Here is a 114138-nt window from a genome sequence, read left to right as displayed (position 1 = left end):
GCTCGGTCGATGCGCGAAGCTCGGCGATCAAGGCGCCCTCGGATCCGGCAGGAACGGCTTTGAACGGCAGTTCAAGCCCGGTCATGCGGTCAGCACCGGGTGTGCCCCAATCGGCCGGGTAATCCACCAGGCGACCACCGGGCAAAGTTTCAGCGGTTGCAAACACTTGCGCGCAGTCCTTCAACGCCTCCCACGCAGGCAGGCCGGGGCACAGATCAGCGACATGTGCAGGATATGCGATGCCTTCCTTGGCATTCAGACCCAGATCGCCGATTTCAACAACGGTGCCTTCTGCAACCTTCTTGGAGTATTCGTCTGACACGTTCGACGACCAGATTTCCAGCGTAGCGTCGATGTCACCATCAGCAAGCGCCTGAAACTGGTTCATCATGCCGGCAGTCACGTATTCCACGTTGTACCCGGCTGCCTTGAGCATCTCGCCCGCGACATGAGTGGTGACGTGCTGCCCGGTCCATTCATTGATCGCCAGTTTGATCGGCTCGTCCACCGCGCCCATATCCGCGGCGTGCGCGCCGGTGGCCACAACAATCGCCATCAGGCTTACACCCAGTTTTTTCATGAGATAGTCTCCCTGTTTTCTGTTCATGTTCCCCGTTCCCGAAATGGCCCGGCCGAGGATTTCTGTTGCACGAAAGATTTCCTTTAACATGCGCCAATTTGGACAGAGATGGAAGAACAAAGCACTGGCCTGACGGCGATGTCAGACCCGCGCAATTCGCCCCTAAAACGGATCCGATCTTGCAAAAACCGTGATCCGTACACCCCTAGACAGAAGACAGGCTGCGGGATTTTGATTGACTAGTCAATTATGAATATCGCGGACTCTGCCAATTGCGCGACTTTGCTAAAGAAATTGGCGCCGAAACCGCCTGGAAACAGCTTCGCGGGCAATCACGCGCCGACCTCGAATCAAACCGCTCGTGAAAACCGCTTGCGCAAGCACCAACGCGCGCTACGGTTGCGTAGTATGACGCGTTTTCTTTTGCTTTCTTTTCTTATGGTGCTGGCAACCTGTGGTCGCCCTCTGACAGAACAGGAACGCGCTTTTGCGAGCAACATTCAAGGTGAAACGCTGAACCTGGATCGCGTCCGTCTGGTAGAAGGAGCGCCTGTGGCTTCGGTCACCTACACGCGCAAAGCCAGACCGCGCTTGGCGTGCCGCGAACGCATCCTGCCTCCGGTCAAGGAAGAAACCGTCACCGGAAAACCTGCTGCCGTGGCCCTGTTCAACCGCGTCTACTTTACCAAAGACTGGTATCTTGACGATTACATGTCGAAATACCCCGAGCGCGTGAACTTGATTGCGGCCATGTTGCTGGCGCACGAATTGACCCATGTCTGGCAATGGCAGAATCGCGCCACCACCGGATATCACCCGTTGCGCGCCGCGGCTGAGCATACGGGACAGGACGATCCCTATCTGTTTGACCTTGATACCTCGCCTGATTTTCTGGCCTATGGGTTCGAACAGCAAGGCGCGATTGTCGAAGAGTATGTTTGTTGCCGCGCGCTGGACCCGGACGCGCCGCGTACCCAGCGGCTCCACGACATGTTAAGCAAACACATGGACGTTTCTACCCTGCCGCAAGGCCGTAGGGAACGCGATGTCGAATTGCCCTGGGCGGGCGCCGCGATCGAAGGCATTTGCCGCTGAACCGGTTAACCGTCCTGGATGGTCATCAAGTATTCCACCAGATCGACAATCGGCTGGCTGGTCAGAATAGGCTGCCCCGCGGGCGTTTTCATCGCAGTATCCTGGCCTTCGAAATAGGGGCCATAGACAGGCATCGGGCTACCGTGGCTGACCAACGGATCCCGCCCGTCGATCCGCGCAACGACACGCGCTGTTGGGAACACGCCATCGTCACCGGCCAGCGTCCGCAGGTTCACTGGCTGAACCACCAGAACCCCGGCCATCGGCCCGTTCCCGGTTGCGTCCAGCCCATGACAGGTCGCGCAATAATGCTGATAAAGCTCTGCGCCAACTTGCGCGTCCTGTGCCAAAGCCTCTGAGCCAGATACCGCACATACACTGGCAAAACAAAGTGTGAGAACCGTGCCTCTCATCGCATCCTCCACTGGTTTCAGTCATTTACAGACTTGTCGGCAAGCGCGCGGGGCGCAATGATCCAGATCAATGGGGCGGAGGAAAGGGCGCGATATGACACAATACGCAGCGATCATGCTTGTCGCGGGATTCGGCATCCCGATACTGGCGGCGCTGAACGCCGCGCTTGGCAGGATGATCGGGTCTCCGAACACGGCCGCTGTCATCCTGTTTGCGATTGCCTTCGCGACCTCGGCTCTGGCTCTTGTCCTGCTGCCCGGCACCTCGGGGTTCGCCAAAGCGGCGCAAGCGCCCAAACACCTGTTTCTGGCTGGTGTGCTGATCGCCTTTTACGTTCTGTCCATCACCCATGTGGCCCCGCATTTCGGTGTCGGCAACGCGGTGTTCTTTGTTCTGCTGGGACAGTTGATCAGCGCAGCTGCCATCGACCATTTCGGCCTTTTTGGCGCACAAGTCTCACCGCTGACATGGATACGGGCGGGCGGTATTGCGGTGATGGCTTTGGGCGTTGCGATTACCCAACTGGCCTAAGCACACCGTTTTCCAGTCGCACCATCCGGTCCATACGCGCTGCAAGGTCAAGATTGTGCGTGGCGATCAGAGCCGACAATCCGGCCTCGCGCACCAGAGACATCAGCGCCTCGAACACCTGATCAGATGTGCCGGGGTCAAGGTTGCCGGTTGGTTCATCCGCCAGCAACACGCGCGGGGCATTGGCCAGGGCACGACAAAACGCAACCCGCTGTTGTTCTCCGCCCGACAAGGCAGCCGGTCGGTGCCCCGCCCGCGCAGCCACGCCGACGCGATCCAGCAACTGCATAGCGCGATCCTTGGCCGCGGCCTCAGACACCCCATTCGCCAGTTGCGGCAGAACGATATTCTCCAACGCGGTGAACTCGGGCAGCAAGTGGTGGAACTGATAGACAAAGCCCACATCCTGACGGCGAATACCCGTGCGTTTTCGATCACTTGTGCCTGACGCCACTTGTCCTGCAACCTCGACCGTTCCCTGATCCGGAGTGTCGAGTAGTCCTGCTATATGCAACAGCGTAGACTTCCCAGCCCCAGAAGGCGCGACAAGCGCCACCGCCTCGCCCGCGCGCAGTTCCAGATCGACGCCGCGCAACACCTGCACTTCGGCCGGTGTACCTTGCAGATAGGTTTTCGTCAGACCGGTCAGCCGCAATGCCACATCACTCATAGCGCAGAGCCTCAACCGGGTTTAGCCGCGCCGCGCGACGGGCCGGAAAATATGTGACAAGGAAGGACAATCCCAGCGACAAGCCGATGGCCTTTAATACGTCAGACAAGTGCAACTCGGCCGGCAGAGCATAGATCCCGCGAATGGCCGGGTCCCACACTCCGCCCCCCATCAGGAAATTCACGAACGAGAATATCGGATCGATATAAAGCGCAAAAAGGCATCCTAGAATGACGCCCATCGTGGTGCCGATGATGCCGGTGAACGCACCGCAAATAAAGAACACGCGCAGGATTGACCCCTCGCTCAGCCCGATGGTGCGCAAGATCCCGATATCCCGACCCTTGTTTTTGACCAGCATGATCAGACCCGACACAATGTTCATCGTGGCGATCAGAACCAGGATCGACAGGATGATGAACATGACATTGTCTTCAACCTCAAGGGCACGCAGGAACCCGCCAGAGGCGTCCTGCCATGTCCATAATTGCGACCGCTCGCCTGCAGCTTCGAGGATCGGGATCAGAACAGGGTTCAGGTTTTCCGGATGTGCCACCATGACTTCGATCTCATCGGCAACACCTTCCCGGTTGAAAAAGCTCTGCGCCTCGGCAAACGGCATGTAGACCCGCGTGCGGTCGATGTCGTAGCGGCCAGCCGAGAACACATAGACCACCTCATATGCGTTGACCCTGGGCGATGTGCCAAAAGCCGTCTTGACCCCGTTGGGGGATGTGACCTTGATCCGGTCACCCACTGTTGCGCCAATTGCGCGGGCCACGCCGGAGCCGATTGCGATACCCTCGGGATATCGGCTCAGATCACCGTAAGCCTGATCACTCTCAGCAATGCCCGGCAGCTGATACAGATCCTCTGGGCGCATGCCAAAGACCTCAACACCGGTGCTGCGGTCTCGGTTGGTGATCAGAACCTGCCCCTTGACCAAGGGCACGGCACGTTCAACCCCGGGCACATCAGCAATGCGTTGTGCCATGCCGTCGAAATCTGTCAGTGTCCGATCAACCCGGCCCTGCGCGTCAAGCTCTCCGGCGGAATACACGCTGACATGCGCGTTGGCCCCCAGGATCGTACCAACAAACTCCGCGCGAAAGCCGGACCGCACTGCCAAGGTCGCGATCAACGCAAAAACTGCCAAGGTGATGCCGATCAGCGAGATCCAGGTCATCACGCTGACACCGCCTTCGGCGCGCCGCGCACGCAGATAGCGCCATGCAATCTTCCACTCAAACGGGGCAAAAGGAGGGGGGGTCGTGGCCATTACTGCTCCGGCATTGCTTTGGCGCAGACCCTTTCGGGATTTCCGCCAAGGGTCAAGCCGTTAGACATCCAGGGCTTGGAGTTAGGCAGAAAGAGCGGATGTTTTGTCCAGAATGGCTTTGGTTATTCCACGGCTGCAAACACCGCGCACCTCAAGCTGTTTGAACACTGTATCGCGCAAATCCGCAGGCAGGTTCGAAATTGCCCGGTTGTGCAAACCAAGGCTCAGCGACGCCTGATCATCGATTCGCGCAACTTGATGCGCCAATTGCTGCGGCGAATAGGTCGGCCAGAGGCCGATATTGTGATCTGTCACCGCTTCATACCACGGGTCCAGCCCACCTTGCGTTTTCAGGCAGTAAGCATTGAGCAACATGAACTCGGACGGACGTCGCCGCGAGCCAAAGAGCGCCTGCACTGATCCATAGCGTTCGTTGATCTCATCCAGCAGCGCAAGGATCAGTGACCGCCGGACCGGATACGGAGTAGCGAAGGTTGTCGTCCTCACCTGATCCATATCGGGATGCGGAACATCCAACGCATCCAGGCTTTGCAGCAGCCAGTTGCGATGGAAATCACTTTCGATCTTGAACATGTTGATCCGCGCGGCACCGCTGTCCGAGAAAAACTCGGACATATCGAACCGGCGCAGTAAAAGGTTCTTGGCATCGAAAAGGACCATGTTTTCAGACTTAGCCACGCGCGCAGATCCAAGTTTGAGCGCTTGTTGCGTGCGGTATCCGTTGTTTCCGCGCCAGCCACCGTTGCGGGCAAAGGGGATGCGATACCGGTTCTCGATCAGAGCGCGATACAGGGTCGGGCGTTTTGCGCAATGCTTTGGCCCCAACAAAACCTCATCGCCCCCGACGACGTGAACTTTGGATCGCAACGGGCCGTAGGAGGGCAAGATCGGATCGATCTTGGTACGCAACCCGGCCTCATCAACATCGTTCATGATGACGTGGATCGAGGCGACCATTTCCGGATCGACAAAACGCGCAAAAGACCTGGCCTGCAGCTCTAGCAGCGGCACATCTTTCGAATACACTATCGTCGCAAAACTTAGCACGCGGCGTCGGCCCCCAATTGCTCTGCCTTCAGTCGAGCATGTACCAGAGTTTCTTCCAGGTCACTACACAAGTCGTCACAAAACGGTAGGTCTTCAAGACCTACACGATGCTGAATGAGTTGGAACAAAACTTAGTAAACTTTTGGTTGAGAAGTTCTTCACAGACACAGCGTTATTGTTTCCGATATGGGTTTAATTCACGGACCCAATGGCAACTGAACTCATTTTGCAACGGTATTTGGCTAATTTGATTTCGCATTTTGCTTATTTTGGGAAATTTCGACACCCTATCGTTGGGGGAACACAAATTCAGAGCGGGGGTCGCTCATGAGTATTGAAGGGGAAAGCAAGGACGCAGGCCGGGAAGAGGCAATATCAGCCTCGCAACAGTTAGACTGTGAGACGGCCATGCTGTTACGGGCGACAATCCGCCCAATCTTCGCAAATGCGGGCAGCTGGACCGCATTGGCCGAGGTTCTGAAGGACAAAGGCTATCGCCTCGCCTTCCGACGTGGTCGGCTGTGCATCACCGAACACGAAACGGGCAAGCGGGTCTGCGGGCTAAAGTTTCTCGGGATCGAATTTCTGGATCTGGTACGCCGAATGGGGCGCCCGATCGTCGTGGCCCGAGGCAAGCACGCAGATGGCGACGTACTGACAGCCCGTCCGCACATCAGCCGCGCCTAGTATTTGCGCCAGACCTGAAGCGAACGGCGCAGGGTTTTGGCCAAGCAATGTCGTGCTGCAATCTTGATCGGCTCGGGCGTGTCCGGCCTGCGCAAAAGCTCAAGCTGCAATCGCGCTGGCATGTGGCCGCGTCTGTAGAACTCGGCAAAGTCCTCAAGCGTCAGGTTTCGGGCTGACTTGAACCCGTCGTAGAACTTTAGCCAGACCCTTGCATAGTCCAGCCCGGTTTCGGCATCATCCTGGGTCACACCTCTGTCCCAGAACAACGAAACCGCATCGTCCATACGCTCCCCCTGATACCCAGACGCGATCAGTCGCAACATCAGGTCGTAATCAGCAGCGATCCGAAAATTGGTGTCATGTCCCCCCAAGGCCAGAAAAACGTCGCGGCGCAGAAAAACCGAGTTATGGCAAAAGGGCATGCGCTGAAGAATGGCTGTGACCGACATCCGTTTTTCTTTGCGCGTCTCGCCGCTTTGGAGCTTTTGCACCGTAGAGCCGTATAGAAAGGCAGGACGTGTTGCTCGTAACCGATCAGCGGCCATGTTCAGCACATCATCCGAGGCAAGCGCGTCGTCCGAGTTCAAGAACAGAACGTATTCTCCGCGCGCGGCTGCAACGCCCTTGTTCATCGCGTCATAAAGCCCGGTATCGGGTTCAGAGATCAGACGCGCATTCGGGGCCTGATCGACCAGTTCCTGAACGAACGCAACGGTACCATCGGTCGAGGCACCGTCTTGAATGATATGCTCGGCCTCGGCGCAGTTTTGGCGCGCCATGCAGGCCATCGCGCGCTCGAACCCCGCCTGCCGCCCTTGCGACAGCAGATCATAGGTCGCCGTGACGACCGAGATCAGCGGGGAGGAGGCTTCAGCCGAGCTGCTCATAAATCTCGGCGATCTTGGTGACCGCAGCCTCGGGGCTCAGCTCTTCGCTTTCGCCTGTGCGGCGGCTGGTCAGTTCGACCACACCGTTTTTCAGGCCACGTGGACCCACAGTGATCCGCCAGGGCAAACCGATCAGATCCATGGTGGCAAACTTGCCCCCTGCCCGTTCGTTACGATCATCATAAAGCGGCTCAAGGCCCAGCGCGGTCAAGGCAGCATAGAGTTTGTCGCAGGCCGCATCAGCCTCTTCTTCACCTTGCTTCAGGTTCACGATGCCGCAATGGAACGGGGTCACGCCTTCGGGCCAAATGATGCCCTTGTCGTCATGGCTCGCCTCAATAATCGCGCCGATCAGACGGCTGACACCGATGCCATGGCTGCCCATATGAACCGGGGTCGGCTTGCCGTCGGGGCCTTGGACAGTCGCGCCCATCGCCTCGGAATATTTGGTGCCGAAATAGAAGATTTGACCGACTTCGATACCACGCGCCACGCGGCGACGCTCCTCAGGGACCTGATGAAACAGCGCCTCATCATGGGTTTCATCGGTGCGCGCGTATTTCGAGGTGAACTCTTCCAGAATGGCCTGGCACTGCGCCCGGTCATCATAGTCAATGTCCCTGTCGCCAAAGGTCAGGTCGGTGACAGCACTGTCATAGAAGACCTCGGATTCACCAGTGTCGGCCAGCACCACGAACTCATGCGTGTCATCCCCACCAATGGGACCGGAATCCGCGCGCATCGGGATGGCTTGCAGGCCCATGCGTTCATAGGTGCGCAGATAGCTGACCAGATGACGGTTATAAGCGTGCAGCGCGTCCTCTTTGGTCAGGTCAAAATTATACCCGTCCTTCATGTAAAACTCGCGCCCACGCATCACGCCAAAGCGCGGGCGGATCTCGTCGCGGAATTTCCACTGGATCTGATAGAGCGTCAGCGGCAGGTCTTTATAGCTGTTGACGTGGCCGCGGAAAATGTCAGTCACCAGTTCCTCAGCCGTTGGCGTGTAAAGCATATCGCGCCCGTGCCGGTCCTGCATCCGCAGCATTTCCTGGCCGTAGTCGTCATAACGCCCGGACTCGCGCCACAGGTCCGCCGACTGCAGGATCGGCATCTGAATGGCGATATGCCCGGCCCGCGCCTGTTCCTCATGCACGATGTTTTCCAGCTTGCGCAGAACCTTGAAGCCCAGTGGCAGCCAGGAATAAATCCCCGCAGCGGCTTGCTTGATCATGCCTGCGCGCAGCATCAGCCGATGGCTGACGATCTGAGCCTCGGAGGGGTTTTCCTTGAGAACGGGCAAAAAGTAACGGCTGAGGCGCATTATTTAACCTTCAAAGGTGAATTGGAACATCAAAAGGTGATTATGCCAAAGCCCCGCCGGGGGCAATCACGCAATGACAAATTTACCACCCTGGGTCGCAACGCAGGGTTTGACGCCGAAACTGCCGGGCAAGGAAAAGCGGGCCGGATGAAGCGCTTGCATCAGCGCCATTGATGCGCCAAGAACAACCTCAAGAGCCGCAACAAGGGGATCGCCATGGCTTTGCCGGTTAAGGATCAGCTTCGCTACTGGGGTGTGGTGGCTGCGGTTTTTGTGTTGATTCTCTGGGCCTTGGGCGACGTTCTTCTGCCGTTCGTGATCGGTGGCGCCATCGCCTATTTCCTGGACCCGGTCGCCGACCGACTTGAGAAACTGGGCCTGTCCCGAATGGCGGCAACTGCCGTGATTACCGTGGTTGGCGTGTTGAGCTTTGTCTTGCTGATCGTGATGGTCGTACCCGCGCTGATCACGCAATTGCTGGATCTGGTTGAACTCCTTCCCAGCCTGTTCAAAGAGCTGCGCGGCTTTATCGAACGTCAGTTCCCGTCCCTGCTGGATCAGGAATCAAGCACGCACCAGATGCTTGTGTCATTCGGTGAGACCCTGAAATCCAAAACCGGTGATGTTCTGCAAACGGTTCTGGCATCACTGGGTTCGGCCATCAATATCGTTGTGCTGATTGTCATCGTCCCGGTTGTCTCGGTCTATCTACTGATGGATTGGGACCGCATGATCGCCCGCATTGGCGAGCTGCTGCCGCGTGACCATGCCCCCACCATCAAGCGTCTCGCAAGCGAGATCGACGCTGTTCTGGCCTCATTTGTGCGCGGTATGGGCACGGTCTGTTTGATCCTAGGTACCTATTATGCCGTCGCTCTGATGCTGGCGGGACTGCAATTTGGTTTGATCGTAGGATTCATCGCCGGAATGGTGACGTTCATCCCCTATCTGGGCGCTCTGATTGGCGGAGCGTTGGCCATCGGCCTGGCCCTGTTTCAATTCTGGGGCGATTGGGCCCATATCGCATTGATTGCAGGCATCTTTGCGGTCGGTCAGGTGACCGAGGGCAATTTCCTGACCCCAAAACTGGTCGGCAGTTCGGTGGGGCTACACCCGGTCTGGTTGCTGCTGGCGCTGTCAGTTTTTGGGGCGCTGTTTGGCTTTGTCGGTATGCTGATCGCGGTTCCTGTGGCCGCAGGCTTGGGCGTGCTGGCGCGTTTCGGGACGTCGCTCTACCTCGACAGTCGCCTCTATACGGGGCTGGAAGGACAAGCGCAGGACGACGCGTGAATGGCCACTCAACTCAGCTTTGACCTGCCCTCAAAAATCGCTTTGGGGCGCGAGGATTTCTTTGTTTCTCCGGCCAATGCCTTGGCGGTTGCCATGATCTCTGCCACCTCTTGGCCCGGGGGCAAACTGGTTCTGACCGGCCCAACCGGATCGGGCAAAACACACCTGACCCATGTTTGGGCCGCCGAGGCCAAGGCCGCCATTATTCAGGCCAGCACCCTGCGCCATGATGACGTGCCGCAATTGGCGCGGGGTCCGGTCGCCGTGGAAGACGTGCCGTTGATTGCAACGGATCCTGAGCAGCAGAAAACCCTGTTCCATCTGCACAATCTGGTTCTGGCCGAAGGCAATTCCCTGCTGTTGACCGGGCGCGCCGCGCCCAGTTTCTGGGGTCTGACCCTGCCCGATCTGCAAAGCCGCATTGAAGGCGCACATCACGTTGCGCTTGAGGCCCCGGATGATGCCTTGCTGGGCGCGGTGCTGGCCAAGCTGTTTACCGACCGGCAACTGAATCCGGCCCCCGACGTAATGGCCTATCTGGTCAAACACATGGATCGCAGCTTTGAATCGGCCGCCCTCGTGGTTGATCGGCTGGACCAGATTGCGCTGGACGAAAAGCGCGAGATCACCCGCGCACTGGCCGTTCGGGTTCTGAACGCCCGCAACGACAAAGACCATGGGGATGATTGACCCAGCCATGACGATTGCGCATCCTGCGACCCAAAAGACCGGGGATATGATGGAACACAGCACCGAGATCGACGCCACGGACTATGGGCCGTTCGGCAAGCCACTGATCGGTGATCCAAGTCTGCGCGCCCTGTCGCGTGTGGGGGTTGTGGATGTCGGATCAAACTCTGTCCGAATGGTGATTTTTGACGGCGCCGCAAGGTCACCGGCTTACTTCTATAATGAAAAGGTCATGTGCGAATTGGGTGCGGGCCTGTCGGAAACCGGGCGCCTGAATCCACGCGGATGCGAGCGGGCGATGGCGGCGCTGCGGCGGTTTCGTCACGTGGCAAATGATCTGGGCGTCCCCAAGCTTCATACCGTGGCTACGGCGGCTGTACGCGAAGCCGAAGACGGCCCCGATTTTTGCGATCTGGTCGAGCGCGAGATTGGCCTGAACATTCAGGTCGTCGATGGCGCGGAAGAGGCGCGGCTTTCGGCGCAAGGCGTCCTGCTGGGCTGGCCCGGAGCCTACGGCTTGATCTGCGACATCGGCGGTTCTTCCGTCGAGCTGGCCGAGATCGGAGACGGGCAAGTGGGCCGACGGATGACCTCCCCCCTTGGGCCGCTGAAGCTGCGCGACATCAAGGGCGGACGCCGAGCACGCAAAGCCCATATCAAGAAGACGATGGAAGAGATGCGCGACCAGATGGGTCTACAACGAGACCGTCTGTTTCTGGTCGGCGGCAGCTGGCGCGCCTTTGCCCGGATCGACATGCTGCGCCGCAGGTATCCTCTGAACGTTCTGCATGAATACCGCATGACCCACCAGCACGTGCGCGAAACCATTAAGCTCATCGAAAAAAGCGACGCGGATGAGCTGCGCAGCCAGGCCGGTGTGTCCGGCTCGCGTATGGCGCTGATGCCCTATGCGATGGACGTGCTGGCCCGGTTGATCCGCACGTTCAAACCCAAGGATATCGCCATATCCAGCTATGGCATTCGCGAAGGGCTGCTGTTCGAACAAATGCCCCAACATCTGCGGGACCGGGATCCGTTGATCGAAGCCAGCCGCTTTGCCGAAGCCAAGGACGCCCGCCTGCCGGGCTTTGGCAAGCATCTGTTCGACTTTGTTATGCCGCTCTTTCGCTCGGCCCCGCCGCAAAAGGTGCGGTTGATCAAGGCCGCTTGCCTGTTGCATGACGTTAGCTGGCGCGCGCATCCCGACTATCGCGCCGAGGTCTGTTTCGAATATGTCACCCGCGCTAACATGAGCGGTTTGAAACATTCCGAACGCGTGTTCATCGGACTCGCGCTGCAGCATCGCTATCGCAACAAACGCGAGGGCAACCGCTTTGCCCCGCTCTATGAGTTGCTGGACGAACGCAGCCAGAAGCAGGCCGAAGTTCTGGGCAAGGCCATGCGGTTTGGTGCGATGCTGTGGATGCCGAACACCGCCGCGATGGGCAAACTGAAATTCTATCCCAAGAAACAAGAGATTGAGCTGATCCTGCCAAAGATCGCACAACCCGTATTCAACGAAGTGGCCGAGGCCCGGTTCAAATCATTGGCAAATGCCCTGAAAGCCGAAGCCCGCGTGATCGTCCGGCGCTAGGAACGCGCGGCGCGTATCAAATATCAGTTATGCCAGTTTCCGGGTCTGGTAGCGGCAAGTCCGGCTCATCCTGCGGTGACTTCTTGCGAATGATGATGTCACCGTTGGGCAGCATCTCTGGCAACTCATAGGCGCTCCAATCTCCAATCTGCGCGGCAAGCTCGGCCAGGGCCGGGCCCATTTCCATCAGAAAAGATTGCATCGCTGGGCCAAACTGATCTGCCAGCCCCAGCAGGTCTTCCAGAGCGGGCTCCATTTCCTGCCGTAGCCCTTCCAGAAAAAGCTCGGCCCCGCGTTCCATCAGCGACGGGCCATCTTGCTCTTGCGCCGCCGCAGGCAGCGCCATGGCAACGCTCAGACAGGAAGAGATCAAAAGTTGTTTCATGGGCTCAATATAGCTCTTGCGCACCATGGGCGAAAGGTCAGAGGTCGATATCCAACGTCACCGGGAAGTGATCCGACGCGGTCAGCAACGCCTCACGCAGTTCTGGGTTCGACCAGCAAACCGCATCCCGGAACGGATGCCAAATGCGCCAGCTTGGGTCGCGCTGCAGCAAGTCGTCGCTGATCATGATGTAATCCAACAGAGCTTCCAGAAACCGTCCTTCATCCGGGCGCGCAAACCGCGCTGTTGACGGCAGCGACCCGGGTCGTGGCCCCAGAGCTTTGGCGGCATGGGGGTCGAACAATCCCGCCTCCAACAGAATTTCAACGGATGATCGGCCAAAAAGATGCTCGAATTCATCCAAACCGGGCCCGTCATTCAGATCGCCGAGCAGAATTGTCGGTGTCCCACTGTCCAGGTGTCCCCGCACCCGACGCGACAGCCAGATCGCTTGCGCCAATTGCTTGCGGCGATTGGCGATCGATATCCGAATCGCCTCGTCGCGCGATCCGGCCCCATGCGGCGCTTTGGACTTCAGATGCGCGCCAATCATCCGAAACGCGTTTCCCGCTTGAGTTTCGACGGCCAACTCCATCGGCGGCTTGGAGAACTGCACCACGTCCTGTGTTTCATCCACATCCAGGTCAATGCGGAACTCCGCATCGAACCGAGGCGCGGTTGGATCGCTGGGTTCCCCGACCGGATCGTGGCGAGGCTTGAGAACGTTCGCGTCGTAGAGCAGCGCCAATTCCTGATGGGTGTCATTTGGGTAACCCATCACCGCATGGGTGGTGCGCAGATCAAACGCTTCCGCAAACCCCTGCAAGGCACGCACGGTGTTCTGAGACTTGCCGGTATTTGGTGCTTCGACGATCAGGACCGCATCGGCGTCCAAGGCCGTCAGAACCTTGGCAATTGCCTCGGCCTGCTGCGCGCGGGTGACGTCATGGCGGCCAGACCATTCATCATCGACCAGCACCCTATCCTTGCGGTCGAAAAGATTGGCGAACCATTCGATATTGTAGGTCGCCAATCGCATCGTTCAGACCCGTGCGCCGTTGATTTCGTCCCAGGCACGGTTGATATCGATCATCTTCTTTTCGGCCAGTCGCACCGCTTCTTCAGGCACCCCCCGTGCCATCATCGCATCTGGATGCGTATCCCGCACGAGCTTGCGCCAGACCTTGCGAATTTCCTCTACGGGCATGTCGCGGGGTACACCCAGAACCGTATAGGGGTCGTGCGGCGCATCCGGTACAAACCGGGCCCGCAGGGCCATGAATTGCGCATCGGTCTGGCCGAAAATACGGCTCACCTGTTCCAGGAATTCATCCTCGTTCGGGTGATAGAACCCATCTGCCAAAGCAATATGGAACAGACCTTCCATCAGGTCACACAGCGTTGTGCTATCATCGGAAAACATGACCGAGATCTTGCGGGCATAGTCCTGATAGCCCGCCACGTCGGTGCGGGCCATGTCGAACACGCGCGCCGCGTTGGCCTCATCCTCGCGCGCGATCTGAAACACATCCCGAAAGGCGGTCACCTCATCGCGCGTGACCTGCCCATCTGCCTTGGCCATCTTCGCGCCCAGCGCGATGACGGCGATGGTAAAGGCCACAGACCGTTCGGGTGGGGTGCGCAGTTTTTCGAAAACGGCCGTCAGGCTTTCACCTTGGGCCAACGCGCTCAGCGCATCGGATATACGAGTCCAGATCGACATAGGCGCACCCTAACGTGGAGTTTCCCCGGTGTCAGGTGCGACAGATGACTGCGGAGCAAGAATTTTTTGCATCAGGATCAGATCCAGCCATTGGCCCCATTTCCAGCCAACCTCTGGCATTCGGCCAACCTGCACAAAGCCAAGCGACGCATGAAAGGCGACGGCGCCCGGATTGGCCGAAGATATCCCCGCCACAAGAACATGAACATCCGCAGCACGCGCCACTTGTTCCAGCGCCACCATCAAGGCGCGCCCTGTTCCCTGCCCGCGTGCATTGGGCGACAATTGGACCGAGTGCTCGCAGCTCCGTGCATAGCCGGGGCCGGACCGAAACGGCCCATATGTGGCAAAGCCCACAACGTCATTGCCCTGCTCAGCCACAAGAAACGCAGACCCCCGCCGTTCGATATCGACGGCAATGCTACTTACATCTCTTTCGTCCGTTGTGAAGGTCACCAACGTGTCGCGGATGATGGGGTTGGTGATGTTCGCTATGGCCGCTGCATCCTCAACACGTGCCTTACGAATATTCATTCCAACACGCGCGGCCCATGCGGTGTCTGAAACTCCGCCCGCAGCGCCGCAGGTCCGGTATCGAAGACCACGAATTGCAGCTCACCCAGCAGTTTTGCCAGCTCGAGCGCGTCAGGGTGAAACACGACCAAACGGGTCAGACGGCAACCGCGATCCTGCAACATCCCCGCCGGGTGCAGATCACCGTGCCACTGAATCAACGCCGGGAACAGGTTGTCAAACGGCAAGCGTCCGCCCGGCGGCACCGCCATCTGCCAGCGCAAGGCCCCGCGCGCCAGATCAATCGGCTCTCCGACGCCATCAGGGAAAATCGACAGCGAAGACGCAATATCCGGCACGCTGCAGATCCAATTGCTCAACCGAGGCTGCCCCGCGAACCGATCCAGATCGAACCATCGTGTACGTTCCAGCTGCGGCGCGTCAGGATCGATCGCAATCGCTTCCAGATAGAGCCCCTCCGCAAGGCCAAGCAGTCGATTATAGGTGCCAAACTTCTCGTGCTTGCCACCCTCTTGCAACGGCACGCCAAGGGCTTGCTCAATATGGGCCGACGCCTCCTCCAACGTCTCTCCCGCCACCGCCAAATGGTCCAGTCTCATTGTCTTTCCTCCACCAGGAGACACGATCTTAGCTACGATCAACCGCCCCACGCCAAAAGATCCGCGTCTTCATCTGGCTAGAAATATCCTCGGCGGCAAGCAAGCACCAGTGCGACCGGTGGCAGACAGCGCCCTCCGAACTATCCGTTTCGCGCTTCGCCGATGAGGCCCAGAATATCCTGCGCCGCCTCGGGTATGTTGGTCCCGGGACCAAAAATAGCCTTCACCCCATGATCATAAAGGAACTGGTAATCCTGCTGGGGGATCACACCACCGCAGATGACGATGATATCCTCAGCCCCGGCCTTCTTCAGCTCTTCCACCAATTGCGGTGCCAGCGTCTTGTGACCAGCGGCCTGAGACGAGATGCCAACCACATGCACATCATTGTCCACCGCATCTTGTGCCGCCTCGGCAGGGGTCTGGAACAAGGGCCCCACATCCACGTCAAAGCCGATATCGGCAAAGGCGGTTGCGATGACCTTGGCACCTCGGTCATGCCCGTCCTGCCCCATCTTGACCACCAATAGACGCGGGCGGCGGCCCTCGGCCTCGGCAAACGCCTCGATGGATTTCTGGATCGCGGCAAAGCCTTCGTCGCCCTCGTAGGCGGCGCCATAGACCCCGGCCAGAGTCTTTACTTCGGCGCGGTGACGACCGAATTCCTTTTCCATTGCCATGCTGATCTCTCCTACGGATGCGCGGGCGCGGGCGGCCTCGACGGCGGCGGCCAGCAGGTTTCCACCGTCACGGGCGGTCTTGCTCAGGGTGTCCAACGCCGCCTGACACGCAGCGTCATCACGCGTGGCGCGGATGCGCTCCAGTCGCGCCACCTGAGCCTCACGCACAGCAACATTGTCGACATCCAAAATGTCGATCGGGTCTTCCTGTTCTTTGCGGTATTTGTTCACGCCGACGATGACCTCTTCGCCCCGGTCGATCATGGCTTGACGGCGCGCGGCGCTTTCCTCGATCCGCAGCTTGGGCATGCCCGAAGCCACCGCCTTGGTCATACCGCCCATCTCTTCGACCTCTCGCATCAGGGCCCAGGCTTTTTCGACCAACTCATTGGTCAGGCTTTCCACGTAATAGGATCCGGCCAACGGATCGACCACATCGGTCACACCCGTCTCTTCCTGCAGCACAAGCTGGGTGTTTCGCGCAATGCGCGCCGAAAAATCAGTCGGCAGGGCAATCGCCTCGTCCAGAGCATTGGTGTGCAGCGACTGTGTACCGCCCAGAACAGCGCTCATCGCCTCATAGGCGGTACGGATCACGTTGTTATAGGGGTCTTGTTCCTGCAACGACACGCCCGAGGTCTGGCAATGGGTGCGCAGCATTTTCGACCGCTCGGACTTTGCACCAAACTCGGTCATCACCCGATGCCATAAGGTCCGCGCCGCACGCAGCTTGGCAATCTCCATGAAAAAATTCATGCCGATGGCAAAAAAGAACGACAAACGGCCTGCAAATTTGTCCACGTCCATCCCGGCTTGGGTTGCTGCACGGACATATTCGCGCCCGTCGGCCAGCGTATAGGCCAGCTCTTGCACCAGGTTCGCGCCTGCCTCTTGCATGTGGTAGCCGGAGATCGAGATAGAGTTGAATTTCGGCATCTCGTTCGACGTGTATTCAATAATGTCCGAGATGATCCGCATCGAAGGTTCCGGCGGATAGATATAGGTGTTGCGCACCATGAACTCTTTCAGAATGTCATTCTGGATGGTGCCGGACAGAACCGATTTGTCATGGCCTTGCTCTTCGCCTGCAACGATGAAACTGGCCAAAATTGGGATCACCGCGCCGTTCATCGTCATCGAGACCGAAACCTGATCCAGCGGAATGCCGTCGAACAGGATTTTCATATCCTCGACCGAGTCGATGGCGACCCCGGCCTTGCCCACGTCGCCCACCACACGTGGGTGATCGCTGTCATAGCCGCGATGGGTGGCCAGATCGAAGGCAACGGAAACCCCCTGCTGCCCCGCTGCCAGATTGCGGCGGTAAAAGGCGTTGGATTCCTCGGCCGTTGAAAACCCCGCATATTGCCGGATCGTCCATGGGCGACCTGCGTACATCGTCGCCTTGACGCCGCGCGTGAACGGGCCAAAGCCAGGCAGCGAACCCATATGTGGCAATTCAGCCGTATCTTCCTGAGTATAGAGCGGTTTGACGTCGATGCCTTCCAGCGTCTTTTTCGTCAGATCCTCCAAGGGACGACCGCGCAGCTCTTTCTCGGCCAGCGCTTTCCAGTCCTTCGTTTCGGTCATGTCGCATTCCTCTCGTCTATTCGGTCATAGGCAGGCGTTGCTGCACCGCGTGCTGTTTCAGACATCAAACACAGTTGGGCCAACCCATCGGCCCCATCGGCCAGCCAGGTTAGATCGTCAGCGAACGTCGCCATAAGTTTCATTTCCTGTGCGCTGTTCAGGCCCTGAGGCCTCGCGTCTTCATCCTTGCTAAGCCACAGATTCGATGACCGCTCGGGGGTGTTTGAACGCAAAAGCTGCGCCAATTGCGCATCCGGATGCCCCGCAAACTCCTCGAAAGGCAGCACATAAAGGGGAATACCGGGGAACACATCGGCAAGGTCAGTGACCACAGCTCGCCAACTGCGGTCATGTTTCGCAATCTTCTGCCAGCGCATATGCGGCCCGAAATGTTTGCCGTTGCGCGCGGCGTAACCCGCAAGAGACGCCCAATAGGTGTTCAAGGCCCGAATATTCAAAGCAATCGCCGTCACGCGCGCGCCAAAAGCGCCAGATACCAATTGCGCACGCAAGCGCGCTTCGGGATAGAGCTCTCCTTTGTGAAAATTCTGCTGCATCATGCCCAGAAAGTTCTCTTCGCTGACCAACAGATGCGTAACGCCCCGTGACTGGCAAAGGTCCAGTTCGTGTTGCAACTCGGCCCGCGATGCGTCCGTCATGGTTTTCAACGCGATCAAATCGGTTTCACGCGTGGTTTCAGGGCCCCAGAAAGCTACACCCTGTTGTTTCAACTCGGCTGCATTGCGCCGGACGTATTCCTGAAAACTGGTGGTCGCGCAGCGATGTGCACCGAAATGCAATGTGATTTCCATCCGCCTAACCCACCAATGCGCACGCGATGTACGACTTTTTGAAGACATCCTGCATTCCAACGGTCGCATTCCCCCAAACACGGGTTATATTCGATGGAACAGGAGGCCTTATGACACGAACGCTTGCCCTTGTTTTCTCGACACTATTCCCGTTGGCCGCGCTGGCCGCCGACGGCTCTGCGCCTGCGGATGACGAATTTGTTCGGCCCACCGGCGACAGTGATCTTAGCGAATTTCTTTGGGTCAAACGCCCTATTGTGGTCTTTGCAGACACCCCGGCCGACCCAAGGTTCCAGCAACAGATCGATATGTTGCTTGAAGGGGAAGACGCGATGCGCGACCGGGACGTCATAGTCCTGACGGATACCGATCCGTCCGCGCGTTCGCCGATCCGGTCACAGCTGCGCCCGCGTGGTTTCCAGATGGTGTTTGTGGACAAGGACGGCGTGGTCAAGCTGCGCAAGCCCTCCCCCTGGAGCGTGCGCGAGATTGGGCGGTCCATTGACAAAACGCCCTTGCGCGAACGTGAAATCCGGGAACGGCGCGAAGGCGGTTGAGCGCGATTGCCACGACCCAAGGTGCCGGCGTCATGCGCTAGCGTCCCTGGATGATATGGCAAAGCGGCGAACAAGGTTATTCAAACTCCATGATCACGTCGTCTACGGCCAGACTGTCGCCTGGGCCTGCGTTGATCTTGGCGACCACACCCTTTTTCTCGGCGCGCAGGATGTTTTCCATCTTCATCGCTTCGACGGTGCACAGCGCCTGCCCCTCCTGCACCTCCTGCCCAACTTCGACATCGACCTTCACGATGAGGCCGGGCATGGGACAAAGCAGCATCTTCGAAGTATCAGGCGGCAGTTTCTCGGGCATCAGCTTGGCCAGCTCGGCCTGACGCGGGCGGCGCACATGCACTTTCAGGTCTGCGCCCCGATTGCGGATGCGGAACCCACCCGAGATCTTGTCGGCTTTCATCACAAGCGGAGAGCCGTCGACATCCAACTCAGCCAGCTGATCCCCAGGCGTCCAGTCCGAGGCAACCCGCAAAGCTTCGCCATCAGCAAATTCAACCGTGGCACCTTGCTTGTCTGCTTCGACCGATGCATCAAACTCCTGGCCTTGCACCGCGACATTCCAGCGTTTGCCCACCTTGCGTTCGTGATTGTCCATCCGGCCAGACACGCGGGTGCGGCGGATTTCGGCAACCCGATGCATGGCTGCACAAGACGCAGCGATGCGGCGGAGGTCGCCTTCGGGCAGGATCACTCCGTCAAACCCGTCTGGGTATTCCTCTGCGATAAACGCGGTGGTCATGTCGCCGCTGACAAATTTCGGGTGGTCCATCACCGCCGACAGAAACGGCAGGTTGTGGCCGATGCCTTCGACCTCAAAACTGTCGAGCGCCACGCGCATCGCCTCAATCGCCTGTTCCCGCGTCGGAGCCCAGGTACAAAGCTTGGCGATCATCGGGTCGTAATACATACTGATCTCACCGCCTTCATAGACGCCAGTGTCATTGCGAACCGCAGCGTCATCCTCGGGCGCGTCGCCATGCCACTTTCCGTTGGCAAGTAGCGGCCCTGCAGCGACCTCCTGCGGTGGGCGATAACGGGTCAGACGCCCGATCGAGGGCAGGAAATTGCGATACGGGTCTTCGGCGTAAAGTCGGTTTTCGATGGCCCAGCCGGTCAGGGTCACGTCATCCTGCGTTATCGAAAGCTTCTCGCCCGCAGCCACCCGGATCATCTGTTCCACCAGATCGACGCCTGTGATCAGCTCGGTCACCGGATGCTCAACCTGTAGGCGAGTGTTCATTTCCAGGAAATAGAAATTCTTGTCCCCATCAACGATGAACTCGACCGTTCCGGCGCTTGCGTAATCCACCGCCTTGGCCAAGGCGACGGCCTGTTCCCCCATCGCGCGGCGTGTTTCGGGATCAAGGAAAGGCGACGGGGCTTCTTCAACCACTTTCTGATTGCGGCGCTGGATCGAGCATTCGCGCTCACCCAGATAAATGCCGTTGCCGTGGCTGTCGCAGAGCACCTGAATTTCGATATGGCGCGGCTGGGTGACGAATTTCTCGATGAAAATCCGGTCATCGCCAAAGGAATTCGCGGCCTCGTTCTTGGAAGACTGAAACCCTTCGCGCGCTTCCTCATCATTCCAGGCGATCCGCATCCCCTTACCGCCGCCACCGGCACTGGCCTTGATCATCACCGGATAGCCGATCTCGTTGGAAATCCTGACGGCCTCATCCGCATCCTCAATTAGTCCCATATAGCCGGGCACAGTGGACACTCCCGCCTCCTGCGCGATCTTTTTGGAGGTGATCTTGTCACCCATGCTTTCGATCGCACCTTTGGGTGGGCCGACAAAGGCGACGCCCTCGGCCTCTAGCGCTTCGGCGAATTTGGCGTTTTCCGACAGAAAGCCATAGCCCGGATGCACCGCCTGCGCGCCGCTTTGGCGGATCGCGTCCATCACCTTGTCGATCACGATATAGGACTGGTTGGCCGGGGGCGGACCGATATGGACGGCTTCATCCGCCATCGACACATGCAACGCATTCCTGTCCGCATCGGAATAGATGGCGACGGTGCCGATACCCATCTTGCGCGCGGTCTTGATGACTCGGCAGGCGATCTCGCCCCGGTTGGCGATCAGGATCTTATTGAACATGGAACGTCCTTTGGCTTGGTGTTCGGGAAACGCAAAAACGCCGCCGTAGGGTATGAACCCCGCGGCGGCGTTGCGCGTGAATAGAATCGAGACGCCGAGCGCCTCGAATAGCTGTGTCAGTTACAGTTGTTTTGTGTTTTGCAGTAAAGCACGTTACCGGCAGCCCCGACGGCCGCGCCGAGAATCGGATCAGCATTGAGGACAGCTGCCCCAACGGCCCCGGCGCCACCGCCCAGCAAGGCCTGTTCGCCGGTCGAGTCGCCGCAGGCCGCAAGGCCCGCGCAGGTTGCTGCCACAAAGAAGAATCGCGAGATACGCATGATGACTGCCCTTCTGGTTGTCTTGTCGATTGGGCCGTCAGATGCACGAAATCCGCGTTGATATTCAATAACACGCGCTCAATTTCCGGCAGATGCGCAAACTTGCGCCGCCGACAAGCAAGCTTGTGCGCAAAGAAAAGCGCGGGCAGGTGAATGTGGGGGACACATGCCTGCCCGCGTAAGGAAGGGGTACGGAATAGTAGGTGCATGTGCGACGCAGGCAAAACAGAGCCGCACGGCACGTGTAGGTTGCATCCGCCCTCCGAGCAAACAAACATCGTTATTTCAGCGCATTGCTTTCCGGCTGAATCCCGCCCATTCCGTTGGGACACGCGCAGATTTGCGCCGAAACGGTCCATGCCTGGCCCATTGATATGTCCCCTGGCAAAGGTCACGCCTGCCCGGCCCGATCAAAAACATCAGGGAAAGATTGCTGCAAAACGACCGGGTCGATCACCAGAAGCGCTTCGTAACTTGTTGGATCAAAAGGCTCCTCTGCCGCTATCACTTCGCGTCCAAAGAGCCAGCTGAGGCGCCCCGCATCCAGGTTTCCGCGTTCGAACGGCTGATCGCCGAAATGTAGCCAAAGCGCCTCGACAAAAGCGGCATCCGCGCGTCGGTCGGCGGGTTTGCGATCCCGAAAACGCTCTCTCCGGGTCAGCGGCGTTGCGCCTTTCGGGTTCGCGCGACGAATGGTGAACTGGAAGTCGGTGCCGGTCAGACGCCCAGGAAAACCACGATGCTTCAGCATGGTGTTTCTCCGATCAACATCTGCGAATTTCGACGCAAGGGTGAAAAGGCTGGGCAAGCCATTGAATTCTCCGAGGAGCTAGGGGTGGAATAGATTGCCTGTGGCACATGAACCGTGGTCATGGTCAGAGCCCTTCCCAGATACACTGGCTGTCATCCAACCGGTAGGCTTCAAAGAACTGAGTGGCCTCGGGCGTCGACGCGCCAAACTCCAGCGCGCGGTCTGCAAATGAAATCACGATACGGGCCGGATCCAAACCATGCTGCGCGACGTAGGGTACGGCCAAAGCCTCGCATAGATGTGCCATGTCTATGGCCGCGATGTCATAGGTGATACGCCCAACTGTCGCGCCGATTTTGGGCGCAACAAACCGGAACCGCACCCAAAGCTCACCGGGGTTGTTGTCCAGCAAAACGTCGTTCAACTCGACCGGCTGGCCCGAGGGGACAGGCAGAAGGTTTTGCGCATAGGCCGGACAACACAACATGATCGCCAAAACACATCCACGACCCCGGAACCGCATAATGCGGCCTCCTCTTTCCGGGGTCGCGCGCGCGCGCCTCAAAGCTTGCGCGGGGATATGTCTTTTGGTGCGGATCATCGGAGGCTAACAGACCTTCTGTGTGCGTTAGAGCGGAATGTTGTCGTGCTTTTTCCACGGATTCGTCAGCTGCTTGTTCCTCAGGCTGGCAAAGGCGCGCGAAACCCGGCGACGTGTTGAATGCGGCATGATCACCTCGTCGATGAACCCGCGTTCAGCGGCAACAAACGGGTTGGCAAAGCGCTCTTCATAGTCTTGCGTGTGCTGCGCAATCTTTTCGCTGTCACCCAGATCGGCGCGGTGAATGATCTCGGTTGCGCCTTTGGCACCCATCACGGCAATTTCAGCGGTGGGCCAGGCATAGTTGAAATCACCTCGCAGGTGTTTGGACGCCATAACGTCATAGGCCCCGCCATAAGCCTTGCGAGTGATGACCGTGACCTTGGGCACCGTCGCTTCACCATAGGCAAACAACAGCTTGGCTCCGTGCTTGATCACGCCGCCATATTCCTGAGATGTCCCCGGCAGGAACCCAGGCACATCCACCAGCGTCAGGATCGGGATTTCGAAACAGTCGCAGAACCGCACAAACCGCGCTGCCTTGCGCGAACTGTCGATATCCAGACAGCCTGCCAGAACCATCGGCTGATTGGCGACTACGCCGACCGTCTGGCCTTCGAGCCGGATAAAACCAGTGATGATGTTCTTGGCATAATCTTCCTGAATCTCATAGAAATCGCCCTCATCCGCCACTTTGGTGATGAGCTCTTTCATGTCATAGGGCGTGTTCGGGTTGTCAGGGATCAATGTGTCCAGCGAAGATTCCACCCGGCCTGGGTCATCAAAGAAAGGCCGTGTGGGTGGCTTTTCACGATTGTTGAGCGGCAGGAAATCGACAAGTCGACGCACTTCGGCCAAGGCTTCGACATCGTTTTCGAACGCGCCATCGGCGACCGAGGATTTTTTGGTATGGGTCGAGGCACCACCTAGTTCCTCGGCGGTGACCACCTCGTTGGTGACTGTTTTCACCACATCTGGCCCGGTGACGAACATGTAGGATGTGTCTTTGACCATGAAGATGAAATCCGTCATCGCCGGGCTATAGACCGCACCCCCGGCGCAAGGGCCCATGATCACGCTGATTTGCGGCACCACGCCCGAGGCCATGATGTTGCGCTGAAACACTTCGGCATAGCCTGCAAGTGACGCCACGCCTTCCTGAATCCGGGCTCCACCCGAGTCGTTGATGCCAATCACAGGCGCGCCGTTCTGCATGGCCATATCCATGATCTTGCAAATCTTCTGCGCATGGGTTTCCGACAGAGACCCACCAAACACGGTAAAATCCTGACTGAACACATAGACCATACGGCCATTGATCGTGCCCCAGCCCGTCACCACCCCGTCGCCAGCGGGCCTTTGTTTTTCCATTCCAAAATCAGTGCAGCGATGGCTGACAAACATGTCGAACTCTTCAAAGCTGCCCTCATCGACCAAAAGCTCGATCCGCTCGCGCGCGGTCAGTTTGCCACGAGCATGCTGAGCCTCAATCCGTTTCTGCCCACCGCCCAGCCGCGCATTGCTGCGGCGGTCTTCGAGTTCGGAAAGGATATCTTTCATGACGGTATTCCCCTATGAAATTTGCCGCGAACATACCGACAGTGTAGCCGGTTCCAAAGCGATATTCGGCTAATTTGCAAATCTTCAGCAATACATCGTCGTGAAATTGCAAATCAGCAAATTTAACAGCAAGCCGAATTCGCCCATGGCAATTCTCAAAACAAGACTCTATGGGTGAACCATGCAGTTCAGAACATCGGCTGTCAGCCGGACGCCCCCAACGATTGCGACGCTGGTCCTGCTCTCTGGCCTCTCGGCTCTGAGCATGAATGTCTATCTGCCCAGCATGCCGAATATGGCGGTCTACTTTGAGACTGATTATCGGGTCATGCAGCTTTCGGTCGCTCTGTACCTTCTGGTCAATGCTGTGCTGCAAGTCCTGATCGGCCCGGTGGCCGACAAGGCCGGAAGGCGCCCTGTCTTGATGTGGGGGCTAAGCCTGTTCCTGCTGGCGACACTGGGCTGCATCTACGCCCCAAATGTCGAGGTTTTTCTGGCCTTCCGCATGTGTCAGGCGATTATCGTCGTAGGCATGGTCCTGAGCCGGGCCGCTGTTCGGGACATGTATGACCAGGACCAGGCGGCCTCGATGATCGGATATGTGACCATGGGCATGGCGGTGGTCCCTATGATCGGCCCGGCTATTGGTGGAGTGCTGGAAGAAACCTTTGGATGGAAGGCCAATTTCTGGATGCCCTTCGCGCTCGGTGCCCTGACGCTGATTCTGACCTACAGGGATTTCGGCGAAACCGCAGCGACCAGTGGCAAAACCTTGCTTCAACAGTTTCGTGAATACCCCGAATTGCTCACCTCACCACGGTTCTGGGGCTATTCCCTGTCGTCGGCGTTTTCCTCTGGGGCTTTCTTTGCCTATCTGGGCGGAGCCCCTTTTGTCGGAACCGAAGTCTTCGGCCTGAGCGCCGCCCAGGTTGGTGTTTATTTCGGTGCTCCTGCCTTGGGGTATTTCTTCGGCAATTTCATCAGCGGCCGATTTTCGGTACGCTTCGGCGTCAACCGGATGGTCCTTTGGGGCTGCTTGCTCAACGCTGTCGGCGTGATCATGTCCGCATCGCTGGTTCTGACAGGGCTTGGAACTGCAATCAGCTTTTTTGGATTGATGACCTTTGTCGGGCTCGGGAATGGCATGTCGATCCCCAACGCCACTTCGGGCGCTCTTTCCGTCCGGCCCCATCTGGCCGCAACCGCATCCGGCCTAAGCGGCGCAATCATGCTGGGTGGAGGCGCTGCGCTCAGCGCTTTGGCCGGTGCGCTGCTAACCGTAGAAACCGGCGCCATGCCGCTGCTCTGGCTGATGCTGATCACAGCCATCCTGGCGATCTGCGCCATCAACGCAGTAATCTGGCGCGAAAAGCAATTGGGTCTGTAGACCGGCTTGCCACACGAGGTTTGCAAAGTTAGTTTTTCAGATCAGAAAAACTGCAAAGGCGATGCATGGCCACCCAAAAACTCTATGCCGGCGCCAAACTGCGCGAAGTGCGCACGCGTCTGACCCTCACACAAAAGGAATTCGCAGCCAAACTCGGCGTCTCCCTGCCCTATCTGAACCAGATGGAGAACAACAACCGTCCAATCTCGACCACGGTTGTTCTGGCATTGGCGCAAGAGTTTGGTATGGACGTGACCGAACTCAGCACCGGCGACAGCGAGCGCCTGGTCTCGGATATGCGCGAGGCTCTGGCTGATCCGGTCTTTGCCGACGCGATACCACCCCTGACCGATTTGCGCCTGACCGCGTCGAACGCCCCAGCCCTCGCCCGCGCCTTTATCGAATTGCACCGCGTTTATCGACAAACCCACGAGCGCCTGGCCTCGCTGGACGAAGCGCTGGGACGCGAAGACGCACGCGTGCAAGCCAGCCCATGGGAAGAGGTGCGGGACTTTTTCCATTATTGTGACAACTATATCGACGCCGTCGACCGCGCCGCCGAGAATTTCGCCAGACAGGCGGATGAAACAGGCGGGATCCGTCAAGCCGCCATCGCCAGCCTGTCACGCCAAGGCATTCAGGTCACGTTCGCAGATACCGAAACCCTCCGCAGCTATGATGCCGCGGGCAAAAGTCTACGGATTTCGTCGCGGGCCGCCTCGTCTACGCAAGCGTTCCAGATTCTACTGCAAGTCGCATTGATCCAACAGGATAAGCTGCTTGAGGCAACACTGGACTTCGCAAAATTCCACAGCGAAGAAGCCCGTGCCATCGCCAAAATCGGCTTGGCAAACTACTTTGCAGGGGCATCACTGATGCCCTACGGCACTTTCCTTGCTGCCGCGCAGGACTGCCGCCATGATCTTGAGATACTCAGCAACCGCTTTGGCGCCTCGATCGAACAGGTCGCCCATCGGCTCTCGACTCTGCAACGGCCCGGTGCAAAAGGCATTCCGTTCTTCTTTGTACGCGTCGATCAGGCGGGGACCATCACCAAGCGCCATTCCGCCACACGGTTGCAATTTGCCCGCTTCGGCGGTGCTTGCCCGCTTTGGAACGTCCACCGCGCCTTCGAGACGCCGGGCCATTTCCTGCAGCAACTCGCAGAAACTCCGGATGGCGTGCGCTATATCTCATTAGCGCGTGATGTATCGAAATCCGGCGGTTCTTTTGGTTCACCCGTTCGCCGCTACGCCATCGCTCTGGGATGTGAGGTGCGCCACGCCGAAGCGCTGGTCTATGCCGACAACCTCGACCTCAATAACGCCAGTTCCTATGAGCCAATCGGCATTTCCTGCCGCATCTGCGAACGGCAAAACTGCCATCAACGCTCGGTCCCGCCACTGGAACGCCGCTTGTCCATCGACACCCATACCCGAAAGACCCTGCCTTACACAGTCACCTGATCTTCTTCTGTTCATAAATACCTCGGGGGAGTCGCGGCCTGCCGCGACGGGGGCAGAGCCCCCACCCCGGTCTCGGACACATAATCAGGCTTGCGACAGGATCGCCCAGATCTCATCCTTCAATACAGCGCGCTTTTTGCGCAGCTCGACCTCGGCCAGCTCTTCCATGGGCTCGACATTGGTTTCAGCCCGGTGAACCGCGCGGTTGATTTCGTGATACTCGTCCGCCAGACGCGCGAAATGTGCATCTGTCTGCTTCAACTGGCTCATCGCTTCGACTTTGTCTGGAAATTCTTCCGCCAGTTCATGCGGTGTATGGGACATTCTGTTCGCTCCTTGATTGCAGTTTCACTGCAGACTAGGCGCGTCTATGCCAACCGGCTTTGACGCGGATCAAACGGATGCGAAACATTGCCCTTTCACGATACCCCTTACCGCAGACACCTACCGTTGCGCCTCTGCCCAATTTGGATGGATCCAGGGGCGATCATTGGCTTTCGGCAAAGCCTCCTTGCCCAAGAGATGATCCGACATCTTCTCACCCACCATGATCGACGGCGCGTTGAGATTGCCATTGGTGATCTGCGGGAAAATCGAGCTGTCTGCCACACGCAACCCGTCCACCCCGATCACGCGCCCTTCGGGATCAACCACAGCTGAAGGGTCTTCAGCCCGCCCCATCTTGCAGGTGCCACAGGGGTGATAAGCGCTTTCGGCATGTTCCGCGATAAACGCATTCAGCTCGTCATCGCTTTGAACAGCTTCACCGGGCTGAATTTCCTTGCCTTTGTAGGGCTTGAACGCATCCTGACCGAATATCTCGCGGGTCAGGCGAATACAGGTGCGGAAATCCTCCCAATCCTTTTCGTGGCTCATATAGTTGAACCGGATCATCGGCGCATCTTCTGGCTTGGCTGAGCGCAAAGTGATTGCCCCGCGTGACGGCGAACGCATGGGCCCGACATGGGCTTGATATCCATGCCCTTCTGCCGCGGCCTGCCCGTCATAGCGCACCGCCATCGGAAGAAAATGATACTGGATATCGGGATATTCGACCCCGGCCGCCGATCGGATGAAGGCCGCGCTTTCAAACTGGTTCGAGGCCCCCAGCCCGGTTTTTGTAAACAACCATTGCGCGCCGATTAACCCTTTGCTGATCAGGTTCCAGTATTTGTAAAGCGTAATTGGCTGCAGGGATGCCTGCTGGATATAAAGCTCAAGATGATCCTGAAGATTTGCCCCCACGCCCGGGCGATCTGCGACCACTTTGATCCCATGTTCGGCCAGATGCGCTGCCGGTCCAATTCCTGACAACATCAGCAGCTTGGGCGAGTTGATCGAGGATGCCGCCAGAATCACTTCGCGCCGCGCGCGGATGACCTCTTTCCGCCCGCCTCGGATCAGTTCGACCCCAACTGCCCGACCATGTTCCATGACGACGCGGGCTGCCAGGCCACGTACGATCTCGCAATTGTCGCGTTTGAGCGCGGGCTTCAGGTAAGCATTTGCCGCCGACCAGCGTCGACCTTTCCAGACCGTCTGCTCCATCGGCCCAAAGCCTTCCTGCTTTTCCCCGTTATAGTCACCTGTGACCTCATACCCGGCTTGTCGCCCGGCATCGACAAAGGCCTGAAACAGAGGGTTTTCCCTTGGGCCGCGCGACACGTGCAGTGGACCATCTGTGCCCCGCCAGGCTGGATCCCCTCCGTGCCCCCCATCATGCCAGGACTCCATGCGTTTGAAATAGGGCAGCACGTCGGCATAGGACCATCCGTCGGCCCCCATCTCGGCCCAGGTGTCAAAGTCACGCGCGTGGCCGCGCACATAGACCATGCCGTTGATCGAAGACGACCCGCCAATGACCTTTCCGCGCGGACAAACCAAACGGCGATTGTTCAGATGAGGCTCGGGTTCGGACAGGTAACCCCAGTCATACCGGCGCATGTTCATCGGGTAGCTCAGCGCCGCAGGCATCTGAATGAACGGGCCTGCGTCAGTCCCACCATGTTCAATCACCAAGACCGAGGCCCCGGCCAGGCTAAGCCGGTAAGCCATCGCACATCCGGCGGACCCGGCTCCAACGATGACAAAATCTGCTTCCATTCTCATAGCTCCTTGCCCGCTGGGACAGCCTTACGCCGCCGGCGGGAGTATTTTCGAAAAAATGAAGAGGTCATTCGCCACGCGGGAAGCGTTGGCTTTCCTCGACGATGTTCAGGTCCATATGGTTCCGCATGTAACGCTCGGATGCTTTTTGCAGCGGCTGGTAGTCCCACGGGTAATAGCCGCCCTGTCGCAGCGCCTCATAGACCACCCAGCGGCGGGCCTGACTGGCGCGTACATCGGCATCGAACTGATCCAGGTCCCAGCGCGCCTCGGACTTGGCCCGCAACGATTGCAGCGTGCCTGCATGTTCGGGGTGCTCGGCCAGGTTGGTTAACTCATGCGGATCACTGTCCAAATCGAACAGTTGGTCGGGATCAAGCGCGCATCGATTGTATTTCCACTTGCCATAGCGCAAGGACACGAGCGGCGCATAGGAGGCTTCGGCTGCGTATTCCATCGCCACGGGCGCCGTACGCTCGGCGCCCTGCGCCAGCGGGACTAGGTCTTCTCCATCTGTCCACGGAGCGATTTCAGCCATGTCGACCCCGGCTAGCGCACCCAGAGTCGGGGTGACGTCAATCGTGGACACCGGCGTGTCGATCCGACCAGGTGGAAGATCCGGCGCCGAGATCATCAGGGGCACGCGGGCCGACCCTTCGTAGAAGTTCATTTTGAACCACAGCCCCTTTTCGCCCAGCATATCGCCGTGATCTGAGACGAAGAGGATGATCGCGTCCTGCCGCGTTGCCTCGAGCACGTCGAGGATCTCACCAATCTTGTCGTCGAGGTAGGAGATATTGGCGAAATAAGCGCGGCGGGATTTGCGGATATCGTCTTCGGTGATGTCAAAACTGCGCCAGTCATTGGCGTCGAAAATACGCTGCGCATGCGGGTCTTGATTGTCATATCCCAGATCCGCCACCTCGGGCAGCAGATGGTCGCAATCCTCATAAAGATCCCAGTATTTGCGGCGCGCCACGTAGGGATCATGCGGATGGGTAAAGCTGACGGTCACGCACCATGGGCGGTCGTCCTTGCCGCGCGCCAGATCATAAAGCTTGGCCTTGGCGTGATAGGCGACCTCGTCATCATATTCCATCTGGTTCGAGATTTCGGCGACACCGGCGCCGGTGACCGATCCCATGTTGTGATACCACCAGTCGATCCGCTCACCTGGTTTTCGATAGTCCGGGGTCCAGCCAAAATCGGCCGGGTAAATATCCGTGGTCAGGCGATCCTCGAACCCGTGCATCTGATCGGGGCCGACGAAATGCATCTTGCCCGACAAGCAGGTGTAATAGCCCGCGCGGCGCAGATGATGCGCATATGTGGGGATATCGCTGCGGAACTCGGCCGCGTTGTCATAAACCCCGGTGCGCGAGGGCAGTTGCCCGGACATGAAGCTGGCCCGTCCCGGCGCGCAGAGCGGTGATGCCGTATAGGCATTGGCAAAACGGGTCGAACGGGCGGCCAGTTTCTTGAGGTTAGGAGCATGCAGCCATTCGGCGGGACCGTCAGGAAAGAGGGTTCCGTTGAGCTGATCCACCATCAGGATCAGAATGTTGGGTTGTGTCATTTTTCCGCCTCGAGCAAGGTGTCGAGAACCCGCATCGCGTGGTTCACCGCCAGTTGCGGTTCTTTTGGTGCAGTCAGAGCCGCGCGGATATAGAGCCCGTCAATCAAGGCGATCATGTTTTCAGCACCCTCGACAGGGTCGCGCAGCTTGGCGCGCAGGGCGTCGATCAGATTTGACCGAATCCTCGCTTGGTAGATCTGCCACAAGCGCAACGCGTCCGGGTTGGTCTGAGCCAGAACATAAAAGGTCATCCAGGCCGTGATCACGTTGGGCGTAAAGCAGGACGGTGCAAAACAGGCCCGGATAATGGCCTGGGCCCGTTCACCCGGAGCTGCTTTCTTCAATTCGGCCCGCGCCTCGGCCCCAAAATCGGACAGGATGCGTCGCATCGCGGCCAGGAATATCTGATCCTTGCCGCCAAAATAGTGATGGGCCAGCGCGCTGGACATGCCTGCGCGTTTAGCGATCTGGCTGACAGTAACATCCAGGGATTTGGCCGCACCCAACTCGGCGATCGTCGCTTTGATGATCGCGTCCCGGCGCAGGGGCTCCATTCCGAGTTTTGGCATTGATACACCTCAGACACAGGCAACGTGTCAAAACGCTACGGCGTTTTTATTGACTCGTCAATCAAGAACCGAGCGTCAGTGGGTGTCGCTAGAATTTGGTTTCGACGTCGGGCGGTGTCACGGCCTTGCGGTTCAGTCTGGCTTCGCGCCACGAGATAAAGCTGACCGCAGCGACGATCACTGTTCCACCCGCCACGACCCAGATGTCAACGCTTTCGTGAAAGACCAACGCGCCCAGCGCCGTAGCCCAAATCAACTGCAGGAAGGTGACCGGTTGGGTTACGGCCACCGGTGCGGCCTGAAGCCCAAGTGTCATGAAATAGTGGCCCGCCGTTGCAAAGCTGGCAACGAGGAACAGCACTGCCAGATCACGCAGGCTGGGCTGGACCCAAACCGCCAGCGCGAAAGGGATGAGCACAATCGTGACCCAGATTGACATATGTGCGACGACGACCGCCGGTTTGACGTCTCGCACCAAGAGCTTGGCCAAAAGATAGGAGGCCCCGAGCATCAAAGCTGTTCCCAACATCGCCAGGTGACCTATCGAAACCTCGCGAAAACCAGGGCGCAGGATGATCAGCACACCGATCAGCGCCACCCCGATCGCAGCGATGCGACGGAAGGCGAGTTTTTCACCCAGAAACAGCGCGGCACCCAGGGTTACATAGATCGGTGTCATATAGTTCATTGCGGTCACTTCAGCCAAAGGGATCTGGGTCATCGCAAAAAACCAAAGCATCACAGCCAAGGCATGCACCACGCCGCGCAGTCCGAAAAGGGTCAGCAATCGGGGTGTAAGCTGCGTTGCTCGAATGGCCTGCAATGCAGGCAAGAGGAAGACCAGACCAAACACGAACCGCAAGAACGCTGCTTGAATCGGGTTCATGGTGGTCCCCAAGGACTTGACCAGCGCAGTCATGACCACAAAGCACAGCCCTGCGGACAGCATCCAGAACATGCCGACCGCGGGTCGGTTTGGAGCGGGTGATACATTCATGCCAGTGCTTGAACACCGAAACCGAGCGGGCAACAACCCTTCACATGGCAACAAGTTTGTAGGCAATCGCCAACATGACAGCCCCGATGATCAAATCGAGGATTTGCCAGGATTTTTCGCGCACAAAGATCGGCGACAAAAGGCGCGCTCCAAAGCCCAGCGAAAAGAAGAAGACAAAGCTTGAAACCATGGCGCCTACGGCAAAGCTGAAACGGTCCTCATATTGGGCCGAGATAGACCCAATCAGAACCACAGTATCCAAATAGACATGCGGATTCAGCCAAGTGAATGCCAGAACGGTCAGCAAGGCGGTATGCAGGCTGATACCCTTGCCCGCGCCCACCTCCATCACCGCGCCGCCGCGCCAGGCCGAAGCAAGACTGCGCAGCCCGTACCAGGTCAGAAACAACGCACCGCCATAACGCATGACGGTCTCAAACCAAGGAACGGCCTGAGCAAGGGTTCCGAACCCGGCGACGCCAGCAGCGATCAAGACGGCATCCGAAACGGCGCATGTCAGGCAAATCGGAAGGACATGCTCACGCCGTAACCCCTGGCGCAAGACAAACGCATTCTGAGCGCCAATGGCCAGGATAAGGCTGAAGCCCAGAACAAAACCTGCGATGAACGGTACAGACATGCCACCCCCTTGATTGCCGTGTTGACTAGAGGGTCGGCGGACTTCTATCAAATTAATGTTTCTTACTCAGGTTAAGTACAACTAATGCAATTCGATCCCAACCACTTGTCTGCCCTGGCGGCGATCCTGCGCCATGGCAGCTTCGATGCTGCTGCCGATGAATTGTCGGTTACGCCCTCCGCGATCTCTCAACGCATCAAAGCGTTAGAAGACAGGCTTGGCGTGACGCTGGTACACCGGGGCACCCCGTGCACCGGTACGCCTGCGGGGTTGAGGATCGCCCAACATGCCAGCAGCATCGACCTGCTTGAGGCGCAGTTGAACCGTGATCTGTCGCTGGACCAGAACCACGGCGCAGCGCGGGTGCGCATAGCTGTTCCTGCTGACGTTCTTGCCACCTGGTTCATGGACGCAATGGCCGCGGTTGACGGGCTGCTGTTTGATCTGGTGATCGATGATCAGGACCATTCCGCTGAATGGCTCAGACGCGGTGAGGTCAGCGCAGCAATCACTGTGGGCGGGCAGACCATAACAGGTTGCGACACATTCTCGCTGGGGCAGATGCGTTACCTGGCGACGGCCAGCCCGAGCTTTGCAGATAAATGGTTTCCAGATGGTGTAACTTCCAAAGCTCTGCAGGTCGCGCCCTGCCTGACATTCAACCGCAAGGACAATCTGCAAAAAAAGTGGGTCACGCAGGTTACAGGTAAACGCTTGTCGCCCCCGACCCATTTTGTGCCGTCCACCCAAGGTTTTGTAGAAGCCGCAACCGCCGGGCTGGGATGGGGTATGAACCCAGAACGCCTTGTGCAAAAGGGGCTGAGCAATGGCACCCTGTGCGAGATCATACCAGAGCGCCCGCTGGATGTTGCCCTGAGCTGGCAGGTTGGCCGCATCCCAGGGCCCGCTTTGAAACCCTTGACCCAAGCCGTGAAAAAGCAGGCAGTGCAGTCGCTTAGACCTCCAGCTTAAACCGTCTTCGAGGCTTTGGGATCCACGATCCAGAAACAGGCAAAAGAGGCCCACAGGCTGACAAGTACGATAAACACGATCGCCAGCGCGACTTCATTCGTATGCGCAACTGCAGCCAAAGCCGCCGAGAGTACCACTCCGACCAGTCGGCATATGCTTTTGACGGCCGCTGCACCTTGGATTCGCTGGTCCTTGGGGGCGACGTCCAAGAAGTACAGTTTTCGTGCGCTGCCGACCCCAGTCACCGCGACCGAGACGACGAATAACGCAACCGCATGCAGATGAACTTGGTGGTCTATGTGCAAGTAGTGAAAAGCCAATAGGACTATTCCCGTGACAGCGACCATGAGTGTCCCTGTCACCATAACCGCCCGGTGCGACTTGAGGTTGATGAACTGCCACAACGGCGCAGATACCAAATAACCTGATGCAGACGATACGATCATGGCTGTCAGACCTTTGGCCGATGTGTGATGCGCTTCGGCGGCGATCAGAGCGAAGAACGGAACCGAAAGCGTGACCGCAACCAGTGGCAGGCGCATGACCATGTAGCGGCGGAACCAAGGGTACTCGAACATCCCCACGATACCTCCAACAACCTGCCGCAGTGTTCGGCGCGATTTTGGGGCCGCGTTTTCTTTATCCTGATCTACAGTCCTTTCCGCCATCGCCAGAATGCAAAGGGCAGACAGCGAAAAGAATGCGATGGATACGGCGATGACCGTCGAATGGCGCGAGAATGGCGGGTTGTCTTTCGTGATTTGATGGACCAACAAAGCGATCCCGATCGCCCCCAACCCGCCAACTCCAAGCTGCAGGTAATTCACGACCATGCGGGCCTTGGAGCTCAGGTGATCGCCCATGACATCCGAAAACATCAGTGCCTGCCCTTCTTCGATCAGCCCAATCAGGAAAAAGGCGGCGACAAAGGCAACAGCCGTTAGCGGAACATGCCCGACGGATGCAATCAGAATGGCCATGAACAAACAGCAGCCGATTGCAATTTCAGTCAGCGCAATACCACGCTTCTTTCGTCTCTGCGCCGCGATGGGCTGCGCAAGAAACACGTCCGAGATCATGCTGCCGACCATGCGCACAGACACAAGCGCGCCTGCCAGGAACATTGGAACTTCAACAGACACGGCAAGAAACGGCAGAACAACCGACGGGCTGCCCAGTGTCCACGCCACCTGAGACAGAATGCTTTGCCCGGCCAGAACCGGCAGGTTGCGTCGCTTGAGATCTTGTTGTTCGTCTGCCATGCACCTGAACTCTAAGCGCGCGGGCGAAAGCGGTGCAAATGAAAAACCCGGCTCAACAGGCCGGGTTTGAACAATAATTCTGTCTGGCGTGGCTCAGAGCTGTGCCATTACTTCGTCGGTGGCCTCGAAGTTCGTGGTTACGCGCTGCACATCGTCATCGTCTTCCAGCGCGTCCACCAGCTTCATCAGCTTTTGCATATCTTCCAGACCCAGCTCGGTCGTGGTCGTAGGCTTCCAAATCAACTTGGTGGACTCAGACTCGCCCAGCGCAGACTCGAGCGCATTCGATACATCATTCAGATCAGTATCCGCGCACCAGATGATATGGCCGTCTTCCGAGCTTTCGACATCTTCGGCACCAGCCTCGATGGCCGCTTCAAAGATGGTATCGGCATCCCCTGCCGTGGCCGGATAGACCACCTCGCCCTTGCGGTCGAACATGAAGCCAACCGAACCGGTTTCACCCAGATTGCCACCATTTTTTGAAAAGGTCGAACGGACGGTCGAGGCGGTGCGGTTGCGGTTGTCGGTCATTGTCTCGACGATGACCGCGACGCCATTGGGGCCGTAGCCCTCATAGCGGATTTCTTCGTAATCATCGCCTTCGCCCGCAACCGACTTCTTGATCGCGCGATCGATCACATCCTTGGGGACCGAGTTTGACTTGGCCTCTTTCACCGCAAGACGCAGGCGCGGGTTCTTGTCGGGATCGGGGTCGCCCATCTTGGCGGCGACGGTGATCTCTTTCGACAGTTTGGAAAACAGCTTGGACCGCGCGGCGTCCTGACGTCCCTTGCGGTGCTGGATATTGGCCCATTTGGAATGGCCTGCCATGGTGCGTCCTCGTCATCGTGATTGCGTATTCGGCGCTCATATAGACGTTTGCGGGGGGCAGGATCAAGAGAGCGGCTTGCGAGACGTCCCCTTGCGGGTATGGTAGCGCCATGACGACAGATCAAATCATTCTTTTCGCCCTTTTCATTACTGTTTTTGGAATGTTGCTTTGGGGTCGCTTCCGGTATGACCTTGTGGCTTTTGCGGCGCTTATGATCGGCGTTGTTCTGGGCGTTGTGCCCGTCGACAACGCCTTTGCCGGATTTGGTCATCCTGCCACAATCATTGTCGCTTTGGTTCTGGTAGTCTCTGCCGGCCTGGTCCGGTCGGGCGCGGTGTTCTTGATCACGCGTAGTCTGGTGGATGCCTCGCGCGGCTTGGGTGCCCATATCGCGCTGATGGGCGGGATCGGTGCGGTGCTGTCGGCCTTCATGAACAACGTGGCTGCGCTGGCGCTGCTGATGCCCGTTGACATTCAGACCGCACGCAAGGCGGGGCGTTCCGTAGGCCTGACGCTGATGCCCCTGAGTTTCGCCACGATTTTGGGTGGTATGGCCACGTTGATCGGAACCCCACCGAACATCATCATCGCCTCGATCCGGCAGGAAACGCTGGGCGAGCCCTTTAAGATGTTCGACTTCGCGCCCGTCGGTGGCTTGGCGGCCATCGCAGGGCTGGCCTTTGTGGCATTGATCGGCTGGCGGTTGATCCCCAACCGAGGGCCGCAAAAAGAAACCTCCGAAGCGTTGGCGGAATATATCGCCGAGCTTACGATACCCGCCGAGTCCGCCCATATCGGCAAGCGCGTCAGCGAGCTTTACGAAGCTGCTGAAAAGTCGGATGTGGCCATTATCGGCCTGATCCGTGATGGCAAGCGGCGATATGGGCGCTCGGCCCATGCGACGTTGAAAGAGGGCGACGCGCTGGTGTTGGAAGCCCGCCCCGAAGCGCTGGATGAGTTCCGCGCAGCCCTGAATCTCGATTTCTCGGACACGCGGCGCCAGGAGGTGCTGACGGCCGAGGGCGACGGGGTTGAAGTAATCGAAGTCGTCGCCACTGAAAACGCCCGCATCACCGGGCGCACTGCGCAGGGGCTGGGGTTGGCCTGGCGGCAAAGCACGGTGTTGATGGGGATATCGCGTCAGGGGCGCCAGATCACCGAACAGGTCCGCAAGACCGAGGTTGAGGCGGGCGATATCCTGCTATTGCTCTGCCCCCGAGATCGCGGCACGGATGTGACCGAATGGCTGGGCTGCCTGCCCTTGGCGACGCGTGGCCTGAACGTGACCGCCAATGACAAAGCAGGACTGGCCATCGGGCTGTTTGCTGCGGCAGTTCTGGCCGCCAGTATCGGGTTGATTTACCTACCCATCGCATTGGGATTGGTGGTCATCGCCTATGTTCTGACCAAGATCATGCCAATCGCCGATATCTACAACCATATCGAATGGCCGGTGGTGGTACTGCTGGGCTCGATGATCCCGCTGGGCAGCGCGCTTGAGACCTCGGGAGGGACCGAGTTGATCGCAAACGCGCTGATCCAGATCACAAACGGCCTGCCCGCCTGGGCCATTCTGACGGTTCTGATGGTGGTGACGATGACGCTTTCGGATGTGTTGAACAACACGGCCACGGCCATCGTCGCGGCCCCGGTCGGTATCCAGATGGCGCAAACGCTGGGTGTCTCGCCCGACCCGTTCCTGATGACCGTCGCAGTCGCGGCCTCAGCCGCGTTTCTTACCCCGATCGGGCATAAGAACAACACCTTGGTTCTGGGGCCCGGCGGGTATCATTTCGGCGACTACTGGCGCATGGGCCTGCCGCTTGAGATCCTGATCATCGCAGTCTCAGTCCCCGCCATCCTTGTGTTTTGGCCGCTGTGATCGCGCTCAGGCATTCAAGAATTCAGCACGCAGACTTTCCAAAATATCGCCCCTTGTTTCGTCATTAAACAGATAGGCGCGCCAACCTGCATCTCTCGCGGCCTCAATGCTGGCCGCATAATCGTCGACAAGCAACATCTGGTCCGGAGAGACGCGCAGGGTTTCGGTGACTTTCGCATAGAATTCAGGTTGCGGCTTTCGCACACCCATCCGACCGGACGAAAACACGCGATCAACCCGCTTCGCGAACCCCATCTCGCGTTCAATAAAAGAGACCCGCCGGGATTCATTATTCGTTGCAATGACCTGTCTGACCCCATTGCGCGATATTGCATCCAGCGTGTCCGTGACGGCGGGGTCCGGCAGCGCATCCTTTCGAAACCAATAGTCCAAAAGGGTATTCGCGCCGGGTGCGAAACCCACCATGGTGGCCCATTCGGCCACACGGTCTCGCAGGTCTTCCTGCCCGGTTATGATACGGTCAAAATCGTTTCGGAATATGTGCTTGGTAAACACGTCCAGAGATTGGCCCAGATCTTCTTCAAATTGTTGCGCCCAAAGGAAAACGCCATCACGGATGTTTTGATTAAGAACGCCGTCGAAATCCCATGCGATCACAGTGTCTGAAGCCACGGGCAGTCCCTTTCCAAAATGCCATTCGCAGATTAACAAAGCATCACTCGGGAACAACCGCCGCAACCAAGATCAGCAAGCACGTCAGAGGCCAAACATGAAAAAATTCCTGATCCTGCAATTGCGCCCGGAAACCGAGGCATCTGATGCCGAATTTGCGTCGATCCTGAACCGCGCGGGTCTGGACGCCAAGCGCGCCCATCGCATTCGGCTGGACCGTGAAGACTTGCCTGCCGGGCTGGACGTGACGGATTATGCCGGTGTGATCGTTGGGGGTGGGCCGGGCTGCGTCAGCGACGACCCGGCCAGTAAATCCGCGCTGGATACCAAGATTGAAAGCGCGATCATGGGGTTGATGCCTCAGATCACGGCGCAGGATCATCCATATATGGGATGTTGTTATGGGCTGGGCATTCTCGCCGCGCATCTGGGTGGTGACGTTAGTAAACGTCAATATGGCGAGCCGGTGGGCCCCTCTGAATGCCGACTGACGGAACACGGGGCCCAAGACCCGCTGACCGCTGGTTTACACTCAAGTTTCGAGGCCTTTGTCGGCCACAAAGAGGCGGTGCAAGCCCTGCCCGATGGCTGCGTGCATCTGGTCGCGTCCGACCCCTGCCCGTTTCAGATGATCCGTTGGGGGCAAAACGTCTATGCCACTCAGTTTCACCCCGAAGCCGATGCTGCCGATTTCGAACACCGCATCAATATCTACAAAAATTACGGCTATTTCCCTCCGGAGGATGCGCAAAAGCTGATCGACCTTTGCCATTCAGCGACCGTCACCCAGCCCGGCGAAATCCTGCGCCGTTTCGTGCAACGCTACGGCTGACCTAACGGCGCTGTTGCCTGAGCCTTCCCCCCTCGCATAGGCTGACCTGACGTGGCTTTGGGAGGAGTGGGACGTGGACTTGTTGATTGGCGTGGGCCTGCCCCTGTCTCTGGCGATCATCATGCTGTCTTTGGGGATCGGGCTTGAGGTCGCCGATTTTCGCCGCGTTCTGCAGCGAGGTCATGCTTTTGCCATTGGCGCGGTGTGTCAGGTTCTGCTGTTGCCGATTGCGGCGTTCATCACTGTCACGCTGTTCGCATTGCCGCCCGAGATCGCGGTGGGCTTTATGATCCTCAGCCTGTGTCCGGGCGGTGTGACAAGCAACATTCTGTCAAAGCTGGCGAAGGCTGATGTGGCGCTGTCCGTTAGCCTGACGGCGGTGATCAGCCTGTTGTCGATCCTGACCGTGCCTATTCTGGCGGCATGGTCAATCAACCATTTCATGGGGTCTGACGCGCCTGAGGTCTCGATCACCGGTTTGGCGGTCACCATGTTCCTGATCACAACGCTGCCCGTCGCCATCGGGGTCAGCCTGCGCCACTTCGCGCGCGGCTTTGCTGACCGGGTTGATGCCCCTTTGTCAAAAGCGGCAACTGTTCTGTTTGTACTGATCGTGATCGCTGCGCTGGCCGGGAACTGGCAGCTTTTCGTTGAAAACCTGGGCATAATGGGCGCAGGGTTAATCACCCTGAACATCGCGCTTTTGCTGATCGGGCTTGGATTGGCACGTGCCGCAAAACTGTCGTGGACCGAGAGTAAAACAATTTCGATCGAAACGGGGATTCAAAACTCGACGCTGGGCATAACACTGGCCGCGCTGATAACTGGCACCGAAAGCGGGTTCAGCCCGCTGGCGCTGCCCTCGGCTGTCTATGGAATAACCATGTATGTGGTCGTGTTGCCTTTCCTTGCCTGGTTCCGCAATCGCTGAAAGGACGCGCGATGACCAATAACTCTGCAGATGCGATTGTCGTTGGTGCTGGACTGGCCGGGCTGGCTGCTGCTGCCGAGCTTGGGGATCGCGGCAAATCGGTGATCATCGTCGATCAGGAGCCGGAACACTTTCTGGGTGGTCAGGCGTTCTGGAGCCTGGGCGGCCTGTTCATGGTGAACACGCCCGAACAACGCCGCATGGGTATTCGCGACAGCCAGGATCTGGCTCTGCGCGACTGGATGGGCAGTGCACAGTTTGATCGCGACGAAGACGCATGGCCACGCAAATGGGCCGAGGCCTATGTCGAGTTTGCGTCGGGCGAAATGCGCCCCTGGCTGCACCAGATGGGCCTGCGCTGGTTCCCGGTTGTGGGTTGGGCTGAACGGGGTGGATCCTATGCCAACGGTCACGGAAACTCGGTGCCCCGGTTTCACATCACATGGGGCACGGGTCCGGGTGTTCTGGAACATTTCATCCGCCGCGTGCGTGAACATGTCAGTGCCGGGCTGATCCAACTGCGGTTTCGTCATCAGGTCAGCCACATCATCATGCAAAACGGTGCGGCCAAAGGCGTCTCGGGCGAGGTTCTGGCGGACGATACCGCCCCGCAGGGTGCCAAGACCAACCGCGATGAGACCGGCGAGTTCGAGGTTTATGCACCATCAGTCATCGTAACCTCTGGCGGTATTGGCGGCAATTTCGAGATGGTGCGCAAGAACTGGCCGCGCGAGCGGCTTGGCGCACCGCCTAAGGATATGGTCGCAGGAGTTCCGTTCCATGTGGATGGTCGGATGATCCCGATCTCTGAAAAGGCGGGTGGGCATGTGATCAATGGCGACCGCATGTGGCATTACACCGAAGGTGTGCGCAATTGGGATCCGATCTGGCCTTCGCATGGCATACGCGTTTTGCCCGGCCCAAGCTCCATGTGGTTCGATGCACGCGGCAACCGGCTGCTACCGCCCTGCCTGCCCGGCTTTGACACGTTGGGAACGTTGCGCGAGATTCTGAAAACAGGCTACGAATACAGCTGGTTCGTTCTGACACAGAAGGTGATCAAGAAGGAATTCGCCTTGTCCGGGTCAGAGCAGAACCCCGACTTCACCTCGGGCAGTTGGAAAGAAGTGATCCGCCAGCGCATCCTGTCCGGTTCCAAAGCAACGGCCCCGGTTGAGGCGTTCAAGGAAAAAGGCGAAGATTTCGTTGTGGCGAATACACTGACCGAGTTGGTCAATGGTATGAACCACCTTGGGGGCGGCCTGATCGATGAAGCCCATCTGCGAGCGCAGATCGAAGCCCGGGATTCTCAGGTCGACAACCCGTTCTCGAAAGATGCGCAGATGATGGCCATTTTGGCTGCGCGAAACTATCGCGGTGACCGGCTGATCCGTACGGCCAAACCCCATAGGTTCCTGGATCCGGCCAACGGCCCCTTGATCGCAGTGAAACTGCATATCCTGACCCGCAAGACCTTGGGCGGTTTGCAAACCAATCTGGACAGTCAGATGATCGGTGCTGATGGGCAGGTTGTTCCCGGCCTGTTTGCGGCGGGTGAGGTCGCAGGCTTTGGCGGCGGCGGATACCATGGGTATAACGCGCTGGAAGGCACGTTTTTGGGCGGTTGTATCTTCTCGGGTCGCAACGCGGGCCGGTCGCGCGCCATTGCGTAAGCGGGCTATGGGATGCGGACGAATTTGAGCACGGGTGCACCGCTGCGGTCCAGCATCACAAGGCTATCCCCGGCTTGCGCGTAGGTCGCGACCTTTTGCAGGGTGACAAAGAACTGCCGTTCGACCTCTTCCAGTTCGGGTGGGCACGCCATCAAAGTGGCGGCAATGTTGTCCGGGAACGTGATGTTTTGCCCGGAAATCTCAGCCTGGCCGGTAAAGCGATTGCAGCCGCCAGTGCCGCCGAATTGTCCATCCGTGCCAAACATAAGTTCGGGGTGCCTGTCAGTTTCAAGCGCAACGCCGTCGATCCCGATCAGTGACCATTTCGTATTGTTGAGCGATGCCACCTCTTGTCCCTGCACTTGCACCAGCATCAGGTCGGCGACGGTTCCATTGTCGTTCGTCAGCACCGGATAGACCGTATCTGTTGTAAACAACAACTGGTCGCCAACAAAGATCGAGCCTCGAACCGCATAGCTGTGGTTTTCTTTGATAAGGGCGTCATCAAAGCTGAGTTCATATTGTGCCGGTACTCCGGTCAGAGCATAACGCTTGGCCGACAGGGTAACTGACGGCGCATCCGCCCGAGAGATGTCCTGCAACTCGACATATAGCGTGGCATCCGGGGGTGTGGCGATGCGTTCACGATAGGATGCCGAACCTTCGATTGTTCCGGCAAAAGCAGAACCCGCCAAAGCCGCAAAAACTACTGCGGTTGTCGCTTGCGCTAGGGGACGTTTCATCCTTGGATCCTTCTGTTGCCGATACATATGGCAAACAGATTGTGATGATATGAAGAACTACAACCCCCGGATGCGAAAATCGGCAATTCCGCGCCGGTTTCAAAGCGGCCAGATCAGCGGGATCAAAAGCGAGGCCAGCAGCCCAACGGTCAGATTCAGCGGTACACCGACCTTGAGAAAGTCGGTGAACCGATACCCGCCGGGGCCATAAACCATCATGTTGGTTTGATACCCAATGGGCGTTGCGAACGAAGCGGACGCAGCCACCATGACTGCGATGACCAGCGGCCTGGGGTCGATTCCAACGGCCTGCGCCAGCCCGATCGCAATGGGTGTGACGACAACGGCCACAGCGTTGTTCGACACAAGCTCGGTCAGGACCGAGGTCAGCAGGTAAACCGCCCAGACGATCAGGAACGGGGGCAGCATACCCAAACCCGGCGCCACTGCCTCGACGATCAACGAGACCGCACCCGAGGCGTCCAGCGCGGCCCCGATGGCCAGCATGGCAAAGATCAGCGCCAACAGCCGCCCTTCGACAAAGGAAAAGGCCTCATCCGCGTCGATGCACCGGGTCAGAAGAACCACTGCGACGGCCAGGATCGAAAGCAACAGGATCGGTGCCACTCCGATAGCCGCCAAAACCACGATCCCGGTCAGGGCAGCGATTGCAATCGGAGCATGGCTGCGCCGGAACGCACGGGCCGATGGTTGCGAGACGTCAACCATATCCATATCCGCTGCCAACCTCTGGATATCAGCAGGCGCACCTTCCAAAAGCAGCGTGTCACCTACCCGAACCACCAGTTCATCCAACTGACGACCGATATTCTGGTTTCTGCGATGCACAGCCAAAGTGTAGACACCGTAGCGACGCCGCAAACGCAGGGCCCCCAAGGTCCGCCCGACCATGCGGCAACCCGGTGTGATCAGAACTTCGACTGTCTTGGTTTCGACCGCCGACACCTGATCGACACGTTTCAGTTCGCGGTTGCTCTGCAGGCTCAGCAACTCGGTCATTGCGGTGCGCAAGACCACGCGGTCGCCAACCTCAAGGGTCACACCCTTGAGATTGCGCCTCAGTGACGCGTCACCCCGGATCACATCGATCAGACGCACGCCGGGACGTTTGAACAACTGCACACCGCTTACTTCGCGGCCAATCAGGTTGCTGTCGGGGGGGATGACGGCTTCGGTAAAGAACTTCATCTTGGAGCGGTCGCTCAGCATCGTCGCCATACTGTCACGATCCGGCAGCAGGCGAGGAGCGACAAAACGCAGATAGAACATGCCATAAATCACCAGCGCGATTCCCAGTGGCGTGACCTCAAAGATCGAAAACGCCGTCAGGCCCTGTGCCCGAGCCACACCGTCGACCAACAGGTTTGTCGACGTTCCGATCAAGGTCAGCGTGCCACCCAGAATGGCCGCATAGCTGAGCGGTATCAAAAGCTTGGACGCAGACACACCAAGAGTCCGTGCGATCTGAACGAACACAGGGATCATCACCACCACCACGGGTGTGTTGGACACCACGGCTGAGGCCAAGACCACAAAGCTCATCAATAGGGCTATGGCCAGTTTCGGGTTCACCTGCGCCTGTTTCTGCGCAACCGAGGTAAACGCGTCCAGCGCACCGGTGCGCACCAAAGCGCCCATGATGATGAACATCGCCCCGATGGTCCAAGGCGCGGGGTTCGACAGCACTTGCAAAGCATCCTGATAGGGCAAAATCCCTGTCACGAGCATCAGCGCGACACCTCCGATGGCGACGACCTCGGTGGGATAGACCTCGCGGAGGAACATGATGAACATGCCCGCGACAACGACCAGCGCCAGAATTGCGCTGCCTGTCTCTGTCAGTTGAAGGAATTGCATTCTTGGTTTTCAGTCCAAACCCGGGCCCACGTGCCTGCCCAATAGTGTCCTGCATTGCAGATGTCAGAGCAAGCCCTGCGTGATCTAATCCGGCCCCGCCTGCTGCAATCTTCCGCCAACGCGTACCATTTGAACAGATTTGGCCTGCCCATTGGTGTCATCGGTTTCCACAAAAACACCGCTGAGTGTCGCTTCGCCATTCGCCGGGGTGAATCGTGCCTTGGGCATTCCCGTGATAAAGCGACGCATCGGTTCCTGCTTGTCCATCCCGATAACCGAGTCGTAGTCCCCACACATGCCTGCATCCGTCAGGTAGGCTGTCCTACCGGGTAAGATCTGAGCATCGGCCGTAGGGACATGGGTATGTGTTCCAACAACGAGGCTCGCGCGCTTGTCGCAGTAATGGCCCATCGCCATCTTCTCGGACGTTGCCTCGCAATGCATATCGACGATGATCGCCTGCGCCTGCCCGCCGCGTGGATGGGATTTCAGGATCGGCTCGATGGCTGAAAACGGGTCATCAAAGGGCCGCTTCATGAAGACCTGCCCCAAGACCTGCACAACCAAAACTTTGCGCCCACCCGGGGCCGTATACAGACGATGCCCCCGGCCCGGTGCGCCTTTTGCAAAGTTGACCGGGCGTACGATACGGGGCTCGCCTTCGATGAATTGCAGCATGTCTTTCTGGTCGAACGCGTGATCGCCCAAAGTCAGACAATCCGCGCCCGCATCCAGCAACAGCTTGGCGTGATCGCCGCTGAGACCCATCCCGTTCGACGCGTTTTCGCCGTTCACAATGACAAAATCCAGCCGCCATTCGTCGCGCAGACGCGGCAAATGTTGCTGCACCGCCGCGCGTCCGGCGCGGCCCATGACATCACCCAGAAACAAAATTCTCATAGAGACTGTCCTAAGTGTGGTCTTGTGCAATCACAAGTCGTTATACTGAAAACCGATACGTATTCAGATTTGTATTTCAGGAGAACCTCGATGCTGCGCAGTGCCCTTCTTACATTGGCCCTTTTGGCCGTGGCCGCTTGTGATCAACCAGCCGCTGATGACAATGCGACGGGTTTGGCGAACCCGGCGGCAACCTACTGCATCGAACAAGGCGGTAAATATGAGATCAAGGACGGCGCAGACGGTCAGACCGGAACTTGCACATTGGCGGATGGGATGCAGCAGGACGCCTGGGACTTTTTCCGCGCCGAAAACATGCAATAGCTCTAGAACGTCAGCACCCGGCTTTCGGTGACCACCATATCCAGGGGCTGATCCGTCGGCTCCAGCGGCAAACCCGCAGCCTCTTGCACATCAAAGGCAAAGCCGATGGCCAGCGTGGCTCGTTTGTTACGCAGTCCTTCAAGCGTGCGGTCGTAAAATCCACCGCCATAGCCCAGGCGACCGCCCCTTGCGTCAAAGGCCACCAGCGGTACGATCAGAATCTCGGGTTCGAAATAATCGTCTTGCGCGGGCACTTTCGCCCCAAACGGCCCGTCTTTCAAAGCCCCCTCTGGCGTCCAACGGGAAAACTTCAACGGTTGCTCTGCCGCTTGAATAACGGGCACGCCAACGGGCCCATAAGCCGAGGCCTCGGCCATGGCGGGCAAGGGATCAATCTCGGTCCGAATGGGCATATACCCCGACAGCGGCACGCCGCGATACCCCGCCAGAACTTCGGACAGGCGCCCTGCTCCTCCGGGCGCGCGCGCATCAAAGGCTGCCTTGCGACGGGCAAACGCCTCTTTCCGGGCAGCGGCTTTGATTTCGATCAGGTCCATCACAGCAGCACCACGCTGGCCAGCCCAAGGAACAGGAAAAAGCCCATGACGTCGGTGGTTGTCGTCACGAAGGTACCCGAGGCCAGTGCTGGATCCGCGCCCCAGCGATCAAGAACAACCGGGACCACTGTCCCAACAAAGCCCGCGATGATCATATTCACCACCAAAGCCGAGCCGATCACCACCCCCAACAAAGGTGAATCGAACCACAACATTCCCACCGTGCCCAGAACAATCGCAAAGCACAGACCGTTCAGCAATCCGACCAGCAGTTCGCGCCGGATCACGCGCATCACGTTTGAGCCGGTCAGGTCGCGTGTCGCCAGCGCGCGCACGGCAACGGTCAGGGATTGTGTGCCCGCATTGCCCCCCATCGAGGCCACGATCGGCATCAGGATGGCCAGCGCCACCAACTGATCAATGGCCGCCTCGAACTGAGAAATCACCAACGACGCACAAATCGCCGTGCACAGGTTGACCGCCAGCCAGGGCAAGCGCCGTCGGCTGGTGGCGGCCACGCTGTCCGAGATTGAGCTTTCATCGCTGACACCAGCCAGCCTGAGGATATCTTCCTCGTGCTCTTCATCCAGCACAGCCATGGCATCATCGATGGTGATCACGCCCACCAACCGCCCATCCGGGTCCACCACAGGGGCCGAGATCAGGTGGTACTGGTTGAAGGCATAGGCCACGTCTTCCTCATCCTGATCGACAGGAATAGTGTGATATTCATCGGCCACGATATCCCGCAAAGAAACCTCGCGACGCGTGGCCATCAGCTTGCCCAGCGCGACCTGCGCCACGGGTTTCAGGCGTGGGTCCACCAGAACCACATGATAGAACTGGTCCGGCAGATCGTCGTTGGCCCGCATGAAATCAATGGCTTGTCCTACGGTCCAATGCTCGGGCGACATCACCACTTCCCGCTGCATCAAGCGACCGGCCGAGTTTTCCGGGTAAGACAAGGCCTGTTCGGCGGCGATCCGTTCGGAATCTTCGAGAGCGCCAAGGATGGCTTCCTGTTGCGGCTCTTCCAGGTCTTCGAGAAGGTCAACGACATCGTCGCTTTCCATCTCACGCACCGCGTCGGCCAGAACGTCGGGGCGCAACACGCTGATGACCTCTTCGCGAACCGATTCGTCCAGTTCCGACAGGATGTCGCCGTCGAACTCCTGATCATAGAGCCGGATCAGACGTGCCCGATCAAACGGGTTGATCTGCTCCAGAAGGTCGGCGATGTCGGCTGGATGCAGCGGCTCCATCAATTCGATCAGCTTGTCGCGATCTTCAACGTCCACAGCATAGAGTATCGCCGCTACGGTCCGACGATCCAGCGCATAGGCGTCGTCCTCTCGGGTCAGGTCGGGTCTGACTTCGTCATTGCCTGTCGTCATACGCTGCCCCTTACGTTGGTGATTGCTGTCTAAATAGAAGAAGCAGCTACGGGAAAACAATGACAATGCTTCGATTTACCCGCAAGTTTCGCACCCTTATGGTAAAGCCCGGTTTAATTTTGTTCGGAGAGCACGGTCCATGGCGCAATCGACGCTGCTGAAGGGGCGAATCCTGAGTTTCGAGGCGTCGCCTTTTGAGGAAGACCCGGATGCAGCAGCGCGGGTTCACGAGGCAGTTCTGATCGAAAACGGACGTATCGCCGCGCTCGGCACAATTGACGCATTGTCAGCCGCGCACCCAACGGCAGATGTCCGTGACTATGGGAACCATCTGATCATGGCCGGCTTTGTTGACCCGCATGTGCACTACCCGCAGACCGCAATCATCGCCAGCTGGGGAAAGCGCCTGATCGACTGGCTGAACAGCTATACCTTTCCAGAAGAGATGAAGTTCGGCGATCCCGACTATGCCGCGATGATCGCCAACCGGTATCTTGACCTGACCACTGCGCATGGCACCACCACCATGTGCAGCTATTGCACCATTCACCCTGAAAGCGTGGATGCGTTCTTTACCGCAGCACAGGCGCGTGGCCAGCGAGTGGTGGCCGGGAAAACCTGCATGGATCGCAACGCACCCGAAGGGCTGCGCGACACGCCGAAAACCGCCTATGACGCATCGCAAGCCCTGATCGAGAAATGGCATGGGGTCGACCGGCTGTCTTATGCCATCACGCCGCGCTTTTCCCCCACATCTACGCCTGAGCAGTTGGAAGCGCTGGGGGCACTTTGGGCCGAGTACCCGCATTGTCTGATGCAAACGCATCTGAGCGAACAGACCGATGAGATCGAATGGGTCCGGTCCCTGTTCCCGGGCGCGCGCGATTATCTGGATACCTATGAGAAATTTGGCCTGCTGGGGCGCGGCGGGCTCTATGGTCATGTGATCCATCTGGAGCCGCGCGAGCGAGACCGGTTGCGCGAGGTTGATGCGGCGCTGATCCACTGCCCGACATCGAATACATTTATTGGTTCGGGCCTTTTCGACATGAACGGGTTGATCGCAGATGGTCATCGGATCGGGTTGGCCACCGATACTGGCGGCGGGTCGAGTTTTTCCATGTTGCGAACCATGGCAGCGGCCTATGAGATCGGGCAGTTGCGGGGGCGTCCGCTGCATCCGGCGCAATTGCTGTGGCTTGGCACTGCCGGGTCGGCACGCAGCCTTCGTATGGAAGATCGTATCGGGAATGTCGCTGTCGGGATGGAAGCGGATCTCGTTGTTCTGGATCTGGCCTCTACGCCGGATATTGCCCAACGCGAGGCCCATGCCAGCGAGTTTTGGGAGGCGGTGTTTCCAACCATCATGATGGGGGATGATCGGGCCATTTCTGATGTCTGGATCGGCGGTGCGTGCGTTGGGGCGTGAAAACGGGCCTGCGGCGGGAGTAGTCTTGGCCAGATGAAGTAGGGATCCCGCTAGTTGGCCAGCGCGCGCGCCATGCGGTTCTGGGTTTCGACCACGCGGGGCAGATCAATTGTGGCTATGGCCCCGTCGCGCACGATCTGTCGACCTTCAACAAACAGGTGTTTGACTTGTGTTGGACCCGCCAAAAGCAGCGCTGCCGGGTCCCAGCTGCCGGCGCTTGCGATACCGCTGACATCCCAGATCGCAATATCGGCGCGCTTGCCTGGCATCAGGCGGCCGCAGTCGGGGCGGTTCAAGACGTCGGCGCCGCCACGGGTGGCGATTTCAAGCGCCTCGCGGGCAGACATGGCATCGGCGCCGTTGACAACCCGTTGCAACAGCAGCGTTTGCCGCGCTTCGGTGATGAGGCTGCCATTGTCATTGCTGGCCGAACCATCCGCCCCCAGCCCCACATTGACACCGCGATCACGCATAGCACGGACCGGAGCGATGCCCGAGCCCAGACGGCAGTTCGAACAGGGGCAATGAGCGACACCGGTACCGGTGCGCGCAAAGAGATCGATCTCGGCCCGGTCCAACTTGACGCAATGTGCGTGCCAGACGTCCGAGCCCGTCCAACCCAGATCTTCGGCATATTGCCCCGGTCGGCAGCCGAATTGCGCCTGAGAATAGGCGATATCCTCGTCATTTTCGGCCAGATGGGTGTGCAGCATGACTCCCTTGTCGCGCGCCAGTAACGCTGTATCGCGCATCAGTTCGCGGCTGACCGAAAATGGCGAGCATGGGGCAAGTCCAACACGGCACATCGATCCTTCTGCTGGATCATGAAACGCATCGACCACACGGATCATGTCGGTCAGGATATCCTGCTCGGCTTCCACCAGGCTGTCGGGCGGCAATCCACCGTTGCTTTCACCGATGCTCATGGCGCCGCGTGTTGGGTGAAAGCGCAGGCCCAGTTCAGCTGCCGCCGCGATCGTGTCGTCCAGCCGCGCGCCGTTGGGGTAGAGATAGAGGTGATCTGAGCTGAGCGTGCATCCCGATAGCGCCAGTTCTGCCAATCCAATCTGCGCCGAGGTAAACATCTGGTCGGGCCCAAATCTGGCCCAAATCGGATAGAGCGTCTTGAGCCACCCAAAAAGCAGCGCATCCTGCCCACCCGGCACCGCTCGTGTCAGGGTTTGATAAAGGTGGTGATGGGTGTTCACGAGACCAGGGGTCACAACGCAACCCGATGCCTCATGGATCTCACCGTTGGTGGTCAAACCATGGCCGATCTGCGCGATCTTACCGTCGCGCAAAAGCAGATCCGCGCCGCTCAGTTCTTCCCGCGCGTCATTCATTGTCAGGATGACATCAGCGTTTCGGATCAGGATTTCGGTCATTTCGCGCGCTCCATGCTGTGCCCGCCTCATAAGATGGAGTGCGTGGCTGGTGGAAAACGGGCGTAAGAACCAGCCTAGGCCAGCGTAGCGCGTGCCGGTTTCGTCGGCAATGGCTTCAGTATTGGCGCAGGATATCCAATGCTTTGGCATGGATCTGAGGGTTCGCCGCGGCCAGTGCGCGCCCTCCGAGATGGGCGGGGTTACCCTGCCAATCTGTCACCACCCCGCCCGCCGCCTCGATCAGCGCGATTGGGGCCTGAATGTCATGCGGGTTCAGTCCCGCCTCGATTACCAGATCCACCTGCCCTGCGGCCAAGAGAGCATAGGCATAGCAATCCATGCCATAGCGGGTCAGTTTGGCCTGCTGCGAAATAGCACGAAACCCATCACGATCTGCGAGTGTTCCGACCTCGGGAAAGGTTGTGAACACAATGGCTTGATCCAGATCCCGCGTCTGACGTGTGGCAAGTCTGCGTTGCCCTGCGGGACCTTCCAAAACGGCCTGCCCTTCAAAACCCGCGAATCTCTCACCAATATAGGGTTGGTCGATCACCCCCAAGCTGGGCCCTGAACCGTCCCCCAAGGCGATCAGAACCCCCCATGTGGGTGTGCCACTGATAAATCCACGCGTTCCGTCGATTGGATCCAGCACCCAGGTCCGCCCACTCGTGCCTTCGCTGGCGCCAAATTCCTCGCCCAGAATGCCGTCATCTGGACGATGCTGTGCCAGTATCGCGCGCATCACCTTTTCAGCCTCGCGATCTGCTGCGGTGACGGGATCGAACCCAGACTCAAGTTTGTTGTCAGCCGCAAGATCTGGCTGACGAAAGAAAGGAAGAATGGCCGCGCGGGCTGCGTCGGCCATTTTATGGGCGATCTCAAGATCGTTTGGATGAGCTATCGTCATGCACAAGCCGTGCGGTGACCGCGCTGCGTTGTCAACCCCGCCAGACGGCGTAGATCAAAAGGATCAGGCGACGTCGCTCAGCACCCGCGCAAGTTCAAACAGACGACGGCGCTGGTTTTCTGGGATCGAATAATAGGACCTCACCAGATCAAGTGCCTCTTTGTCACCCATCAAATCTGCTGGAACAGACTTCTTGGGCGAATCATCTTTGGCGGATTCTTCAAGCCCTTCAAAGAAGAAGCTGACCGGGACATCCAAAGCTTCGGCAATATCCCACAGGCGCGATGCGCTTATCCGGTTGGCCCCGGTTTCATATTTCTGGATCTGCTGAAACTTAATACCAACTTGCTGCGCCAACTGTTGTTGGGTCATGCCAATCAGCCAGCGGCGATGCCGGACGCGTTTGCCCACATGGACATCAACGTGATGGGTCATTGGTATTCTCCTTTGTTACTCAAACAACCGCACGGCAAACACGACAGAGCCCCCTCCCGCAAAACATGCAGGCGACCGCTTAAGAACGTCCTAACCCGGAACGTACCCCCCCGTTCGGCACCACGCCACAATATTGCCGAATTCTGAATATTTTTCAAGAAGGTTGAGTCGCAATCACAGAATAGTTGTTTGCGGTTGTACCTTGCGAAAGCTGCCTCAGATTGCCGCTGGCGCGTCAAGGAAGGACCTGAAGGAATTGACATTTGCGCGCGGTCATCTGCCTATACGCGCAACCGGAGGAGCACGATGCAGGCATATCGGATCAGCGCGCAGGGTGAGACGCCAACTCTAAGCACCCTTGCGACACCCAGCCCGAAACACGGACAGGTGCGGGTTGAGATCAAAGCCTGCGGGCTGAATTTCGCAGATTTGCTGATGCAGAAGGGAACCTACCAGGACACGCCACCTGCACCCTTCACGCTGGGCATGGAGATTTCGGGTGTGGTGGATGAGGTTGGCTTTGGGGTTGAGCATCTCAGCGTTGGTGACCGGGTCGCTGTGTTTTCCGGTCAGGGCGGGCTTGCCGAGTTTGGGGTTTTTGACGTCGACAGGGTCACGCGCATCCCCGATTCGATGAGTTTCGAGGACGCTGCAGCCATCCAGATCGCTTATGGCACCGGTCACATTGCTTTGCATCACCGTGCGCGATTGCAATCGGGTGAGACCTTGTTGGTCACCGGCGCTGCGGGCGGTGTCGGATTGACCGCCGTCGAGATCGGCAAGCTGATGGGGGCCACGGTGATCGCTCAGGCACGCGGGGACGAGAAACTTGCCATCGCCCAACAGGCCGGAGCAGATCACTTGATTGACGCAGATGAGGACTTGCGCGAACGCGTCCTGGCGCTGGGGGGCGCAGATGTGGTCTATGACGCGATCGGTGGCGATGTGTTCAAAGCAGCGTTTCGGGCGACCAACCCAGAAGGTCGCCTTTTGCCGATTGGGTTTGCCGGTGGCGCGGTGCCGCAGATTCCGGCCAATCACTTGCTGGTTAAGAACCTCTCGGTCATCGGGGTCTATTTTGGCGGCTATCTGAAATTCCGCCCGCAGATCATTCAAGACAGCCTGGCCACCCTGTTTCGCTGGCATAGCGAGGGGAAGATCAAACCCCATATCAGCCATGTCCTGCCCCTGTCAGAGGTAGCGCAGGGCCTGCAATTGCTGGCCGAACGCAAATCGACAGGCAAGGTTGTCATCACTCCCTGACCAGCATCACCCAACGACGGCGCGCAACGGAGTCCCTCCCAGCATCCGAAAGTTCTGACGCACCAGAGCGGCCAAAGCATCGACAACCGCGCCACGCTTGTTCTCACCACCATAGAAGTTGATCTTGTGGGCGGGCAGATCGGGCAGGATCCCACGCGAGTCGATCTGCTCCAAATGGGCGGCCTCGGTCCCGTCAAGCATCGCATGGACCGCAAGATCGGCTGCAACGGTCGCTTCAATAGTGCGGTCGTTTTCGGTTTCGACTGACAGTTCCCACGATATGCCTGCCTCATCCAAGGCAGCGATAACCTGTGGCCGGAACAAACAGCGGCGCCCCAGAGCCAGCGGGATCGGGCGCTTGCGCCACGCAGTTCCACCCGGGGCACCAATCCATCGCAACGGCAGTTCGGCAACGGTTTCCGCACCATCTGCTGACGATGGTTCGGTGGTCAGGATCAGATCACATTCACCACGATTGAACATGTCTTTCAGTTGCAATGAGTAAGACGAGACCAGTTGCACACGAACCCGCGGAAAGTCTGCGTTGAAACGTTGAAGCACGCGGGGGATTGCTGGGTAAACAATATCATGCGGCACCCCCAGCACCACCTCACCTTCAAAGGCCTGGTCTGTCAGCTTTGAGATGACCTCATCGTTCAAGGCGACCATACGGCGCGCATAGGCCAGCAGTTGGTCGCCTGATGCGGTCAGAGCAATTGTACGTCCACTGCGGTCCAAAAGCTCAAGCCCCAACAGTTCTTCCAGACGTTTCAACTGCATCGAAACTGCCGATTGTGTGAGGTGCAGAAACCCGGCGGCGCGCGTCACACCGCCATGATCGGCCACGGCAACGAATGAGCGCAAGGTGGTGATATCCAGATTTCTCATTTCACAATCCTTTATGGGTCACATCAAAAACATTCGTTTTCAATATATCACAGATCACCGCATATACATCAATAGGTTTGATTTAAATCGGTGAAAATATCACAAGGACGAAAGGAAGCAGACCATGACACAACTTACGCTTTCAAAAGCCGTTCGCGCGCGCCGTGTATGGACGTTGCGGAGCCTCTGGAGCCTGCTGAGCCTTGCCCGGCAACGACGCGCCCTTACGCATTTGGATGAGCAAGCGCTTGAAGATATTGGCGTGACGCGCGATGAAGCCTGCAAAGAGGCGAAACGTCCCATCTGGGATGTGCCGGATAACTGGCTTAAAGAGCTGTATTAATCAGCGTATCGAAACAGTCTTGTGGCAGCCGGAACGCTGCCACCGGATTTCTCCACCATTTCAGTAAGAATTAAACCTAAAACCCTTGAAACATGTATCCGACTCTCCGATATTTATCGGGAAACCTGGTCGCACAAGCGGGCGGGGCAGGAACAATTGAAGGGAGACCCTTTTATGGCACAATTCGACACGATCCGGACGGCGGCCGGCGCGCGCGCTGCCGAGATTGATGAGGGCCTGCGCGCCCATATGAACAAGGTCTACGGCACGATGTCCGTGGGCATGCTGATCACATTTGCAGCGGCCTGGGCTATTGCCGGATTGTCGACAACGACCGACCCGTCGGCGGCGGCTGCTCAATTGAACGCAAATACCTATCTGACATCGTTTGGATACAGCCTGTTCGCGTCGCCCCTGAAGTGGGTCATCATGTTCGCCCCGCTGCTGTTTGTCTTTGGCTTTAGCGCCAGCATCAACCGCCTGTCGGCTGCCGCCGCACAGCTGGTGTTCTACGTGTTCGCTGCCGTTATGGGTGTGTCGATCAGCTGGATCTTCCTCGTCTTCACAGGTCAGTCGATCATTCAGGTCTTCCTGATCACTTCGATCGCTTTTGCCGGCCTTTCGCTTTACGGCTACACGACCAAGAAAGACCTGTCGGCGATGGGAACTTTCCTGATCATGGGTGTGATCGGCCTGCTTGTCGCCATGGTGGTCAACATCTTCCTGGCGTCGTCGGCTCTCGCCTTCGCAATCTCGGTGATCGGTGTTCTGATCTTTGCGGGCCTCACAGCCTATGACACCCAGAACATCAAGACCACATACCTGCAAATGGCCCATTCGGGCGATCAGGAATGGCTGGGCAAAGCCGCCATCATGGGCGCGCTGAGCTTGTATCTGGACTTCATCAACATGTTTATGTTCCTGCTGCAGCTCTTCGGCAACCGCGAATAACGCGGCTTACTTTTCAAGACAAAGGGCGGGTCCGAATAGACCCGCCCTTTTTTTTGCGAGACGCTATATGCCCGTCCGACAGTTACTCCCCGCCCAAGCCCATCGCTTGCTGCCTTTGTTGCATCAGGTTCATGATCTGCATTTGGCACATCAGCCTGCGCGTTATGCCAAACTGCCCGGTGATCGGCAGATGGCGCCCCACATGCAAACTTGGCCGTCGATGCCTGATGTGTACGCTTTGGGCTATCTGCAAGCTGGTGATCTGTTGGGCTATGTCGTCTACGAGATCGAACACCGCCCTGCGACCCCGTTCCGTACTGCCTAGGCGCGCGCCATGGTGCATCAGATCTGCGTCGATGCCGCGCATCGCAGGAAAGGCATTGGCCTGGCGCTGATGCATGCAACCCGGTCAAGAGCGCGCGCTGCAGGCGTACAGGTTCTTGCCACGACTTTCGCCACCTTCAACACAGCCTCAGCGCAACTCATGTCTCGTACGGGCTTGCAACCGGTTATGCATTTTGCCGAGTGGCGCGCAGACGACTACCTGAAATGACAAAGGCCCGCGATATCGCGCGGGCCTGTGCTTCAAATCTCGGGTGCAGCCTTATCAGCTGCAGTTCAGCGGCACAGCAAAGCCCGAGCTGCGCGACGATGATCCTTTGCGGAACACGTCACCTGCGGGCAGACAACCGGTGAATTGCTCGGTCAAATTGCCAAAGTTCGAACCGACTGTGTTGTCAACTTTGACGCTGTTGTTGCTGGTCCTGACCACACCAAACAGTGTCCCGTTCACACTTACCGTGCTCAGGAAAAGCGGTGTGCTGCTGCCAACCAGCTCGACCGCATCACCCGGGGTACGACCGCCATTGTCGATCGCAACGCCAGCGACCTTGACCATTTCGGTCTGGTCAGAGCTTACCGCGACGGTCGGCAATTCTGCCAATTCGGCGGGAACGTTGGTTGCGGGTGGCACAAAGGCTGCGGCGCCTTCGACATCCGAGATTGTGCGCGGCTCACCATCAATGCCGGTAAAACCAACACCTTCTCGATTAAAGGGGTCTTCGCAGGCTGCAAGGGTCGCAACGGCGAGTACGGGGATCAAGAGTTTTTTCATGACGCTCAACATTTTGGAACGATTGGGCCGACCGTAAAGTCACGATGCGTCAAAAAGCAAGCCACTGCGCAAAAGAATGATTCCACCCCTGATGCGCCACTGCAACGGCCCCAGTTCAGCAAGACCGGTCAAAAGGTCGACCTGATGCAACAAAAAACCCGGCTTTTCAGCCGGGCTTTGTACTTTCGTCCAAGGGGACAGGCAGATTACTTGATCTTGCCTTCCTTGTACTCGACATGTTTCCGAACAACCGGATCGTATTTACGAATGGTCATTTTCTCGGTCATGGTGCGCGCGTTTTTCTTGGTCACGTAGAAGTGGCCCGTGCCCGCGGTCGAGTTCAGACGGATCTTGATGGTCGTCGGCTTCGCCATGATTATCTCCTGCGTCCGAAAAGGCAGGGGCCTTTCGGTTGAATTCCTATGAGCGTGCGCTTTTACGCCCTGCGCCAGCCATGTCAAGGACATTCGCGCCTGTCAGACGTACAATGGCGTGCCAGGCTAATCCTTGAGGTTTGGCACCCCCATATAGGTGTGAATCTGGTCTCGGTCGATCTTGGATAATCCCAACGCGGAGGCAAGCTGCCGCAGATAAGCTGCCTCTTGTGCGTTATCCAGACGAATCGCTGCCAGCGAAGTCGCATAGATCTGGGTCCGCATCGGAGCTGCGGTATCTGCCGCCAGCCCCATCACATCAATCGGGCCGTTCAATTGCTCTTGTACAAAAGCGCGCTCTTCTGCGCTGATGTCATCGCCGAGCTCTCCGAGGATGGTTTCCTTTTCCTGCGCATCCAGCTCGCCGTCTGATTTGGCCGCCTGAATCATCGCCCTGAGCATCAGTTTGGCTTGCTCCTCCATCGCGGCGCCAGCAGGGGTGCCACGCATAACCGTGTCCATCATCTCGGCGCTATGCTGCCCGCCAGTACGCGCTGCACCCTGGATCGCGTTCATCAGACCGCCCAAGCCAGCTGCGCCTGCGGCATTGGTCATGCCCATGTTGCTAAGCATGTCCTGCAGGCCCGAGGCTCCGCCGGGCATGCCAAACTGTTCGGCCATCTTACCGAGTTGTTCGATGCCGAAACCACCACCGGCGCCCTGCATCATGTCCTGCAGACCGGCCATTCCGCCCATTTGCTTGTATTTCTCCAAACCCTTGGCAGCCGCAAATCCGACTGCGACCGAGGCCAGTGCTTTCATAAAGCTCATCGTGTTCCTCCCTCTTTTGTCTGCATCCGCTTGGTCACGACAATCGTGCGTCCCCAGTATGCAGCGAATAAAACGGGTGTCAGCGCCCTGCACCTTGTCTGTGCCAAGATGTATACCAGTTTCCCGCATTTTTCGAACAGTCCACAGAAGGCAGAGCAAGATTCTAGATCTGATCAATCAGCGACCGGGCGTCGCCTGTGTGGAAGCCATCGGGACATGACGCGCGGAGGGCCTGTAAGCCGGATCCTGTTCAGGGGTTGCCCCCTTTGATGACCATTCCTCTAGGCCGCACATCGCTGCGCGGCTCAAGCTGCCAACCCGGTCCCTCTCGGCCAAGGCGTGCCTAGCGGCGGTATCGGCAGGCGCCGACCGGCCCGCGCGGGGACCCTATTCGGCATTGCTCCTGGTGGGGCTTGCCGTGCCACCCCTGTTGCCAGGGGCGCGGTGGGCTCTTACCCCACCGTTTCACCCTTACCCATGGCCAAGGCCAAAGGCGGTTTGATTTCTGTGGCGCTTTCCGTCGGGTTTCCCCGCCCGGGCGTTACCCGGCACCATTGCCTTGTGGAGTCCGGACTTTCCTCTCGGGCGGACGCCCCAGCGGCCATCCGGCCCTCCGCGCAGAGGCGGGGTATGCGCTACGCCCAGCGACGTCAAGAGCGGCTGGGGTGCGAAGGGGCCAGCCCCTTCTTGGCCTGCGGCCAATTCAACCCCAAGGTATTTCTAAACAGAAGAAGAGGGATCAGGCTTAAGATCTCAGTACCGAGAAGTCTTTGGCGCAGAGCGGGCCCTTGGCCCAGGGTCGGTATCGCAGGCGCACGGCGTCGAGCAGAGTCTGGTCGTCTGTGGGTGCGGTAAAACCCGCGGCTTTGGCGCACCGACGAAACTCTTCCTGCGTAAAGGGTTCGAGCGGGGCATTGGTCGCGCGCGGTTCGGCCAGGTGTTGGCGTTCCAGCCGCAGCCAGTCGAATTTTGGGCCCGGGTCGGTCTTGCGACCGGGGGCCATGTCCGAGTGACCTATGACGCCTGAGGATGGGATGGACCAGCGAGTCATGATCTGGCGCAGAAGGTCTTCTAGCTTACTCATCTGGGGCTCAGAAAAGGGCTGCGCGCCGCTATTGTCCAACTCGATCCCGACGGAGCGGGAATTGATGTCGCTTTGACCCTGCCATTCCCCTGCCCCGGCATGCCAGGCGCGGTCCTTTTCTTCGACCATCTGCCACAAAGCACCATCTGCTCCGATCAGATAATGCGCCGAGACTTCGTGCTCTGGGTCGCAAAGCCGATCCAGCGCGGCATTGGCGCTGTCCATCGCGGTATAGTGCAGAACAATCAAAGTGGGCGTCAGCCCATCCCGGCGCGGGCCGAAATTTGGAGACGGGTGCCAGATAGGCGTCAGTGGATCAGTTGTTGACGGCACTGCGGAACGGTGTCGGGTCCCAACCGCAGGCATAGCCGTCACCATCGGGATCAAGCCCCTTGCGGTCTCGCTGTGGGCCTCCGCTGGACAGAAACTCGATCTGCGCCTGATCGGCGGATGGGAAACGCGCGCAGTTTCGTTGGGCCTTGGCCTGCAGGTTAAAGCCCGCGCGACTGTAAAGCTGTGTACCCACCGGGTTCGACGTGCTGAGCGCGTATTGTACGATATTGGGCTGCCCGTCGGATCCGCGCTCTGGCACCGCCGTGGGAGCGACGACCTCGTAGGTTTGGCGGTTCTGTTCGATACGGGCGGCGTCAGTTTCGATGCTGCGGCGGTTGGACACGGCCTCGAAATCCTGCTCGTCCGAAATACCGGGATTGCTTACCGGAGCCGCAGGAACAGGTTGCCCCGAGGTATTGGCCAGGGCCAAAGCCGTCTGGTTGGCAATATCTTCAGCACTTGAGCCACCCTGCAGTGGTGTGACGGTGCCCTGCGCTGAGAGAGGCTGTTGCGAAACCGGCACCGGAGGGTCCAGCGGGTTGCCCGCAAGCCCTTGGCCCGACAGTTGCGCCTCGCGCTGAGCTTGATACTCTGGGGTATTGAACCCGGTGCTGGCCACCGGGGCCACTGTGTTACATGCCGCGACCGCTCCAAAAGCGGGGATCAAGATCCATCTGCGCATATGGCTGCTCCGACTTGTAATAGTTTGCCTGTGTGACAGGCTTACCACCATTTCCCGGGCTTGGCCACAAAACCGGCTGCATCTTCCAGCGCATAAGCGGTGTTGAGCAGATCGCCCTCTTCCCACGGGCGACCGATCAGTTGCAGCCCCAGGGGCAGCCCTTGTCCGTCAAGCCCGGCAGGCACGGATATGCCCGGCAGACCAGCCAGGTTCACTGTGACGGTGAAGACGTCGTTCAAATACATTTGAACGGGGTCGGCATCGGTCATTTCACCCAGACCAAAGGACGCCGAGGGCGTGGCGGGGGTCAGGATTGCATCGACGCCTGCGGCGAAGACATCTTCGAAGTCTTTCTTGATCAGCGTCCGCACCCGACGTGCACGGTTGTAATAGGCGTCGTAGAAGCCCGCCGACAGCACGTAGGTGCCGATCATTACGCGGCGCTGGACTTCGGGGCCAAAGCCTTCGGCACGGGTCTTCTCGTACATCTCGGTGATGCCGTCGCCCTGCGCCAACTGCGCGCGGCGGCCATAGCGGACACCGTCGTAGCGAGCCAGATTCGAAGATGCCTCGGCTGGCGCGATCACATAGTACGCAGGCAACGCGTATTTCGTGTGCGGCAGCGAGATATCGACGATTTCGGCACCAGCAGCTTTCAGCATCTCGGCGCCATCAGCCCAGAGCTTTTCAATCTCGGCGGGCATACCGTCCATGCGGTATTCTTTCGGGATACCGATCTTTTTGCCTTTGACATCGCCAGTCAGCATCGCCTCGAAATCCGGAACAGCGAGTTCGGCACTTGTCGAGTCTTTGGGATCGTGACCGCACATCGTTTCCAGCATGATCGCGGCATCGCGGACGTTTTTGGTCATCGGTCCGGCCTGATCCAGCGAGGACGCAAAGGCCACGATGCCCCAGCGCGAGCAACGGCCATAGGTCGGTTTGATCCCCGTGATGCCTACAAAAGCCGCAGGCTGACGGATCGAGCCCCCGGTGTCTGTACCCGTCGCTGCCAGGCACAAATCGGCGGCCACTGCCGAAGCCGACCCACCCGACGAACCACCCGGTGTAAGCTGAGCATCGTCATTGCCGCGCCGCCAGGGGCTGACCGCGTTGCCGTAAACAGAGGTCTCATTGGACGAGCCCATTGCGAATTCGTCCATGTTCAGTTTGCCCAGCATTACGGCACCGGCATCGGCCAATTGCTGCGAGACTGTGGACTCGTATTCAGGCTTGAATCCGTCCAGAATCTTTGACGCCGCCTGCGAAGGCACGCCTTTGGTGCAGAACAGATCTTTGATGCCGATGGGCAATCCGCACATGGAAGGCGCATCGCCTGTCTTGATGCGATCGTCTGCCACCTTGGCGCGTTCCAGCGCAATCTCAGGGGTTTTGTGGACAAACGCGTTCAGCGCATCCGCGTCATCAATGGCCTTCAGACACGCTTCGGTCAGTTCGACCGAGGTCACATCACCGGCGCGCAATGCGTCACGGGCTTCGGCCAGGCCCAGTTTGTTCAACTCGCTCATGACTTACTCCACCACTTTGGGGACAGCGAAAAACCCTTCGCGGGCATCTGGCGCATTTGACAGGATCTTGTCCTGTTGGTTGCCGTCGGTCACCTCGTCCTGACGACGTTTCAGCCGCATCGGCGTCACCGAAACCATCGGTTCGACGCCGTCGACATCCACCTCATTCAGTTGCTCGATGAATCCAAGGATCGTATTGAATTCTGATGCCAGCGCAGGCAGCGCGTCATCTTCAACCTTGATGCGGGCCAGTTTGGCCACTTTGGCGGCAGTACTTTGGTCAATCGACATCGGTTTCCCTCATAAGCGTTAGGGGGCGTTTACCCGTCTGCCGCAACAGCCGCAAGACTGCTGAGCAACACTCTTGATTTGAGGCACTAGTCAAGGTCTCGGCCCTGCGCAACTTGCTGCTAAATATGAATTTGGAAAATAAACCGATTAGTTCACTTTTGCTCTTGAAAAAGTGAACTGTACTGTTCATTTCATTTTCACAGAGACCCTATCAGTCATGGAGACAAACATGAAACCGCTTGTGATCGCACTTGTCCTGTCCACTGCCGCCTTTTCCTTCCCAGCCGTAGCGCAGAACATTGACGCCTCGAACGTGACCCGCAGCCTGTCCTTCCCCGACCCCGCTCCAAAACCGGAGCCAGAGGACAAATCGCAGATCAAAAAATGAGCGCGTCCGATTGCCGGGCATTCCCCCTCTGCCCGGCAATCGTTTTTCGGGGCTGCACCCGCCGCCACTTGCCGCTAGCATGACAGAGAAGTCCCCCGTGTATCGTTTGCGGGAGCGGCAACGGAGCGAAACATGAGCACACCCAAACAGGCGGTTCTTGACGCCATTGACGCAGCCAACTCTCAAGACCCAAACCAAGAAGACGGCCAACCTGTCGAACTGTTATATGGGCAGCGCATGAGCGCAGAACTGGATCGATTGTTTCCACAAGCCTCTGATGCTTTGCAGATCGCGGCGCGCGGACAACATGTTGAACGCTGGAAACTCAAACGCTCAGAATACCCCGAGGGCCGCGCTGGTTACCTGGCCTGGCGCAAGGCGCAGGGGGTTCATCACGCCGATGTTGTCATGGGGTTCATGTCGCAAGCGGGATTTGACAGCGCTGAGGTTGAAACCGTTGGCAGCATGTTGCGGAAAGAGGGCATCAAGCGAAACGCAGACGTGCAAGCGCTGGAAGATGTGATCTGTTTCGTTTTCCTGAAATGGTATTTCGAACCCTTCGCCGCCAAGCATTCTGACGAGAAAGTTGAAAGCATCGTGGAAAAGACCGCGCGCAAGATGTCCGCCGAAGGGCGCGCGCGGGTCTTGCAAGAGTTCTCGCTACCAGAACCGCTGGCCGCTGCGTTCGACAGCTAGGGTTCTGCGCGCGCAGAACGCCCGCGCAAATACACTTCGATCATCCAGCCCAGCATGATGGCATTCAGAATGTGCCACATGAAATGCGTGCCCAGTGGGAACTGGTTGCAAATGTGCAGATCAAGCGCGCGGAAGGTGATCGAGGCGATCAGGATACAGGCGCCGATGGCCAATCCCTGCGCCAGGCGTGGCATCCGGTGGCGCAGAAGGACGGCATAGATCAAAATCAGCAGCGGCACCGGCGCATAGCCAGCCGAGCTGCCCAGACCCGGAATGAACTGGAACAAAGGGACCGTGGCTGCAGCATAGGGGATGAACAGTGCGGTCAAACCCAAAGCGGGCCAAACCCCCATTCCCCAAATGTCGCGATTGATGGCGTAGATATAGACCAGAATAAACATCAGGATTGGTGTGGTATCCGCAATGGCCGCCCAAACCTGCGCATGGGTGTGGAACAGATAGCTGCCGATCCCAATGGCCGCCAATATCGCAACAAGCCCCATCGCCAGCGGAGCATCCTTGCCGCGCGCACGGCCAAACATGATCAGCGCCGCCACCAGAAACGCAGCATTTGTCACTGCATTCACCGGCTCGGACCAGTAATCGGGAGACAGCCTCTCGCAATACCCGTCGATATGTCGTGCCCATTCCATAGATTTTTACATAGCGGATGCTAGGCTGGGTCCAAGTGATTTGTTGGAGGTGGAACTATGAATATCATTTGGCTGGGACACGGGAGTTTTCGCATTGAAACAGAAGGGCAAATCCTGCTGATCGATCCTTGGTTGACGGGCAATCCTGTTCTACCGGAAACCAGCCATGACGCGGCGGTTGAAGGGGCGACGCATATCCTGCTGACCCATACGCATTTCGACCACGTGGTCGATGTGTTGCCTCTGGCCAAACATCTGAAGATCCCCGTTGTCGGGCAATATGATCTGATGGGCTATTGGGCCGAGGCCGAAGGGATCGAGACCATCGGCTTCAACAAGGGCGGAACGGTCAACCTGAACGGGGTGATGGTCAGCATGGTCCCGGCCTCGCACAGCTCGACATTTTCAACGCCCGACGGGCTGCGCACGGGGGGGACCGAAGTAGGTTTCATGATCCGCGCCGAGGGGCACACAGTCTATGTTTCGGGCGACACTGACATCATGGCGGATATGGACTGGATGGGAGACTATTACAAACCCGATATCGGCATCCTGTCAGCGGGTGGTCACTTTACCATGGACATGAAAGGCGCGGCATATGCGGCCAAGCGGTATTTCAACTTCAAAACGGTGATCCCCTGTCACTACAAAACCTTCCCGATCCTCGAACAATCCGCGCACGAGCTGACAGATGCCTTGCCGGGGGTCGATGTCATTGAACCTGAGGTGATGCAGACGATCACGCTTTGACCGATAGCTTTCAATCAACGGCAGGCCTGCGCGCGGCGAAGAAGTCGCGCAACAGTTCTGCCGCCTCTTCCCCCGCGATCCCGTCATAAATTTCCGGGACATGATGCGCCTGGGGATGAGAAAACACCCGCGCGCCATGGGCCACACCACCGGATTTGGGATCAGACGCCCCGTAGTAAATCCGCCGGATCCGCGCGGCGGCCAGGGCGGCTGCGCACATCGCGCAAGGTTCCAGCGTGACATAGAGGTCGTGATCCACCAAACGCTCGGACCCGGCCGTCGCACAAGCCGCGCGCAGGACCAAAATCTCTGCATGGGCCGTTGGGTCCGACAACTCGCGCGTGCGGTTGCCCGCTGCGGCCACCACCTGCCCGTCCGGTGCGACGATGACCGCGCCCACCGGAACCTCGCCGCGCGCACCAGCGGCGCGGGCCTCGGCCAGGGCCACATGCATATGCGATTTGAAAATCATGCCTTTGACTGCATCAGAAACCTGTCTTTCGCAAGCCGTGCGGATGCGCTATGGCCACGGGATGAGCAATACCCCTCCTCCCGGCGACCGGATCGCCAAAGTGCTGGCGCGCGCCGGTGTCGCCTCGCGTCGCGAAGCTGAACGCATGATCGAAGCTGGTCGTGTGACGGTGAATGGCAAAGCCATCAGCAGCCCCGCGCTTAATGTCACCACCAAAGACAAGATCACCGTTGACGGCAAACCTGTGTCCGAGCCTGAACCCTCGCGGCTGTGGCTCTATCACAAACCCTCGGGTCTTGTGACAACCGCGCGTGATGAAAAAGGGCGCGAGACGATTTTTGACAAGCTGCCCGAGGACATGCCCCGTGTCATGAGCGTTGGGCGGCTGGACCTGAACTCGGAAGGCCTGTTGCTGCTGACCAATGATGGCGGCATCAAACGCAAGCTGGAATTGCCCGCCACAGGCTGGCTGCGCAAATACCGGGTGCGGGTGAACGGACGCCCCAAGGATGAAGATTTCGAACCCCTGCGCAAAGGTCTTGTGATCGAAGGCGAGCGGTTTCAACCCATGACCGTCACGCTGGACCGCCAGCAAGGTGCCAATGCTTGGCTGACCATCGGCCTGCGCGAAGGCAAAAACCGCGAGATCCGGCGCGCGGTTGAAGATATCGGCTTTGTGGTCAACAGGCTGCTGCGTGTGTCCTATGGCCCGTTCCAGCTGGGCAACCTGAAACCTGGTGAAGTTGAAGAAATCCGGCGCAAGGTTTTGCGCGACCAGCTTGGCCTGGATGGCAATACCGATCCCCAAAACAAACCCAAGCGCCCCGCCCGACCGCAACGCAAACGGACGCAAATCGGCAAGAAACCTCGCAGTTGAGGTCAGTTTTCGAACCTTCCCCCTAGCGCCAAGCCTCCGATTCACCTAAATTTTCTGTGAGGCGCACAGCTGGGGGGTGCCATGTCCGGAAGCGGAGTTCAGAAACTGACCTATGTGGTGCTGCTTGCGCTGATGTTCGGTGTATGCACCGGCCTTCTGGGAGGGTTGTGAGCCATGGCCAAGCGCTTTGGCGGTAAATACAGCCCCGACGGTCCGCCCTCATCCGATCCGCAAACTCAACGCGGACAATTCCAGGGCGCCCGCGTCGAACCGGCAGGCGCACGCGCGAACCTGTTGTTTTTGCCCGCAATACCTTTGATTTTTCTGTCGCTGAACGACGGTGCAATTGGCATGACCATCGGGTTGATCGCCGCTGGCGTCCTAACGGCTGCAGCATTTCTGTTGCGCGAGGGCCTGCGCGCCGAAGCCGCGTATAATGCGCGGCGCACGGCCCGCCGACCGTCTTTTCCACGCAAGATTTTCGCCAGTCTTTTGACCGGCCTGGGCATTGCCTTGGCGGCCTACCGCACCGAGTTCCTTGATGGACAAGCGGGTCTTGTAGCTCCGATCCTGTTTGGGATTGCCGCTGGTGTTCTGCATTCCGTCTCGTTCGGTATCGACCCGATGAAAGACAAGGGCATGGAGGGGATCGACACGTTCCAGCAAGACCGGGTGGCTCGCGTCGTGGAAGATGCCGAAGCGCATTTGACGGCAATGACAGATGCCATAAAACGCGCGGGCGATCGGCAGATCGAGTCGCGCCTGGAACGGTTTCAGGAGACCGCCCGCGATCTGTTCCGGACAGTCGAGGAAGACCCCCGCGATTTGGCTGGGGCGCGGAAGTATTTGACGGTTTATCTTCAGGGGGCCCGCGACGCGACCATCAAGTTTTCAGACGTGTACGCTCGCACCCGCGACCCTCAGGCTTTGGCAGATTACGCTGCCCTGTTGGACGACCTGGAACAGAATTTTGCGGCCCGCACGCGTAAGATGCTGCTGGACGACCGCAGCGATATGACAGTTGAAATTGATGTGCTGCGCGAAAGGCTGCAGCGTGAAGGCGTCCGGTTGGACTGACCGGCCATTTTTTGAGCGAGGATCATCCCCATGTCCGATACAGTTAAGAACAAGGCGGTCGAAGCCGAAACACTGGTGCAGGAAGTCACAGCAGTCGCATTGCCTGAACCGAAGACGGACATCGTGCCGCTGGAAGAGGCCGACGAGCCTGTCGGCGCCGAGATCCGCAAGCGCATGGCCGAGATTGATATGGAAAACACCAATTCGATCATCGCCTTTGGCTCGGGCGCGCAAACCGAATTGCAGGAAATCAGCCAGGCGATGTTGGCAGATGTACGCAACAAGGATGTAGGCCCCGCGGGGGACAGCCTGCGCAACATCGTAACCACGATCCGCGGCTTTTCGGTCAGCGAGTTGGATGTACGCCGCGAACGCAGCTGGTGGGAAAAACTGCTGGGCAAGGCCGCGCCCTTTGCCAAGTTCACCGCAAAGTATGAAGAGGTACAAGGCCAGATCGATCGGATCACGGACGATCTTCTGGGCCACGAACATACGCTGCTGAAAGACATCAAGTCCTTGGATCTTCTGTATGAAAAGACGCTGGGTTTCTATGACGAACTGGCGCTCTATATCGCGGCGGGTGAGGAAAAGCTGACCGAGCTGGACAGCCATGACATCCCCGAGAAAGAAGCCCAGGTGCACGCCGCGCCTGAAGATCAGCAAGTGATGAAAGCGCAAGAACTGCGCGATCTGCGTGCCGCCCGCGACGATCTGGAACGTCGGGTTCACGACCTGAAACTGACGCGCCAAGTGACGATGCAATCGCTTCCGTCAATCCGTCTGGTGCAGGAAAACGACAAGTCGCTGGTGACCAAGATCAACTCGACGCTCGTCAACACGGTGCCCTTGTGGGAAACGCAACTGGCGCAGGCCGTCACTATTCAGCGCAGCGCCGAGGCCGCGGCTGCGGTCCGCGATGCCAATGATCTGACCAATGAACTGCTGACCTCGAACGCGGCCAATCTGCGAGACTCCAACAAGATGATCCGCGAGGAAATGGAACGCGGCGTGTTTGACATCGAAGCAGTCAAACAGGCCAATGCCGATCTGATCGGAACAATCAACGAAAGCCTGGCGATCGCAGATGAAGGCAAGGCTAAACGCGCAGCCGCCGAAGAGGATCTGAAAAAGATGGAAGCCGAACTGCGCGACACACTGGCCTCAGCCAAGGCACGCCAGGATGGCACCGGCGACACAGCCGGAACAGCCGTACCAGGCTAACAGGCGGTCGGAACGTGGCGCTGATGAAATACCGAAATTTCGCCTTTGGGCTGGCCGCTTGTCTGGGGCTGGCCAATTGTGATGAGGCTTTGACCACATCCTTTGAACCGGAATCAAAGCCAGTTTCACCTGCGGAAGTGCCCGCAAACGCCTATGTTCCACCCTCTGCCGCCAGCCAGGATCTGGCACGGTTCTATGCACGTGTCGAACGGGATCTGTTAACACGGGGTTTGCTGCGCACCGATGGTGGCGGACCCGACACACCCTATGACGCCAGCGATCTTGAGCGGAATTTCGAAGCCATAGCGTTTTATAGCGAATACCCGGATCATTCGATCTCTATTGGTACAATTCAGACAAATGGGCAGCTTAGCCGCTGGTCTGGGCCTGTGCGACTTCAGACCGAATTTGGTCCCACTGTCTCACCAGAGGTGCGTGATCAGGATCAGGCCCGGGTCGAAGCCTATGCCCAGCGCTTATCCAAACTGACATCCCACCCGATCTCGACCGTCAACCGGCGGGGCAATTTTCTGGTGTTCATTGCCGGCAAGGATGACAGCGCCTATGTGGTCAGTCGGTTGAAAAGCTTGATCCCCGGCATCAGCCAATCAGCGCTGGAACTGATGGCTAACCCAAGACCCAATTTCGATTGTTTTGTCTTCGCCTCTGCGACCAGTCAGAACCCGTTCAACTACGTTCGTGCCGTCACATTGATCCGGGCGGAATTGCCGGATCTGGTGCGGCTCAGCTGTATCCACGAAGAGATCGCGCAAGGACTGGGCTTGTCAAATGACAGCCCCGCCGCAAGACCGTCGATCTTCAATGACGATGATGAGTTTGCGCTTTTGACAAGCCATGATGAGAAATTGCTGACGATGCTTTACGATCCTCGCCTCAAATCTGGTGTTGTCATAGAAGACGCACGCCCCGTGATGCGGATCATTGCACGTGAATTGACAGGGCAATCGCTCTGACCCCAAGGACAGGAGACCCCAGATGGGCATTTTCGATTTTCTGACCGGAGAATTTATTGACGTCATCCATTGGGTTGATGACACCCGAGACACGATGGTCTGGCGGTTCGAGCGCGAGGGCCACGAGATCAAGTACGGGGCGAAGCTGACCGTGCGTGAAGGGCAATCGGCGGTTTTTGTCCATGAAGGACAGTTGGCGGATGTGTTTACGCCCGGGCTTTATATGCTTGAAACCAACAACATGCCGATCCTGACGACGCTGCAACACTGGGATCACGGGTTTCAGTCACCGTTCAAGTCCGAGATTTATTTCGTCAACACCACCCGGTTCAATGATCTGAAATGGGGCACGAAGAACCCGATCATGCTGCGCGACCCCGAATTTGGGCCGACGCGCATCCGGGCCTTTGGCACATATACGGTACGCGTGAAAGACCCGGCCAAGTTTCTGGTCGAGATCGTGGGCACAGATGGCGAGTTCACGATGGATGAGATCAGCTTTCAGATCCGCAACATCATCGTCCAGGAATTCAGCCGCGTGATTGCAGGCTCGGGCATCCCGGTATTGGATATGGCCGCCAATACGGCAGATCTGGGCAAACTGATTGCTGCCGAAGTCTCGCCGGTTCTGGAGGGCTATGGGCTGGAGATGCCCGAGTTTTATATCGAGAATATCTCGTTGCCACCCGCGGTTGAGGCTGCGCTGGACAAGCGCACCTCGATGGGACTTGCCGGAGATTTGGGCAAGTTCACGCAGTATTCTGCCGCTGAAGCGATGACAGCGGCGGCCAATAATCCCGGCCAGGGTGGCGGCATGGGCGCCGGTCTTGGCATGGGTATGGGAATGGCCATGGCCAACCAGATGGCGAACATGGCAGCGGGTCAACCGAGCGGCCCGTGGGGCAGTTCCGCCCCCGTTGCCCCACAGCCCTCAGCGCAGGCGGCGCCGCCGCCCCCACCTCCTGTCGAGCATGTATGGCATATCGCCGTGGACGGTCACACAAGCGGGCCGTTTTCCAAAGCCAAGATGGGGCGCATGGCCGCGGAAGGAGAGCTAACGCGCGACACCCACGTCTGGACCGCTGGCCAGGATGGATGGAAAAAGGCCGGCGACGTGCAGGAGCTTGCGCAATTGTTCACGATCTTGCCGCCTCCACCCCCGGGGGCATAACTGCGTTCGAACGCTCCGGAGACAGACGGTATGGCCAAGGATGAACATCGTTTTCCCTGCGACCAATGTGGCGCGGACTATCGGTTCGATCCCGACAACGGCACACTGACCTGCGATCATTGCGGGCATTCGAAACCTGTGGGTTCTGGCCCCTGGGGAGCGGCCACTCTGCGCGAGTTGAACTTTGATGCAGCGATCGCCGACCGGCTTCCAGACAGTGAGATCGAAGAAACCCGTGTTCTGAGCTGCCCGAACTGCGCGGCTCAGGTAGAGTTCGATCCAAACACGCATGCCGCCGAATGTCCGTTTTGCGCCACGCCGGTGGTTACCGATACCGGCACAAACCGTCATATCAAACCCAAAGGCGTTCTGCCTTTTGCCCTGGACGAACGCGCCGCCCACAAGGCCATGAGCAAATGGCTCGGTCGGCTTTGGTTCGCGCCAAATGGGTTGAAAGACTATGCGCGGAAGAGTCGGAAAATGCAGGGGATTTATGTGCCCTATTGGACCTTCGACGCAGATACCAAGACGCAATATCGGGGCGAACGTGGCGTCGTCTATTATGAAACGCACACTGTCATGCGCGATGGCAAACGGGTTCAGCAACAGGTGGCCAAGGTGCGATGGTCGCCGAAATCGGGCAGGGTTGCGCGGTTTTTCGATGATGTGCTGGTGCTGGCCTCTACCTCGCTGCCAAAGTCCTATACTGATGCGCTGGAACCCTGGGATTTGCCCGCACTCGAGCCTTATCAACCGGAATATCTGGCCGGATTCCGGGCAGAGGCCTACACCGTGCCACTGCGGGACGGCTATCAGCAGGCGCGCGGGTATATGGCACGGGTCATCGAGCGGGACGTGCGGTTTGACATCGGCGGGGATCGTCAGCGCATACATGCCGTCGATACCGAGGTGCGCGACGTGACGTTCAAACACATCCTGCTACCAGTCTGGTTGGCCGCCTACAAGTACCGTGGGCAAACCTATCGTTTTGTCGTGAACGGGCGCACAGGACGCGTTCAGGGCGAGCGCCCATGGTCGGCCCTCAAGATCACAATTGCCGTCGTGCTGGGCTTACTGGTTGCCGCTGGTATCGGCTACATGATGGCCACCGGGCAACAATAGTTGACGCCCGCAAGCTGCGAACTGGGCCTAAGGCACTGATCTCAATAAAAAGGAACACCAGAATGCGCGCGCTGCTTCAACGCATCTCTCACGCGAAGGTTTCAGTTGATAACCGCGTCGTGGGTCAATCAGGCCCCGGGCTATTGATCCTTGTTTGCGCGATGCAAGGGGATGGGACGGATCAGGCACGGCACCTGGCCACCAAAATCTCAAAGCTGCGGATTTTTCAGGATGATGCGGGCAAGATGAACCGGTCGCTGCTGGACACCGGGGGTTCGGCCCTTGTGGTCAGTCAGTTCACCCTGGCTGCCGATACCTCTCGCGGGAACAGGCCGGGATATTCCAACGCAGCGGCCCCAGAGCTGGGCGCGCAGCTTGTCGAAAGTTTTGTGAAAGACCTAACCGCGCTTGGTATTTCTGTTGAAACCGGTGTTTTCGGAGCGGATATGGCAGTCGAACTGGTCAATGACGGGCCGGTCACCATCTGGATGGATACGGACTGAACCTGCGCTTTGGCCCCGTTCAACCTGCCTGCAACAGCTCAACAAATGTCGCGAATCTTGCGCCTTTTGACGCGAATCGCCTTTTCAATCCCCAACCCGCCCCGCAGACTGACTGCATGTCATCCAGCCAGACTTCTCTGCAAGAGATCGAGGATATCCCGGATCTGGGGATCATGATGCCGGATGGGCATCGGCTGTCGGCGCGCGTTTGGCGCCCGGTCGACGCCAGCGACAATCCTGTACCTGCCATTCTGGAATACCTGCCCTATCGCAAACGCGACGGCACCTCGGTGCGGGATGCACTGACCCATCCGTGGTTTGCCAAAAGCGGCTATGCCTGCATCCGCGTCGACATGCGCGGCAATGGCGACAGCGAAGGGCTGATGGAGGACGAGTACACCCAGCAAGAACTGGACGACGCCGTGAGCGTCATCGATTGGCTGGCCGAACAGTCTTGGTGCAATGGCGCTGTTGGGATGATGGGGATCAGTTGGGGGGGCTTCAATGCGTTGCAAGTGGCGGCGATGCAGCCCGAACCCTTGAAAGCGATTATTACCCTATGTTCGACCGCAGATCGCTATGCCGATGACATTCACTTTAAGGGGGGATGCCTGCTGAATGAGAATTTGGGCTGGGGCGCGACCATGTGGTCCTATTCCTCTCGCCCGCCAGATCCTGACCTGCGCGAGACATGGCGGACCTTATGGCTGGACCGGCTGGAGAACCAGCCTTTCCTGCCATCAACCTGGCTGAGACATCAGACACGGGATGAATATTGGCAGCACGGTTCGGTTTGCGAAGATTTCAGCGCTATAAAAGCCGCCACGCTTGCCGTCGGCGGATGGGGCGATGCCTATAAGAACACGGTGCCTTGGCTGGTGGAACAGTTGCATGCCCCGGTCAAAGGCATCGTAGGTCCGTGGGTTCACAAATACCCGCATTTCGCTGTGCCCGAGCCGCGCATCGGGTTTCTTCAGGAAGCGCTGCGCTGGTGGGATCATTGGCTGAAGGGAGAAGACAACCGCGTTGAAGAGGACCCGGATTATCGTGCTTACCTGATGGACGGGGTGCGCCCGGCCCGGTGGTATTCCGAGCGCCCCGGGCGTTGGATCTGCGAAACAGATGGGGCCACCTCACATCTGCCGGTCACCCGGCTTGCATTGACCGACGCGGGCCTGGGGCATGGTGCCGGATTGGATTGCCGGGTGCGCTCACCGCAAACCTGCGGCATCGAGGGTGGCGAATACTGCGCCATCTGGCTGGGCCCCGACATGCCCGGCGACCAACGCGCAGATGATGCCCTGTCTGCGTGTTTCGATAGCCTACCGCTCGCAGATCATATGGATATTGTGGGCGCGCCGAAAATCCGTCTGAGCCTGAGCACCGACAAACCACAAGCGCAGTTGGCTGTCAGGTTGAACCATGTGCACCCTGATGGAGCCTCGACACGGATCACATATGGCGTGCTGAACCTCTGTCATCGCGACAGCCACGCCGAGCCATCGGCACTGACACCTGGCGAAACGTTCGACGTGGAACTGGCCCTTGATCACATCGCCTATCGTGTTCCCAAGGGGCACCGGTTGCGGGTTGCGATTTCGACCACCTATTGGCCTCTCATTTGGCCCGCGCCCGAGGCTGCCACGTTGCATTTGACAGGTGGTGACATCGCCATTCCGACCCGTCCCTCCGGGCAAGATGACGAATGGAGCTTTGAACCACCCGAAACGGAAGACCCTAAGCCACAGACGGTTTTGCGCAAATCGCAGAACAGCCGGCAGGCGGTTACGGACATGAATACGGGTGAGATCCATTTGGTCATAGAAGACGACTTCGGTAATACCCGCGATGACCTGCATGGTCTGATCACTGGCAGCACAGCCTATGAAAAGTGGTCAATCCACCCGGACGATCCGCTTTCGGCGCGCGGCGAATGCCGTTGGACACAAGAGCTTCGGCGCGGCGAAAGCGACCTGCGTACCGAAGCAAGTTGCGCAATGTGGTCGGATGCCACCCATTTCCATCTGACGGCAACGCTCAACGCTTTCGAGAATGCTGAGATGGTCTTTTCAGAGACGATCGAAGACAAAGTTCCGCGCAATCATATGTAGGTGACTGGCCCATGTGTCGAAAGATAATAACTTGCCCACCTATCCGAATTGCGCCTAAGTTGACTCATGCGTCAACAAAAAGCCCGAACACGGGATCACATCCAATCAACTGGGAGATAGATGGATGAACGAACAGCTCAATTACATGACAAGCCAGGTGACGGCAGGCAAACTGACCCGGCGCGAGTTCATGGGAAAAGCCGCCGCCCTTGGTGTCTCGGCTGCCATGGCCAGCACGATGTTCGCAGATGCAGCCCGTGCTGCTGGTCCGAAAAAAGGCGGTGACCTGAAGTTTGGTCTGCAAGGCGGCGAATCCACCAACTCGCTGGACCCGGCGACCTATGCAAGCTCGGTGCCATTCCAGAACGGCAAACAGTGGGGCGATCAGCTTGTCGAGGTTGCACCCGACGGCACCATCGAACCGCGCCTGGCAGAAAGCGTCGAAGGCAGCGCCGATGCAAAGGTCTGGACATTCAAACTGCGTCAGGGCGTGGAATTCCACAACGGCAAAACCATGACCAGCGAAGACGTGCTGAAGACGATGGAGCGCCACTCGAACGAAGATTCCAAGTCAGGTGCGTTGGGCATCATGAAGGGTATCGAGTCGATGAAGGCCGATGGCGACAATTTCCAGGTCACACTGACCGAAGCCAACGCCGACCTGCCCTATCTGATGGCCGACTATCACCTGATCATTCAGCCCGATGGCGGTATGGATAACCCGGGCGCAGGTATCGGCACTGGCCCCTACAAGGTTGAGGTTGATGAACCTGGCGTGCGCCACCTGTTCACCAAAAACGAAAACCACTGGAACAGCGATTTTGGCAACTTCGACAGTGTCGAAGTGATCGTTATCAACGACGCAACAGCGCGAACAGCAGCGCTGCAGTCGGGTCAGGTGCACGCAATCAACCGTGTCGAACCAAAGGTCGCAGACCTGTTGGGCCGCGCACCGAACCTTACCGTTCATTCGACCGCCGGGCGTGGCCACTACGTCTTCATCATGCATGTCGATACCGCGCCGTTTGACAACAACGAGTTGCGCACAGCGCTGAAATACGCCATCAACCGCGAAGAACTGGTTGAAAAAGTTCTGCGTGGCTATGGCTCGATCGGCAACGACATGCCCATCAACGCGGCCTATCCGCTGTTCGATGATACCATTCCGCAGCGCGAGTTCAGCATCGAAAAAGCGGCCGAACACTATAAGAAGTCTGGCCATGACGGCTCGCCGATCATCCTGCGCGTTGCTGATGGTGCCTTCCCGGGCGCCGTGGATGCCGCGGCCCTGTTCCAGCAATCCGCCGCTCAGGCCGGAATTCCGCTGGAAATCAAGCGCGAACCGAATGATGGCTACTGGTCCGAAGTGTGGAACGTCCAGCCGTTCTGCGCCTCTTACTGGGGTGGGCGTCCGGTGCAGGATCAGATGTACGCAACCGCGTATCTGTCCTCTGCCGACTGGAACGATACCCGGTTCAAGGTTCAGGCCTTCGACGATCTGCTCTTTGCCGCACGCGCAGAGCTGGACCCGGCAAAACGCAAGGACATCTACAGCCAAATGGGCCGCATGGTGCGCGACGAAGGTGGCCTGATCTGCCCGATGTTCAACGACTTTGTCGAAGGGATCAGCAACCAGCTGGACGGTTGGGAAACCGACCCGACACAAGAGCTGATGAACGGCAACATGTCTCGCAAGATGTGGTTCGTGTAGTACGGGCCACGGATAATGCATCCCATCATCAAAATGGTGTTCCAGCGCTTGGCGCTGGGACTCCTGCTTCTCTTCGGTGCATCGGCTCTGATTTTCGGCCTCACCGAAGCTCTCCCCGGAGACGCAGCGCAAGCCGTACTGGGCCAATCCGCAACCCCCGAAGCCCTTGCGAACCTGCGTGAGGAAATGGGCCTGAACCGCCCTGCCCTGACCCGCTATTTCGAATGGCTAGGTGGCATCGTACAGGGCGATCTAGGACAATCCCTGACCAACAAGCTGGACATTGCCGAATCCGTCGGCAGCCGTCTCAGCAACACTCTGTTTCTGGCGTTTTGGGCCGCAATCGTGTCGGTTCCTCTGGCCATCTTCCTGGGCCTGCTGGCCGTGCGCTATCGCAACCGCTGGCCCGACAAGCTGATCTCAGCGGTCACGCTTACAACTATTTCGATCCCCGAGTTTCTGATCGGCTATGTTCTGGTCTATTTCGTTGCCGTGAAACTTGGCATGTTCTCACCTCTTGCGATGATCAACGACTCGATGTCACTGGGTCAAAAGCTGAACTCAATCGCGCTGCCGGTTATCGTTCTGACCATGGTGGTTTTGGCCCACATGATGCGCATGACACGGGCCGCGATCCTGAACGTTATGCAATCGGCCTATGTTGAAACAGCCGAGCTGAAAGGTCTGAGCAATTTTCAGGTCATCTACCGCCATGCTTTGCCCAACGCTGTCGCCCCTATCGTCAATGTGGTGATGCTGAACCTGGCCTATCTGGTCGTTGGCGTCGTCGTCGTTGAGGTGGTGTTTGTCTACCCGGGCATGGGGCAATACCTGGTCGATCACGTGACCAAGCGCGATGTTCCGGTTGTGCTGGCCTGCGGCGTCATCTTTGCCGCGATTTATATCGGGCTGAACATGATTGCAGATATCGTTGCCATTCTGGCCAACCCAAGGCTGAGGCATCCGAAATGAAGAATATCCCTATCTCTGCACTGATCGGACTGGGCTTTACAGCCTTGTATTTCTTCATCGCCATCTTCGCTCCGCTATTGGCACCATACGGCATGGCCGAAGTTGTGGGTGACGTGTGGGAGCCGTCGAGTTCGCAATTCTGGCTGGGCACCGACAATATCGGTCGCGACCTTCTCAGCCGCATGATCTATGGCGGGCGCACGACGATCTTTATCGCCACGGCAGCCACGATCCTCAGCTTTGTCACCGGTTCGATCCTTGGGTTTCTGGCCGCTGTGCTGGGGGGATGGGCGGATCAGGTCATGTCCCGAACGGTTGACCTGATCATGTCGATCCCCTCGCTGATCACCGCCCTCGTGGTTCTGGCCATGGTGCCAGTAACCATTCCGGTGCTGATCGTCGTCATGGGCCTGCTGGACGCAACCCGCGTTTACCGCCTGGCCCGCGCCGTCGCGGTGGATATCGCCGTGATGGACTATGTCGAAGCGGCACGTCTGCGCGGTGAAGGCCAGACCTGGGTCATCTTCCGGGAGATCCTGCCCAACGCCTTGTCACCACTGGTGGCCGAACTTGGCCTGCGGTTCATCTTCATGGTCCTGTTTGTCTCGACCCTGTCTTTCCTGGGCCTTGGCGTGCAACCGCCGCTGGCGGACTGGGGCGGCATCGTGAAAGAGAACAAGGACGGCATCGTCTATGGCATCGGGGCCGCGCTTTATCCGGCGGTGGCCATCGCAACCCTCGCCATATCGGTCAACCTTGTGGCTGATTGGGTCCTGAACCGCACCACTTCGCTGAAAGGAGGCCGGGGATGAGTGAACCGCTTCTCAAGGTCCGCGACCTCAAGATCGGCGCGACCGTCTATCCGCCGGGCGAGAAACCTCATGATATCGAGATCGTGCACGGGGTCAGCTTTGACCTGGCGCCCGGCAAGGTGCTGGGTCTGATCGGCGAATCCGGGGCGGGCAAGTCCACCATAGGTTTGGCCTCGATGGCTTATGGCCGAGGTGGCGTGAAGATCACCGGTGGCGAGGTTTGGGTTAACGGGCGTGATATCCTGAAGACCTCTCATAGCGATATCCGCAAACTGCGGGGCGGTGAGGTCACATATGTGTCTCAATCTGCTGCGGCGTCGTTCAACCCAGCCAAAAAGATCATGGATCAGGTGGTCGAGGCCGCCGTTGAACAGAAAAAGTTCAGCCGGAAAGAGGCCGAAGCCCGCGCGCGTGAGCTGTTTGCCAAATTGGGTCTCCCAGACCCGGACAATATCGGCAACCGCTATCCGCACCAGGTGTCGGGCGGCCAGCTGCAACGCTGCATGACCGCGCTTGCCTTGTGTCCCGAGCCTGATCTGGTCGTGTTCGACGAACCCACGACGGCTTTGGATGTGACCACTCAGATTGATGTTCTGATGGCCATCAAAGAGGCCATCGCGGATACCGGCGTTGCCGCGCTCTATATCACCCATGACCTCGCGGTCGTGGCACAGGTGAGCGACGACATCATGGTCCTGCGGATGGGCAATACGGTCGAATACGGCAATACCGATCAGATCATCAACAACCCGCAAGAGGACTATACCCAGGCGCTTGTCTCGGTCCGGTCTATCGAACACGAGGAAAAGCAGCCAACGCCCGAGCCGGTGTTGTCTGTCAAAGGCATTACCGCGCGCTACAAGGGCGTTAATTTCGACGTGCTGCACAACGTCAATGTGGATCTTCATCCGGGGCAAACCCTGGCGGTTGTGGGCGAATCTGGCTCTGGCAAGTCGACACTGGCACGGGTGATCACAGGCCTATTGCCTCCCCGCGATGGTGAAATCACCTTTGCCGGGCGTAAGCTTTCTGCCGAACTCAAAGGGCGCACCCGCGAGGACCTGCGTGAGTTACAGATGATCTACCAGATGGCGGATGTTGCGATGAACCCGCGTCAGACCGTTGGTACTATCATCGGGCGCCCGTTGGAGTTCTACTTCAACATGCGTGGGTCCGAAAAGCGCAAGCGGATCATTGAACTTCTGGATGAGATCGAACTGGGCGAAAAGTTCATCGATCGCTATCCGGCAGAGCTGTCTGGCGGGCAGAAACAAAGGGTCTGTATCGCGCGGTCACTCGCCGCCAAACCCAAGATGATCATCTGCGATGAGGTAACCTCGGCCTTGGATCCACTTGTGGCCGACGGCATCCTGAAACTTCTGCTGGAACTGCAAAAGATCGAGGATGTGGCCTACCTGTTCATCACCCACGATCTGGCGACGGTGCGCGCCATTAGCGACAGCATCGCGGTGATGTATCAAGGCCGCGTTGTCCGCTATGGTCCGAAATCTCAGGTGCTCAGCCCACCCTTCGACGACTATACCGATCTACTCCTCAGCTCGGTCCCAGAAATGCATCTGGGCTGGCTGGAAGAGGTCGTCGCCCACCGCAAAATGGAAAGCGCCGGGAACTGATCACAACAGATGAGGCGGGCTATTGGCCCGCCTTTTTCGTACAACGCTGCGACTGATTGGTTGGACTTTAGACAGTAGCTTTGCGGAACAAATCGGCCAATCAGTCAAATAGTAGCGATAACTGCATACAGCCAAATCTGGTCGTTCACCCGACTTAAGCGTTGCTGCGCCGCGGCCATCCGAACCGGCCGTTAGCTATCGCTACTTAGAACATCTCCAAACTCTCACGCCAGAGTCTCTTCCGCGTATTTTCTGTACACCTGCATCGATCAAGCCATCGAGATTGGCGGTTGGGTTGCTCCGCTTTATTGCACGCACTAGATCGTCGCTGACAACCAGTTGTGTATCCAATTCTCTGGTCAAGTGTTCGATCCTGCTTGCGATGTTCACATTGTCGCCGATCACACTGTATTCAAGGCGCCGCTCATTTCCAATGTCTCCGGCCACCACGATCCCCCAATGCAGCCCGATGCCCACTCGAACCGATTGTTCGCCGGACAGCGCCCGTTCCGCGTTCCAATCATCCAACGCTTCGATCATTTCAAATGCGCATTTCAATGCATTTTCCGAATCTTGCGGGCTGGTCGTAGGCGTTCCAAACGTCGCCATCAGCCCGTCGCCAATATACTTATCCAACGTGCCGGAATTTTTGAACACTGCCTTGCCTAGCCTGTCGTGATAGCCCCGTAGCAGTTCGATCACCTCGTCGGCAGTCGCTTTCTCACAGAGCTTTGTGAACCCCATAATGTCTGCAAAGAGCACCGCAACATTTTGCTGCTGGCCTTTCGCAAGACCGGCATCTGAACTACTCAGTTGATCCACTACATTCGGTGAAAAGTACCTCGACAAGCTGGCTCGCTTTCTTTCGGTTGATAAGAATTTCCGAACGAGCCTCCGGGATCGCGCAACAACTACAGCAAGCCCAGCCGACAATATCAGCACGACCAGCAATTCTATGGCGGCGTACCCAAGAAATAGAAAATTGAGATCACTACCTGCCGCTAACCAAGCTTCGACAGTCTGTTCGGGCAGGTCAAGATTGCTGTAAACATTTGGCTGGCTCAGAAACCACAACCACATGCCTAGCCGAGCGATCAGGATGCTTACACCGCACCAGAGCACCAAAGACGGCCGGAAGCTGAAAGATGCCTGCATCAGGAACATAAAAAAATAGAGAAACCGTGCCGTATCCATCTGGATCGAAGCAGGCCAGTGCGTGTCCGAAAACGGCGTGCCAAGACTGAACATCAAAGCCAGCAACAAACAATCCACCGTTACAAACGCATATTGGACGCCAATTCCGCCACGACGTGAAAATGCCGCGAAAAACTGCAACCCGCCGAGCAAAACAAAAACAAAGATTTCGAGAAGGTTGAAATAGTAGGATGCGCCTGTTTCCGGGCTGTCAATCGCTTGCCAAAACAACACTACTGCAAGAGCCACAGTTCGGACCTGTGCCGCCAGCATCGTGCCTTGACGCTCTTCCTCAGCGAATGCCGCATCGCTGCGTGATTTTATTCGATCTTGAACGGTTTCGGACATACGCTGGCTAGTTTACCCGACCAAAGTCAAATCACTAAAACATTCTCGCCTTTAGGGAATAGGCGTGGGATAACGTCGTCTGCTTTGGGCTCAAAGCGGACTTACGGCGCAGCCGGTGCATCTAGACCCGTTATGTCGCGCATACTGACGAAACCGCCTTTAGCAAGTCGGCAATAGACGGCTGCTTTGCGCCTTTTGCGACAGCAGCAAAAACACCAAAACGGACTGCAACCGAAACTATTGTTTAGGCCTGTTCGATACACCGCAGCTCGAATGGTTCAACTACAGCGCGAAAAGCGCTGCTTCCACATATTTACCGCGTTCTGAGATATTGAATTCAATTCACTGTCGGCATTGCAGACAAAGCTCTTTTCCCTCGTTTTCGGGTGATCCGTATCACTTGACTTGGCCATCATGACCAGAAGAAGCTCTTCGCAATCAATTTGGGATACGCGAAACAATGGCTGGCAACAAATCTGCTTCGACAGATCCACGCGCTGGTGCACAGCTAGCTGATCAAGTTGCGCAAAAACGCCTTGACGCGACCACTGCGATCCTGTCGCTCATCAATGAAAACCCCGAAGACGAACAGCCCGTCTTTGACGCGATCCATGAACATGTTGCCCAACTCTGCGACGCGCCCTTCTCGGGGATTTTCCTCAAAGACGCGACAGGCGATCACCTGACGCTCGTCTCCCACGTTCGGTCCAACCCAGCCTACACCGACGCACCGGGTCATGTCTGGCCTCTTGACGACCCTAGCGGCCACGTACGCGCCTTTGTCAAAAGCGAAGTGGTGCATATCAAAGACCTACGAAAAACCAAAGCGTTCAAATCCGGGCACCCCCAAACCGTGAAAGCGGTCGAGGAAGAAGGCATCAGAGCATTCCTCGGCGTGCCCATGAATGGGCGCGATGGTGCCATAGGGTCCATCGGCGCCTACCGCAAAGATTCCCGCCCCTTCACCGATAGCGAGATCGAACTGGTCAAAACCTTCGCCGCGCAAGCTGTGATCGCGATCCAAAACGTCCGCCAGTTTCGCGAGGTTCAAACGCGGCTCGAACAGGAAAAAGCACTAGGCGAGGTTCTGAATGTCATCAGCCAAAGCCGGGACAATGAACTGCCTGTGTTTGACACGATGCTGGAAAACGCGTGCCGGTTGTGTGGCGCGCAAAGCGCCTGGCTCGTTTTGGTTGATGACACGCGCAGCAGCTTCTCTTTGGTGGCTGCCCGTGGCCGAACACTCCAATCGGTCAAGGTTGGCGACAGCTATTCTCTCAGCAAGCCCTACCAGATTACAAAAACCATACTCGAAGGGATCACGACCGAAATCAGCGATCTGAGGGAGAGCGAAGGGTACAAATCGGGCGAAGAGGTTGCCGTTCAACTCGTCGAAAAAGAAGGGCACCGCGCCCGCCTGAATGTGCCCTTGATGAAAGGGGGGCAAGCTGTCGGCGCATTCATTATCGTCACGACAGAGCCGCGCAAATTCAAACCCGATGAAATTGCCCTGCTGGAAACCTTCGCTGCGCAGGCTGTCATTGCGCTCGACAACACCCGACAGTTCCGTGAAGTGCAGGAACGATTGGACCGCGAGAAGGCGTCAGCAGAAATTCTCGACGTGATCAGCCGGTCGCGTGACGATGAAACACCTGTATTCGAGGCCATCCTCGACAATGCGCAGCGCCTGTGCAACGCGCCCATGTCTGCACTCGTTCTCGCCGAACCCAATGATACGCTTCAAACGCTCGGGGCGCACCGCAATCTGCCCGCAAAAACGGTCGAGTTGTATGAAACCGGGCGGATGCCTTTGGACGGGGACACATCCTACAACGCCCGCTCAATCCTCGAGGGTCGTCTGATCCAGTTCGCGGACATGAAACAAAGCGACCTTTATGCTTCGGGCAGCCCAGTTGTGCGCTCGATGGTCGATGACTCCAACATCCGCAGCGTTTTGTTCGCCCCCATGATCAGCGGTCGCAGGGCGATTGGGACGATCACATTGATCCGCCACGATATCGACCCGTTCAGCGACGCCGAAATCGCTCTGGTCGAAACATTTGCGGCCCAAGCGGTCATTGCCATCGAAAACGTTCGCCAGTTCCGCGAAGTACAAGACCGGCTAGAGCGTGAGGCGGCCTCAACGAGAATCTTGGAGGTGATAAGCAAAAGCCGAGACGATGAACGGCCGGTCTTCGAAGTGATACTAGAGTCTGCGACAAAGCTAATGGGTTCTCCATTTGCAGGCCTGCATATGTTGGACCCGACCGACGACACGGTGCGCTTGGTTTCACAGCTTGGTTTGCGCCCCGACACCCTGAAGGCGCATGACTTTACCTCACCACTGGCAGCACCAGTGATCGTTGCGCGTGCCGTCAAAGAATGCGCCGTCATGCATGTTCATGACTTGGTAGACACACCGCTTTACTCTGAGGGTAACCCGCTGCGTACCGCGATGGTCGACGTCGAAGGCGCGCGGACCGCATTGGTTGTTCCATTGGTCAGTCAAGGAAAAGGCATCGGCTGCTTGTGGATATTCCGCCGCAAAGTCAAAGCCTATTCAGACGATGAAATTGCATTATTGCAAAGTTTCGCGGCCCAAGCTGTCATCGCCATCGAAAACGTTCGCCAGTTCAGCGAGGTGCAGGAACGGCTTGAACGCGAACAGGCCTCCGCAGAAATTCTCGAAGTCATCAGCCAGGCCCGTGAAGACGAAAACCCCGTCTTCAATGCGATCCTCGAAAACGCAAGCCGTCTGTGCAAGGCTCCGTTGGCCTTCCTCACCGTGGCAGATCATGCCCAAGGCATTGCCACCATCCCCGCCAATATTGGCGCACGGTCCGAATTCAGCGTCGCGCTGGGGGAGTTTGCCGAACCGCTCGACCGCACGGACCTTGTCGCCATCAGGCCCATGCATGACGGCGCGGTCATCCGGCAGGATGATATAACAGACGACCCCATGTATTACCGAGACCGTGATCCCAAACGTGTCCTTCTCGCCGACATGGAAGGCGCACGGTCCGTTCTCGCTGTACCTCTTATGAAAGACGGTCAGGGGCTAGGTGTCATCGTCCTCTATCGGCGCGAGGTGTCGCCCTTTACGGACAACGATGTTGACCTGGTCAAAACCTTCGCCGCCCAGGCCGTCATAGCGATGGAAAACTCGCGTCAGTTCCGCGAATTGAACGAAACGCTCAATCAACAGACCGCCACCGCTGACGTGCTCAGGACGATCAGCGAGGATGCGTTTGACCTGCCCACCGTCCTGCAAGCGCTGATCACAACCGCTGCGCAGTTGTGTGACGCGTCGATCTGCATCCTTTTTGACCGACGCGATGACGCGATGCATATGGGCGCGAACTACGGCTGTTCAGAGGATATGGTGGCGTTCCACAAGGCCAACCCTAATCCGATTGATCGTAGCAACGTGGCCGGACGGGCCGTTCTTGACAAGAAAAGCATCCATGTCCCGGACGTCACGCAAGACACCGAATACACGCTCAAGCAATCTTATAAACTCGGCGGTTGGCGCTCGATCATCGCGGTGCCGCTCATCCGCAACGATGAAGTCATCGCCGTCCTCGCTCTCTCTCGCCCCAAGGCCGGGCCGTTTTCCGACCGCCAGATCGAGCTGGTAGAAACCTTCGCCGACCAGGCTGTGATCGCCATCAACAATGCCAATCTCTTTGCCGAAGTACAGGACCGCACCGCAGAGGTTACGCAGGCGCTGGAATACCAAACTGCATCGTCCGAAGTGCTACGTGTGATCTCAGCCTCTCCCAACGAACTGTCCCCGGTTCTTGACGCAATTCTGCAAGAGGCGTCGCGCATCTGCGAATTGCAGGACGCATATGTCGCGATGCTGAACCCGGATGATGGACTGTTTCATGTGCAGTCGACACTCACGAAAGATTCCGATTTCGCGACATATCTGCGCACGCATCCCATGGCTCCGGGCACCGACAGCGTGAGCGGGCGGGCCATCCAGTCAAAAGAGACCCATTACATCGAAGACGTCGATGCTGATGCCCACTACACGTGGCAGGACAATGCCGGTGTTGGGCTCTACAAATCCCTCCTCGGCGTTCCCCTGATCAAGAATGGCACGGTCGTCGGTGTCATCTCACTCGGTGCCCCGGTGGTGTCCGGGTTCTCGACCAAACAAATCCAGCTGCTGGAAACCTTCGCCGATCAGGCTGTGATCGCCATTACGAACGCCAACCTGTTTCAGGAGGTCGAAGAGCGCACCGCCGAAGTCACGCAAGCGCTGGAATACCAGACGGCCACCTCCGAAGTGCTCGAAGTCATCTCGCGCTCACCGAACGAGGTGGACCCGGTCCTCAAAACGATCCTGACGGTCGGCGTGCGCATCTGCCAGTCCGAGGCCTCGTATGTCGCGCTTTTGAACGAAGAAACCGACATATACGACATCGCTGCGACTCATAATTCAAGCGACGCACATTATGACGTCATCCGAAAGCAAGTCTTTTCGCGCGATAAAGGCACTGGTACGGGCCGGGCCGCGCTGACAGGCAGGACGGTCTATATCCCCGATTTTTCAACAGACCCGGATTACGCGTGGAAAAACGAAGCGCTCGCCGCGGGTTTCCGCTCATCCCTGAGCGTGCCCCTGATCAAGGACGGTGTGACTCTTGGCGTGATCTCGTTTGCCCATTCGCAGATAGACGCATTTTCCGAAAAACAGATCGCACTTGTTGAAACCTTTGCGTCCCAAGCCGTCATTGCGTTGAACAACACCCGCCTTTTTGACGAGGTGCAGGCAAGGACGGCAGAAGTTGAAGAAGCTTTGGAATATCAAAAAGCGTCTTCCGAAGTGCTTGAAGTTATCTCGCGCTCGCCAGACGCGTTGGAACCGGTGCTAGAAGCTTTGCTGGCCGTTTCATCGCGCATCTGTCGGCTGCAAGACGCATTTGTCGCGCTCAAAAGCCCCGATGATGGCAAGTACCACTATTTTACCGGACACAATGTATCGGAAGAGTTTGCCGATTTCATCAGAGCCAATCCATTTGAACCGGGTGAGGGATCGACAACGTCGCGTTGTTTAAAGAGTGGGCGCGCCGAATACGTTGAAGATGTGAACCTGGACCCGAATTACGCCCCCGCGTTCCGCCCGAATATCAGCGGCTATAGGTCGGTCTTGGGTGTTCCTCTGATTGCGGATGGCGAAACCATCGGCGTGATCAGCATGGGCAGCCGCGATGTCGCAGCATTCGACAGAAAGCAAATTAGGTTGATGGAAACCTTCGCCGCGCAAGCTGTGATCGCGATCCAAAACGCGCGGCTCTTTGATGAGGTTCAGGCGCGAACAGCCGAGGTTGAAGAGTCGCTTGTGCGCGAGCAAGCGAATGCCGAGATTTTGCAGGTGATCAATGAATCCTCGGCCGATCTGCAACCCGTCTTTGACCTCATGGTGAAACGCGCGGCCGAACTTTGCAACGCGCGTTTCTGCGTCCTCGATCAGTACGACGGGAAATCCTATACCTACCAGGCTCAATACGGGTTCACACGAGATATGATCGACGAGCTCGACGCTGGTTATGAGCGCAACGCGCCTCAGGGTCATGTCGGGTACGAGGTCATCACGCGCGGTGAGATCTATGCTGTAGCGGATGCGCAGACCCAGGGCGATTACCTCTCAAACGACTTTGCGCAACGGCTGGGGTTCCGCCATGTCCTCGGCGTGCCAGTTCGGGTGAACGGCGCGGTGGAATTCGCCATCGTACTCGGCTGGCCGAGCGCCGAACCGCCCGCAACCGCGCATGTGGACCTTGTCCAGAACTTCGCCAACCAGGCCAGCATCGCGATCCAGAACGCACGTCTGTTCAACGAAACGCAGTCCGCTCTGGCACGGCAAACCGCAAGCGCGGACGTTCTGAGGGTTATCAGCCAGTCACCAACCGACACGACTCCTGTTTTCGAAGCCATAGCGCGCGCGGGCACGCATTTGCTCGCCTGTGATCGTGTGACCGTCATCTTGCGACATGCAACAAATGAGACGTTTGTGCCGATCGCGGGTTCGAACAAGGATAGTCCATTGGCAAATCTGTCTTCATCCGAAGTAAAGATTGATCCGACTTTGAACTACCCGTCCCGCGTTCTGACCGATGGGAAAATGATCCACATCCCGGATACGAGCGTGATTGATCCGTTGCCCTATGAGGTGGACACCTTCGCAAAGTTCAACATCAAATCGGTTTTGTTTTTGCCGCTCATGCGGGATGGCAAACCAATTGGGGTTTTGATCTTCGCACAGAACAAAACACCCCGCGCTTTCACCGAAGATGAGATCAAGCTCGCCAATTCATTTTGCGACCAAGCTGTCATTGCCATCGAAAACGCGCGCCTGTTCAAAGAGGCTGAGGATGCCCGCAAGGCGGCCGAAGAAGCAAACGAAGCCAAAAGCGCCTTTCTCGCCACCATGTCCCACGAAATCCGCACGCCGATGAATGCTGTGATCGGGATGAGCGGCCTTTTGATGGATACCGACCTGGACGCTGAACAGGCGGATTATGTCGGGACAATCCGGGATAGTGGCGACGCGCTTTTGGGCATCATCAATGAAATCCTCGACTTCTCCAAGATAGAAGCGGGGCAGATGGATATTGAGGAACACCCGTTCGACCTGCGCGACTGTATCGAAAGCGCGTTGGATCTGATTAGCGGGAAGGCCGCGGAAAAAGGCCTTGAGATCGCCTACCTCATGGAGGACTCGGTTCCCCCCGGCATCAGCGCAGACCTGACGCGGCTGCGGCAAATCCTGCTGAACATGCTGTCGAATGCGGTGAAGTTTACAGAAACGGGCGAAGTGGTTGTCAATGTCGCCGCTAAACCCGCAGACAATGGTCATGTGGACGTGACCATAACTGTGCGCGATACCGGAATCGGTCTGACCAAAGCCGGGATGAAAAGACTGTTCCAGTCCTTTAGCCAGGCCGACAGCTCAACCACCCGTAAATATGGTGGAACTGGCCTGGGTCTTGCTATTTCCAAACGTCTGTCCGAACTCATGGGTGGCACCATGTGGGCCAGCAGCGATGGTGCTGGCAAAGGGTCAACCTTCCACGTAACCATCCGCGCCAAACCGGCCGACCTGCCCGATACCAAAGCGCGCAGCCTGATTGGCAAGCAATCCGAACTGATCGGCAAGCGCATTATGGTGGTCGATGACAACGCCACCAACCTCAAGGTGCTGTCGCTGCAAACCCAGAAATGGGGCACCAAGACGCAAGCCTTTGACAACCCCGAGGACGCAATCCTCGCCATCGACAAAGGTGCGCAATTCGACCTTGTCATTCTGGATATGAACATGCCGCAAATGGACGGGCTCGCTCTGGCCCGCGCGCTGGAAAAACGCGTACCCGACCTGCCCCGCGTTCTGTTCAGTTCGCTGGGTCTGCGCGACATCGAAGCACAGGACAACCTGTTTCAGGCGTACCTGTCCAAACCACTGCGCCAATCGCATCTGTTTGACACTATGGTCACGCTTTTTGCGCCCAAGGACGCGCCGAAATCGGACAAGAAACGCCCAGCCAAACCAAAAACCGATCCGGACATGGCCAAAAACCACCCGCTCCGCATTCTTTTGGCCGAAGACAACCTCGTAAACCAGAAACTCGCTATGCGGCTTCTCGAACAGATGGGCTATCGCGCCGACCTTGCCAGCAACGGGGCCGAAGCTGTCGAAAGCGTTGCGCGTCAGACATATGACGTGGTGCTGATGGACGTACAGATGCCTGAAATGGACGGGCTTGAAGCGTCGCGCAAACTCAACGCGACATACGCCAAAGACCGACCCAAGATCATCGCCATGACAGCGAATGCCATGCAGGGCGACCGCGAAATGTGCCTTGAGGCCGGCATGGACGACTACATTCCCAAACCCATACGCGTGGATCGTTTGATCCAGGCGCTTCTCGATACGCCCGCCCGCGATTAGGAAAATTTTTATGACCCAGGATTTGATAGACCCCACTATTTTTGAAGAATTGCAAGAAGCTATGGGCCCAGAGTTCGCAACCGAGCTCCTGGACACATTCCTCAACGATGCGGCCAACATGTTTGCCAGTCTGGAACAGGCCGCCTTGGCTCAGGATGCCGACGGCTACCGTCGCGCAGCGCATTCGATCAAATCCAATGCACAAACTTTTGGGGCCACCGCGCTCGCCGATCAGGCCCGGACCATTGAATTGGCTGGAACCATCAACACCGCGGCCATTGAACCGCTTCGCGCCATGTTCGAGGAAACCGCCACCGCATTGAAAGGCCTGATAGATGAGTGACATCCAAGGCAACCTTCTGATTGCGGATGACAACAAGGTGAACCGCCTGCTGATGTCGCGCAGCGTCGAACTTCTCGGTCATAAGGCCTCCGTTGCAGAGAACGGGAAAATTGCCTTGGAGATGCTCGCCAAAGAACCCTTTGATGTACTACTTCTCGACATTGAAATGCCAGAAATGGACGGGTTTCAAGTACTTGAAGCAATCAAGACCGATCCCGCCCTGCGCGATCTGCCGGTAATCGTCACCTCATCTGTCGAAGGCTTGGACAACATCGTGCGCTGTATTGAACTTGGAGCCGAAGACTACATTCCAAAGCCAGTCAACAAGGTCCTGCTCAAGGCGCGGCTCAACTCCAGCCTGGAAAAGAAACGGCTGCACGATGAACAAAAACGTTTGCTGAACCGCTTTGCCACCGAAGAGGTCGCAGACGATCTACAAAAATCCGGCTTCGCAATTGGTGGGCGGCGCGTTCATGCGACGATACTCTTTTGTGACATTCGGGACTTCACGGCACTGTCGGAAAACATGGCTCCGGAAGCGATTATTGAGCTGCTTAACACCTTCTATACGCTCATGTTCGAAGCTGTTTCCAGTTACGGAGGCATCGTCAGTCTCATGGTAGGCGACGGTCTGATGGCGATCTTTGGCGCACCTCAGCCGATCAAAAGCCCCGAACAGAGTGCTGTTGAAGCGGCCAAAGAGATGTTGGACATGGTTGCGGTGCTCAATGAAGAACGTGCTGCGGAGGGTGAACCCAAACTTCGACTTGGATTTGGAATTGCGACGGGAGAAGTTGTTGCTGGTTATGCCGGTACTGACGCTCGCGCGACGTATACCTGCATCGGCAAAACGGTAAACCGAGCGGCGCGGCTCGAAGCCCACACCAAAACCTCAGACTGCCGTATCCTTTTTGACACAGAAACCCATGACGAATTGATCGAACGCGACGGAGTCCACCGCATCGCCGATGCGCAATTCAAAGGCTTCTCCAACAGTATCAGCGTCTTCGCAATAAAATAGAGTTGTTTTAGATCCGCAATTCGCAATCAGACCAGCTTTGCAATCGCCAGCCTGCCAACCTCTTGTATACCGCGACCTTTGGGCGGGGGTGCACTTGACTCACCGTGCCCGCGCCGCGTTCCCACCGCAGGACGTCCTGATCTCAACAATGTCTTCAGGTGCCAATTCCAGACTGCTCACAAAGAGTAATCCTCGACCGTTTGCCGCGCGCGGTGAACTTTCAGGCTGTTGGTATGGCCATGTTGCACCTAAAGACTACGTCCTATGGCGGTAATTCCTCGACTAAGGGTTCGTAGATATCCGCCTGGTAAAGCTTACGTTTCTGATTGAGGCGCTCATTGTCCGAGGCTATCGGTTTCGAAGCGCCTAAGAGGTAATAAATCACGGATTGCGTAGAAAAAAGAACAGGCGCACAAGCCCGGAATCCGAACCAAGCCAATCAGCGCGAGCCCCTGTTTATCTTGCGCGGACTTACGCTCCGCTTGCATCACGAATAACGAGATTATCCAGCTGACCACGAAAAGCTTGGTTCTGACGGTACCACGTCCCAAGTTTGATTATGTCTATGCCATCGCTGATGACCACGGGCACAAAGTCGACCTTTCCAATGGACACGTTGTCCAGCAGGACATCAGTTTGGTTCGCAGTCTGATCAGCTATGATGCGGACCTGGCGCCACTGTTCCAGCACACGATCAAGGTTGGCGACGACGCGGGCCTTTTCACCCTCCGCGCCCTCAAAGCTCACTCTGAATTCCGGCTGAGCGTGCACCGCTACATCGGCTGTCAGGTGCCGAAGCTTACCGTTACTCCGTCCGGAAACGACAACCATTGTCTGCACAGGTGCGCTTGTTTCGTTTGGATTGGTCCAATCTTCGAGACGGAAATCGAACGCGATCTCAATAATGTCGCCCAGATTGCCCAGCTCTGCGGTTTCGATGACCAACGCGCCACCGTCACCTTGGGCATAAAAAGATCGCCCCGTTGGACCAGGCCCGAAGGCCGAAGTTCCGTCTTGCATCGAGACATCAACCGACACCGGTGCGAGGTTCTGTAGATCTCCTTCAAAGGCAAATTGAACAAATGCGCGCGGGTCAACGGTGGGTTGGTAAGTGGGTTGAGTTCCCCTCAAAAACCAGAGCGCCGTAGCGGCCACCAGTATAATCGCGAACCCAATCCCGGCGCGGGTCATGATCAATCTCCGTGAATGTCCAAATACAGCCTAAACTGTCATCGCGCAGAAGAACCTCAAATAGCTTTGTTTTTGAGGCGAGACATTGGTGACTCCAAGGCAATCTTGGGTCGGGGGAAAGGTCTGAAACCTCATCTCAAAGCTTCTGATCTCGGGTATCTACAACAGATCCCTGTATTGTTTTCCAAGATCTGTCTGGTGTGGGAAATCCCCTTTTGCCAGGTACTCGAGTTCAGCTTCGGTTGATTGGCGACCCAGAACCTCGTTCCGGTGTGGATGACGACCAAAAGCTGCCACGACCGCGCGGTGTAGTTTCGGTTGTTGCGGCGCCCTTTCATACAGTTCTTTCAAGTGCGCAGGAGCTTCGTCTGCAAGGGCCTCTGCAATCGCCACCGCACGATCCAAATTGGCAAGATGATCAGGACATTCGCAATGCTCGAGCGGGATTTTATACGCGGTTTTGTACCACACATTTTCGAGCGCATCGAAATGTCCGTTTTCGAATCCTTCAAGGCAGAGTTTCAAGGCTTTCGGGTCCTGAGAGAATGCCTTGGCGGCACCAGCCCAAACGGTTCGCGGAAACTGGTCCAAGATGATAATCAACGCAAATCGGCCTTCCGGAGTCTCAGCCCAAAAATCAAGTTCTCCGTCCGCAGCCAACTGCGTAATTTCCGAGTATTTCTCCAAAACCTCAGCATTGGCGCCACCGCGCATCCGCCACACCCAAAAATCCAAATGCTCCTTCGGATCGGGCGCGGAGCCTTCGGGAAACCAGAACTTAATGATCTCCTCAGGCGTGATTGCTGAACTGTTCATAAGACTGGCCTTTTGAATCGGCTGCAGGGCGACGTGCCAAACGGATAAATTGTTCGGCGCTGTAGTGCGCTTATCATATTTGGACGGCGAGCTGGAGGTCTTTTTCGAACGCTCGACCTCTCTCATCCTGACTGCATTGGATGCTTTGAGAGAATTCAGCATCTTAGGTTGAACTTAGAACTCGACCCTCCGCAATAGCCCATTCCTGCCATTCACCAACCGCTCAGAATGCTGCGGTCGCATCCCAAATAGCTGTCATTCGCTGCAAGCGCTCGATCGTTGAGGAGACCACGACTGAGTCGCGGAAAGTGCTACCGTACCAAGAACACTACCTCAATGCTTGCGCGAGTTCGCATGCCCGTGTTCTTTCCGCCGCAAATTCGCTGTTGGCAGAAACTGAAGCGTCAAGAATCAAATCGCTAAAACTTCCCATGCCACCGAACAACTCTTCGAAGAGTTGAACACAGTAGCCATCTGAATTTTCGGCGACTTGTCGCACGCGTGACAACTTCGCCGCCCAAAGATCTTCATCGTGTTTCAAAAGGGTGACCTCTAGCTTATGCAGGCTGGAGACAAATTCGAATACGTTAGGATGAAGCGTTTTTGGATCCATGTCCTTCATTGTTCCATTAGAATTTTTTAGCGTGCGACGATGCGAGCGACATGTAACTACGGGCTCAAAGCAGACAACACCATTCTAACTGGTAATTCACCCAATCCTTCTACCCAAACTGCTGAAAGTGACGCTCCAAGATGGGTTCCAGTTCCTCTTGATCTCGCATGCCGTGTAGGGTTTCGCGCAATGTGCCCTCACCGTCAAACAACAGCAACGTGACATGCGGGACGCCGTAGCGGTTGGCAAATCCTGCACCGTCTTGCTGGCTGATATCGGCAACCAGATAGAGCATTTCATCCTCGGCGAACTGCTTCATTGCTTTGCGCGCTTCGCGTTGCAACGCATTGCAAGTCGGGCATTGCGGGTCATGAACCTGCACGACCACCGGCGTACCCTGCCCGACACGCGACAGGTCTTGTTCAGCCTGCATGGCGCGAACCGAGCGCATCATGAAAAAGCTGCCAACGCCCACGACGGCAGCTGCAATTGCGCCGTTGCGCGCCAGCCTTAGAACGTCGCGACGCGATGCGCCTTGCGCTTTCTCTTCTTTTGCTTTTTGCAATTGCGCCTTTTTGCGTTTCGAAACCTTAGCCATCGTCCGACCTGTTCATTTTCCTAGGGCAGAATTGTATTCGCTTACGCTGTTGGGCGCATTCACAATCGCGGCATGTGGCGGACGCGATCTGGTTGCAAAAGATGTCGCTTTTTGCGTTGCCGATGACCGCGAGGCGCGTCAAACAGACGTCACCAGCATTGAACAAGGACGCCGGATATGGACCGCAAACTGCTGCTGATCATCCTTGACGGAGTGCCTTACCGCAACTTCCGCCGTTTGTTTGGCAATCTTGAGGGCTGGGTCGACAGCGGCGCGGCCCGCAGTTGGAAACTGCGCTCGGTTCTGCCTTCAACTTCGGCCAGTTGCTATGCCTCGATCCATACGGGTGTGACACCGCAGGAGCATGGCTGTACCGGGAACGGAAATGTCTTTCGGTTGGGTCACAAAGATATCTTCAGCCAGGTGCGCGCGGCAGGTGGCATTACAGGTGCCGTGACCCACAGCTTCTGGTCCGAGTTTTTCAATCGCCACCCGTTCGACTATGTGCGCGACGTGGAATATGACGAGCCCGAAAGCTCGACCATCAACCATGGACGGTTCCACTCGATGACCGGTTATGGCAAGGCCAATCAGATGACACCGTCAGATGTCGATCTTTTTGGCACGCTCACCAATCTGTGCCTGCGCTTTGGCCTTAACTACGGCATCCTGCACAGCTGCACTCTGGACAGTATGGGCCACCGGTTCTTCCATGATTGCGCTGAAATGGATCACGCCTGTTTCGTCATGGACGAGATGCTGGCCCCTTTCATCCCGCGCTGGCGGCAACTGGGGTACGAGGTGATCGTGACAGCCGACCACGGGCAAGACGCGCGCGGGCATCATGGCGGGCGCGACCCGCTGCAACAGGAGACGGCGCTTTACTACTTTGGTGACGCGGACGGGCCAGAGGCCGATACGGTGATCGACCAGCTGCAATTGGCGCCCACGATCCTGAACCGCCTTGGCGCACCGGTTGCAGATACGATGAAAGCTGAACCGTTTCTCATCGAGGCCCACTAGTCATATGGCCAGATTCCCTGCCCCAAAGCCTCAATAGCGACCGAGATCCGCTCGAAACTGTCCGCCGCCCTTTTCACAGTCATACGCGCCCGTAGGTATCCGTGGACAAGACCGGGTTCGTTGATCCAATGGGCATGACCAGCTGCTGCCGTGATCCGATCACAGTATTCGGGACCATCATCGCGGATCGGGTCGCAATCAGCAGTGACAACCACGGTTGGTGGCAGGTGCGAAAAATCAGTGTCATGCAGGGGCGCGTATGTTGGATCACCGTCCGGGGTGCCGTCTGCATAGCGGACAGTTTCGTAGAATTTTATGTCATCCAGCGTCAAAAGCGGTGCATGGGCGTGTTCGACATACGACCCCTTGGTTCGATCTCCGCCCAAACCCGGATAGATCAGCACTTGCCCCAGTATCTCAAGGCCCTGCCCGCGCGCGTGATGCGCTGTCGCCGCAGCCAGGTTGCCACCCGCGCTATCACCGGCCAGGACCAACGGATCACCAAATTCAGCAGCAGCCCAGCGTGTCGCAGCCCATGCGTCCTGAAACTGCGCCGGGTGGACATGTTCCGGGCATAACCGATAGTCGACCGACACGACGCGATACCCCGTTTGCGCACAAATCTCGGCGCAAACATCATCGTGGCTGTCCAACCCGCCCACGACAAAACCACCACCGTGAAAATAGACAACGGTGCGTGTGGGGTGGCCTGCGGTATAGACACGTACGGAAACACCGTCTGCCGAAAGGTCTTGTGTCGCAACCCCAGCGGGACGCGGTTGTCTAAAGTCAGCGCACATTGCGTCATAGACGCGCCGCTGATCGGCAACAGTCATATCGACCGCATCGTCGGGATAGCTTTCAGCCGTGCGGCGAATGAACGCCCAGGTCTCTTCGTCGATCAGGCGTTCATAGTCCATTGTCCCTCCGGGTTTAGCTTGACCACTCCCACGGCCGGGTAAAGGCGCCCAGCACTTTGGCAACATCGTCTTCCGAAGTTCCGTTCGCGTCAAGCTGCGCGACAAGTCCGCGCTTTTTGTCGTCGATGACCGAGACCACCCGTGCGGCGGCGCCCGCCTCATCGAGCGCTGCGTTATAGACGCGTGTGATCGCCTGCTTGCGCAGGTCAGGCTTGAACACCTTTCCAACGGCGGTTTTCGGCAGCTCGTCCAAAATGGTCATATGCTTGGGCTGTGCGGCCCGTTCGTGAACATGCACCTTACAGTATTCCATCAATTCCTGTTCGGTCGCCGAGGCCCCATCGACCAATTCGACAAAGGCGCAAGGCACCTCGCCAGCATGGGCATCCGGCTGACCAATGGCTCCGGCAAAGGCGACGGCCTCGTGCCCCAGCAATGCCTCTTCGATCTCTGCCGGGTCGATATTGTGCCCACCCCGGATGATCAGATCCTTGGCGCGGCCCGTGATCCAAAGATAGCCATCCTCGTCAAACCGCCCCAGATCACCAGTGCGCAGATATTTATCGAAGTGATACAGCCCCACGTTCTTATCGGCTTCGGTATAGGTATTGCCTGGATAGACGCCAGGGTTCGAGATGCAGATCTCACCGATCTGATCGGTGCCGCATTCTGTCGGACCATCGGGCCCATCCTGCAGGATTTTGACGTCTGTATATGGGAACGGGATACCGATCGAGCCGATTTTCTTTTCACCATCAACCGGGTTGCACGACACCAGACATGTCGCTTCGGTCAGGCCATAGCCTTCGACAATGGTGACACCCGTCGCCTCTTCGAAACGCCGAAACAACTCGACCGGCAGCGGGGCAGAGCCCGAGAAGGCCGTTTTCACACTCGAGATATCTGCATCGACCGGGCGCTGCATCTTGGCCGATATAGCCGTTGGCACCGTAATAATGAACGAGACTTTCCAGCGTTCGATCAGTTTCCAGAAGTTGTCGAAAACCCCGTCCCCGCGATAGCCTGCAGGCGTGGGAAAGATGACATGCGCACCCGAAGACACGGCCGCCATCACGATCACATGGACGGCGAAGACGTGGAACATCGGCAATGGGCACATGATGACGTCATTTTCGTCGAAAAGCAGCGTATTGCCCAACCAGCCGTTGTAGATGAGGCCGGAATACTTGTGCTGTGCAACCTTTGGCATGCCTGTTGTTCCACCCGTATGGAAGTAACAGGCAACGCGGTCCTCGGAACCGTCGGCGAATGTCAGCGTTGTCGGCTGTTTGTTCAGTTCCGCGTTGAAATTCTTGTAATCCGCATGAGCCAGGTTTTCTTTGTCGCCCATCTTGGGGCGCAGGAAAGGGACAAGCCAAGACTTTGGCGGCGTGAGATAACGGTTCAGGTCAATTTCCAGAATGGTATTCACAGCGGGCGCATGACGCACGGCCTCCGCGACCTTTTGGGCCACGTCTGTCTTGGGGAAAGACTTCAACGTCACCACAACCTTGGCCCCAGTTTCACGCAGGATGGCAGCGATCTGTTCGGGCTCGAGAAGTGGGTTGATCGGGTTCACGATCCCCGCAACGGCACCCCCCATCATGGTCACCAACGTCTCGTTGCAGTTGGGCAGCACATAGGCCACCACATCCTTTTCCCCTACACCCAATGACCGGAACAGGTTGGCTGCCTGATTGACCTTGCCCAGCAATTGCGACCAGGTCAGGGTCTCGGCCTTGTCGGTCGGGCCGGACAAAAGCTGAAAGCTGATGGCATTGTGGTCGGGGAACTTTTGCGCCGTGCGTGACAAAAGCTGATGGAATGTGACCGGCAGGTCCCTATCTTCCCACGGCATTTCCTGTTCAATGCGCGCTTTGTCTTCCTTACCTACAAAGGCCATGTGTTTCCTCCCATTCTCTCCCGCTGTGCGCAGGGGATCATTGCCCTATCAAAGATGGGAGCAAATCAAACCGCGCGCAAGCAACGGCTTAGCCCTGAAGCGCAAGAAAGAGTAGAATAACGCTACGGCCAACCGCAAATGCCCGTGCGTCAACTTAGGCGGCGACGACACCATCCGTGAATTGCAGGCGCGCCAGACGGGCATACAGACCATCCTGAGCAACCAGATCATCATGGGTACCCTGAGCCACGATCCGGCCGTCTTCCAGCACCACGATCCGGTCGGCCTTTTTCACCGTTGCCAACCGGTGCGCAACGATCAGTGTTGTTCGCCCGGCGCGCATTTGGTCGAAGGCGCCCTGCACGGCGCGTTCGCTTTCGGCATCCAGCGCCGAGGTCGCCTCATCCAGAAGCAAAACCGGGGCGTCCCGCAATATGGCGCGCGCAATGGCGATGCGTTGCTTTTGTCCGCCTGACAGCATCACGCCGCGTTCACCGACAAAACTGTCATAGCCTTCTGGCAGCGCCGCAATGAAATCATGCGCGGCGGCGGCGCGGGCAGCGGCCTCTACCTCGGCATCTGAGGCATGCAGCCGGCCAAACCGTATATTATCGCGCGCCGATGCGGCGAAGATCACCGGATCTTGTGGCACCAGTGCGATGTGTTGGCGGAAATCCGAGCGGCGCAGCTCCCGTAGATCGACCCCGTCCAAGGTGACCTGCCCCTGCTCGGGATCGTAAAAGCGTTGAATAAGCTGAATGACAGTGGTTTTCCCCGCGCCCGAAGGGCCCACAAACGCAACCGTCTCACCCGGCTGAACTGTCAGTGTCAGATCATTCAGCGCAGCGGTTTCGGGGCGCGAAGGGTAATGGAAGGTCACATCATGAAACCCGATTTCACCACGCACCGGCGTCGGCAACATTTGCGCCGTTGCAACATCGGTTACCGTGTCACTGGCATTCAGCAATTCGACCAGCCGTTCAGTCGCGCCTGCAGCGCGCTGCAATTCGCTCCAGATTTCCGACAGCGCGGCGACCGATCCCGCCATGATGATCGAGTAGATCACGAACTGGATCAGAACGCCTTCGGTCATCACCCCGTTGCGCACATCATTGGCCCCCATCCACAACACGCCGACGACACCGGAAAACACCAAAAAGATCACGATGACCGTCAGCACCGCGCGCGCCTGAATACGCCGTAGCGAGACGCGGTATGAGGTTTCCGTCATCTCGGAAAACTGGCTGCGGCTTTCTTGTTCGTGGGTAAAGGCCTGCACGGTCTGAACCGCGCCCAACGCCTCGCCAGCATTGCCGGACGAGGCAGCAATCCAGTCCTGGTTTTCGCGGCTGATCGCACGCAAAAGGCGACCCAGCACCAGGATCGGGACAATGACAATGGGGATCAGCAGCAAAACCAGCAAAGTCAGTTTGGCCGAGGTCAGCAACATCAGCACAAGCCCGCCAAAGAACATCAACATATTGCGCAAAGCAATGGACACAGAGGATCCCAGAACCGATTGGATCAGCGTGGTGTCCGTGGTGATACGGCTCAGGACCTCTCCAGTCATGATACGTTCGTAGAATTCGGGGCTCATACCGATCACACGGTCAAAGACCGCTTTGCGAATATCGGCCACAACCCGTTCGCCCAGACGCGTCACCAGCGCATAGCGAATGCCGGTACCAACCGCGAGAACGGCAGCGATACCCAGCGCGGCCAGAAAATACCAATCCAGCAGCTCGCCATCTTCGATACGGAAATGATCGACCACACGTCGCACCGCCACTGGCAGTGTCAGCGTCATCCCCGCCGTCACGATTAAGGCCAGCGTCGCCCCGATCATCAACACCTTGTAAGGACGCATGAAAGGCCATAACGAGGCCAATACACCGAACTTCCTGGAACCTTCACGCTCTTGGTCTGCACCCGGAGCGGGCATGTTGGCTCGATTTGCGGAAGGTGGTCTTGCCATGTTTGGCCCTTGTTCGATTATCTGTCACACGGGTTCACACGTGTTGATCAGCTTCTTGGCTGCGCCGACGCGCAGCGTCAAGCTTATGGTGGAAATTCGGTGTTGGGCTAAGGCCATTTGACGCAACGCGTCGCCCGCGCTCGATCCAAATACTCACCGAAAGGTCGAAACCGCAAAAGCGCGGAACGTGTTTGTCAAACAATGGATCGAGCTGAGTGTTTTGGAGCGGGCGGCGGGAATCGAACCCGCTTCATCAGCTTGGAAGGCTGAGGTAATAGCCAGTATACGACGCCCGCTCAGCCTGCGCGGGTTTATGTCATACCCAAGACGAGGTCAAGTGGATCCTCGTCGGAGTTACGCGCAATTTCAGCCAGACCTGTTGCATTGGGATGCTCCCGAAAATCAGCGTCGATCCGACGTCAGATTTCAAACTAAAAAAGCCGCGCTAATGGGTTTCCCGCAATACAATCTCGGGCATGACAGTCACGGTTTTGGCAGGCCTTTCCGGCGCGGTAATACGCCTTTGGATCAGATCCAGGATCGTTTCGACCATCAAATCAATCGTATTTTGGACCGTCGTCAACGCGAACATGGGCCACCGCGCCATCTCGGCGTCATCGAATCCGATCACAGACATCTGGCTTGGGACATCTATGTTGCAAGACCGAAGCGCCCCCAACGCGCCGATGGCCGACGCATCATTGGCACAAATCAGCGCGTCGATGGCCTCACCTGCAGCGATCATTGCCTGCGCCGCGGCAAATCCCCCGTCGACCGTAAAATCGCCGGGATGCTCAAAGCTCAGGCTCAGTCCAGCCTGATCCAATGTCTCGATCAGACCCCGCCGCCGCTGATCGGACGAGAAAAAGCCTTGGGGCCCGCTTATGAACCCAAACTTTTTTCGACCTTTGGTCAAAAGCAGTTCGGTGGCTTTGCGCGTTCCAGCTGCGTTTTCGCAACAGACAGCGTCAGCTTTTGCGTTCTCGAGGCTGCGGCCATAACAGATCATCGGAATGTTCAGTTTGCCGCAGCGATCGACCAACGCCTCGGTCATGCTGCCGCCGCGTACGACAATCGCATCCAAGGGAAACCGCAGCGCGTCTTCAACGGTGATTCCCGAAGCGGACTGCGATCCGGTGATGACCAAGGGCCAAAATCCCTGCCGGTTCAGACCTTCACACAGTCTGAGGACAAAGTTGCTGTCATGCACATTTCGAATATCTCCCGCAACAATCGCAACCAAGCGCGATGCACCGCCTTGCAAAGTGGCTGCAAGCGCGTTGGGCTGATACCCAAGCTCGGCTGCGGCTTTGACGATTTGCTCTCGTTTTTGAGCGTCGACATAGCCGCCGCCGTTCAGCGCACGCGAGACCGCTGATCGCGACACTCCGGCCAGATCCGCTACCATCTGCGCTGTGACACGCTTTGGCCGCACTGGGCTGTCAGAGTTTCCCGCCATGTTCAATCTGCTCCTTCGGGCGACGCAAATGTAACAAACTCGAATCCAAAACGTCGCAGTTCCGTTACAAAACGAGTCTATGTGAACACGTGTGCACATTCGTGCATTCGGGGGCAAGTTCTTTTCCCTTTCCACAATTCAATCGGACGCCGGACGCTTGGAAAAAACCAAGGTTCGCGTCCGATATCGCCCCGTTTTGCGGGCAAACTACATGGAGTAGCTAAATGAAACTTCTCAAACTCGGCGCTGCAAGCCTCGCCCTGTCATTTGCAGGCCAGGCAGCTTTCGCGGAAACGGAAATCACCTTCTGGCACGCGATGGGCGGCCAATTGGGTGAAACGGTGAATCAGCTGGCCGAAGATTTCAACGCCAGCCAGGACGACTATAAGATCACCCCGGTCTTCAAAGGCTCGTACGAAGAGACGCTGACCGCTGGTATCGCTGCTTTCCGTGCCGGTGAACAACCCAACATCATGCAGGTGTTTGATGCAGGTGCTGCCACCGTGATCGGCGCAAAGGGCGCGACAATCCCGGTTCAGGATCTGCTGGCCGACAATGGTGTTGATTTCGACATCAACGACTATATCGCCGGTGTCCGTTATTTCTATGCCGACAGCGACGGCAAAATGATCGGGATGCCATTCAATTCGTCAACTCCGATCCTCTATTACAATGTTGACGCGCTGGAAAAGGCCGGCGTCACCCCGCCCAAGACCTGGGAAGAGTTCCAAGAGGTCACCGCGCCAGCCCTCAAGGATGCCGGTTACATCGCACTGAGCCAGTCGCACCTGCCCTGGATCTTCACCGAGAACTTCTTCTCGCGCCACAACCTGCAGTTTGCGTCAAACAACAACGGCTATGATGGCACCGACACCGAGATCATGATTGATCATCCGGCGATCAAAGCTCATTTCACCGCCCTGACCGATTGGCAGGACAAAGAGTTCTTTGAATGGTATGGCACCGGCTGGGGCGACAACGCCAAGCCGTTTGAAGATGGTGAAGTTGCCATGTGGTTGGGCTCGTCAGGTTCCTTTGGCGGTCTGGTTGCCAAAGATCTGGGCTTTGAGTTCTCGGCCACGATGCTGCCTTACTGGGAAGCCGTAGCCGCCGAGCCCACCCAAACCTTTATCGGTGGCGCTGCTTTGTTCGCGATGGCGGGCAAGTCTGACGAAGAAAACAAGGCCACTGCGGAATTCTTCCGCTTCCTGACCGCAGCCGACACCCAGTATTTCTGGCATGAGGCAACCGGTTATGTGCCGATCACGAATGCGGCCTATGCGCTGGCCAAAGAAGACGGCCACTACGAAAAGTTCCCGGCCGCCGAGGTTGGCATCGAACAGCTCAGCCTGCCTGCCGGTGAGTTTACCCGCGGCTATCGCATGGGCTTTTACGTCCAGATCCGTGACGTGATGAACCGCGAATACGGCCGCATCCTGACGGGTGAGACCACCGTGGACGAAGCGTTCGCGACCATCCAGGAAGAAGCCAACCAGCTGCTCGAGCGCTTTGCGCGTACGCAAGGCTAATCGCCTTCTCCAAAACCTTGTCAATGGCCGCACCTGTGTCGGCCATTGACCTTTGACTGCAAGGGGCTCGACGTGAAACGCGCCGGATTTACAAATGTTTGGCTACCGGTGGCACTGTTGCTGCCTCAGCTGACGATCATCGCGATCTTTTTCTATTGGCCTGCGGGCTGGGCGATCCAGTCGTCCTTTTACCTGCAAGACCCGTTCGGCTTCGGCGCGACCTTTGTGGGTGCCGAGAACTATACCGATCTTGTCAAAAGCTCCGAATATCTGCGCACCACTTGGTTCACGCTGATCTTTACGGCTTTGGTTACCTTCTTCTCGCTTGCCATCGCTTTGCTTTTGGCGGTGAAGGCAGACAAAGTCATACGCGGGGCCCGAACCTATCGCACCTTGCTGATGTGGGTCTATGCCATCGCACCACCTGTGGCGGGTTTCATGGGCATCTTGCTGTTTCACCAACACAATGGGCCGCTGACGGATTTCTTCCAGGCCCTGGGCTGGGATTTCCGCATTCTGGTCGACAATACCTCGACCGCGACGGCCTATGTGATCATCGCCGTCTGGAAGCAGGTGCCGGTCAATTTCATCTTTTTCCTGTCGGGGCTACAATCCATTCCCCGCTCGGTCCGCGAAGCGGCCATGATCGACAACCGATCAGGTACGCGGCGTTTTTGGGATATCACCTTCCCGCTGCTGGCGCCCACCGGCTTTTTCCTGTTGATCATCAACATCACCTACGCCCTTTTCGACACGTTCGGCATCATCGACACGCTTGTCAAAGGTGAGCCGGGCAACAACCCCATGACCCTTGTCTACAAGGTCTATATGGACGGTTTCCGCGGCAATGATCTGGGCGGGTCCTCGGCGCAATCGGTTGTGCTGATGGTTGTTGTCCTTGTTTTGACGGTCTTTCAGTTCCGGCTGATCGAACGCCGTATTCACTATAGTTAAGAGGTGCCCCATGGCGATCGCTGAAAGCACTGACATCACCACCCCCGCCCCACGCCGCCCGATCCGGTGGGAGCCGATCTTTGACCACACGATCCTGATCCTGGGCGCCCTGTTCATGCTGGTTCCTGTGGCGCTGATCTTCATCACTTCGACCCACAGCGCGGTGGATATTGCGCGCAACGGGATCCAATTCCTGCCCGGCGACCACTTTGCCGAGAACTATGGCAAGGCCATGTTTGAAAAAGGTGGGTTCACCGCGACCGTCGACGGGATGGTGATGCTCAAGAACTCGATGATCCTGGGCTTTGGTTTTGCCATCGGCAAGATCATCATCTCGATGCTGGCCGCTTATGCGCTGGTCTATTTCCGGCTGCGCTTTGCCACATTCGCCTTCTGGATCATCTTCACCACGCTGCTTTTGCCGCTGGAAGTGCGGATCCTGCCCTCGTTCGAGGCGATTCAACGCCTGGGGCTGGCGAACACCTATTCCGGTCTGATCATCCCATTGATTGCTTCGGCGACGGGGACGTTCTTTTTCCGCCAATTCTTCCGCTCGGTCCCCGAAGAGCTGGCCGAAGCCGCGCGCATTGACGGAGCCGGGCCGGTGAAGTTCTTCATCGATATTCTGGTGCCCCTGTCCCAGACCATGATCGCTGCGATCTTCATCATCATGTTCGTGTTCGGCTGGAACCAGTATCTGTGGCCCACACTGATCACCACCGATGAGGGGCTGTTCACCCTGGTGCGCGGCATCAAGCAGATCTACCAGTCAATGATCGATGCAAACTCGATCCCCGAATACGGTCAGGCGCTGGCGCTTGCCATCATCGCGATGCTGCCACCGGTTCTGATCGTGCTCTTCTTTCAGAACTGGTTCGTCAAGGGCCTGACCGAGTCCGACAAATAGGCCCCGTGCTTCAGACATAACTCGCCCACAGGCCGCTTGGCACGCGGGCACAAAAGGAAACCGAAATGGCAAATGTTACTCTGGCCCAGGTCGGCAAGACCTATCCAAACGGGTTTGAAGCCGTCAAACCGGCAAATATCCAAATCAAAGATGGCGAATTCGTTGTGCTTGTTGGGCCCTCGGGCTGTGGCAAATCCACCCTGTTGCGGATGATCGCCGGGCTGGAAGAGATCACCACTGGTGATCTCAAGATCGGTGAGACACGTGTGAATGACGTTGACCCGGCCAACCGCGATATCGCGATGGTATTCCAGAACTATGCGCTCTACCCGCATATGACGGTGCGTAAGAATATCGGATACGGCCTCAAGAACCGCGGCACCTCGGCACCCGATATCGAGGCCAAGGTTCAGGAAGCGGCCAAGATGCTGAACCTGACCGAGTTGCTGGATCGCAAACCCTCGCAGCTATCGGGCGGTCAACGGCAGCGTGTGGCCATGGGGCGCGCAGTAGTGCGCGACCCGGCGCTGTTTCTGTTTGACGAACCGCTCTCGAACCTTGATGCCAAGCTTCGCAACCAGATGCGGATTGAAATCAAGGCGTTGCAGCGCCGCTTGGGCGTGACTTCAATCTATGTGACCCATGATCAGGTCGAAGCCATGACCATGGCTGACCGTATCATCGTTCTGAACGGCGGGGAGATCGAACAGATCGGCACCCCGGCCGAGATCTATCACAACCCCGCCTCGACCTTTGTGGCCTCGTTCATGGGCGCACCACCGATGAATCTACTGGACGCGCGCGTCGAAGCCGGTGAAATACGTGTCAATGGCAGCACAGTGCTGGGCACCGCGCAGACAAGCGCACAAGGCCCGGTACAACTGGGCGTGCGCCCCGAGGATGTGGTGCTGTCCGAGCAGGGGCAAACACCATTTGCGGTTTCGATCGTTGAGGAGCTTGGCGCACACCGCCTGTTGCACGGCGAACTTGGCGGCCAGCCCTTTACCGTCCATGTGGGCAAGGATGTCGAGGCCGCGCCCGGTGTGACCAACATAACCCTGCGACCAGAGACGTTGCATCTGTTTGATACGCAAACGGGGAAATCCTTGTGATCACCAACATTCTTTCAGACCTGCCGACGATCTCAGAGGCAGAGCGCACCCGCATTTTGACGTCACCGCGTACTGCGGATGCCCACAAATCTTTGTTGGCAAATATTCCTGCTATGAATGCCGTACAGCTGGGCGGCACCGCATCTGCCGACAAGTTGCCAGCTAAACTGACAATTGTGGCCTGGAATGTGGAACGCTGCCTCTTCCCCGAGGCCTCTGCACAGCACCTTTCGCCCCTGAAGCCGGATGTGATCCTTTTGTCAGAGGTCGATCACGGCATGGCGCGCACGGCACAGCGCCACACCACGGCAGAGTTCGCCGCAGAAATGGGCATGGCCTATGCGTTTGCCGTCGAGTTTCATGAGCTTGATCTGGGTGGCCCCACGGAACGCGCTTTATGCATCGACAGTTTCAACACCAAGGGGTGGCACGGCAACGCGATCTTGTCCTCGGTACCGTTCTCGCGCACCGCGATGGTGCGTCTGGATGAAGCGGGCCACTGGTTTGCAGCCGAGTCGGGTGCATCTGACCCCGAACAGCCACGCGTGGGCGGTCGCATGGCGATTTTGGCCGAATTGCCGACCGAAAACGGGCCGCTGACCGTGGTGTCGACCCATTTGGAAAGCAACGCAGACAGCTGTTTTCGCCTGCGCCAATTCGAGATTTTGTTGGACGCGATTGAGGACTTTTCGCCCACCGGACCTGTTGTGATTGGCGGTGACCTGAATACCGGCAACCATGTGCCACCCGATTTCGACTGGCGCGGAGAACAGCTGTTTCAGGCGGCAGAAGCGCGGGGCTATAGCTGGGACTTTACCGCCGAAGGGCATACCACGCGGCCAAGCCTGATTACGCCGCACCCGGACCGCGTGATGAAGCTGGATTGGATTGCTGGCCGGGGTGTTTCGCCGGTCGAAGTTGGCAAGGTGGCTTCGCTTGACGCAACCAACAGGCCCCTGTCGGATCACGATGCAGTCTGGTCACGTATCTCGCTGTCTGCCTATGAGGACATGTCCTGAGGCCAACAAGCGGTTGAAATTCATATGCGGCTTGAAACAGCGCCAAGCCCCTGGCATTTGGTCATCAAGCTAGATCAAAAGCGAAGCTTCAGCATTTCGCAGAAACGGGCGCGCAGGTATGGGCGCGCCCTTTTTTGTCGCCAGTTCGGGAAAAATTTCGATCAATTCATCATAGACGGCGCGGTCGGCGTGCAAGATATGCTCACCTGCGAAAAAGCTTTCAAGCCGTGCGCCTTCGCACTCCACAATCTCGTGCCGGTCGAACATGATATGTATGTAGTCCACGGTTTCACACGGGGCTTGTCGGATCGTCTCACCATCACATAAGTGCTTTGCCGCGCACAACATTTCGTCGCTGTGAAAGAACAGCTCACACCGCCAGCCCGACACCAGAACACGGTGCTGTGGCGAAACGCACAACGCACGTCGGTTGCCGATCGCACCGGGTTCAAAGCGGATCGGAGCATGTTTACCTTGGCCGTCGACCGAGCGCTTTCCAATCCACCGGACTGGCTGCGCACCATTGTCCAACGTTTCTACAAGATCACCGACCTCAAGCTCTTCGATCGGGCGTTCGCCTTCGGGTGTTCGGATCAGGGTTCCAGCTGTGAAACATGCAATGTCGACGTTCTCGATGTTCACATAAGTGAACGTCCGTCCGTTCGGCAGAGTGGCCGTCCCACCACTGGCGCCTGGTGAAAACGGCGCAAAGGTCGATCCGGCTGGTAGAATAAGTGTGTCGTTTCCGTTGCCACCGGTTACGAAAGTTGTGTTTAGTCCGGCATAAATCGTGTCACGCCCAGCCCCGCCATCCAGATTTCCGCTGCCGTCCTCGGCAAAAAGCGTATCGCGACCGGCTCCGCCGCTCAGGATGTTGTTGCCGGACCCGCCGCGCAGGATGTCATTTCCTTGGCCGCCAAAAATATTGTTGTTGCCGGACCCTCCTTGCAGAATGTCGTCTCCCCGACCACCGCTGATGCTTCCACCAAGTGAGCCCGTATCGGTCAGGGTATCGTCCCCCGCACCACCGCTGTATCCACCCGCATTCAGACCAACAGAACCACTTATGTTGTCGTCGTTGGCATTGCCTGTATATTCAACAAATTGGCTAAACGACCCCCCGGCCAGATCGGCGTCGGTGTAGGTCGTAACAGTACCCGTTCTGGTATCCGTGAACGTAATTGAGTTCCCGGTCATGGTGACCTGGATGCTTCGGCTCAACCCGGATGCATCAATAGTACTGTCAGGACCAATATCCTGCGCAGCCCAGAACGCAGGATCTGTCGTGTCAGCATCGGTAAGAGTAATAAAAACTGGCATTGTTTCATCCACCTTTCGACGCTGGCGAGGCCGTATACACTACCGTTTGAGTTGCATCGTAGCTCAATAGGCCATCTATTCCAATCTACAGGCGGATGTTTCAATACATTGACGAAACGCTGCGCAATAATAGTGACCGCTTGGTGAAATCCTGCTCAGTTTAGCCACCACTTGGCGATGATCACCGTGCGTCGCAACCTTGTTCCGCCCCGCAAATTCCTACGCTCTCATCGCGTTACAAAGACCCAAGCATTCCGGTTTCTTTGACTGCTTCCATCGCAACAAAGGTGGATGTGCTGGCCACATGCGGAAGGCCCGAGATCTTTTCCGCCAATACAGCCCGATAGTCCGACATCGACCTTGTGCGGACCTTTAGAAGATAGTCAAAGTTTGACGCGATCATATGGGCCTGCTCAATCTCGGGGATTTTGCGAACCGCCGCGTTGAACTCGCTCAGCGCTTTTTCGCGCGTGTCCGAGAGGCGGACTTCGACAAAAGCCACGTGATCAAGGCCCAGCCGGATGGGATCCAGGATCGCGCGATACCCGGTGATGTAGCCTTCGGCCTCAAGCCGTTTCAACCGGGCCTGCGTCGGAGATTTCGACAGGCCAATACGCCGAGCGATATCGGCAACGGGAAGCCGTCCGTCTTCGGCCAGAATCGTCAGGAGTGACTGATCAAATCGGTCAAGCCCCGGAAAGTCTTTTTGCATCGACCAGCTCATGAAATTCAGTTCAACAACCCACACATTAACAAAGAACAGGCGATTGTCCCGCGAAATCGCGGATATACTCCTCAAAAGCCCGGAGGACCCATGTCTCATTCGCTACGCAGCCAGATAGATGCCCTGACCTATGCTGACCAAGACAAAGTGTTGGCGCAGCTTGTTGAAGATGCAAACCTCAGCCACGCGGATCGCAAGGCGATCTGTGACGTTGCTGCCCGGTTGGTACAAGATATCCGCTCGGCCAGTTCGCCCGGTCTGATGGAGGAGTTTCTGGGCGAATACGGCTTGTCGACTGATGAAGGCGTGGCGCTTATGTGTCTGGCAGAGGCGCTGTTGCGCGTGCCTGATGTCGATACGATTGACGCGCTGATCGAAGACAAAATCGCACCGTCGGACTGGGGTAAGCATCTGGGCCAATCCTCCTCTTCGCTGGTGAATGCATCCACATGGGCGCTGATGCTGACGGGCCGCGTGTTGGACGAAGACAAAACCTCACCCGTCAGCGCATTGCGCAGCGCGATAAAGCGCCTGGGCGAGCCGGTGATCCGCACCGCTGTCAGCCGCGCGATGAAAGAGATGGGTCGCCAATTCGTCTTGGGGGAAAACATCAAATCAGCCATGACCCGTGCTCGGGGCATGGAGGGCAAGGGCTATACCTATTCGTATGACATGCTGGGGGAGGCCGCCCGGACCGAAGCCGATGCGGCGCGGTACCACCTGTCCTATTCGCGCGCCATTGCTGCAATTGCCGAGGCCTGCACGCAGGATGACATCCGGGCAAACCCCGGCATCTCGGTCAAGCTTTCCGCCCTGCACCCGCGCTATGAACTGGCGCAAGAGAAGCGTGTGATGGATGAGTTGGTCCCTCGCCTGCGGGCCTTGGCCTTGCTCGCCAAAGCGGCAGGCATGGGGTTGAACGTTGACGCGGAAGAAGCCGACCGCCTGTCTTTGTCGTTGCAAATCATCGAAACCGTGCTGGCCGATCCCGCATTGGCGGGGTGGGACGGGTTCGGCATCGTGGTTCAGGCCTACGGTCCCCGCGCAGGGCAGGTGATTGATACCCTTTACGAGATGGCCAACCGGCATGACCGCAAGATCATGGTGCGGCTGGTCAAAGGGGCCTATTGGGACACCGAGATCAAAAGGGCGCAGGTCGAAGGTATTGACGGGTTTCCGGTCTTTACAAAAAAGGCCGCAACGGATGTGTCCTATATCTCGAACGCGCGCAGACTGCTGGGGATGACGGATCGGATCTATCCTCAGTTTGCCACTCATAATGCCCATACGGTCAGCGCAATCCTACATATGGCCGAGGGCCAACCCTTTGAATTCCAGCGCCTACACGGGATGGGCGAAGCCTTGCACCAATTGGTTTTGGACGCGCATAAAACCCGCTGCCGTATCTACGCACCAGTGGGCGCGCATCGCGACCTTCTGGCCTATCTTGTTCGACGGCTGCTGGAAAACGGCGCGAACTCGTCCTTTGTGAACCAGATTGTTGATGAGGATGTCTCGCCCCAAGAGGTTGCTGCTGACCCGTTTGAGTTACTGCAAGCTGGGGGCCCTGATCTGCCCAAAGGGCCCGAGTTGTTTGCGCCGGAACGTCCGAATTCGCGTGGCTTCGATCTGCATCATACGCCAACGCTTGATCTAATCGATGCTGCGAGGATGCCGTTTCAGGACCGCACCTGGCAAGCTGGGCCACTGGTGTCGGTCCAATCACAGCCTGGGCCTGAACGCCCGGTGGTCAACCCGGCCTTGCCACAAGATCAGCCTGGCACCGTCGCTGCGGCAAGCGCGGAAGATATCGAACTGGCCTTGGCCTCGGCCAGCCCCTGGCGCGCGCCGGCTGCAGATCGGGCGAAAGTGCTGAACACCGCCGCAGATCTCTATGAGGCGCATTTTGGCGAATTCTTTGCCCTGCTGGCACGCGAAGCGGGGAAAACGCTGCCCGACGCGGTGGCCGAACTACGCGAAGCGGTCGATTTCCTGCGTTACTACGCGGCGCACATCCCTCAGGCGGATCCGGCAGGTGTCTTTACCTGTATCAGCCCGTGGAATTTCCCTCTGGCGATTTTCATCGGTCAGATTTCGGCGGCATTGGCCACCGGCAACGCGGTCCTGGCCAAACCCGCCCCGCAAACCCCTCTGATCGCCCACCGTGCGGTGCAATTGCTGCACGAGGCCGGCGTGCCCGCTGATGCGCTGCAACTTTTGCCCGGTGGGCCCGATGTTGGCGCTGCGCTGACATCCGACCCACGGGTTGGTGGCGTCGCCTTTACCGGCTCGACCGCGACGGCCCAGAAAATCCGAGCCGCGATGGCAGAAAATCTGCGCCCAGGGACACCGTTGATTGCAGAGACAGGCGGCTTGAACGCCATGATCGTCGACAGCACAGCCCTGCCGGAACAGGCCGTGCAGTCGATCATAGAAAGCGCCTTTCAATCCGCGGGTCAGCGCTGCTCGGCCTTGCGGTGCCTTTATGTGCAAGAGGATGTCGCCGATGGCGTTTTGACCATGCTGCAAGGCGCGATGGACGCGTTGACACTTGGCGATCCCTGGCAGATTTCAACCGATTGCGGACCAGTGATTGATGATCAAGCGCGCCAAACGATCACTGAGCATATCAGCAAAGCCCGCGCAGAAGGGCGCGTGCTGAAAGAGCTGCCCGTACCGCAAGACAGCGTATTTGTTGCCCCGACCTTGATCGAGATCGCCAGCATCGCGGATTTGGAACAAGAGGTGTTTGGCCCCGTCCTGCATGTGGTCCGTTTCAAGGCGCAGCAGATCGATCAGGTCATCGCAGACATCAACGCCACCGGATACGGATTGACCTTCGGTCTGCACACCCGGATCGACGACCGGGTGCAGCATGTGACGGATGCGATCCATGCGGGCAATATCTATGTGAACCGCAACCAGATCGGCGCTATTGTCGGATCTCAGCCTTTCGGTGGTGAAGGCTTGTCTGGGACCGGACCCAAAGCGGGTGGGCCAAACTACATGGCACGGTTTTGCGCTCCGGATCGGCAAAGTGTCTCGGGTCAGTGGTCCGACGCGATGACATCGCTGCCGCTGCCCGAGGGCACTCCGGCACCGATGCAGACGCACACCCTGCCCGGACCTACAGGGGAATCGAACCGCCTGAGCGAGTTTGCCCGCCCGCCCTTGCTGTGCATGGGCCCCGGCGTTGCTGCCGCACAGGCGCAGGCGGATGCGGTCAAGGCATTGGGCGGAACGGCCATTCGGGCCACGGGGACGCTCGACCCCAAGGTGCTTGAAACATTGGACAACTTTTCAGGTGTGCTCTGGTGGGGCGACGAGACAACCGCCCGCCAGATTGAAACGCACCTGTCCCGGAGATCAGGCCCGATCCTGCCGTTGATCCCAGGCCTACCTGACCGCGCCCGTGTTCTGGCCGAGCGTCATGTTTGCGTGGATACAACAGCGGCTGGCGGAAATGCGGCCCTGCTAGGCGGTGCGGCATAACCGGACCTTGACGCTGGGCCGTGAAAAGCCCAGCGTCCAGCCATGTTTCCAATCCGCGATCACAACCCCTCGGGGCGTACCCCTTACGTTGTCTATGCCCTGATGGCGGCAAATATCCTGATCTTCCTCAGCTATCTGGGGATTATGGACAGTGCCGCCCTGCTCAACCGGTTTTACGCCACCTACGCCATCATCCCGGCCCGCATCACCAGTGGTGCAGGATTTGAGACGTTGGTGACCTCGATGTTCCTGCATGGCGGGTGGATGCATCTGGCGGGCAATATGCTGTTTCTGTGGATTTTCGGGGACAATCTGGAAGATGAAATGGGTCACCTGCCCTTTTTGCTGTTCTATCTTGTTGCAGGCGTAGGGGCCGGTCTGATCCATGTTGCGACCGGCCCGGATTCGGTAGTGCCCACAATCGGTGCCTCAGGCGCAATCGCGGGCGTGATGGGGGGCTACCTGCTGCTGTTCCCCCGCGCCAAGGTCGATATCCTGCTGATCCTGATCATCTACTTCCGCGTCTTCACAATCCCGGCCTTCATCATGCTGGGGTTGTGGCTGGCCTTCCAGTTCTTCGGCAGCCTCACCAGCGATCCAGATCAGGGCGGCGTTGCCTATTGGGCCCATACCGGAGGCTTCGTTGTCGGCTTGATCCTGTGCATCCCGCTTTGGCTAAAGCTGGGCGGTACGCGGTATTGGCGCCGCACCCATGGCCACCCGCCGCATCCCGAGCACAGCTATAAGCTGACCCAGTCCAGGATACCGCGCATTCCACGCAGATAGCTTGCCTCGGCACGTCAGAAGAAACGCGCCCGGTCGGGGCGCGTTTCTGTTGCGGATATCCCAAAGGATCTAGTTTCGGATGACTTTGGCGAAAGTATTGAAAATCGGCTCGTTCGCGCAGATCAGGTGGCCATCGGACAGCACTTCGCCTTCAGGGTCGATGGCTTCAACCAGACCCCCCGCCTCTTTGACAATGATGATCCCAGCCGCGATGTCCCAGGGATTCAGGCCACGCTCCCAAAATCCTTCATAGCGGCCAGCGGCCACATAAGCCATGTCGAGCGCAGCCGCGCCCCAACGGCGGATACCGGCGCAGGCCGGGGCCAGACGTGCCATGTCTTGCAGCGCGGCTGGCAAATCCGGACGTCCGCCAAACGGAACACCGGTGGAAAAGATCGACTCGATCATGCGGTGACGGCCAGACACACGGATACGCATATCGTTCATCCACGCACCTTCACCTTTTTCGGCAAAGAACATCTCATCCTTGGCAGCGTCATAGATCACACCGGCCACGATCTTGCCCTTGTGCTCCAACGCGATCGAGATGGCCCAATGCGGCAACCCGTGCAGAAAATTGGTGGTGCCGTCCAGCGGATCAACGATCCAACGGCGTGTCGGGTCTTCTCCGTCCTGGCCGCCCCCTTCTTCGCCCAACCAGCCATAGGTCGGGCGAGCGCCCAGCAATTCTTCCTTCAGGATCGCCTCGGCGGCAATATCGGCCTTCGAGACAAAGTCGCCCGCCCCTTTTGACGAAACTTGCAGGTTTTCAACTTCGCGAAAATCCTTGACCAATGAGCGCCCCGCTTTGCGCGCGGCTTTGATCATGATGTTGAGGTTAGCACTGCCTACCATTGTCAAAAGGCTCCTGTCCGGTCAAACCGCGCGTATACTGATGCATCGCGCCGTTGCCAAGAGGAATGATGCGCATAGCAGACCCGCGTTTTGCGACTATTGCGCTTGCAGCTTCCGGGCCTCGGTTCGGGCCAGTTTTACCAGCTCTTGCACAAAAGGCTTTTCAAGATCCTCGCAGCGCACCGCAGCATAAAGCCTACGGGTAATGCCTTCGGCGGTCAGCGGGCGCGTGACATAGTCCGAGTTGTATTTGACCTCGCGCACAACCCAGTCGGGCAGAACCGAAATCCCGCGATTTGAGGCCACCAGCAGAAGGATCACCGCGGTCAATTCGACCTGCCGGATCGAGGCAGGTTCCACCCGCGCAGGTATCAACAACTGGCTGAACACATCCAGACGCGTACGTTCCACCGGATAGGTGATCAGGGTTTGGCCGCGAAAATCCTCGGCTTCGATATAGGGTTTCTCAGCCAGCGGATGCGATGATGCGGCAACAAAGACCGCATTATAGTCAAACAGCTCGACAAATTCGACGCCCGGCAGGTCTTCGGGATCGGATGAGACAACAAGATCGACATCTTCTTTCTGCAGCGCAGGCAAAGCGTCAAAAGCAAGGCCTGGCCGAATATCGACGTCTACGTCGGGCCAGGATTTGCGGAACCCCTCAAGCACCGGAAACAACCATTCGAAACAGGCGTGGCATTCGATGGCGATATGCATCCGGCCCGTGCGCCCATCGCGCAGAGACGAAAACTCATGCTGCGTGGCTTCGACCTGTGGCAGGATCTGCTCCGCCAATCGCAAAAGGCGCAGCCCCGCAGCCGACAGCTTCATCGGTTTGGACCTGCGCAGAAACAGCTCGACCCCGGCTTGATCCTCTAAGCCTTTGATTTGATGGCTCAAAGCGGATTGCGTGATATTCAACTGATCCGCCGCGCGCGCGAGCCCGCCACATTCGTGAATGGCCTTGATGGTTCTAAGGTGACGGAACTCGATATGCATATTGCACGTAACTCATGTTATTCTTGAGGAATATGAGTTTGTCTCACAGAGAAACGCGTGGCACAAGAGGCATGTTCCGTTGTCTGCGAGGCCATTATGTCCAAACCCGAGATTTCTTTTGAGTTCTTTCCGCCCCAGTCCCTGGAGGCGTCGTTTCGGCTTTGGGATACAGTCCAGACGCTGGCCCCGCTGGG

At 57.8% G+C, this 114138-nt stretch carries 107 protein-coding genes, 1 tRNA gene and 1 other RNA gene (2 of these 109 running past the window's edge); 48 read left to right on the top strand and 61 right to left on the bottom strand.

Annotated features, from left to right (window positions below; genetic code table 11):
- Positions 1-580, bottom strand: partial view of an ABC transporter substrate-binding protein gene (locus tag GOV38_RS10705; protein ID WP_171209869.1) — the 5' portion only. The gene continues 371 nt to the left of window position 1, outside the view; the window shows 580 of its 951 coding nt (coding positions 1-580); its start codon is at positions 578-580; the stop codon falls past the left edge of the window.
- 408 nt (positions 581-988) lie between these two features.
- Between GOV38_RS10705 and GOV38_RS10700 the strand changes: the two genes are divergently transcribed.
- The gene (locus GOV38_RS10700; protein ID WP_171209870.1) at positions 989-1675 is read left to right on the top strand and encodes a hypothetical protein; all 687 of its coding nucleotides are present in this window, start codon (positions 989-991) and stop codon (positions 1673-1675) included.
- A gap of 5 nt (positions 1676-1680) precedes the next feature.
- Here the strand turns inward: GOV38_RS10700 and GOV38_RS10695 are convergent, their stop codons facing one another.
- Complete coding sequence (locus GOV38_RS10695; RefSeq protein ID WP_171209871.1) at positions 1681-2088, bottom strand: cytochrome c; 408 nt, start codon at positions 2086-2088, stop codon at positions 1681-1683.
- A 94-nt stretch (positions 2089-2182) separates the two neighbouring features.
- On the opposite strand from GOV38_RS10695, the gene GOV38_RS10690 reads away from it, so the two are divergent.
- Entirely contained in the window at positions 2183-2620 is a 438-nt protein-coding gene (locus GOV38_RS10690) for a DMT family transporter (RefSeq protein WP_171209872.1), read from the top strand.
- On the opposite strand, the gene GOV38_RS10685 is transcribed toward GOV38_RS10690, so the two are convergent.
- The 3 genes from GOV38_RS10685 to GOV38_RS10675 all read right to left on the bottom strand — a co-directional run bounded on the left by GOV38_RS10685 (position 2604) and on the right by GOV38_RS10675 (position 5616).
- A complete protein-coding gene (locus GOV38_RS10685; RefSeq protein ID WP_171209873.1) occupies positions 2604-3290 on the bottom strand; it encodes an ABC transporter ATP-binding protein in 687 nt (228 codons plus the stop codon). The two genes, GOV38_RS10690 and GOV38_RS10685, sit on opposite strands and share 17 nt — an antisense overlap.
- Positions 3283-4569 (bottom strand): ABC transporter permease, encoded by a 1287-nt coding sequence (locus GOV38_RS10680; protein ID WP_171209874.1) that lies wholly within the window; start codon positions 4567-4569, stop codon positions 3283-3285. The genes GOV38_RS10685 and GOV38_RS10680 overlap by 8 nt, the downstream gene beginning before the upstream one ends.
- A gap of 81 nt (positions 4570-4650) precedes the next feature.
- Positions 4651-5616 carry a DUF6492 family protein gene (locus tag GOV38_RS10675; protein ID WP_171213004.1) on the bottom strand — a complete coding sequence of 322 codons (966 nt, stop codon included), beginning with the start codon at positions 5614-5616 and terminating at the stop codon, positions 4651-4653.
- A 348-nt stretch (positions 5617-5964) separates the two neighbouring features.
- Here GOV38_RS10675 and GOV38_RS10670 point away from each other — a divergent pair, with 348 nt between their 5' ends.
- Positions 5965-6324, top strand: a complete 360-nt coding sequence (locus GOV38_RS10670) for a hypothetical protein (protein WP_171101904.1) — start codon at positions 5965-5967, stop codon at positions 6322-6324.
- On the opposite strand, the gene GOV38_RS10665 is transcribed toward GOV38_RS10670, so the two are convergent.
- Together GOV38_RS10665 and proS are read right to left on the bottom strand one after the other, a co-directional pair.
- The gene (locus GOV38_RS10665) at positions 6321-7211 is read right to left on the bottom strand and encodes a glycosyltransferase family 2 protein (RefSeq protein WP_171209876.1); all 891 of its coding nucleotides are present in this window, start codon (positions 7209-7211) and stop codon (positions 6321-6323) included. The two genes, GOV38_RS10670 and GOV38_RS10665, sit on opposite strands and share 4 nt — an antisense overlap.
- Positions 7195-8535, bottom strand: coding sequence for a proline--tRNA ligase (gene proS / locus GOV38_RS10660; RefSeq protein WP_171209877.1), 1341 nt, complete (start codon positions 8533-8535; stop codon positions 7195-7197). Before proS ends, GOV38_RS10665 begins: the two co-directional genes overlap by 17 nt.
- Before the next feature lie 216 nt (positions 8536-8751).
- Between proS and GOV38_RS10655 the strand changes: the two genes are divergently transcribed.
- From GOV38_RS10655 to GOV38_RS10645, 3 genes are read left to right on the top strand one after another with little or no spacing between them, the layout of a single operon-like run.
- Complete coding sequence (locus GOV38_RS10655; RefSeq protein WP_171209878.1) at positions 8752-9825, top strand: AI-2E family transporter; 1074 nt, start codon at positions 8752-8754, stop codon at positions 9823-9825.
- Complete coding sequence (locus tag GOV38_RS10650; RefSeq protein WP_171136699.1) at positions 9826-10515, top strand: DnaA ATPase domain-containing protein; 690 nt, start codon at positions 9826-9828, stop codon at positions 10513-10515.
- A gap of 49 nt (positions 10516-10564) precedes the next feature.
- Positions 10565-12109: a Ppx/GppA family phosphatase gene (locus GOV38_RS10645; protein WP_371808540.1), complete on the top strand. Its 1545-nt coding sequence runs from the start codon at positions 10565-10567 to the stop codon at positions 12107-12109.
- Between the two features lie 16 nt (positions 12110-12125).
- On the opposite strand, the gene GOV38_RS10640 is transcribed toward GOV38_RS10645, so the two are convergent.
- The 7 genes from GOV38_RS10640 to GOV38_RS10610 form a co-directional block, all read right to left on the bottom strand.
- Positions 12126-12494: a hypothetical protein gene (locus GOV38_RS10640; RefSeq protein WP_171209880.1), complete on the bottom strand. Its 369-nt coding sequence runs from the start codon at positions 12492-12494 to the stop codon at positions 12126-12128.
- 37 nt (positions 12495-12531) lie between these two features.
- The gene (locus GOV38_RS10635; protein WP_171209881.1) at positions 12532-13533 is read right to left on the bottom strand and encodes an endonuclease/exonuclease/phosphatase family protein; all 1002 of its coding nucleotides are present in this window, start codon (positions 13531-13533) and stop codon (positions 12532-12534) included.
- A gap of 3 nt (positions 13534-13536) precedes the next feature.
- Positions 13537-14217, bottom strand: coding sequence for a molecular chaperone DjiA (locus tag GOV38_RS10630; protein WP_171133496.1), 681 nt, complete (start codon positions 14215-14217; stop codon positions 13537-13539).
- 9 nt (positions 14218-14226) lie between these two features.
- Positions 14227-14751 carry a GNAT family N-acetyltransferase gene (locus tag GOV38_RS10625; RefSeq protein WP_171209882.1) on the bottom strand — a complete coding sequence of 175 codons (525 nt, stop codon included), beginning with the start codon at positions 14749-14751 and terminating at the stop codon, positions 14227-14229.
- The gene (locus GOV38_RS10620; RefSeq protein ID WP_171209883.1) at positions 14748-15350 is read right to left on the bottom strand and encodes a VOC family protein; all 603 of its coding nucleotides are present in this window, start codon (positions 15348-15350) and stop codon (positions 14748-14750) included. The genes GOV38_RS10625 and GOV38_RS10620 overlap by 4 nt, the downstream gene beginning before the upstream one ends.
- A gap of 140 nt (positions 15351-15490) precedes the next feature.
- Positions 15491-17620: a methylmalonyl-CoA mutase gene (scpA, locus tag GOV38_RS10615; protein ID WP_171209884.1), complete on the bottom strand. Its 2130-nt coding sequence runs from the start codon at positions 17618-17620 to the stop codon at positions 15491-15493.
- On the bottom strand, positions 17617-18432 hold the full coding sequence (locus GOV38_RS10610) for a hypothetical protein (protein ID WP_171209885.1): 816 nt from the start codon (positions 18430-18432) through the stop codon (positions 17617-17619). The genes scpA and GOV38_RS10610 overlap by 4 nt, the downstream gene beginning before the upstream one ends.
- A 110-nt stretch (positions 18433-18542) precedes the next feature.
- Between GOV38_RS10610 and GOV38_RS10605 the strand changes: the two genes are divergently transcribed.
- Complete coding sequence (locus GOV38_RS10605; RefSeq protein ID WP_171209886.1) at positions 18543-18989, top strand: DUF4174 domain-containing protein; 447 nt, start codon at positions 18543-18545, stop codon at positions 18987-18989.
- 76 nt (positions 18990-19065) lie between these two features.
- Here GOV38_RS10605 and GOV38_RS10600 read toward each other — a convergent pair whose 3' ends face one another.
- The 5 genes from GOV38_RS10600 to GOV38_RS10580 form a co-directional block, all read right to left on the bottom strand.
- Positions 19066-21111 (bottom strand): acetyl/propionyl/methylcrotonyl-CoA carboxylase subunit alpha, encoded by a 2046-nt coding sequence (locus GOV38_RS10600; RefSeq protein WP_171209887.1) that lies wholly within the window; start codon positions 21109-21111, stop codon positions 19066-19068.
- Positions 21112-21227: 116 nt separating this feature from the next.
- Positions 21228-21431 carry a hypothetical protein gene (locus GOV38_RS10595; protein WP_171101889.1) on the bottom strand — a complete coding sequence of 68 codons (204 nt, stop codon included), beginning with the start codon at positions 21429-21431 and terminating at the stop codon, positions 21228-21230.
- A 391-nt stretch (positions 21432-21822) separates the two neighbouring features.
- On the bottom strand, positions 21823-22182 hold the full coding sequence (locus GOV38_RS10590; RefSeq protein ID WP_171209888.1) for a hypothetical protein: 360 nt from the start codon (positions 22180-22182) through the stop codon (positions 21823-21825).
- A 124-nt stretch (positions 22183-22306) separates the two neighbouring features.
- Positions 22307-22705, bottom strand: coding sequence for a DUF6497 family protein (locus tag GOV38_RS10585; RefSeq protein ID WP_254430631.1), 399 nt, complete (start codon positions 22703-22705; stop codon positions 22307-22309).
- A 105-nt stretch (positions 22706-22810) separates the two neighbouring features.
- Entirely contained in the window at positions 22811-24343 is a 1533-nt protein-coding gene (locus GOV38_RS10580; RefSeq protein WP_171101887.1) for an acyl-CoA carboxylase subunit beta, read from the bottom strand.
- 181 nt (positions 24344-24524) lie between these two features.
- Here GOV38_RS10580 and GOV38_RS10575 point away from each other — a divergent pair, with 181 nt between their 5' ends.
- Positions 24525-25730, top strand: coding sequence for a multidrug effflux MFS transporter (locus GOV38_RS10575; protein WP_171133506.1), 1206 nt, complete (start codon positions 24525-24527; stop codon positions 25728-25730).
- 65 nt (positions 25731-25795) lie between these two features.
- Positions 25796-27196, top strand: coding sequence for a short-chain fatty acyl-CoA regulator family protein (locus tag GOV38_RS10570; protein ID WP_171209889.1), 1401 nt, complete (start codon positions 25796-25798; stop codon positions 27194-27196).
- A gap of 84 nt (positions 27197-27280) precedes the next feature.
- Here the strand turns inward: GOV38_RS10570 and GOV38_RS10565 are convergent, their stop codons facing one another.
- The 6 genes from GOV38_RS10565 to GOV38_RS10540 form a co-directional block, all read right to left on the bottom strand.
- On the bottom strand, positions 27281-27520 hold the full coding sequence (locus GOV38_RS10565) for a YdcH family protein (protein ID WP_171209890.1): 240 nt from the start codon (positions 27518-27520) through the stop codon (positions 27281-27283).
- A 120-nt stretch (positions 27521-27640) separates the two neighbouring features.
- On the bottom strand, positions 27641-29299 hold the full coding sequence (betA, locus tag GOV38_RS10560; RefSeq protein WP_171213003.1) for a choline dehydrogenase: 1659 nt from the start codon (positions 29297-29299) through the stop codon (positions 27641-27643).
- Positions 29300-29369: 70 nt separating this feature from the next.
- The gene (betC, locus tag GOV38_RS10555) at positions 29370-30878 is read right to left on the bottom strand and encodes a choline-sulfatase (RefSeq protein WP_171209892.1); all 1509 of its coding nucleotides are present in this window, start codon (positions 30876-30878) and stop codon (positions 29370-29372) included.
- Positions 30875-31447 (bottom strand): transcriptional regulator BetI, encoded by a 573-nt coding sequence (gene betI / locus GOV38_RS10550; RefSeq protein ID WP_171101880.1) that lies wholly within the window; start codon positions 31445-31447, stop codon positions 30875-30877. The genes betC and betI overlap by 4 nt, the downstream gene beginning before the upstream one ends.
- Positions 31448-31535: 88 nt before the next feature.
- Complete coding sequence (locus tag GOV38_RS10545; RefSeq protein ID WP_254430632.1) at positions 31536-32444, bottom strand: DMT family transporter; 909 nt, start codon at positions 32442-32444, stop codon at positions 31536-31538.
- Positions 32445-32484: 40 nt separating this feature from the next.
- Positions 32485-33084 (bottom strand): LysE/ArgO family amino acid transporter, encoded by a 600-nt coding sequence (locus GOV38_RS10540; protein ID WP_171133511.1) that lies wholly within the window; start codon positions 33082-33084, stop codon positions 32485-32487.
- Positions 33085-33168: 84 nt separating this feature from the next.
- Here GOV38_RS10540 and GOV38_RS10535 point away from each other — a divergent pair, with 84 nt between their 5' ends.
- A complete protein-coding gene (locus GOV38_RS10535; protein ID WP_171209893.1) occupies positions 33169-34056 on the top strand; it encodes a LysR family transcriptional regulator ArgP in 888 nt (295 codons plus the stop codon).
- Here GOV38_RS10535 and GOV38_RS10530 read toward each other — a convergent pair.
- On the bottom strand, positions 34053-35318 hold the full coding sequence (locus GOV38_RS10530) for a permease (protein ID WP_171209894.1): 1266 nt from the start codon (positions 35316-35318) through the stop codon (positions 34053-34055). The genes GOV38_RS10535 and GOV38_RS10530 overlap by 4 nt on opposite strands.
- 93 nt (positions 35319-35411) lie before the next feature.
- Positions 35412-36152, bottom strand: a complete 741-nt coding sequence (locus GOV38_RS10525; protein WP_171101876.1) for a YebC/PmpR family DNA-binding transcriptional regulator — start codon at positions 36150-36152, stop codon at positions 35412-35414.
- 110 nt (positions 36153-36262) lie between these two features.
- Between GOV38_RS10525 and GOV38_RS10520 the strand changes: the two genes are divergently transcribed.
- Positions 36263-38035, top strand: coding sequence for an SLC13 family permease (locus tag GOV38_RS10520; protein WP_171101875.1), 1773 nt, complete (start codon positions 36263-36265; stop codon positions 38033-38035).
- Between the two features lie 6 nt (positions 38036-38041).
- Here GOV38_RS10520 and GOV38_RS10515 read toward each other — a convergent pair whose 3' ends face one another.
- Positions 38042-38668 carry an HAD-IA family hydrolase gene (locus tag GOV38_RS10515; protein WP_171209895.1) on the bottom strand — a complete coding sequence of 209 codons (627 nt, stop codon included), beginning with the start codon at positions 38666-38668 and terminating at the stop codon, positions 38042-38044.
- A gap of 97 nt (positions 38669-38765) precedes the next feature.
- Between GOV38_RS10515 and GOV38_RS10510 the strand changes: the two genes are divergently transcribed.
- The 3 genes from GOV38_RS10510 to GOV38_RS10500 all read left to right on the top strand — a co-directional run bounded on the left by GOV38_RS10510 (position 38766) and on the right by GOV38_RS10500 (position 42104).
- Positions 38766-39500: a glutamine amidotransferase gene (locus GOV38_RS10510; protein ID WP_171209896.1), complete on the top strand. Its 735-nt coding sequence runs from the start codon at positions 38766-38768 to the stop codon at positions 39498-39500.
- 73 nt (positions 39501-39573) lie between these two features.
- A complete protein-coding gene (locus GOV38_RS10505; RefSeq protein ID WP_171209897.1) occupies positions 39574-40431 on the top strand; it encodes a bile acid:sodium symporter family protein in 858 nt (285 codons plus the stop codon).
- A gap of 11 nt (positions 40432-40442) precedes the next feature.
- Entirely contained in the window at positions 40443-42104 is a 1662-nt protein-coding gene (locus tag GOV38_RS10500; protein ID WP_171209898.1) for an FAD-binding dehydrogenase, read from the top strand.
- A gap of 5 nt (positions 42105-42109) precedes the next feature.
- Here GOV38_RS10500 and GOV38_RS10495 read toward each other — a convergent pair whose 3' ends face one another.
- The 3 genes from GOV38_RS10495 to GOV38_RS10485 all read right to left on the bottom strand — a co-directional run bounded on the left by GOV38_RS10495 (position 42110) and on the right by GOV38_RS10485 (position 45625).
- Positions 42110-42847 (bottom strand): YbaY family lipoprotein, encoded by a 738-nt coding sequence (locus GOV38_RS10495; RefSeq protein ID WP_171209899.1) that lies wholly within the window; start codon positions 42845-42847, stop codon positions 42110-42112.
- Positions 42848-42946: 99 nt separating this feature from the next.
- Positions 42947-44725 (bottom strand): SLC13 family permease, encoded by a 1779-nt coding sequence (locus GOV38_RS10490; protein ID WP_171101870.1) that lies wholly within the window; start codon positions 44723-44725, stop codon positions 42947-42949.
- A gap of 84 nt (positions 44726-44809) precedes the next feature.
- Complete coding sequence (locus tag GOV38_RS10485) at positions 44810-45625, bottom strand: TIGR00282 family metallophosphoesterase (protein WP_171209900.1); 816 nt, start codon at positions 45623-45625, stop codon at positions 44810-44812.
- A gap of 90 nt (positions 45626-45715) precedes the next feature.
- On the opposite strand from GOV38_RS10485, the gene GOV38_RS10480 reads away from it, so the two are divergent.
- Positions 45716-45949 carry a DUF333 domain-containing protein gene (locus GOV38_RS10480; protein WP_171209901.1) on the top strand — a complete coding sequence of 78 codons (234 nt, stop codon included), beginning with the start codon at positions 45716-45718 and terminating at the stop codon, positions 45947-45949.
- A 2-nt stretch (positions 45950-45951) separates the two neighbouring features.
- On the opposite strand, the gene GOV38_RS10475 is transcribed toward GOV38_RS10480, so the two are convergent.
- Together GOV38_RS10475 and mgtE are read right to left on the bottom strand one after the other, a co-directional pair.
- On the bottom strand, positions 45952-46509 hold the full coding sequence (locus GOV38_RS10475) for a 5-formyltetrahydrofolate cyclo-ligase (protein ID WP_171209902.1): 558 nt from the start codon (positions 46507-46509) through the stop codon (positions 45952-45954).
- Positions 46506-47900: a magnesium transporter gene (mgtE, locus tag GOV38_RS10470; RefSeq protein WP_171209903.1), complete on the bottom strand. Its 1395-nt coding sequence runs from the start codon at positions 47898-47900 to the stop codon at positions 46506-46508. The genes GOV38_RS10475 and mgtE overlap by 4 nt, the downstream gene beginning before the upstream one ends.
- Before the next feature lie 139 nt (positions 47901-48039).
- Between mgtE and guaD the strand changes: the two genes are divergently transcribed.
- Complete coding sequence (gene guaD / locus GOV38_RS10465) at positions 48040-49329, top strand: guanine deaminase (RefSeq protein ID WP_171209904.1); 1290 nt, start codon at positions 48040-48042, stop codon at positions 49327-49329.
- 50 nt (positions 49330-49379) lie between these two features.
- Here the strand turns inward: guaD and GOV38_RS10460 are convergent, their stop codons facing one another.
- The 3 genes from GOV38_RS10460 to GOV38_RS10450 all read right to left on the bottom strand — a co-directional run bounded on the left by GOV38_RS10460 (position 49380) and on the right by GOV38_RS10450 (position 52056).
- On the bottom strand, positions 49380-50714 hold the full coding sequence (locus GOV38_RS10460; protein WP_171209905.1) for an 8-oxoguanine deaminase: 1335 nt from the start codon (positions 50712-50714) through the stop codon (positions 49380-49382).
- A gap of 115 nt (positions 50715-50829) precedes the next feature.
- Complete coding sequence (gene hisN / locus GOV38_RS10455; protein ID WP_171209906.1) at positions 50830-51621, bottom strand: histidinol-phosphatase; 792 nt, start codon at positions 51619-51621, stop codon at positions 50830-50832.
- Positions 51622-51684: 63 nt separating this feature from the next.
- On the bottom strand, positions 51685-52056 hold the full coding sequence (locus GOV38_RS10450) for a helix-turn-helix domain-containing protein (protein ID WP_171133526.1): 372 nt from the start codon (positions 52054-52056) through the stop codon (positions 51685-51687).
- 306 nt (positions 52057-52362) lie between these two features.
- Between GOV38_RS10450 and GOV38_RS10445 the strand changes: the two genes are divergently transcribed.
- Entirely contained in the window at positions 52363-53319 is a 957-nt protein-coding gene (locus GOV38_RS10445) for an NADPH:quinone oxidoreductase family protein (protein WP_171209907.1), read from the top strand.
- 6 nt (positions 53320-53325) lie between these two features.
- On the opposite strand, the gene GOV38_RS10440 is transcribed toward GOV38_RS10445, so the two are convergent.
- Positions 53326-54207, bottom strand: a complete 882-nt coding sequence (locus GOV38_RS10440) for a LysR family transcriptional regulator (protein WP_171209908.1) — start codon at positions 54205-54207, stop codon at positions 53326-53328.
- Between the two features lie 124 nt (positions 54208-54331).
- On the opposite strand from GOV38_RS10440, the gene GOV38_RS10435 reads away from it, so the two are divergent.
- The 4 genes from GOV38_RS10435 to GOV38_RS10420 all read left to right on the top strand — a co-directional run bounded on the left by GOV38_RS10435 (position 54332) and on the right by GOV38_RS10420 (position 56054).
- On the top strand, positions 54332-54550 hold the full coding sequence (locus GOV38_RS10435; protein ID WP_171209909.1) for a DUF1127 domain-containing protein: 219 nt from the start codon (positions 54332-54334) through the stop codon (positions 54548-54550).
- 174 nt (positions 54551-54724) lie between these two features.
- Entirely contained in the window at positions 54725-55501 is a 777-nt protein-coding gene (locus tag GOV38_RS10430; RefSeq protein ID WP_171101858.1) for a Bax inhibitor-1/YccA family protein, read from the top strand.
- Between the two features lie 67 nt (positions 55502-55568).
- Entirely contained in the window at positions 55569-55826 is a 258-nt protein-coding gene (locus GOV38_RS10425) for a hypothetical protein (protein WP_171209910.1), read from the top strand.
- A 9-nt stretch (positions 55827-55835) separates the two neighbouring features.
- Positions 55836-56054 carry a GNAT family N-acetyltransferase gene (locus GOV38_RS10420; RefSeq protein WP_171209911.1) on the top strand — a complete coding sequence of 73 codons (219 nt, stop codon included), beginning with the start codon at positions 55836-55838 and terminating at the stop codon, positions 56052-56054.
- 54 nt (positions 56055-56108) lie between these two features.
- On the opposite strand, the gene GOV38_RS10415 is transcribed toward GOV38_RS10420, so the two are convergent.
- The 8 genes from GOV38_RS10415 to gatC all read right to left on the bottom strand — a co-directional run bounded on the left by GOV38_RS10415 (position 56109) and on the right by gatC (position 61739).
- Positions 56109-56615: a hypothetical protein gene (locus GOV38_RS10415; protein ID WP_171101856.1), complete on the bottom strand. Its 507-nt coding sequence runs from the start codon at positions 56613-56615 to the stop codon at positions 56109-56111.
- 206 nt (positions 56616-56821) lie between these two features.
- On the bottom strand, positions 56822-56989 hold the full coding sequence (gene rpmG / locus GOV38_RS10410) for a 50S ribosomal protein L33 (protein ID WP_037309480.1): 168 nt from the start codon (positions 56987-56989) through the stop codon (positions 56822-56824).
- A gap of 126 nt (positions 56990-57115) precedes the next feature.
- Positions 57116-57820 carry a tellurite resistance TerB family protein gene (locus GOV38_RS10405; RefSeq protein ID WP_171209912.1) on the bottom strand — a complete coding sequence of 235 codons (705 nt, stop codon included), beginning with the start codon at positions 57818-57820 and terminating at the stop codon, positions 57116-57118.
- A 219-nt stretch (positions 57821-58039) separates the two neighbouring features.
- An RNA gene (gene rnpB / locus GOV38_RS10400) (RNase P RNA component class A) lies at positions 58040-58437 on the bottom strand.
- Between the two features lie 128 nt (positions 58438-58565).
- Entirely contained in the window at positions 58566-59270 is a 705-nt protein-coding gene (locus GOV38_RS10395) for an N-acetylmuramoyl-L-alanine amidase (protein WP_254430633.1), read from the bottom strand.
- On the bottom strand, positions 59221-59919 hold the full coding sequence (locus GOV38_RS10390; protein WP_171133533.1) for a hypothetical protein: 699 nt from the start codon (positions 59917-59919) through the stop codon (positions 59221-59223). Before GOV38_RS10390 ends, GOV38_RS10395 begins: the two co-directional genes overlap by 50 nt.
- A 41-nt stretch (positions 59920-59960) precedes the next feature.
- Positions 59961-61448 carry an Asp-tRNA(Asn)/Glu-tRNA(Gln) amidotransferase subunit GatA gene (gene gatA, locus GOV38_RS10385; protein ID WP_171209914.1) on the bottom strand — a complete coding sequence of 496 codons (1488 nt, stop codon included), beginning with the start codon at positions 61446-61448 and terminating at the stop codon, positions 59961-59963.
- A gap of 3 nt (positions 61449-61451) precedes the next feature.
- Positions 61452-61739, bottom strand: coding sequence for an Asp-tRNA(Asn)/Glu-tRNA(Gln) amidotransferase subunit GatC (gatC, locus tag GOV38_RS10380; RefSeq protein ID WP_171101851.1), 288 nt, complete (start codon positions 61737-61739; stop codon positions 61452-61454).
- A 229-nt stretch (positions 61740-61968) separates the two neighbouring features.
- On the opposite strand from gatC, the gene GOV38_RS10375 reads away from it, so the two are divergent.
- Positions 61969-62127 carry a hypothetical protein gene (locus tag GOV38_RS10375; protein WP_171101850.1) on the top strand — a complete coding sequence of 53 codons (159 nt, stop codon included), beginning with the start codon at positions 61969-61971 and terminating at the stop codon, positions 62125-62127.
- Between the two features lie 132 nt (positions 62128-62259).
- Positions 62260-62823 (top strand): DUF4202 domain-containing protein, encoded by a 564-nt coding sequence (locus GOV38_RS10370; RefSeq protein ID WP_171209915.1) that lies wholly within the window; start codon positions 62260-62262, stop codon positions 62821-62823.
- Here GOV38_RS10370 and GOV38_RS10365 read toward each other — a convergent pair.
- Positions 62820-63476 (bottom strand): ceramidase domain-containing protein, encoded by a 657-nt coding sequence (locus tag GOV38_RS10365; RefSeq protein WP_171209916.1) that lies wholly within the window; start codon positions 63474-63476, stop codon positions 62820-62822. The genes GOV38_RS10370 and GOV38_RS10365 overlap by 4 nt on opposite strands.
- Before the next feature lie 57 nt (positions 63477-63533).
- Here GOV38_RS10365 and GOV38_RS10360 point away from each other — a divergent pair, with 57 nt between their 5' ends.
- A complete protein-coding gene (locus GOV38_RS10360) occupies positions 63534-64226 on the top strand; it encodes a metal-dependent hydrolase (protein ID WP_171209917.1) in 693 nt (230 codons plus the stop codon).
- 10 nt (positions 64227-64236) lie between these two features.
- On the opposite strand, the gene GOV38_RS10355 is transcribed toward GOV38_RS10360, so the two are convergent.
- The gene (locus tag GOV38_RS10355) at positions 64237-64698 is read right to left on the bottom strand and encodes a nucleoside deaminase (protein ID WP_171209918.1); all 462 of its coding nucleotides are present in this window, start codon (positions 64696-64698) and stop codon (positions 64237-64239) included.
- Here GOV38_RS10355 and GOV38_RS10350 point away from each other — a divergent pair.
- From GOV38_RS10350 to GOV38_RS10295, 12 genes are all read left to right on the top strand, one after another.
- Positions 64697-65575: a pseudouridine synthase gene (locus GOV38_RS10350; protein WP_171209919.1), complete on the top strand. Its 879-nt coding sequence runs from the start codon at positions 64697-64699 to the stop codon at positions 65573-65575. The two genes, GOV38_RS10355 and GOV38_RS10350, sit on opposite strands and share 2 nt — an antisense overlap.
- Before the next feature lie 174 nt (positions 65576-65749).
- A complete protein-coding gene (locus tag GOV38_RS10345; protein ID WP_171209920.1) occupies positions 65750-66652 on the top strand; it encodes a 5-bromo-4-chloroindolyl phosphate hydrolysis family protein in 903 nt (300 codons plus the stop codon).
- A 30-nt stretch (positions 66653-66682) separates the two neighbouring features.
- Positions 66683-67873 (top strand): toxic anion resistance protein, encoded by a 1191-nt coding sequence (locus GOV38_RS10340; RefSeq protein WP_171209921.1) that lies wholly within the window; start codon positions 66683-66685, stop codon positions 67871-67873.
- A gap of 23 nt (positions 67874-67896) precedes the next feature.
- Positions 67897-68847 (top strand): DUF2927 domain-containing protein, encoded by a 951-nt coding sequence (locus GOV38_RS10335; protein ID WP_171209922.1) that lies wholly within the window; start codon positions 67897-67899, stop codon positions 68845-68847.
- 22 nt (positions 68848-68869) lie between these two features.
- Positions 68870-70018, top strand: coding sequence for an SPFH domain-containing protein (locus GOV38_RS10330; protein ID WP_171209923.1), 1149 nt, complete (start codon positions 68870-68872; stop codon positions 70016-70018).
- A gap of 30 nt (positions 70019-70048) precedes the next feature.
- Entirely contained in the window at positions 70049-71140 is a 1092-nt protein-coding gene (locus GOV38_RS10325) for a TFIIB-type zinc finger domain-containing protein (protein ID WP_171209924.1), read from the top strand.
- Between the two features lie 62 nt (positions 71141-71202).
- Positions 71203-71643: a D-aminoacyl-tRNA deacylase gene (dtd, locus tag GOV38_RS10320; protein ID WP_171101840.1), complete on the top strand. Its 441-nt coding sequence runs from the start codon at positions 71203-71205 to the stop codon at positions 71641-71643.
- A 116-nt stretch (positions 71644-71759) separates the two neighbouring features.
- On the top strand, positions 71760-73754 hold the full coding sequence (locus GOV38_RS10315) for a CocE/NonD family hydrolase (RefSeq protein WP_171209925.1): 1995 nt from the start codon (positions 71760-71762) through the stop codon (positions 73752-73754).
- A 124-nt stretch (positions 73755-73878) separates the two neighbouring features.
- Positions 73879-75465: an ABC transporter substrate-binding protein gene (locus GOV38_RS10310; RefSeq protein WP_171209926.1), complete on the top strand. Its 1587-nt coding sequence runs from the start codon at positions 73879-73881 to the stop codon at positions 75463-75465.
- Between the two features lie 15 nt (positions 75466-75480).
- Positions 75481-76437: an ABC transporter permease gene (locus GOV38_RS10305; protein WP_171101837.1), complete on the top strand. Its 957-nt coding sequence runs from the start codon at positions 75481-75483 to the stop codon at positions 76435-76437.
- Positions 76434-77249 carry an ABC transporter permease gene (locus tag GOV38_RS10300; protein WP_171133546.1) on the top strand — a complete coding sequence of 272 codons (816 nt, stop codon included), beginning with the start codon at positions 76434-76436 and terminating at the stop codon, positions 77247-77249. The genes GOV38_RS10305 and GOV38_RS10300 overlap by 4 nt, the downstream gene beginning before the upstream one ends.
- Positions 77246-78883, top strand: a complete 1638-nt coding sequence (locus GOV38_RS10295) for an ABC transporter ATP-binding protein (RefSeq protein WP_171209927.1) — start codon at positions 77246-77248, stop codon at positions 78881-78883. The genes GOV38_RS10300 and GOV38_RS10295 overlap by 4 nt, the downstream gene beginning before the upstream one ends.
- Positions 78884-79084: 201 nt before the next feature.
- Here the strand turns inward: GOV38_RS10295 and GOV38_RS10290 are convergent, their stop codons facing one another.
- Positions 79085-80425, bottom strand: a complete 1341-nt coding sequence (locus GOV38_RS10290) for an adenylate/guanylate cyclase domain-containing protein (protein ID WP_171209928.1) — start codon at positions 80423-80425, stop codon at positions 79085-79087.
- A gap of 460 nt (positions 80426-80885) precedes the next feature.
- Here GOV38_RS10290 and GOV38_RS10285 point away from each other — a divergent pair, with 460 nt between their 5' ends.
- The 3 genes from GOV38_RS10285 to GOV38_RS10275 are packed head-to-tail and all read left to right on the top strand — an operon-like array spanning position 80886 to position 89746.
- Complete coding sequence (locus GOV38_RS10285; RefSeq protein ID WP_171209929.1) at positions 80886-88382, top strand: GAF domain-containing protein; 7497 nt, start codon at positions 80886-80888, stop codon at positions 88380-88382.
- 10 nt (positions 88383-88392) lie between these two features.
- Positions 88393-88725, top strand: a complete 333-nt coding sequence (locus GOV38_RS10280) for an Hpt domain-containing protein (RefSeq protein WP_171133550.1) — start codon at positions 88393-88395, stop codon at positions 88723-88725.
- The gene (locus GOV38_RS10275; protein ID WP_171209930.1) at positions 88718-89746 is read left to right on the top strand and encodes an adenylate/guanylate cyclase domain-containing protein; all 1029 of its coding nucleotides are present in this window, start codon (positions 88718-88720) and stop codon (positions 89744-89746) included. Before GOV38_RS10280 ends, GOV38_RS10275 begins: the two co-directional genes overlap by 8 nt.
- A gap of 471 nt (positions 89747-90217) precedes the next feature.
- Here GOV38_RS10275 and GOV38_RS10270 read toward each other — a convergent pair whose 3' ends face one another.
- The 4 genes from GOV38_RS10270 to GOV38_RS10255 form a co-directional block, all read right to left on the bottom strand.
- On the bottom strand, positions 90218-90937 hold the full coding sequence (locus GOV38_RS10270) for a hypothetical protein (protein ID WP_171209931.1): 720 nt from the start codon (positions 90935-90937) through the stop codon (positions 90218-90220).
- Between the two features lie 159 nt (positions 90938-91096).
- Positions 91097-91915, bottom strand: a complete 819-nt coding sequence (locus GOV38_RS10265) for a DUF924 family protein (protein ID WP_217352083.1) — start codon at positions 91913-91915, stop codon at positions 91097-91099.
- Positions 91916-92081: 166 nt separating this feature from the next.
- On the bottom strand, positions 92082-92375 hold the full coding sequence (locus GOV38_RS10260) for a hypothetical protein (protein WP_171209932.1): 294 nt from the start codon (positions 92373-92375) through the stop codon (positions 92082-92084).
- A 100-nt stretch (positions 92376-92475) separates the two neighbouring features.
- Positions 92476-92964, bottom strand: a complete 489-nt coding sequence (locus GOV38_RS10255; RefSeq protein ID WP_171209933.1) for a thioredoxin family protein — start codon at positions 92962-92964, stop codon at positions 92476-92478.
- Positions 92965-93141: 177 nt separating this feature from the next.
- Here GOV38_RS10255 and GOV38_RS10250 point away from each other — a divergent pair, with 177 nt between their 5' ends.
- Positions 93142-93987, top strand: a complete 846-nt coding sequence (locus tag GOV38_RS10250; RefSeq protein ID WP_171209934.1) for an alkaline phosphatase family protein — start codon at positions 93142-93144, stop codon at positions 93985-93987.
- On the opposite strand, the gene GOV38_RS10245 is transcribed toward GOV38_RS10250, so the two are convergent.
- The 5 genes from GOV38_RS10245 to GOV38_RS10225 all read right to left on the bottom strand — a co-directional run bounded on the left by GOV38_RS10245 (position 93984) and on the right by GOV38_RS10225 (position 100244).
- Entirely contained in the window at positions 93984-94907 is a 924-nt protein-coding gene (locus GOV38_RS10245) for an alpha/beta hydrolase (RefSeq protein WP_171209935.1), read from the bottom strand. The genes GOV38_RS10250 and GOV38_RS10245 overlap by 4 nt on opposite strands.
- 13 nt (positions 94908-94920) lie before the next feature.
- A complete protein-coding gene (locus GOV38_RS10240) occupies positions 94921-96810 on the bottom strand; it encodes an acyl-CoA synthetase (RefSeq protein ID WP_171209936.1) in 1890 nt (629 codons plus the stop codon).
- Positions 96811-96964: 154 nt separating this feature from the next.
- Positions 96965-98785, bottom strand: coding sequence for an ABC transporter transmembrane domain-containing protein (locus tag GOV38_RS10235; RefSeq protein ID WP_171209937.1), 1821 nt, complete (start codon positions 98783-98785; stop codon positions 96965-96967).
- A gap of 221 nt (positions 98786-99006) precedes the next feature.
- A tRNA-Gly gene (locus GOV38_RS10230) sits at positions 99007-99081 on the bottom strand.
- Positions 99082-99230: 149 nt separating this feature from the next.
- A complete protein-coding gene (locus GOV38_RS10225; protein ID WP_171209938.1) occupies positions 99231-100244 on the bottom strand; it encodes a LacI family DNA-binding transcriptional regulator in 1014 nt (337 codons plus the stop codon).
- 224 nt (positions 100245-100468) lie between these two features.
- Here GOV38_RS10225 and GOV38_RS10220 point away from each other — a divergent pair, with 224 nt between their 5' ends.
- The 5 genes from GOV38_RS10220 to GOV38_RS10200 all read left to right on the top strand — a co-directional run bounded on the left by GOV38_RS10220 (position 100469) and on the right by GOV38_RS10200 (position 105765).
- Positions 100469-101773, top strand: a complete 1305-nt coding sequence (locus GOV38_RS10220; RefSeq protein ID WP_171101817.1) for an extracellular solute-binding protein — start codon at positions 100469-100471, stop codon at positions 101771-101773.
- A 72-nt stretch (positions 101774-101845) separates the two neighbouring features.
- Complete coding sequence (locus GOV38_RS10215) at positions 101846-102727, top strand: ABC transporter permease subunit (RefSeq protein WP_171209939.1); 882 nt, start codon at positions 101846-101848, stop codon at positions 102725-102727.
- A gap of 10 nt (positions 102728-102737) precedes the next feature.
- Positions 102738-103634, top strand: a complete 897-nt coding sequence (ugpE, locus tag GOV38_RS10210; protein WP_171101815.1) for a sn-glycerol-3-phosphate ABC transporter permease UgpE — start codon at positions 102738-102740, stop codon at positions 103632-103634.
- A 65-nt stretch (positions 103635-103699) separates the two neighbouring features.
- Positions 103700-104746: an ABC transporter ATP-binding protein gene (locus tag GOV38_RS10205; RefSeq protein ID WP_171209940.1), complete on the top strand. Its 1047-nt coding sequence runs from the start codon at positions 103700-103702 to the stop codon at positions 104744-104746.
- Positions 104743-105765, top strand: a complete 1023-nt coding sequence (locus tag GOV38_RS10200) for an endonuclease/exonuclease/phosphatase family protein (RefSeq protein ID WP_371808537.1) — start codon at positions 104743-104745, stop codon at positions 105763-105765. The genes GOV38_RS10205 and GOV38_RS10200 overlap by 4 nt, the downstream gene beginning before the upstream one ends.
- A gap of 69 nt (positions 105766-105834) precedes the next feature.
- Here GOV38_RS10200 and GOV38_RS10195 read toward each other — a convergent pair whose 3' ends face one another.
- Positions 105835-107085, bottom strand: a complete 1251-nt coding sequence (locus tag GOV38_RS10195; RefSeq protein ID WP_171209941.1) for a Hint domain-containing protein — start codon at positions 107083-107085, stop codon at positions 105835-105837.
- 235 nt (positions 107086-107320) lie between these two features.
- On the bottom strand, positions 107321-107797 hold the full coding sequence (locus GOV38_RS10190) for an Lrp/AsnC family transcriptional regulator (protein ID WP_171101922.1): 477 nt from the start codon (positions 107795-107797) through the stop codon (positions 107321-107323).
- A gap of 102 nt (positions 107798-107899) precedes the next feature.
- Between GOV38_RS10190 and putA the strand changes: the two genes are divergently transcribed.
- The gene (gene putA, locus GOV38_RS10185; RefSeq protein ID WP_171209942.1) at positions 107900-111301 is read left to right on the top strand and encodes a bifunctional proline dehydrogenase/L-glutamate gamma-semialdehyde dehydrogenase PutA; all 3402 of its coding nucleotides are present in this window, start codon (positions 107900-107902) and stop codon (positions 111299-111301) included.
- A gap of 42 nt (positions 111302-111343) precedes the next feature.
- A complete protein-coding gene (locus GOV38_RS10180; RefSeq protein ID WP_171209943.1) occupies positions 111344-112087 on the top strand; it encodes a rhomboid family intramembrane serine protease in 744 nt (247 codons plus the stop codon).
- A 69-nt stretch (positions 112088-112156) separates the two neighbouring features.
- On the opposite strand, the gene GOV38_RS10175 is transcribed toward GOV38_RS10180, so the two are convergent.
- Positions 112157-112942 (bottom strand): inositol monophosphatase family protein, encoded by a 786-nt coding sequence (locus GOV38_RS10175; protein ID WP_171209944.1) that lies wholly within the window; start codon positions 112940-112942, stop codon positions 112157-112159.
- Between the two features lie 96 nt (positions 112943-113038).
- Entirely contained in the window at positions 113039-113944 is a 906-nt protein-coding gene (locus GOV38_RS10170; RefSeq protein ID WP_171209945.1) for a LysR family transcriptional regulator, read from the bottom strand.
- Positions 113945-114040: 96 nt separating this feature from the next.
- On the opposite strand from GOV38_RS10170, the gene metF reads away from it, so the two are divergent.
- A protein-coding gene (gene metF, locus GOV38_RS10165) for a methylenetetrahydrofolate reductase [NAD(P)H] (RefSeq protein ID WP_171213007.1) crosses the window boundary here: on the top strand, positions 114041-114138 show its start. It continues 769 nt past the right edge of the window; 98 of the gene's 867 nt are visible here — the first part of the coding sequence; its start codon is at positions 114041-114043; its stop codon lies off the right edge, out of view.

Source organism: Ruegeria sp. HKCCA5839, assembly GCF_013035585.1.
Classification (GTDB): Bacteria; Pseudomonadota; Alphaproteobacteria; order Rhodobacterales; family Rhodobacteraceae; genus Ruegeria.
Note: the sequence above shows the minus strand (reverse complement) of the source record. Positions and strands in the feature narration are given on the sequence as shown.

Bases quoted from the DNA above. Each gene is read 5' to 3' on its own strand.
- GOV38_RS10700 (WP_171209870.1), top strand. From the start codon at position 989: ATGACGCGTTTTCTTTTGCTTTCTTTTCTTATGGTGCTGGCAACCTGT.
- GOV38_RS10695 (WP_171209871.1), bottom strand. From the start codon at position 2,088: ATGAGAGGCACGGTTCTCACACTTTGTTTTGCCAGTGTATGTGCGGTA.
- GOV38_RS10690 (WP_171209872.1), top strand. From the start codon at position 2,183: ATGACACAATACGCAGCGATCATGCTTGTCGCGGGATTCGGCATCCCG.
- GOV38_RS10685 (WP_171209873.1), bottom strand. From the start codon at position 3,290: ATGAGTGATGTGGCATTGCGGCTGACCGGTCTGACGAAAACCTATCTG.
- GOV38_RS10680 (WP_171209874.1), bottom strand. From the start codon at position 4,569: ATGGCCACGACCCCCCCTCCTTTTGCCCCGTTTGAGTGGAAGATTGCA.
- GOV38_RS10670 (WP_171101904.1), top strand. From the start codon at position 5,965: ATGAGTATTGAAGGGGAAAGCAAGGACGCAGGCCGGGAAGAGGCAATA.
- GOV38_RS10665 (WP_171209876.1), bottom strand. From the start codon at position 7,211: ATGAGCAGCTCGGCTGAAGCCTCCTCCCCGCTGATCTCGGTCGTCACG.
- proS (WP_171209877.1), bottom strand. From the start codon at position 8,535: ATGCGCCTCAGCCGTTACTTTTTGCCCGTTCTCAAGGAAAACCCCTCC.
- GOV38_RS10655 (WP_171209878.1), top strand. From the start codon at position 8,752: ATGGCTTTGCCGGTTAAGGATCAGCTTCGCTACTGGGGTGTGGTGGCT.
- GOV38_RS10650 (WP_171136699.1), top strand. From the start codon at position 9,826: ATGGCCACTCAACTCAGCTTTGACCTGCCCTCAAAAATCGCTTTGGGG.
- GOV38_RS10645 (WP_371808540.1), top strand. From the start codon at position 10,565: ATGGAACACAGCACCGAGATCGACGCCACGGACTATGGGCCGTTCGGC.
- GOV38_RS10640 (WP_171209880.1), bottom strand. From the start codon at position 12,494: ATGAAACAACTTTTGATCTCTTCCTGTCTGAGCGTTGCCATGGCGCTG.
- GOV38_RS10635 (WP_171209881.1), bottom strand. From the start codon at position 13,533: ATGCGATTGGCGACCTACAATATCGAATGGTTCGCCAATCTTTTCGAC.
- GOV38_RS10630 (WP_171133496.1), bottom strand. From the start codon at position 14,217: ATGTCGATCTGGACTCGTATATCCGATGCGCTGAGCGCGTTGGCCCAA.
- GOV38_RS10625 (WP_171209882.1), bottom strand. From the start codon at position 14,751: ATGAATATTCGTAAGGCACGTGTTGAGGATGCAGCGGCCATAGCGAAC.
- GOV38_RS10620 (WP_171209883.1), bottom strand. From the start codon at position 15,350: ATGAGACTGGACCATTTGGCGGTGGCGGGAGAGACGTTGGAGGAGGCG.
- scpA (WP_171209884.1), bottom strand. From the start codon at position 17,620: ATGACCGAAACGAAGGACTGGAAAGCGCTGGCCGAGAAAGAGCTGCGC.
- GOV38_RS10610 (WP_171209885.1), bottom strand. From the start codon at position 18,432: ATGGAAATCACATTGCATTTCGGTGCACATCGCTGCGCGACCACCAGT.
- GOV38_RS10605 (WP_171209886.1), top strand. From the start codon at position 18,543: ATGACACGAACGCTTGCCCTTGTTTTCTCGACACTATTCCCGTTGGCC.
- GOV38_RS10600 (WP_171209887.1), bottom strand. From the start codon at position 21,111: ATGTTCAATAAGATCCTGATCGCCAACCGGGGCGAGATCGCCTGCCGA.
- GOV38_RS10595 (WP_171101889.1), bottom strand. From the start codon at position 21,431: ATGCGTATCTCGCGATTCTTCTTTGTGGCAGCAACCTGCGCGGGCCTT.
- GOV38_RS10590 (WP_171209888.1), bottom strand. From the start codon at position 22,182: ATGCTGAAGCATCGTGGTTTTCCTGGGCGTCTGACCGGCACCGACTTC.
- GOV38_RS10585 (WP_254430631.1), bottom strand. From the start codon at position 22,705: ATGCGGTTCCGGGGTCGTGGATGTGTTTTGGCGATCATGTTGTGTTGT.
- GOV38_RS10580 (WP_171101887.1), bottom strand. From the start codon at position 24,343: ATGAAAGATATCCTTTCCGAACTCGAAGACCGCCGCAGCAATGCGCGG.
- GOV38_RS10575 (WP_171133506.1), top strand. From the start codon at position 24,525: ATGCAGTTCAGAACATCGGCTGTCAGCCGGACGCCCCCAACGATTGCG.
- GOV38_RS10570 (WP_171209889.1), top strand. From the start codon at position 25,796: ATGGCCACCCAAAAACTCTATGCCGGCGCCAAACTGCGCGAAGTGCGC.
- GOV38_RS10565 (WP_171209890.1), bottom strand. From the start codon at position 27,520: ATGTCCCATACACCGCATGAACTGGCGGAAGAATTTCCAGACAAAGTC.
- betA (WP_171213003.1), bottom strand. From the start codon at position 29,299: ATGGAAGCAGATTTTGTCATCGTTGGAGCCGGGTCCGCCGGATGTGCG.
- betC (WP_171209892.1), bottom strand. From the start codon at position 30,878: ATGACACAACCCAACATTCTGATCCTGATGGTGGATCAGCTCAACGGA.
- betI (WP_171101880.1), bottom strand. From the start codon at position 31,447: ATGCCAAAACTCGGAATGGAGCCCCTGCGCCGGGACGCGATCATCAAA.
- GOV38_RS10545 (WP_254430632.1), bottom strand. From the start codon at position 32,444: ATGAATGTATCACCCGCTCCAAACCGACCCGCGGTCGGCATGTTCTGG.
- GOV38_RS10540 (WP_171133511.1), bottom strand. From the start codon at position 33,084: ATGTCTGTACCGTTCATCGCAGGTTTTGTTCTGGGCTTCAGCCTTATC.
- GOV38_RS10535 (WP_171209893.1), top strand. From the start codon at position 33,169: ATGCAATTCGATCCCAACCACTTGTCTGCCCTGGCGGCGATCCTGCGC.
- GOV38_RS10530 (WP_171209894.1), bottom strand. From the start codon at position 35,318: ATGGCAGACGAACAACAAGATCTCAAGCGACGCAACCTGCCGGTTCTG.
- GOV38_RS10525 (WP_171101876.1), bottom strand. From the start codon at position 36,152: ATGGCAGGCCATTCCAAATGGGCCAATATCCAGCACCGCAAGGGACGT.
- GOV38_RS10520 (WP_171101875.1), top strand. From the start codon at position 36,263: ATGACGACAGATCAAATCATTCTTTTCGCCCTTTTCATTACTGTTTTT.
- GOV38_RS10510 (WP_171209896.1), top strand. From the start codon at position 38,766: ATGAAAAAATTCCTGATCCTGCAATTGCGCCCGGAAACCGAGGCATCT.
- GOV38_RS10500 (WP_171209898.1), top strand. From the start codon at position 40,443: ATGACCAATAACTCTGCAGATGCGATTGTCGTTGGTGCTGGACTGGCC.
- GOV38_RS10495 (WP_171209899.1), bottom strand. From the start codon at position 42,847: ATGAAACGTCCCCTAGCGCAAGCGACAACCGCAGTAGTTTTTGCGGCT.
- GOV38_RS10490 (WP_171101870.1), bottom strand. From the start codon at position 44,725: ATGCAATTCCTTCAACTGACAGAGACAGGCAGCGCAATTCTGGCGCTG.
- GOV38_RS10485 (WP_171209900.1), bottom strand. From the start codon at position 45,625: ATGAGAATTTTGTTTCTGGGTGATGTCATGGGCCGCGCCGGACGCGCG.
- GOV38_RS10480 (WP_171209901.1), top strand. From the start codon at position 45,716: ATGCTGCGCAGTGCCCTTCTTACATTGGCCCTTTTGGCCGTGGCCGCT.
- mgtE (WP_171209903.1), bottom strand. From the start codon at position 47,900: ATGACGACAGGCAATGACGAAGTCAGACCCGACCTGACCCGAGAGGAC.
- guaD (WP_171209904.1), top strand. From the start codon at position 48,040: ATGGCGCAATCGACGCTGCTGAAGGGGCGAATCCTGAGTTTCGAGGCG.
- GOV38_RS10460 (WP_171209905.1), bottom strand. From the start codon at position 50,714: ATGACCGAAATCCTGATCCGAAACGCTGATGTCATCCTGACAATGAAT.
- hisN (WP_171209906.1), bottom strand. From the start codon at position 51,621: ATGACGATAGCTCATCCAAACGATCTTGAGATCGCCCATAAAATGGCC.
- GOV38_RS10450 (WP_171133526.1), bottom strand. From the start codon at position 52,056: ATGACCCATCACGTTGATGTCCATGTGGGCAAACGCGTCCGGCATCGC.
- GOV38_RS10445 (WP_171209907.1), top strand. From the start codon at position 52,363: ATGCAGGCATATCGGATCAGCGCGCAGGGTGAGACGCCAACTCTAAGC.
- GOV38_RS10440 (WP_171209908.1), bottom strand. From the start codon at position 54,207: ATGAGAAATCTGGATATCACCACCTTGCGCTCATTCGTTGCCGTGGCC.
- GOV38_RS10435 (WP_171209909.1), top strand. From the start codon at position 54,332: ATGACACAACTTACGCTTTCAAAAGCCGTTCGCGCGCGCCGTGTATGG.
- GOV38_RS10430 (WP_171101858.1), top strand. From the start codon at position 54,725: ATGGCACAATTCGACACGATCCGGACGGCGGCCGGCGCGCGCGCTGCC.
- GOV38_RS10425 (WP_171209910.1), top strand. From the start codon at position 55,569: ATGCCCGTCCGACAGTTACTCCCCGCCCAAGCCCATCGCTTGCTGCCT.
- GOV38_RS10420 (WP_171209911.1), top strand. From the start codon at position 55,836: ATGGTGCATCAGATCTGCGTCGATGCCGCGCATCGCAGGAAAGGCATT.
- GOV38_RS10415 (WP_171101856.1), bottom strand. From the start codon at position 56,615: ATGAAAAAACTCTTGATCCCCGTACTCGCCGTTGCGACCCTTGCAGCC.
- rpmG (WP_037309480.1), bottom strand. From the start codon at position 56,989: ATGGCGAAGCCGACGACCATCAAGATCCGTCTGAACTCGACCGCGGGC.
- GOV38_RS10405 (WP_171209912.1), bottom strand. From the start codon at position 57,820: ATGAGCTTTATGAAAGCACTGGCCTCGGTCGCAGTCGGATTTGCGGCT.
- GOV38_RS10395 (WP_254430633.1), bottom strand. From the start codon at position 59,270: ATGCCTGCGGTTGGGACCCGACACCGTTCCGCAGTGCCGTCAACAACT.
- GOV38_RS10390 (WP_171133533.1), bottom strand. From the start codon at position 59,919: ATGCGCAGATGGATCTTGATCCCCGCTTTTGGAGCGGTCGCGGCATGT.
- gatA (WP_171209914.1), bottom strand. From the start codon at position 61,448: ATGAGCGAGTTGAACAAACTGGGCCTGGCCGAAGCCCGTGACGCATTG.
- gatC (WP_171101851.1), bottom strand. From the start codon at position 61,739: ATGTCGATTGACCAAAGTACTGCCGCCAAAGTGGCCAAACTGGCCCGC.
- GOV38_RS10375 (WP_171101850.1), top strand. From the start codon at position 61,969: ATGAAACCGCTTGTGATCGCACTTGTCCTGTCCACTGCCGCCTTTTCC.
- GOV38_RS10370 (WP_171209915.1), top strand. From the start codon at position 62,260: ATGAGCACACCCAAACAGGCGGTTCTTGACGCCATTGACGCAGCCAAC.
- GOV38_RS10365 (WP_171209916.1), bottom strand. From the start codon at position 63,476: ATGGAATGGGCACGACATATCGACGGGTATTGCGAGAGGCTGTCTCCC.
- GOV38_RS10360 (WP_171209917.1), top strand. From the start codon at position 63,534: ATGAATATCATTTGGCTGGGACACGGGAGTTTTCGCATTGAAACAGAA.
- GOV38_RS10350 (WP_171209919.1), top strand. From the start codon at position 64,697: ATGCCTTTGACTGCATCAGAAACCTGTCTTTCGCAAGCCGTGCGGATG.
- GOV38_RS10355 (WP_171209918.1), bottom strand. From the start codon at position 64,698: ATGATTTTCAAATCGCATATGCATGTGGCCCTGGCCGAGGCCCGCGCC.
- GOV38_RS10345 (WP_171209920.1), top strand. From the start codon at position 65,750: ATGGCCAAGCGCTTTGGCGGTAAATACAGCCCCGACGGTCCGCCCTCA.
- GOV38_RS10340 (WP_171209921.1), top strand. From the start codon at position 66,683: ATGTCCGATACAGTTAAGAACAAGGCGGTCGAAGCCGAAACACTGGTG.
- GOV38_RS10335 (WP_171209922.1), top strand. From the start codon at position 67,897: ATGAAATACCGAAATTTCGCCTTTGGGCTGGCCGCTTGTCTGGGGCTG.
- GOV38_RS10330 (WP_171209923.1), top strand. From the start codon at position 68,870: ATGGGCATTTTCGATTTTCTGACCGGAGAATTTATTGACGTCATCCAT.
- GOV38_RS10325 (WP_171209924.1), top strand. From the start codon at position 70,049: ATGGCCAAGGATGAACATCGTTTTCCCTGCGACCAATGTGGCGCGGAC.
- dtd (WP_171101840.1), top strand. From the start codon at position 71,203: ATGCGCGCGCTGCTTCAACGCATCTCTCACGCGAAGGTTTCAGTTGAT.
- GOV38_RS10315 (WP_171209925.1), top strand. From the start codon at position 71,760: ATGTCATCCAGCCAGACTTCTCTGCAAGAGATCGAGGATATCCCGGAT.
- GOV38_RS10310 (WP_171209926.1), top strand. From the start codon at position 73,879: ATGAACGAACAGCTCAATTACATGACAAGCCAGGTGACGGCAGGCAAA.
- GOV38_RS10305 (WP_171101837.1), top strand. From the start codon at position 75,481: ATGCATCCCATCATCAAAATGGTGTTCCAGCGCTTGGCGCTGGGACTC.
- GOV38_RS10300 (WP_171133546.1), top strand. From the start codon at position 76,434: ATGAAGAATATCCCTATCTCTGCACTGATCGGACTGGGCTTTACAGCC.
- GOV38_RS10295 (WP_171209927.1), top strand. From the start codon at position 77,246: ATGAGTGAACCGCTTCTCAAGGTCCGCGACCTCAAGATCGGCGCGACC.
- GOV38_RS10290 (WP_171209928.1), bottom strand. From the start codon at position 80,425: ATGTCCGAAACCGTTCAAGATCGAATAAAATCACGCAGCGATGCGGCA.
- GOV38_RS10285 (WP_171209929.1), top strand. From the start codon at position 80,886: ATGGCTGGCAACAAATCTGCTTCGACAGATCCACGCGCTGGTGCACAG.
- GOV38_RS10280 (WP_171133550.1), top strand. From the start codon at position 88,393: ATGACCCAGGATTTGATAGACCCCACTATTTTTGAAGAATTGCAAGAA.
- GOV38_RS10275 (WP_171209930.1), top strand. From the start codon at position 88,718: ATGAGTGACATCCAAGGCAACCTTCTGATTGCGGATGACAACAAGGTG.
- GOV38_RS10270 (WP_171209931.1), bottom strand. From the start codon at position 90,937: ATGACCCGCGCCGGGATTGGGTTCGCGATTATACTGGTGGCCGCTACG.
- GOV38_RS10265 (WP_217352083.1), bottom strand. From the start codon at position 91,915: ATGCTGAATTCTCTCAAAGCATCCAATGCAGTCAGGATGAGAGAGGTC.
- GOV38_RS10260 (WP_171209932.1), bottom strand. From the start codon at position 92,375: ATGAAGGACATGGATCCAAAAACGCTTCATCCTAACGTATTCGAATTT.
- GOV38_RS10255 (WP_171209933.1), bottom strand. From the start codon at position 92,964: ATGGCTAAGGTTTCGAAACGCAAAAAGGCGCAATTGCAAAAAGCAAAA.
- GOV38_RS10250 (WP_171209934.1), top strand. From the start codon at position 93,142: ATGGACCGCAAACTGCTGCTGATCATCCTTGACGGAGTGCCTTACCGC.
- GOV38_RS10245 (WP_171209935.1), bottom strand. From the start codon at position 94,907: ATGGACTATGAACGCCTGATCGACGAAGAGACCTGGGCGTTCATTCGC.
- GOV38_RS10240 (WP_171209936.1), bottom strand. From the start codon at position 96,810: ATGGCCTTTGTAGGTAAGGAAGACAAAGCGCGCATTGAACAGGAAATG.
- GOV38_RS10235 (WP_171209937.1), bottom strand. From the start codon at position 98,785: ATGGCAAGACCACCTTCCGCAAATCGAGCCAACATGCCCGCTCCGGGT.
- GOV38_RS10225 (WP_171209938.1), bottom strand. From the start codon at position 100,244: ATGGCGGGAAACTCTGACAGCCCAGTGCGGCCAAAGCGTGTCACAGCG.
- GOV38_RS10220 (WP_171101817.1), top strand. From the start codon at position 100,469: ATGAAACTTCTCAAACTCGGCGCTGCAAGCCTCGCCCTGTCATTTGCA.
- ugpE (WP_171101815.1), top strand. From the start codon at position 102,738: ATGGCGATCGCTGAAAGCACTGACATCACCACCCCCGCCCCACGCCGC.
- GOV38_RS10205 (WP_171209940.1), top strand. From the start codon at position 103,700: ATGGCAAATGTTACTCTGGCCCAGGTCGGCAAGACCTATCCAAACGGG.
- GOV38_RS10195 (WP_171209941.1), bottom strand. From the start codon at position 107,085: ATGCCAGTTTTTATTACTCTTACCGATGCTGACACGACAGATCCTGCG.
- GOV38_RS10190 (WP_171101922.1), bottom strand. From the start codon at position 107,797: ATGCAAAAAGACTTTCCGGGGCTTGACCGATTTGATCAGTCACTCCTG.
- putA (WP_171209942.1), top strand. From the start codon at position 107,900: ATGTCTCATTCGCTACGCAGCCAGATAGATGCCCTGACCTATGCTGAC.
- GOV38_RS10180 (WP_171209943.1), top strand. From the start codon at position 111,344: ATGTTTCCAATCCGCGATCACAACCCCTCGGGGCGTACCCCTTACGTT.
- GOV38_RS10175 (WP_171209944.1), bottom strand. From the start codon at position 112,942: ATGGTAGGCAGTGCTAACCTCAACATCATGATCAAAGCCGCGCGCAAA.
- GOV38_RS10170 (WP_171209945.1), bottom strand. From the start codon at position 113,944: ATGCATATCGAGTTCCGTCACCTTAGAACCATCAAGGCCATTCACGAA.